This is a genomic window from Amphritea balenae, assembly GCF_003858655.1.
Taxonomy (GTDB): Bacteria; Pseudomonadota; Gammaproteobacteria; order Pseudomonadales; family Balneatricaceae; genus Amphritea; species Amphritea balenae.
In genome coordinates this window covers 57,672-173,014 of sequence record NZ_RQXV01000004.1, presented here as the reverse complement: position 1 = coordinate 173,014, position 115,343 = coordinate 57,672, and the positions used below count along the sequence as shown (strand labels likewise).

Annotated in this window: 58 protein-coding genes, 1 tRNA gene and 1 riboswitch (2 of these 60 cut by a window edge); of the genes, 13 read left to right on the top strand and 46 right to left on the bottom strand. The window is 48.8% G+C overall.

What is annotated here, in order from left to right:
* Positions 1 to 392, top strand: the end of a protein-coding gene (locus EHS89_RS08960) for an EAL domain-containing protein (protein ID WP_124925813.1). Its footprint begins 1,744 nt before the window's first position; the window shows 392 of its 2,136 coding nt (coding positions 1,745–2,136); its start codon lies beyond the left edge, outside the window; it ends in the stop codon at positions 390 to 392.
* Positions 393 to 509: 117 nt separating this feature from the next.
* Here the strand turns inward: EHS89_RS08960 and serB are convergent, their stop codons facing one another.
* The 14 genes from serB to queA form a co-directional block, all read right to left on the bottom strand.
* Entirely contained in the window at positions 510 to 1,724 is a 1,215-nt protein-coding gene (serB, locus tag EHS89_RS08955) for a phosphoserine phosphatase SerB (RefSeq protein WP_124925812.1), read from the bottom strand.
* 77 nt (positions 1,725 to 1,801) lie between these two features.
* Complete coding sequence (locus EHS89_RS08950; protein ID WP_124925811.1) at positions 1,802 to 2,617, bottom strand: efflux RND transporter periplasmic adaptor subunit; 816 nt, start codon at positions 2,615 to 2,617, stop codon at positions 1,802 to 1,804.
* Positions 2,617 to 4,599, bottom strand: coding sequence for a preprotein translocase subunit SecA (locus tag EHS89_RS08945; protein ID WP_124925810.1), 1,983 nt, complete (start codon positions 4,597 to 4,599; stop codon positions 2,617 to 2,619). The genes EHS89_RS08950 and EHS89_RS08945 overlap by 1 nt, the downstream gene beginning before the upstream one ends.
* Positions 4,599 to 6,746, bottom strand: a complete 2,148-nt coding sequence (locus EHS89_RS08940) for a zinc metalloprotease (RefSeq protein WP_124925809.1) — start codon at positions 6,744 to 6,746, stop codon at positions 4,599 to 4,601. The genes EHS89_RS08945 and EHS89_RS08940 overlap by 1 nt, the downstream gene beginning before the upstream one ends.
* On the bottom strand, positions 6,746 to 8,584 hold the full coding sequence (locus EHS89_RS08935) for a GAF domain-containing protein (RefSeq protein ID WP_124925808.1): 1,839 nt from the start codon (positions 8,582 to 8,584) through the stop codon (positions 6,746 to 6,748). Before EHS89_RS08935 ends, EHS89_RS08940 begins: the two co-directional genes overlap by 1 nt.
* 73 nt (positions 8,585 to 8,657) lie before the next feature.
* Positions 8,658 to 8,975: a DUF3467 domain-containing protein gene (locus EHS89_RS08930; protein WP_124925807.1), complete on the bottom strand. Its 318-nt coding sequence runs from the start codon at positions 8,973 to 8,975 to the stop codon at positions 8,658 to 8,660.
* Positions 8,976 to 8,990: 15 nt separating this feature from the next.
* Complete coding sequence (locus EHS89_RS08925; RefSeq protein ID WP_124925806.1) at positions 8,991 to 46,679, bottom strand: DUF4347 domain-containing protein; 37,689 nt, start codon at positions 46,677 to 46,679, stop codon at positions 8,991 to 8,993.
* A 76-nt stretch (positions 46,680 to 46,755) separates the two neighbouring features.
* Positions 46,756 to 48,099, bottom strand: a complete 1,344-nt coding sequence (locus tag EHS89_RS08920; RefSeq protein ID WP_124925805.1) for a TolC family outer membrane protein — start codon at positions 48,097 to 48,099, stop codon at positions 46,756 to 46,758.
* A 409-nt stretch (positions 48,100 to 48,508) separates the two neighbouring features.
* A complete protein-coding gene (rnr, locus tag EHS89_RS08915) occupies positions 48,509 to 51,163 on the bottom strand; it encodes a ribonuclease R (protein WP_124925804.1) in 2,655 nt (884 codons plus the stop codon).
* 300 nt (positions 51,164 to 51,463) lie between these two features.
* Complete coding sequence (gene secF, locus EHS89_RS08910) at positions 51,464 to 52,390, bottom strand: protein translocase subunit SecF (RefSeq protein WP_124925803.1); 927 nt, start codon at positions 52,388 to 52,390, stop codon at positions 51,464 to 51,466.
* 14 nt (positions 52,391 to 52,404) lie between these two features.
* Positions 52,405 to 54,264 (bottom strand): protein translocase subunit SecD, encoded by a 1,860-nt coding sequence (gene secD / locus EHS89_RS08905; RefSeq protein WP_124925802.1) that lies wholly within the window; start codon positions 54,262 to 54,264, stop codon positions 52,405 to 52,407.
* A 62-nt stretch (positions 54,265 to 54,326) separates the two neighbouring features.
* Entirely contained in the window at positions 54,327 to 54,665 is a 339-nt protein-coding gene (gene yajC / locus EHS89_RS08900) for a preprotein translocase subunit YajC (RefSeq protein ID WP_124925801.1), read from the bottom strand.
* A gap of 32 nt (positions 54,666 to 54,697) precedes the next feature.
* Positions 54,698 to 55,828: a tRNA guanosine(34) transglycosylase Tgt gene (tgt, locus tag EHS89_RS08895; protein ID WP_124925800.1), complete on the bottom strand. Its 1,131-nt coding sequence runs from the start codon at positions 55,826 to 55,828 to the stop codon at positions 54,698 to 54,700.
* Between the two features lie 181 nt (positions 55,829 to 56,009).
* Positions 56,010 to 57,044: a tRNA preQ1(34) S-adenosylmethionine ribosyltransferase-isomerase QueA gene (gene queA, locus EHS89_RS08890; protein ID WP_124925799.1), complete on the bottom strand. Its 1,035-nt coding sequence runs from the start codon at positions 57,042 to 57,044 to the stop codon at positions 56,010 to 56,012.
* A gap of 388 nt (positions 57,045 to 57,432) precedes the next feature.
* Here queA and trhO point away from each other — a divergent pair, with 388 nt between their 5' ends.
* Positions 57,433 to 58,428 carry an oxygen-dependent tRNA uridine(34) hydroxylase TrhO gene (gene trhO / locus EHS89_RS08885; RefSeq protein ID WP_124925798.1) on the top strand — a complete coding sequence of 332 codons (996 nt, stop codon included), beginning with the start codon at positions 57,433 to 57,435 and terminating at the stop codon, positions 58,426 to 58,428.
* Between the two features lie 78 nt (positions 58,429 to 58,506).
* Here trhO and EHS89_RS08880 read toward each other — a convergent pair whose 3' ends face one another.
* On the bottom strand, positions 58,507 to 59,385 hold the full coding sequence (locus EHS89_RS08880) for a LysR family transcriptional regulator (protein WP_124925797.1): 879 nt from the start codon (positions 59,383 to 59,385) through the stop codon (positions 58,507 to 58,509).
* 171 nt (positions 59,386 to 59,556) lie between these two features.
* Between EHS89_RS08880 and EHS89_RS08875 the strand changes: the two genes are divergently transcribed.
* Positions 59,557 to 60,330 (top strand): ferredoxin--NADP reductase, encoded by a 774-nt coding sequence (locus EHS89_RS08875; protein ID WP_124925796.1) that lies wholly within the window; start codon positions 59,557 to 59,559, stop codon positions 60,328 to 60,330.
* A gap of 350 nt (positions 60,331 to 60,680) precedes the next feature.
* Here EHS89_RS08875 and EHS89_RS08870 read toward each other — a convergent pair whose 3' ends face one another.
* From EHS89_RS08870 to EHS89_RS08860, 3 genes are all read right to left on the bottom strand, one after another.
* Positions 60,681 to 61,367, bottom strand: a complete 687-nt coding sequence (locus EHS89_RS08870) for a response regulator transcription factor (RefSeq protein WP_124925795.1) — start codon at positions 61,365 to 61,367, stop codon at positions 60,681 to 60,683.
* A gap of 12 nt (positions 61,368 to 61,379) precedes the next feature.
* Positions 61,380 to 63,134: a sensor histidine kinase gene (locus EHS89_RS08865; RefSeq protein ID WP_124925794.1), complete on the bottom strand. Its 1,755-nt coding sequence runs from the start codon at positions 63,132 to 63,134 to the stop codon at positions 61,380 to 61,382.
* 100 nt (positions 63,135 to 63,234) lie between these two features.
* On the bottom strand, positions 63,235 to 64,581 hold the full coding sequence (locus tag EHS89_RS08860; RefSeq protein WP_124925793.1) for a vWA domain-containing protein: 1,347 nt from the start codon (positions 64,579 to 64,581) through the stop codon (positions 63,235 to 63,237).
* Between the two features lie 241 nt (positions 64,582 to 64,822).
* On the opposite strand from EHS89_RS08860, the gene EHS89_RS08855 reads away from it, so the two are divergent.
* Positions 64,823 to 64,909 (top strand) — tRNA-Leu (locus tag EHS89_RS08855).
* Between the two features lie 827 nt (positions 64,910 to 65,736).
* Here the strand turns inward: EHS89_RS08855 and gltA are convergent.
* Positions 65,737 to 67,032, bottom strand: coding sequence for a citrate synthase (gene gltA / locus EHS89_RS08850; RefSeq protein WP_124925792.1), 1,296 nt, complete (start codon positions 67,030 to 67,032; stop codon positions 65,737 to 65,739).
* A gap of 157 nt (positions 67,033 to 67,189) precedes the next feature.
* On the opposite strand from gltA, the gene EHS89_RS08845 reads away from it, so the two are divergent.
* Entirely contained in the window at positions 67,190 to 67,375 is a 186-nt protein-coding gene (locus EHS89_RS08845) for a hypothetical protein (protein WP_124925791.1), read from the top strand.
* 145 nt (positions 67,376 to 67,520) lie between these two features.
* Here the strand turns inward: EHS89_RS08845 and EHS89_RS08840 are convergent, their stop codons facing one another.
* The 8 genes from EHS89_RS08840 to EHS89_RS08810 form a co-directional block, all read right to left on the bottom strand.
* The gene (locus EHS89_RS08840; RefSeq protein ID WP_124925790.1) at positions 67,521 to 68,663 is read right to left on the bottom strand and encodes a cupin domain-containing protein; all 1,143 of its coding nucleotides are present in this window, start codon (positions 68,661 to 68,663) and stop codon (positions 67,521 to 67,523) included.
* Positions 68,664 to 68,850: 187 nt separating this feature from the next.
* Positions 68,851 to 70,056: an L-2-hydroxyglutarate oxidase gene (gene lhgO, locus EHS89_RS08835; protein ID WP_124925789.1), complete on the bottom strand. Its 1,206-nt coding sequence runs from the start codon at positions 70,054 to 70,056 to the stop codon at positions 68,851 to 68,853.
* A 55-nt stretch (positions 70,057 to 70,111) separates the two neighbouring features.
* The gene (locus EHS89_RS08830) at positions 70,112 to 72,262 is read right to left on the bottom strand and encodes a TRAP transporter permease (RefSeq protein WP_124925788.1); all 2,151 of its coding nucleotides are present in this window, start codon (positions 72,260 to 72,262) and stop codon (positions 70,112 to 70,114) included.
* Between the two features lie 127 nt (positions 72,263 to 72,389).
* Positions 72,390 to 73,418, bottom strand: a complete 1,029-nt coding sequence (locus EHS89_RS08825; protein WP_124925787.1) for a TAXI family TRAP transporter solute-binding subunit — start codon at positions 73,416 to 73,418, stop codon at positions 72,390 to 72,392.
* Positions 73,419 to 73,793: 375 nt separating this feature from the next.
* On the bottom strand, positions 73,794 to 75,167 hold the full coding sequence (locus tag EHS89_RS08820) for a sigma-54-dependent transcriptional regulator (protein WP_124925786.1): 1,374 nt from the start codon (positions 75,165 to 75,167) through the stop codon (positions 73,794 to 73,796).
* The gene (locus tag EHS89_RS08815; protein WP_124925785.1) at positions 75,164 to 77,305 is read right to left on the bottom strand and encodes a sensor histidine kinase; all 2,142 of its coding nucleotides are present in this window, start codon (positions 77,303 to 77,305) and stop codon (positions 75,164 to 75,166) included. Before EHS89_RS08815 ends, EHS89_RS08820 begins: the two co-directional genes overlap by 4 nt.
* Positions 77,306 to 77,483: 178 nt before the next feature.
* The gene (locus EHS89_RS21095) at positions 77,484 to 77,645 is read right to left on the bottom strand and encodes a hypothetical protein (RefSeq protein WP_170167460.1); all 162 of its coding nucleotides are present in this window, start codon (positions 77,643 to 77,645) and stop codon (positions 77,484 to 77,486) included.
* A 105-nt stretch (positions 77,646 to 77,750) separates the two neighbouring features.
* Positions 77,751 to 78,668 carry a phosphotransferase gene (locus tag EHS89_RS08810; RefSeq protein ID WP_124925784.1) on the bottom strand — a complete coding sequence of 306 codons (918 nt, stop codon included), beginning with the start codon at positions 78,666 to 78,668 and terminating at the stop codon, positions 77,751 to 77,753.
* Between the two features lie 33 nt (positions 78,669 to 78,701).
* A riboswitch (TPP riboswitch) is annotated at positions 78,702 to 78,824 on the top strand.
* 33 nt (positions 78,825 to 78,857) lie between these two features.
* Here EHS89_RS08810 and thiB point away from each other — a divergent pair.
* The 3 genes from thiB to EHS89_RS08795 are packed head-to-tail and all read left to right on the top strand — an operon-like array spanning position 78,858 to position 82,068.
* Positions 78,858 to 79,835 (top strand): thiamine ABC transporter substrate binding subunit, encoded by a 978-nt coding sequence (thiB, locus tag EHS89_RS08805; RefSeq protein ID WP_124925783.1) that lies wholly within the window; start codon positions 78,858 to 78,860, stop codon positions 79,833 to 79,835.
* A gap of 9 nt (positions 79,836 to 79,844) precedes the next feature.
* Positions 79,845 to 81,455 (top strand): ABC transporter permease family protein, encoded by a 1,611-nt coding sequence (locus EHS89_RS08800; protein ID WP_124925782.1) that lies wholly within the window; start codon positions 79,845 to 79,847, stop codon positions 81,453 to 81,455.
* Positions 81,448 to 82,068, top strand: coding sequence for an ATP-binding cassette domain-containing protein (locus EHS89_RS08795; protein ID WP_124925781.1), 621 nt, complete (start codon positions 81,448 to 81,450; stop codon positions 82,066 to 82,068). Before EHS89_RS08800 ends, EHS89_RS08795 begins: the two co-directional genes overlap by 8 nt.
* A gap of 201 nt (positions 82,069 to 82,269) precedes the next feature.
* Here the strand turns inward: EHS89_RS08795 and EHS89_RS21090 are convergent, their stop codons facing one another.
* The 3 genes from EHS89_RS21090 to EHS89_RS08785 all read right to left on the bottom strand — a co-directional run bounded on the left by EHS89_RS21090 (position 82,270) and on the right by EHS89_RS08785 (position 85,589).
* Positions 82,270 to 82,431 (bottom strand): hypothetical protein, encoded by a 162-nt coding sequence (locus tag EHS89_RS21090; RefSeq protein ID WP_170167459.1) that lies wholly within the window; start codon positions 82,429 to 82,431, stop codon positions 82,270 to 82,272.
* Positions 82,432 to 82,604: 173 nt separating this feature from the next.
* Positions 82,605 to 83,771, bottom strand: a complete 1,167-nt coding sequence (locus EHS89_RS08790; RefSeq protein ID WP_124925780.1) for an ABC transporter substrate-binding protein — start codon at positions 83,769 to 83,771, stop codon at positions 82,605 to 82,607.
* Positions 83,772 to 83,819: 48 nt separating this feature from the next.
* The gene (locus EHS89_RS08785) at positions 83,820 to 85,589 is read right to left on the bottom strand and encodes an adenylate/guanylate cyclase domain-containing protein (protein WP_124925779.1); all 1,770 of its coding nucleotides are present in this window, start codon (positions 85,587 to 85,589) and stop codon (positions 83,820 to 83,822) included.
* Between the two features lie 234 nt (positions 85,590 to 85,823).
* Between EHS89_RS08785 and EHS89_RS08780 the strand changes: the two genes are divergently transcribed.
* From EHS89_RS08780 to EHS89_RS08765, 4 genes are all read left to right on the top strand, one after another.
* A complete protein-coding gene (locus EHS89_RS08780; RefSeq protein WP_124925778.1) occupies positions 85,824 to 87,155 on the top strand; it encodes an ABC transporter substrate-binding protein in 1,332 nt (443 codons plus the stop codon).
* 117 nt (positions 87,156 to 87,272) lie between these two features.
* Entirely contained in the window at positions 87,273 to 90,536 is a 3,264-nt protein-coding gene (locus EHS89_RS08775) for a cation:proton antiporter domain-containing protein (RefSeq protein ID WP_124925777.1), read from the top strand.
* Positions 90,537 to 90,902: 366 nt separating this feature from the next.
* Positions 90,903 to 93,008 carry a sensor domain-containing protein gene (locus tag EHS89_RS08770; RefSeq protein ID WP_124925776.1) on the top strand — a complete coding sequence of 702 codons (2,106 nt, stop codon included), beginning with the start codon at positions 90,903 to 90,905 and terminating at the stop codon, positions 93,006 to 93,008.
* Between the two features lie 57 nt (positions 93,009 to 93,065).
* Positions 93,066 to 93,542, top strand: a complete 477-nt coding sequence (locus tag EHS89_RS08765; RefSeq protein ID WP_124925775.1) for a BamJ family beta-barrel-assembly machinery protein — start codon at positions 93,066 to 93,068, stop codon at positions 93,540 to 93,542.
* A gap of 125 nt (positions 93,543 to 93,667) precedes the next feature.
* Here EHS89_RS08765 and EHS89_RS08760 read toward each other — a convergent pair whose 3' ends face one another.
* The 9 genes from EHS89_RS08760 to EHS89_RS08720 form a co-directional block, all read right to left on the bottom strand.
* On the bottom strand, positions 93,668 to 94,084 hold the full coding sequence (locus tag EHS89_RS08760) for a universal stress protein (protein ID WP_124925774.1): 417 nt from the start codon (positions 94,082 to 94,084) through the stop codon (positions 93,668 to 93,670).
* Positions 94,085 to 94,238: 154 nt separating this feature from the next.
* Entirely contained in the window at positions 94,239 to 94,631 is a 393-nt protein-coding gene (locus tag EHS89_RS08755) for a hypothetical protein (RefSeq protein ID WP_124925773.1), read from the bottom strand.
* The gene (locus EHS89_RS08750) at positions 94,567 to 95,445 is read right to left on the bottom strand and encodes an alpha/beta hydrolase (RefSeq protein ID WP_124925772.1); all 879 of its coding nucleotides are present in this window, start codon (positions 95,443 to 95,445) and stop codon (positions 94,567 to 94,569) included. The genes EHS89_RS08755 and EHS89_RS08750 overlap by 65 nt, the downstream gene beginning before the upstream one ends.
* A complete protein-coding gene (locus EHS89_RS08745; RefSeq protein ID WP_170167458.1) occupies positions 95,432 to 97,072 on the bottom strand; it encodes an ATP-binding cassette domain-containing protein in 1,641 nt (546 codons plus the stop codon). The genes EHS89_RS08750 and EHS89_RS08745 overlap by 14 nt, the downstream gene beginning before the upstream one ends.
* On the bottom strand, positions 97,050 to 98,111 hold the full coding sequence (locus EHS89_RS08740) for a P-loop NTPase family protein (RefSeq protein ID WP_124925770.1): 1,062 nt from the start codon (positions 98,109 to 98,111) through the stop codon (positions 97,050 to 97,052). Before EHS89_RS08740 ends, EHS89_RS08745 begins: the two co-directional genes overlap by 23 nt.
* 5 nt (positions 98,112 to 98,116) lie before the next feature.
* Complete coding sequence (locus tag EHS89_RS08735; RefSeq protein WP_124925769.1) at positions 98,117 to 98,764, bottom strand: hypothetical protein; 648 nt, start codon at positions 98,762 to 98,764, stop codon at positions 98,117 to 98,119.
* On the bottom strand, positions 98,754 to 100,115 hold the full coding sequence (locus EHS89_RS08730; RefSeq protein WP_124925768.1) for a sensor histidine kinase: 1,362 nt from the start codon (positions 100,113 to 100,115) through the stop codon (positions 98,754 to 98,756). Before EHS89_RS08730 ends, EHS89_RS08735 begins: the two co-directional genes overlap by 11 nt.
* Positions 100,112 to 100,786 (bottom strand): response regulator transcription factor, encoded by a 675-nt coding sequence (locus EHS89_RS08725; protein WP_124925767.1) that lies wholly within the window; start codon positions 100,784 to 100,786, stop codon positions 100,112 to 100,114. Before EHS89_RS08725 ends, EHS89_RS08730 begins: the two co-directional genes overlap by 4 nt.
* A 5-nt stretch (positions 100,787 to 100,791) precedes the next feature.
* Positions 100,792 to 101,085, bottom strand: a complete 294-nt coding sequence (locus EHS89_RS08720; protein WP_124925766.1) for a PepSY domain-containing protein — start codon at positions 101,083 to 101,085, stop codon at positions 100,792 to 100,794.
* A gap of 372 nt (positions 101,086 to 101,457) precedes the next feature.
* Between EHS89_RS08720 and EHS89_RS08715 the strand changes: the two genes are divergently transcribed.
* Positions 101,458 to 103,974 (top strand): methyl-accepting chemotaxis protein, encoded by a 2,517-nt coding sequence (locus tag EHS89_RS08715; protein WP_170167457.1) that lies wholly within the window; start codon positions 101,458 to 101,460, stop codon positions 103,972 to 103,974.
* A gap of 317 nt (positions 103,975 to 104,291) precedes the next feature.
* Here EHS89_RS08715 and EHS89_RS08705 read toward each other — a convergent pair whose 3' ends face one another.
* From EHS89_RS08705 to EHS89_RS08675, 7 genes are all read right to left on the bottom strand, one after another.
* A complete protein-coding gene (locus EHS89_RS08705) occupies positions 104,292 to 106,448 on the bottom strand; it encodes a two-component system response regulator (RefSeq protein WP_124925763.1) in 2,157 nt (718 codons plus the stop codon).
* Positions 106,438 to 109,245: a cache domain-containing protein gene (locus tag EHS89_RS08700; protein ID WP_229753739.1), complete on the bottom strand. Its 2,808-nt coding sequence runs from the start codon at positions 109,243 to 109,245 to the stop codon at positions 106,438 to 106,440. Before EHS89_RS08700 ends, EHS89_RS08705 begins: the two co-directional genes overlap by 11 nt.
* Before the next feature lie 82 nt (positions 109,246 to 109,327).
* Complete coding sequence (locus EHS89_RS08695) at positions 109,328 to 110,512, bottom strand: ABC transporter substrate-binding protein (RefSeq protein ID WP_124925761.1); 1,185 nt, start codon at positions 110,510 to 110,512, stop codon at positions 109,328 to 109,330.
* Positions 110,509 to 111,666 (bottom strand): ABC transporter substrate-binding protein, encoded by a 1,158-nt coding sequence (locus EHS89_RS08690; protein WP_244937382.1) that lies wholly within the window; start codon positions 111,664 to 111,666, stop codon positions 110,509 to 110,511. Before EHS89_RS08690 ends, EHS89_RS08695 begins: the two co-directional genes overlap by 4 nt.
* Positions 111,667 to 111,723: 57 nt before the next feature.
* Complete coding sequence (locus EHS89_RS08685) at positions 111,724 to 113,295, bottom strand: hypothetical protein (protein ID WP_124925760.1); 1,572 nt, start codon at positions 113,293 to 113,295, stop codon at positions 111,724 to 111,726.
* The gene (locus tag EHS89_RS08680; RefSeq protein ID WP_229753737.1) at positions 113,296 to 114,960 is read right to left on the bottom strand and encodes an MFS transporter; all 1,665 of its coding nucleotides are present in this window, start codon (positions 114,958 to 114,960) and stop codon (positions 113,296 to 113,298) included.
* A protein-coding gene (locus EHS89_RS08675) for a diaminopimelate epimerase (protein ID WP_124925759.1) crosses the window boundary here: on the bottom strand, positions 114,957 to 115,343 show its end. It continues 810 nt past the right edge of the window; only the last 387 of its 1,197 coding nucleotides appear in the window; its start codon lies off the right edge, out of view; its stop codon occupies positions 114,957 to 114,959. Before EHS89_RS08675 ends, EHS89_RS08680 begins: the two co-directional genes overlap by 4 nt.

Genomic DNA, 115,343 nt, shown 5'->3' with positions numbered 1-115,343 from the left:
ACCTGATCGTTTTCCAATTAAGCGAGTCCGACCTGACAACAGCTTTACCTCAAGCTGAGCGCTTTGCCCTGGGCATTAGCAAATTGGGCTGTCGACTTTGTATCAAACATTTTGGCATATCACCTAATAGTCTGGCACTGCGTAAAAAACTGAAACCAACGCTAATCAAATTAGATGGTTCCTATATCCAGGATCTGGATAACTTAAACAACGCCGACAAAGGCTTTGCCAAAATGATCGCTGAACTCAAGACGGCTAAAATCACCACAATAGCGCCGCTGGTCGAAGACACTAAGCTCATGGGTAAACTCTGGAAGTTTGGTATCGATTACGTGCAAGGTTACTACTTGCAGCCACCCGGCCCGGAGATGAGTTACGATTTCTTTGAGTAGTCAGAAACAACAAAAAAACCGCCAAAAGGCGGTTTTTTAGTTTTTATAACACTGACGTAACTACCAGCATGTGCGCGACCAACCTGAAGCTAGCCGCCCTTCACAGCAGTATAACGATTAATTAAGCGTATCCCGGTCCCTGAAGCCGATCAGGTAGAGAATACCGTCCAGCCCCAGGGTTGATATCGCTTGTTTGGCACTCTTACGAACCAACGGCTTAGCACGGAACGCAATGCCTAAACCGGCAATCGACAGCATCGGCAGATCATTCGCACCATCACCAACGGCAATCGTCTGTTCGAGGCAGACCCCCTCTTTCTCGGCGATTCTACGCAGCAGTTCCGCTTTGCGCTTACCATCCACCACGGTACCGGTAACATTACCGGTCACCTTACCATCGACAATTTCCAGGTCATTGGCATAAACGTAGTCAAAGCCCATCTTCTGCTGCAGGAAGTTAGCGAAGTAATTAAAACCACCGGACAGAATCGCTGTTTTAAAGCCAAGCGCCTTAAGATTAGACACCAGCTCTTCAACACCTTCCGTCAACGGTAGCCGTTGAGCAATATCAGCCAGTACAGACTCATCCAAGCCCTTCAGCAGTGCCATACGGCGCTTAAAGCTCTCAGTGAAGTCTATCTCGCCACGCATAGCCGCTTCAGTGATCTCGGCAACCTGATCGCCGACACCGGCCTCTTTAGCCAATTCATCGATCACCTCAGCCTCAATCAGGGTTGAGTCCATATCGAATACCACCAGACGACGGTTACGACGATAGATATCATCTTTCTGGAAGGCGATATCAACATCCAGATCGCTGGCAATACGTAAGAATTCTTCACGCAGTTGAGCCGTATCAGCAGGAGCACCCCGTACTGAAAACTCAACACAGGCCTTGGTTTTTTCCTCAGCGCTATCAAGTGAAATACGCCCGGATAGCCGGCTGATATTATCAATATTCAGACCATGATCAGCCGCAGTCTGGGCCACTTTACCTATATGCTCTGCAGTCACTTTACGTGCCAACAAAGTAATAATATGGCGAGATTTACCCTGTGCGCCTACCCAGCTTTCATATTCATCACCGGAGACCGGTTCAAAGCGGATATTGACATCCAGCTCATGGGCTTTAAACAAAATATCGCGCAGCAGTGTTGAAGCCTCGGCTTCAACAGGGACTCCAATCAAAATACCCAGTGATAAGGTGTTGTGGATAACCGCCTGGCCGATATCGAGAATGTCGATATCAAACTGTGCCAGTATGCTGGTAATTGAGGACGTAACTCCGGGCTTATCCTGACCGGAGATGTTAAGCAGAATTATCTCTTTCATGACCTGATTTTTTATATAGTGTAAAAGCGCTGTGTGTGAAGTTGCGAAAATTATAACATCTCAGCCCATGAAGTCTGTTACAGATCGAAACTAATGCTGCATTTCAAACCTGCAGGTAGCAGATAATCACTATTTTTCAGAACCAGACGTACACCAAAAGTGCCACTGGCGGCATCTAAAACCCGATCAACAATGGAGACTCTGGCCAGATGCTCACTTGCCAGCGGCTCCTCCAGGGTAACCTCCGCTTCACTACCCTGGACTATTTCACCAAAGTATTTTGCCGGCATCACCGCCTCTATATAAAGCGGATCCAGTTGAGCGACCTGTAGAATAGGTTCTTCACCTACATATTCACCGGCATCGAGGAAAGTATCGACAACCACACCGGTGATAGGGCTGCGTATGGTTTTCTGCCCCAGCATCGCCCGGGTCTGAGCCATCTCATAACCGTATAACCGATTATTCATGATGATCTCATCTTTCTCCTGTTCAGAGATAAGATTACGCTCATACAGCTCAGTATTACGCTTAATTGTGCGCTTGCCATATTCGGTCTGGGCCTGATTCAGCTTCAGGGTGGCCTGCTCAACTTCCGCCCTCAATTTAACCAGTACGTCACCTTTGCGGACAAGATCCCCCCGCTGCACTAATACCTTATCAATCACCCCCACCACCGGACTGGCGATACTGGCGTCAACGCTGGGGGTCAGCAAACAATCCATTGCCCGGGCGGGGGTATTGGTATTAACAGACCCGAATCCCTTATTATCTGACTGTGCCGCAGATGACTCATCCAACGGCATATCCAGCAGTTTTTGCGCTTCTGATTCGGTTACAGCCAGCACATTAGTGGCCAGCAACATACTCATCAGGGTTATTATTCTGATCATTAATCCACCGATCCTGCAAAAGCTAATAATTCATTTTGTTTGTGATCATACTCAAGGGTGGCTTGCCGTGCCAGATAGTTCTGTCGTTCAACGAACTGCTGTTCGGCCCGTAACAAGCTTAATGCAGCTTTCTGGCCGGCGACTGAACTCACACCCAGGCTACGACAAGTCGGTTGCAGACTCTTACCCCGCAGTGAGCGAACCGGCTGATTTTCCAGACTCAGCAACATCTCAAAGCTACCCGGGTCGCCCTGCCGGGCGCAGCGCCCTGCCAATTGCCGATCAACCCGGCTCGACTCATAGTGCTCGGTCAGTATCACATGCAGCCCTCCCGCCTGTTGCACCGACGGCGATAACTTAATATCCGTGCCCCGCCCCGCCATATTGGTCGCCACCGTAATACGTCCCGGCTGTCCTGCTTCGGTAACAATACCGGCTTCTTCTTTATCCTGTTTGGCACTCAGTACCTTGTGCGCTAAGCCTGCCTGTTTAAGGTGCTCACTGGCAATCTCTGACTCTGCCACTGATGCGGTACCTATCAGAATGGCGCGACTCTGCTGTACCAATTCCTGGCAGCGCCCGGTAACAGCTTGCCAGCGGTCTTTATCTTCTCTAAATACCCGGGATTGCAGAGCAAGCCGACGCTCAGCTTTATTAGGTTTAACCGGCGTGACTGGCAGACGGTATACCCGCCATAGTTCGTCGCGTACTTCCCATGCGGTGCCTGTCATACCCGAAAGGTGCAGATAACGGCGAAAAAAGTTCTGATAGCTTATCCGGGCCAGCGTGACTCGCTGCTGAGTCAGTTCACATTGCTCTTTCAGCTCCACCATCTGATGCAGGCCTTTTTCCCATGAGCGCCCTTCCATCACCCGACCCGACAGTGCATCGATCAATTCAACTTTACCTTCCCGCACCAGATAGTCTTTATCAAGTTCGTAGATAAAGCGGGCCAGTAGTGCTTTGTGAATAATCTCTTCCCGCCGTATCGCGCCTTTCCAAAGCGGCCCCAGGTCCTGACTCAGGTACTGTAGTTTTCTGCGCCCTTCCTCGGTCAGGTCGATTTCACGCTTATCTTTATTAAGCATAAAATCGTCATCCTGCTGCAATTGAAACGACAGTGCCCAGCCTGTTTCGATAAAAGCCTGTTCTTCTTCGTTACCTTGCACACCGGAGATAATCAGAGGGGTTCGGGATTCGTCTATCAGTACACTGTCGGCTTCATCCACCAATGCGAAGTGCAATCCCCTTAGCTGCAACTGAGACTCTACCTTGGTTGTTTTCAGCGATTCGACCTGCATTCTTAACGGCTGCCGATGCTCAAGTTTCATCTGATCACGCAGGTAATCAAAAACCAGCTCTTTGCCGGTCACATAGACAATATCCCGACTGTAAGCATCGCGCCGGCCTGCCGGGTCGACTTCATGAGTTATGATTCCCAAGGATAAACCAAAGCACTGATACAGCGGCGCCATCTCTTCAGCATCCCGCGCGGTCAGATAATCGTTCACGGTGATAACATGTACCGGCAACCCCGCCAGCGCAGCAGTTATCACAGGCAGTACTGCGGTCAGGGTTTTACCTTCACCTGTTTTCATCTCGGCTATACGGCCCTGCACCATGATCCAACCGCCCGTCAGCTGGCTATCAAAATGCCGCATACCCAGGACCCGGCCCGACATCTCCCGGATAATGGCAAACTGTTGCGCTAATAAAGCATCACTGAAGCCTTCGACCCGAATCAGATCACCCAGCTCACGTGCACTCTGAACCAACTGTTGATCAGAGTTAGTGTCCAGTTGCTCAGTATGACGTTTAACGGCATTAATAAAACGCCGCTGGCGCAACTTCATGCGTAAAGGGTTTAATTCAAATCGCCCCACCACTCGTCGCTGCAACCGCTCCAGCCAATCAGCCTGACGTACCGGACGTTCAGGCCGATGCCGGTAATCTGCCGGTGCATGATCGAAAGTTCGGAACATCAGAATTCAAGCTCCCTCAGCAAAGTCCGCCGAATCTGGCGGTATATGCGAAAGCCCACCGGTTCCGGGCTGTGCTCGAAGCGTACATAAACCCGTTCACCTATGCGGGACACCGGCATATCCTCTATCTGAATATCAAAAATAAAAACCGGATCAAAGGCTTCAGGTGCATCCTGCGCGGCAGGGTCTAGTGCAAACTGTCCACCGCCATCAACGGAAAGTGCTGCACTGGGAAGAGCCTTTTGTGCACTGGGAATTTCACCCACCAGCCGGGCAGCGATAACCTGATCAAAATTCTCCGATAAACGTACTGACAATTGTTGTAGATCGTTACGCACAGCAGCGACCTCATCCTGACCCACGACCGCCCGTATGCGATATTCACCCGGCTGTAGCAGATAGCCCATCAGCGTACCACGAGGGATATAACGGTCCTGTGGATCAACCGGCATAGCCAGCTGAAACACCCCATCAGCCGGGCTCAGCATAACCAGATCCCGTTTCTCATCTAAACCACGACTTAACTCAGCACGGGCCTGTTGAATTTCTTCCTGAATGATTCCGGCTTCATTCTGGCGCTCATCCGCCACCGCCGTACGGTAATGCACCAGCAACTCTTTAATACGTCCGGCCGTACGGTCCAGCTGCGATTCCAACTCATCATTCTGACTGACAAACAAAGTCTGCCCCGCACTGACCTGCTCACCGGAGCGGGTTTTAATCTGCTCTAAAAAACCATTACTAGCGGCCATTAGGCGAGCGGACTCTGGTGCCCAGAATATTCCGTGAGCAACCGTCATTCGAGGCACTGGTATCACGAATAACAACACCCCGATCATAGCAAATACTGCAATAGTAACACCTGCAGCCCGACCCCTTTTCTGTACCATGCGTCGATCCATAAACAGATATTTAATGATGCTAATTAAAGGTTTACCAAACATATTGTAGAGCGACAAGATAGCCAGAAGAATACCGATAAAGAACAGTTCACTGGCGACAAACAACACAATACTGATGGTAATAAAAACCCGATAGATAAAGCTGGTAACCGCATAAAACAACAACCAGCGAGCTTCGCCCCGGCTATAGGCTGGCGACTCTGAATCCTCCTGACCTAACAGGTATTTCTTACATAGATAAGCGACTTGTCGGGTACCACGCCCCGCCAGATTTGGAATCTCGAGAAAGTCCGACAATACATAGTAAGCATCAAAGCGTAGCAGGGGGTTACCATTGAATAACAGCGTTGATACACCGGCAATCAGCAGTGTATTAAACGCCAGACTACGTACCAGACCCGGCTCAGCATAAACCCATACCGCCATTGCCACCGCCGCGATAAACGCTTCCACAATAATGCCGGCACCGGCAACCATCATGCGCGGATATTTATTACGAAAAGCCGCCGAAGAGGAAGCATCAACATAGGGTATAGGCATAAAAATCAGGAACATCACCCCCATCTCATGCACTTCACCACCCCAGCGTTTCAGGGCGTAAGCATGGCCAAACTCATGAATAAGTTTAACCACCGGATAGACCAGCCAGATCAGAAACAGGTTTTCTGCCGCCAACACCCGGTCAGCCAGGTTTTCGGTCAACTCATCCCAATGATAGCCCGCCTGAATCAACGCCCAGCCAATACACCAGAGCCATATCAGCCCCGTTATCGGATTAAAAAGCCAACGACTCAGGCCCGCCGTGCGGTTCAGAAAGGGTTCGGGGTCTAACAGTGGGATCTTAATGGCCAGAGGTGACTTCACCACCGCCATCACTTTATTGCGGCGTTCACGATCTCGACGCTCAGAGGCTTCACGAATATCGGGGATAACATCGGTTTGCACCAGATCAACCCGATACAGCTGTGACAATAACTGGATAACTTCGTCCTGGGAGGGCATATCATCGCCCAGCTGATCACCGGCGCTGTGCCAGATCTGATCCAGATCCCGCTGTCCATCCATGAGCCCGATCAGGGCATAAGCCTGGGGCGTAAAGCGATGATAGCGGCCACTGGCATCATCCTGAATCACATACCAGACATCACCACGATAGATATGTCGGTTAATCTCAACATGAGAACGCAACCGGGGTTTAACCGCTGCGACCCGGTGCCAGAAAGGGCTAAACAGCGACGCCGACATCAGGGAATCCAGGACCAGAGTTTAAGTTTCACCCACTGAATCAGTGGATAACTCCAGATCCAGATCAAACGCCGGTCGTCAATTTCAACTTTACCTACGCCTTCCATACCCGGACGTAAACCCGGTGAAATATCCTGCAGTTGCGCCTCAACTCTGAAATAGTTACCACCATCTCTGGCTTCAGTCACTGGTGTCACCTGGGATACGCTGAACGCAAAACTCTGCTCCGGTAATGAGTTCAGAATCAACCGCCCCTGCTGGCCATTATCAATATCGGCCATACGGTGTTCATCTATCCACAAAATCACCCGATAGCGTTCAAGGGGGGCGACTTCAAACAGCACCTCACCCTGCTCTACCGCACTGCCTAAGCGCTGACTCAGGTCACCACTCACCACTAAGCCATCGAAAGGCGCTTTAAGGCGGGTACGTTGCAGTTGGCTTTCAATCAGGTTGAGCTGCGCCAGGTTTTGTTCCAGCTGCGCTTGTAATATCTTAGCTTCAGCCCGGTCCCGATTAGCGACCGCTTCTTCGTATTGACGTTGTAACTTAGCACCTTCACTGAGGTAGCCGAGCTTTTCTAACGTCAGATCACGGTCATCCAGTCGACTCATCTCCTGCCCGGCACTGACCCTGTCACCGGCCTTTACCTGCGCATCATCCAGATAGCCTTCAAATGGCGCAACCACCGCACGACGGACCTCGCCCTCTAGCACACTGTCGGCGGCAACCCGATAAGTCCCTGTCGCAAAGGTAAAAAACAGACACACCAACGCGATACTCGTGAGGATAAGCTTACGCCCCAGATAACCTGCACCAAACAAACGTTGTAACTGGGTTTTAGTCGAGCGATACAGATGCTGATACCAGGAACTATCCTGATTCTGTTTATTGCGCAGCACCTCACTAGACAGGGCAACAATACTGCAGATCCGGCCTTGTTCCTGTTCATCAAATGCCTGACCTACAGGGCGCTCCAGTGTCACCGCACCAAAATAATCATCACCACTGTGTAATGGTATAGTCAGAATATTAGCGTTACCGCCCGACTGAGAAAACTGCGCATGTTCGCGCATCACCAGCTGACTTTCATCCGTAGCAGCAGCGTTATAGCTGATCACTCCGCGCTGCAGAATAGCCTCATCCATCACCCCGGACAGGCGACGAATCAGATTCATTTTCTTACCGAACTGAGCACTATGGGACAGCGCAGTCACCTCGGTCTGGCGGCTTTTTGTCAGACCAAAGCTTACTCGATCACAACCGTATGCTGCGGCTAACTCATTAACAAACCGCAACGCTGAAGGCTGAAAGCGGGCCTCGCTCAGCACCGCCGCCAGCAGATCAACCGCGCCGGACAAGCGATCAAACTGTTCTGTCTGTTCTTTACCCCGTTGACGGCGAACCAGCAGTTCAATCCAGGCGCTACCCCACTGAATCTGTTCCATTACTTCAGGCAGCACGATATGCGGGACATTAAGCGACAGCGCAACCACCCCCGCCAGCTCATCATCCAACCGAATAGGAAATGCCACACCGTAACTACCGGACGCCAGGGAATGCACCAATCCGGACGCCTCTTCAATGCCCTCTTCAATCAGTGCGGTAAACTCTTCATCCGGCTGACTTTTTTCTGGCCAGATCGCACTAGGGAGAAAGCCATTTTCACCGCTATCTAATACCAGTGTCGCCATAGTGACGCCACCGATACGGGTGCACATCAGTTCCAGCCAATATTGACAGTAGTCAGTATAGCTTTCAGCTCCACTAAACTGCACCCAGGCCTGGCGTAGTAACTCGTTACCGGTTTCAGAATCTAACTGCGAATCTAACTGCATAACCACCCTGTTTCAGTTCATTCAAAGACAACAATGCCCGGTATAAACCGGGCACTGACAAGCCAGCTTAAACTTAATGCTCAGCTTTAACCGCTTCAGCCGCTTCAGGACTACCTTCACCGATCTCACCGAAGCGCTCTTCGTATTGTGCCAGTACACCGTTCAATAAGGTCGCCATCCGCTTAGCAGCGTATGGGTTAAGAATAATACGATCTGACAGTTCAATCGTCAGCTGCTTCTGCTGTGCATTCCATGCCTGGTTCAGGCCAAACAGCATAGTAATTTCTTCCCTGGTACTGGAGACATTACACACATTGGCGTAAGTGCTGGTCATTTTAGAGTCATCCCAGCGAATAGTCGGGCTCTGTACCTTCTTTTCTTGATCTGCCATGTTGCTTCCTTATTATCAGTGTTTCTTAATGTTCTTAACTGCCTGTTCCCAGTCACTACTGGTCACAGATTTTTTCTCTTCAGATTCAACGAAGCACTGCTTCACATCGTCCCAACGCTGCACCCGACGCTGCTGATGGCGCAGCTCACTAAAGCCTTTAGCAGTCAGTTTAGAGGCACCGGTACGATCACCGCTGGCCAGCTTCCAACCGGCCAGTGCCGCAATCGCTGCAGCCGTACCTGCATTGCTTTCCAGCTTAGCCGGGGCAGATTCTTCGGTCTCTTCATCCTGAAGTTCAGGTTGCCCGTCAACCGCTTCAGTTTCAAGCGGTTGTTCACCAGTCTGAGTTTCTGCATCCGCAGGCACCGTTTCCTGAGCCTCTGTTTCAGCACCTTCAGTCTGAATTCCTTCAGGACATTCAACACTCATCCCCTGATCGCTGTAGCAAGTTTCCTGCTCTGCTTCCTCAGTATTGGTATTACTCTCACCTGCTGCTGTTGCGGGAAGAGAACTCAGAATATCTCCGGTTGTCACCGAACTACCGCTCAGGCCACTACTATGATGGCGATTACTGTCTGCCGTTGTCAGTCTGCCGTTTTCATCAGTCTGCAGGCCAATTGAGCTCAATGGTGTAAAGGCACTCAACAACGTAATGCCTGTACCCGTTAGCTTATTGTTATACAAACCAAACTGAGTTCTGGCGAACAGATCAAGACTACCCTGTCCCAGACGTATCACAAACAGGCCTTTTGGTGAGCCGTCCGGATTACTTTCTATCAAAACACGGCCATATTCACCGATCAGAACATCTTCAGACAAGCTGCCGTAGAATAGGTCTCCGCCAAAACCACCGAACACAAAGTCATTATCGGCACCACCGTTGAGGATATCGTCTCCCCCAATAAAGAGTTCAGAAGCCTCGGCACTGACGAGTCGGCCATTCATATAGATAGCCAGACCTCCATCACCAGAGATAAAATCGTCGCCGGCATCGCCAAACAGGTTGTCTCCCTGTGCACCACCGATAACAGTATCGTCACCGGCTCCGCCATGAAGCTCATCAGCACCGCCAATATCAGAGTTCTTACTGAATACCCGATCCAGTGTTAAAGGATCGTCATCATCAGTGTTGTAGTACGCCTCACCCAGATCGCCGACCACTTTATCGTCACCGGCACCGGCATAGATAGTTTCATTACCCAGGCCACCGAAGATAAGATCATCGCCAGCTCCACCAATCAGGTCATCATCACCGGAGGTTTCCATCGAGGTATCAGTTGTGTAGTAATGATCAGCCATGCCATCAGCATAATCAACGACGCCGTTATCACCGAAGATAACATCATCGCCGTCAGCCGTTTCAATACGATCGTCACCCACACTACCGAACGCAAGGTTATGACCACCTCGGGCATTGATATCGTCATCACCGCCCAGAGTGCTCAGTTCACTAACCGCCTGTACCCGCTGGTCGCCAGCATCATTCAATTGCACAAAACCGTTATCACCCATCAGAATGCTGTTGCCGGTTCCGGAATCGATATCGTCGCCATCGGTACCACCAAATACTATATTGTCGCCGTCGCCAGCTTCGATGATATCCACTCCACCCGTTGACGCTGTTACATCGGTCGTCGAGATTCGGTTAAGAATGCCATCCTTGTAATCCAGCTGACCGTTATCACCGAACACCCGGTCTGCACCCGCCCCCGTTGCAATGTCGTCATTACCGACACCACCCAGAACCAGGTTATCACCACCTGCAGCGATGATAGTATCGTCGCCGCCCAGAGTGCTCAGTTCGCTAATAACCTGAATCCGTTTACCATCAGCATCGAAGGTTGCAGTACCATTATCACCGATCAGGATCGCGTTGCCGGTACCTGATTCGATACTATCGCCATGGGTACCACCCATAACAATATGCTTGCCGTTACCCAGAGTGATGTCATCTATACCGCCGGTTGCCGCTGTCTTATCCTGGGTATCGATAGTGCGTAGAATACCACCGGTAAACTGCAGCTCACCATTACCACCCAGCACCCGGTTATTGCCGTTACCCGCTTTAATGGTATCGCCGCCGAAACCACCGATCACCAGTTTATCGCCGTCGCCTAAAGTCAGCGTATCGCCGTCGCCCTCGGTAGTATCAGTACTGCGACCCGAAGTGATAATACCGTTTACAAAGTTCAGCTCACCATGATCACCCAGCAGGTAGTCTTCACCGTTACCGGTAGTAACAATATCTCCGGCTGCGCCGGCAATGACGACATTATTACCCTCACCACGGACATTCAGACTTATAGTGTCAACATCACCCTCAGTAGCCTTATTCAGCGCTTGCTGCAGGATGCCATCAGTCTGATAAATCAGGCTGCCCTGATCACCTAACACGTGGTGGTCACCATTACCGGCTGTTATTGTGTCCCTGCCGATACCGCCGATCACAGCTTTGATTTCGCCATCATCCGCATTGCCAAGATTGAGGGTATCGTTTCCACCCAGGTTGTTTTCTACGCTATTAGCACTGCGGAGAATCTGGGTATCAGCATCAAATACCAGATTACCGTTATCGGCAATAATATGGTCGGTACCATCAGCCGTCGTAATCTGATCGTTACCAACACCGGCAATAATCTGGTTTTCACCATCTGCCAGAGTAATAGTGTCGACTCCACCCAGAGCACCACCATCAGCCTCTACCGTGCTGGTCATCTTAGCCAGTTTACCATCGGTATAACTCAGCTCGCCGTTATCACCAATCACCTGGTGATTACCTGTACCGGCATCGACAAAGTCAGCACCGAAACCGGCAATCACAGTCTTATCGCCGTCACCCAGATCGATATCATCATTACCACCGAATGTAGTTGCAGTACTGACAATAGCGTTAAGCTTGCCATCGGTGCGGATAATCGTACCGTTATCACCTAGCACAATATCGCTGCTTGCGTAAGCGGTTGGCGTCGATGTATCACCTTTACCGACAACAGCATTGATCTCAACATAATCGCTGCCGCTACCTGCGATTACCAGATTATGATCGTCATCGTTAGCACCACTGATATTTACCGAATCGTCACCCGCTTCGGTTGAGGTACTGGTCATTACCAGTTTTTCACCAGCGGGGGTATCAGACAGGGTGACTGAACCTTCATCACTGATTATCCGCCGCTCAGCCGCCTGATTCTCAGCAGCGTGGACAATGATCAAATCTGCAGAAGCCCCACCTATTACTGTCTTATCGCCGTCTGCCAGACGGATATCATCGATTCCGCCATTATTTGTCTGGCCTGTTTGTAGATAATCCAACTGCCAGTTAGTTAGCTGTAGCTCACCGTTATCGCCCAGTATTAAATCTGTGCTACTACCAGTGGTTGTAATGAAATCAGTACCGACGACGGTGTTCGATCCTGCAACAATGATGTTGAGATCATCATTATGCAAACTCGCCAACTGTATAAAATCATCACCGCCAGCAGTATCGGTGCCCACTATATTCAGCTGACCATTGAGCTGGTTATAGTTAACCGATCCTTCATCCCCCAGTACCGTGCGTCGATTGGCTGCGGCAATAGTCGCCGCTGCAACTGCGGCAGTGACTATCACATCATCATCACCCGCCCCGGCTATAACCGTCTTATAGCCAGACTGAAGATTGATATGATCTTCACCGTCGTTGCCAGTCCCACTACCCGAAGTTTGTATAGAATCTAACTGACCTCCGGTCAGCTGCACCATACCGCTATCACCCAGTACCAGATCAGTACTACTACCGGTGGTGGTGACTCTATCGATGCCACCATCAGAGTCCGCATCATTAGTACCGGCAACAATGATATTCAAATCATCGCTGTGGTTACCCGTAATCAGAATTGTATCGTTACCACCTGCAGTCGGAAGGCTGGCGACATTCAATCGTTCAGGGCTGCTAATCGTCGAATAAGTGACCGAACCTTCATCACCCAGTACTGTCCGGCTATGGCCTTCATCGGCACCACCGGTGATGGTCACACGGTCATCACCGATACCGGCAATGACGGTTTTATCACCTGCCTCCAGCGTAATATGGTCTGTGCCACCCTGGCCCGGATTAATACTGCACATAAAGTGCAGCTGACCGGCAATAAGTTGCAGCAGGCCATTATCACCCAGTACCAGATCGGTACTGTTACCGTTGATAGTTACCTGATCAATACCATCTGTGCTGTCCGCGTCATTAGTACCGGCTACAACGATATTGAGATCATCACCATTTTCACCATCTATCTGAATGATATCGTTACCACCCTGAATACTGGTGCTGGTGATATCCAGCTGTTCAGCTCCATTTACATCGGCGTAAGTGACCGAACCTTCATCGCCCATTACTATACGGCGATTCGCTTCAGCCACCGTAACGGAAGCATCGATAGTGATCTGATCGTCACCCATACCGGCAATAACCGTTTTATCACCATCAGCCAGACGGATATTATCCTGCCCGCCCAAGCCTGAATCACTGGATTGTATATAATCCAGCTCACCATCAGTCAGCTGCAGCAGGCCATTATCACCCAGTACCAGGTCAGTACTGTTGCCAGTGGTTGTTATATCGTCCACGCCACTCGCATTGGTACCCGCTACGATGATGTTCAGATCATCACTGTGAGCACCACTGATCTCAATGATATCGTTGCCACCAGCCTGGGTAGTACTAGTAACATTCAGCTGTTCATCGCCGGCATTATCACGGTAGGTAACAGAGCCTTCATCACCCATCAGGATGCGACGATAGGCCTGTTGCTCAGCAGACGTTAACTCCGTAGTCGCCGTTGACTTTATCTGATCATTACCGAGACCACCCAACGCGATAACATTGCCATCCGCCAGGAAAATTTTATCGTTACCACCCAGCAGACCCTCCGCCTTCATATCGATGAAGCCAGTGCTGTAATCGATGGTACCCAGATCACCAATAACCAGATTATCACCGCTCAGATCGGTGATTTCATCGTTACCCAGGCCGCCCATAATGCGGTCTGCCCCCTCTTCACCGTCGATCTTGTCTTTACCATCAGTAACTGCATCGGCAGAGACAATCTTAACCATCTGAGCAACCTGACTGGCCAACAATTCCTGATCGTTACTGTTTAACAACTTACCGTTATCGCCAAACAGGATATCGTCTCCACGGCCACCAAAGATATCATCATCTCCAGAGCCGCCTCTGATCACATCGATCCATTCAGCGGCGGGCAGAGTGGCTGAGATATCGGTCACAGTATCGCCGACAAGCATATCGTTACCGGCACCACCCTCGAGGGTATCCTGGCCTAGCTGACCAAAGATTCGATCATCTCCCTCACCACCGGTAATCTGATCATCGCCATCACCACCACGGACACGGATAGCAAGCTGAGCTGATGAAGCATCAATAATGTCATCGTCTGCCTGACCGAAGATATCCAAACGGCGTTCACCGGTCGGTAGTGCCGCATGTGCAGGATTATTCAGGTCATCACTGGCCGTGACTGTTATCTGGTCACTACCTTCATTACCATAGACTGTGGTCACCGTCTGGTTATCGCTACCGGTTATAACGCTTTGTACCTCAACGACGTCACTCCCTTTACCGGCCCAAATGCCAAGACCCTTATCGAAATCGCCTGTCGCAGAGTAATTGATATCACCACCTGAGAATCCGGTGATGCTATCTGCAGTAATAACACCGGCAGTCACACCTACTGTGGCATCAAAATCACTTACATAAAGTTCATTTGAATCGTCGCCGGCATACAGATTCAGTACACCTTTAATCCCTGCCAAAGTACCATGAGCCGTATCACCCAGTATCAGATCGCTATCGACATCGGAGCCGACATAGATCGCATCATCACCCATTCCTGCATAAAGGTTGGTTTGAGTATTCGCTGCGGTGGAACGTACGTTGAAGCTATCTTTCTGATCACCCAGGCGGATATTCAGCGTTTCCGTGTTGTAGTAGTTGATACCCGCAGCGCTGGTTTCCAGCGTTACCTCACCGGTTTGTGAGGTATATCCATCAACAGAGATTTCAGCGTTAACATGCTCCCCTTTGAGAATAATCGCCAGATCACCACCCAGTTCAAATACCGATACATTATCAGTATGCGGCAGATCCGGATCGGTATTATTCTTGTTCAGAATAGGATTCAGTGCGGCAAGCAGATCAGCAGCCGATGCATTATAGGCGATCGGACCGGTCGTCTTGCCCAACACCGTCAGGGTGTAAGTAGAGCCAACGGCCAGGTTACTCACCGTCAACAATTGTACATTGGAATCACTCTGTACCACGCCGCCTTCTGCAACTGTGATTACACTCAGGTTCGCAGATGACTCTTGTGCTGCGGTCAGACCAGTAAGCGAAGCCGCCCGCTGATCCCATTGCTCCGTTTCATTGCTTGCCAGCGCACCGCTGAAAGTGACCTCAATAATGCCATCTATATCACGGCGCACACTCACATCAGCCTCATCTGCGCCCAGCGCCGTCGCAATTACTGCTGCAATAGCATTGGCTGGCTGCTGATAGGTTAAAACGACCGGAATACTGGCCACATCAACCTTATAAGCCCACTCTAGCTGGGCAATATCAACGCCGGCCAGATCACCACCAAAGGTCAGTGTAAAGACACCCTCTCTTTCTGACACCGCCACGCCGGAGGTGACACCCATCGCCGTATTAAGCAGAGCAGCAATCGCACGGCTATCCGCCGTCAGGTCAACGCTGATCAGCGCAAATCCATCATGGCGCTCTACATTGCTGCTGGCAGCCAGCCCGGACTCGGTACCATAGCCATCAAGCTTCAGCATATAGCTGCCACTTCCGCCTTGTACTTTGAGTGTCTGAACTTCTGCGGACGACGGCATATCCAGACCCGTCACAGACTTGTCGGTCAGATAACCATCAGCATTATCCATATCTCCGCGATCATCAATTTCAACCGTATCCTGATCGGCACCACCATCAAAGGCCAGCAATGCAGCGATTTCATCAACTTGCTGTTGGGTATTAGAAACGATGAGTTTGTCATTACCTTTACCCAGTTCAACAATGGTCTGACCGGATATGGTTTCTACTCGCACTTCGTCTACACCTTTACCCCCGGTAATATGAGTAATGCCGGTATGGGTCGACTCAATAGTCAGGCTGTTATCACCCTGACCCAGATCAAAACTGATCTCTTCCAGATCGCTATAGTGAATACCGCCAACCAGTGTCTTGTCACCGATAACCGCCTCGTCAGCCATACCAAAACCACCGATATGAGTACTACTCAGAGTACCGCTGCTATGGGTCGGGTCATTGCCATTAAACAGGTTCAGTACATCCACCTGATCCGCTTCAACAACCCTCTGGTTGAGATTCACCGGACGATAATAATAGTCATCACCCGCCACAGGCTTCATACCTGCAGGCCAGTCTTCAGTAAAGGTCACGGTATCACCGGAGACACTTGCAACCTGCATCACTGTACCGGCAGCATCACCTGAAATAACATAAAACTCATACGGGAAGTCATTCAACCGGGTATCGAAGCCATCAGTGTCACCACCTCTTGGATCTACATGTGTTACTCCGGTATGGGTTAGCGTCGCTTTGGAATTACTGGTATCCGCTGCGGTAATAGTGCCGTCAGGAACATACCAGTTGGTCTCGCCAGGCAGCATGAACGGGTTATTCAGATAGCGGTCAGCATCCAATCGCTCACCACCATTGATAGTAACAGGGCCACGCAGCGTATTGATGCGCTGATCCAGACCAGCAAATACCTGGGCATCACTACCATCAGCGATATCATCATCAACGGCTGTCACATAGACAGTTTGTGCATCAGACCAGTTATCACGGGTGAATTCTGCATAAGGCGTCAGTGTTATGCCGCTGCTTGCGCCATGCGCCAGGAATGTATCGGTGTCGGTGACCATGGAAACATGTAACACACCTCTTTCATTAACAACCGTATAGACCGCCTGAACATTTATCTCAACCGCCTCTATGGCCTCCTGTACCTTCGACGCCAAAGTCGATGTATCTGCAGGCACGGTGCCGATTAATACCTCATCCTGCAGCGTCAGCGACCAGGTACTACCCGCTGCTATACCGGTATCAAAAGCGATCGCCAGTTTACGGGCGGCCACTTCAACCTGAACATTATTATGCTCGCCATTATTCTGAGTTTCGTCGAAGGCATATTTAGCGTTGTAGGTCGGTGTCAACTGAGGAACCAGGTCCACGCGAACGATTTCTCCTACAGCGGGTTGAGCCTGCAATACCAGATTAAAGGAATCTCCCTCACCCTCAGTATTGTAAGTGTTGAACTCATCTTCCATCAGGTAGCTGATATCGTAAATACTGGTGCTATCAAGTGTGATGCTGGTGTTTTCCAGTTGGTAAACACCGGTCGCACCGTCATACCCCAGTATCTTAGAACTCTGCCCCTCGCCAAGACCATCGGTAATCGTCAGCGTTTTACCCACCAGTGAAACAGCATTCTGGTTAAACGCATGGTTCTCTACACTCATATTCAGCTGGTAATCCATACCCGCCCAGACACCACCGGCGAAATCGGAGAAACCATAGTCGGTAACTAACGTCCGATCCATCCACTCATTCGAACTGCTAACCTTCACATAGTAAGTACCTGCCTGATCGAAACGGTATCCTTCGAATGGATCCTGAGCATCACTACCCTGATCCTGCTGCGTTGGAGTCGGAGCCTGAGACAGGTCAGTGACATTGCCCGCCAGATCTTTATGGAACACGTCGAGGTTGTGGGTTGATTTGAGTCGATAGTCAGAATAAGTGCCGTCGCCATTATCATAGCTGTATCCCCACACTTTTGAATTGGCAAAATCAAGATCAAACAGTGCTTCAACGAAGCCATCACCCCGGCCTATACCAACACTAGAGCCTTGCAAACCGGTCAGCGTAATTTTATTACCCAGAGCGGTGGCGGTAACAGAGGTGACCTTCTTTTTAAGCTCGTCGGCAATATCAGCCAGATCATCGCCGTCCTGAACGGTATAAGTCAGCGCCTCACCATGAACCGTTAATGTCCAGACATCACCCACCGTCACCGGCGCACTCTGATCAAGTGCAACAGTAACCGAGTCAGAGTAGTGGTCAGCAGTGCTCTGACTGGTGTTTGTCCGGCTCAGCCAGTCATTGCTACGAATCAGTTTTAACGTACCCAGCGACACATCACCGACAATAACAATTTCGTTACCGTTCGGGGTGGCCGTGGTTATATCATTATGAGCCTGAAGTTTAGCGGCAAAACCAGCAATAATGTCTTCAGTCAGATCACCAGTAACGGTGTAGCTGATATTGGAACCATTCACCGTGATAGCCCAGATATCACCTGCCTGAAGACTGGTTGCACTCAGGGTTAACGCGTTGCTGGTAGAGGAGACCACTCCGCCTTCCACAGTAACATCTGTTGGCACTGCAGGCGCGGTGGTCGTCAGCTCATAGCTAAATGCATTATCAGCTGTATTGGTTACAACCAACTCATCATTAATGGGATAAAAGTTAAATGTGTAATCTGTCTCACTAAAGCCTGACGCAATAGCAGCCAGGTCCGTACCGGCAACAGTACTCACAGCGTGGGCACCATTAGTATCCGTCAACGTGATCGTCCAGGTATCACCTGCAGTAACGGTGCTACCACTCAGATCTATCGCCAGTGTAGTGCCTGACTTAGCAACATTATCACCGTCGGTAGCAGAGAAAGTCTCAGTATGGCTATAGAAGTCAGTAACGGTTAAGTCACCGACAGTGAGCCCTGTTGCCGTGGTTGTTATGGTAAATACATTGTTGGCATCGAACGTCGCTGTAATATCTCCTCCAGTAAGTGCTGCTCGTAACTGCTCACCTACAAGTTGGAGATCATTACTGGCAGCCGTAATCGGAACACTAGTACCGTTAAGCACAAATGCCCACTGTTCACCGGTGCGAACCGTTGAGCCAGTCAGATCAACTTTAACCTCACTGTATACAGTCTCGGCTCCCGTAGCTTTATTTACCGTTAGATTGGTTGTTGCTCCAGGGGTAGTGGTAGTTATGCCGGGGCCAGGGGGAGTGCCAGTGCCTGCTGTAGTGGTTGTTACATCAGCGGCTACATGTGTTGCAATTGCAGTAAATGCAATCAGAGAACTGTCCGCTCCCAAGCCAATAGTAGCCGTCGTCGTACCAACGTCTATAGTCGCTGTGAAGTCAGTGTTTGCCACCGGAGAGACACCCGGAATCTTATTCAGCAGATTCTGTAGCGCTTCAGCCTCAGTTTCGCCGGTAGCCGCCCGTTGATGGCTATAGGTAGCGCCATCCAGAACAATTGATATAGTGTCACTCTTAGCGATAGTGCCAAAATCAACGGTTATTGCAGAGAAAGCACTAGTCGATTCAGAAGAGGCACTTGTATCAGTTGTAACCTGCCCAGCACTCAGCATAGAAAGTGCAACGGTATTCGCTGTAAAATCACTGCCATCACTCTTGGCAATCAGCAGTTCACCGTTGGCAAAACTAATATCATAACCACTGATCGAGTTATTTCCAGTGTCCTGTGCCGCTGAGTCAGGTGTGGTAAATGCAGTGCCCACATCACTTCGAACATCGGTAGACACTACAACGTAGGTGTAGCTGTCACCATCCAGGCTCAGAGTCCAGACATCACCGGTAGCGATATCATCAGTCACCGGCATCGCTACAGTGGTCCAGGTAGCAACCGTACTGTTAGTGTTATTGATCGTACTCGCCTCAGCAACCGGTGCCGGTGTGACAGCGAAAGAGACAGTGAAGGTACTCGCAGAATTGCTTGAATCCAGATCAACCGTTAGTTTGTCACCACTGTTTGACAGATCAAACTTGTTGTTACCGTTAGCATCCTGCTTGAGTTTCTTGACGACCTCAGCCAGAACATCCGCCTTACCGGCATCGGTAGTTGTTACCTTACGTTCGAAGGTATCTGTGTTACCCGCTGAATCGGTTACTGTTACCGCCCATACTTCACCCACCTGAGGCGTGCCCGTCAGGGTAAGTTCAGCAGTGGTCCATTGAATCTCGGTGTGATCCGTAGAATCGGCAATACCTGTTACTGCAGGAACGATCAGGCCGCTGTGCTGTACACCCTTAGTTACGCGGCTGTTATCCACCTCAAAGCTGAGAGCAAAGCCAGTTCCGTCAGTACGCTTGACGATCAGCTTTTTACCGTCAACGGTTACATCTGCATCGGCAAAATCAGCTGATTTAATAATTTCGCTCTTCAGACCCACCAGCGCCTTGTTTATCTCGCTATTAGCCGTGTCCAGATCAGTGCCCTGCACCTCATAGCTGATGGTCTCCTGACCGAGGGTGATTTCCCAGCGGCTGCCCTCCAGAACTTTTTGCTTATTAACTGCAGAGAAATCAAGACTCGCTGAACTGAACAGTTTCCCAGCTGCGTAACCGGTGCCCTGATCGGCAGAGCCCGACGCTGAAACGATGCGATTCAGAGCAACAGTGACACCGTTATCATCCTTAATATTCAGTGTATGTAACGCGTTGTTGATAACCCAGTCTGTGGTATCCGGTGCCAGCGTATTACTGGAGCCTGTTACAGCGTTTTGCAGACCGGCTATCAACAGGTCAAGGGTATCGTTTGCCTGCACATCATAACTATAACCTGTACCGTTAAGCACAAGCTCCCATACATCTCCGGCAACTGGCACCTGGTCTTTGAATGCAATAGTCAGATCGGTATAGAAGGTATCACCCAGAGCCGGACTCAACACGTTACCCGCTTCAGATCTAAGCATCGCGTCGTCAATCCTGAAGCTATACAGATCTTCAGATCCATCACCGGTGCCCTGAATCTTCACATAGGGGATAGAAGAGTCGACGGTATCGCTACCAATGTTCTGGTCATATATGTTGTACCAGTTGGCGGCTGAATCAACATCCTGAGCATCGCCAAGCGAATTATTAGTTTCGGTGTCATGCACAGACTGCGGTGTAAAGTTTAGCGAATCAACTTTATGTCCTTCCATCGAAACATGCAGGTCATAATCCACACCCTCCGGGACGCCGGTAGTCCCGTTCCATGACCACCAGGCATTAGACACCTGAATAACATAGGTACCCGCCTGATTTATCTGATGAGTCAGATAGTCATCCAGCCAGGTACTACTTCCGGTGCCACCGACATTGTAATTGGCATCATGGTAACCTGCATCCACCCGCTTCAGCTCCGCCGATGGATCGGCGGTTTCATCGTACTTATACAACTCCAGTGCACTGTTCCACCAGATCTGGTCATATCGCTCATACCACTCGGTGCCACGACTAGCATCGTATTCAAAGCCATGATCGATATCGACGGTCAGATCAATTGCGCCGCCATTATCGTCCAGCATCTGCTGAGTGACATTAACTTTGAAATAATCACGGGTATCATCACCGGTCGCTTTAACGGTGATATGCGGTGTATTAACAGGATCAACAATTTCAGGGGTGGTTGTGGTACTCCACCGATACAGATCCAGGTCCATGGCGTATTTAGCAGAATCGTTATCATCTACCTCATTGCTAACAGAGTTACCAAAAGTACCGCTAACCTGTGTCACTTTATAAGTATTGCCCTCAACACTGACAAACACTTCTGGTGTAATTGGTGTAATGACTTTGAACGTCTCAGTGTCCGTAGTGTAAGTAACTTCTACGCCTGCAGTTCTTAGCTTAGTCACCAGCTGGTTCGCAATATCAGCCAAAGAATCAGTCGACCCCATTGCATAGCTGACACTGATATTAGTATCGCCATATATCAGACTGATATTCCACAATTCATCCACAGAATCATCAACGACTTTCTCAGAAAGCGTAATGTCTGCACCGTATTGGGTCTGTTTCTCATACTCCAGATCCTGTAGAACATTTGAATATGCCTGAAGATTTCGCTGCAGCGATGCAATATCACCTGAGCCGGAGAAAATCAGTTCATTACCCTTAACCTCAAGTTCAAAACTGTTAGCTATCGCCCAGTCACTTAGCTGATGATAGAAATCCAGAGCAATATCGCTCGACGACTGGCTAAAGAGTCCGTTGCCGCTGGTAACCGCTATATCAGAAACCGGGCCATACAGTGCAAGATAGGATTCCTGCCAGAAATAAGGGGTGGTAAAACTCAGGGTCATGCTGGCACTGGAAGCATCACTTGAATTAACATTCGCTACCGTAATAACGCCGTTGGGCAACTCCCGGAGAATCTCCTCTGAAGAGGCTCCGACTGCCTGACCATCACCCATAACCACTGTAGTGGTGGGTTCAACCACATCGATAGAGCCATCGGTAGAGGTCACCAGCACCCCAGGCTGATTATCATTGATCTCGACATCCACCTGATTCAACAGCTGGCCATTGAACTTAGCATCTGTACTGCTGACCGTATGGGTAATACGACTGAAATGAGTACCCTCAATGACATTGTCACCGCTGGCGGTCAGTTCAATTTTCTTAGGTGTAAACCAGTCTGAGTCAGTAAAGGTAAGAGTGGTGGTATTAGCGCTCATCTGCGTGCTATCGAGCGCCACAGTTACCACAACATCGGCATCAGGCTTCTGACTCAGTACAATATAGTAATCATCTTTAGCTGCCCCTCCCAACCCGCTGGACTCGGCGATACGGGTCTGACCATCAGGCTCGATAATGACGATCTGCGCCTTATCGTCATCCACCACATCAACAGACAGGGTAGTCACCGCCAGGCGGTCATATTCTTCCGCATCGCTATCAGTCGCGCCCTCAGTCACACTGTGCTGAATATTAATGGTGCGCAGGCCTTCAGCGGCACTGTCATCGATAGCAGCAATAGTCACTGTCTGAGGGATAAACCAGTTCTGCTGCGTAAAGAACAGATTGGCACCGGACTCGCTTCCGTTGAGGGTTATGCTCTGGGCACCCGCCTCACGGTCCTTTTCACTCAATGGCACTGCTGCAGCGGTAATCCGTACATCGCTCTTCGGAGCCTTAGTCAGAAATACTTCATACTGGTTGCTGATCAGGTTCGACGGATCATTATCCTCATCCTCAAACACCCGTAACGCCCCCCCCTGCAGAGGACGAATCACTACGCCGGCTTCTTCATTGTCATAAACATTGGCAATCAGATTTTGCATCCAGAGCTCTTGATAGCTCTGCGCCTGCCCCTCTACCTGAGTATCAATAATGCCGCTGTGACCTTTAAGGTCATTACTGACGACCGTGATATTGTCGCCAACCTCACCACCTGCCGTATTGAAGGTATCGCTACCCATGCCACCAATCAGTTCAAGTTCAACGTGCTCGCTGGTGCTATCGATGTAGAAGGTATCGTTACCCTCCATCGCATCGACAGTAACTTTTTCCAGACCGTTGTACTGGACAAACAGTCCGGCGCCGTAAACACCTTCAGCTGAAACTACAAATTTATCGGCAAATTCGGTACCGATCACCGTCAGCGTGTCATAGCCATCACCACCTTCAATATTGACCGGTGCATTCAGGGTATAGGAGATAAAGTCAGCACCCTGACCACCATTCAGGTTAGTGATCGGTGCTTTGGTATCGTTCGGATTAACCTTAACGAAGGCGCGGACAATGAAGGTATCATCATCTTCATCACCATACATCCAGAGGTCATCTTCATTATGATAAACCGTGAAACTATCATTACCGATACCACCATAGAGTGAAGTTGAGTGGTTAACCCCGTCACTCAGTTCACCTTGTGTCGTCGACGTCGTATTAAACTGATCGTCCTCTTCTAAACCGGCATTAGCCGCACGTTTCGACTTAAACATCTGACCAATCTGGAAGGTATCGTCGCCGGCATCACCAAAAGCGGTAATCTTGGAACTGGTGGAGTCGAACACAAAGGTATCGTTACTTTCCCGGCCATACACAGCAACAGAGCCATTAATACCGCTGTTGTAATTTACCCGCTCAATCTGGTCAGGAATCTGATTACCACTGGCATCGACAGACAGTGCAGAGATAGCTCCCGGACGGAACATAAAGACATCTTCATTATCGGTGCCGTAGATATACATATTATCGACACCTGGATCGTTCTCAGCTGTCTTACTGCCACTGTCATCAATATCTATCAGTGAGTTACCCGCCCCGGCCAGGCCGATCTCATAGAGATCGCTACCGGTATTACCATCGATTGACAACTCACCGGCAATACCATTAACGAAAGTCTGATTGCCCGCTTCATCAAAGTTTACGCGAACCTTATCGTCGCCGGCCCCCATATTAATAACCGAACCGGCTCCAACAGCGGCAATATTAATTTCGTCATTATCAGCGCCGCTATCCAATAGCAGAGCACCTACCGCATTGATATAAATGTCATCATTGCCATCACCGGTGGAGACATTTGTCTGGCCATCGATCGACTTATCAAGGTTGAAATGATCGACGCCACTACCCAGATTCAGGGTAATCTCATCAATGCCGGAGAAATCCAGCGTGCTGGCCATGCTAAAGCCGGTCAGGCGAGCATCGGTTAAGGTACCCGTCTGCTCTGTCGTTGCACCCTGGTTTTTCAGGGTCAGTGTATCGGTGTCGCTACCGGTATTAATCGTCAGCTGACCATCAATACCAGCCAGCGTATTACTTGTATCACCTACGTAAAAATCATCATTACCGCCATCATCACTGACAGTCGTGGTGCCGGTATGAGTACTGAGGATGCTGAGGTGATCATCACCACTACCCAGTACAAGATTCAGCGCCTCAGCCTGGTCGTAATGAATATCGCCATCCATATCCAGACCACTAAGCTGGTTGGAGGTCAGACGACCTGCGGCAGCATCAGCCGTCGTCTGCGCATCAGAACTCGACAATGCATTATTCGCATTAATAATATCGAAGCCTTCACCCGCATTTATGGTCAGGGGGGCATCGATATCCTGAAGTTGCTGGCCATCGTTACTAACATTAATCGTATCGTTGTCATTTCCGGTATAGACCGCAGTAGCGGCTTTTATTGATTTGACTGTAACAGCGTCTTCTCCGCCGTTGGTACGAATGGTCGTAGTAATAGCCGTTGTATTGACATCAAAAGTATCAGCCTGATTACCCAGTCTGACTTCAATCGCCTCCAGACCCTGCCCCTTAAACAGAGGATCAAATCCGCTAACCGTGGTCGTGTCTGTCACAGCATCATAATCAAGATCAGCATCGGCTCCGGTATTGGAGCCACTATTATCGATGATTAAGCTATCAGTACCTGCATCATTAGCATCTGACTGATACACCTCAAGAGGTCGGGTAGCTACACTGAGTTCTAAACGATCAACAGGGATAACCGCCTGTTGATTATCGGCAGTATCATAAAGCGCAGTGCCTGCGGAGGTGCCATTATCGTCCACTCTCGGCACCGGCAGAGGATCACCGGTCTCAACATCAAGGCCATTTGAGTTATACCAAATTAGCGGTGCGCTATTATCATCGGTCGTAACATAGGCCTTATTTGCCGTTGGCTGGGTTGTTTTATAGCCATTTTCATCCAGGTATAGCGGCAGAGAGCCTGCAGGATAGTTACCTGTAGAGTCAGCCTGAACCACTACAACAAATGGATTTCTGATCCGGGTAGTCTCATTACCATCGGTATCCGCGTAAAGGGTCTCATCTGCCCGTACAGAGCCATTAGCATTAAAGTCATGCAAAGCCTGACCTACAGAAGTGCCCCCGTTAACAACCCACTGAGGATTGTTGGTCGCCATCGTAGTTGGCGCACCATTGTTGTCCAGATAGAGCTGTTGATTAGTCACAACGATAGCTTGCTGATGGCCCTGAGCCGGATCGGTTGTCAGCGTATCAACTGCCGTATTCGCTGCTGTCTTAATATAAAGCGCAGCTCCCGCATCGGTCCGCTGATAACCCCTGAACTCAGTTGCATCACCGGTATTAACCGTGGTCAGATTGCCATTGGCATCACGATAGAGTTGTTGATCAAAAGATACGCCAAGGCCGGTATAGACAGGCTGATCATTAACATCCTGTAATGACAGATAACCCGGTCCAATTCCATGGGACCAGCTGTACTTGATATACGCACGGGTGAATTCTATCTCGCCATTAGCCGAGTAATCTTTATCCGACTGGCTCACCGCCAGCGCAAGCCCTTTAGCAATAGCCAAAGAGGTCAGTGCATCGCCGTTCGACCCGGTAACGTAGGTGTAGGTATCGGTGCCACCTACCGTCAGAGTCCAGGTACGGCCACCAATAATATTATTGGTTGGTATTACAAGTCGGGCAACGCCACTACCATCAACGGTATCGGAGAAAGAACGGTTCTGTCCTGTCAGAGAGATGGTGGTATCCGTCACTGCATCCATGAAATCGATAAAGCTGGCATCTTCAATATTCTCGGTGGTTACCTGAGTATTACCAAGAGAATCGGTCCGCACGTATAGCGGAACCGCAAAGGTATCGTTAAATGTCGTTACCAGGTCATAGCCGCCGCCGATATTGGTCGTCGACTTCACACCATCCTTTTCAAAGTAACCATACTGTTGGTAACCCTTCACCTGGAATCCGGTCTGGTAGCTACCATCCGTATTCAGCAGCGGGTGAGAAAGGGCGATATTGCCGTTCTGATCGTATTGAAGCTGCACCGCAGCATCATGCTGCAGGGCTTTCACATCGCTATGGGAAGCCTGAACAGTCGACGTTAGCGTTGTCAGCTCTTGCGCGCCACCGGCTATAACATCTTTGAAATACAGCGGTACAGCCGTGTTGCTGTTTTCCATAACCTGCAAAGCCTGGATACCGCTGATACTATTGGTCGTCAGGGTTCCATTCTCAGAGATATACAGAGCCACAGCATTAGCATTGCTCTGATCAGTCAGAACAATCGCCTGCTTACCAGAGTCCGTCAGCGTTAGCTCACCCATGGCATCTTCGTACAGCCACTGCGAATTAGCCGCCGACTGATCGATAACAATAGTGCCTGCGTTATCGTAACCTTTCAGACCATAGCCATATAGCTGGAATCCAGTAGCTACGTATCCCTGAGCCTGCTCACCACGACGCTGCACAAGGTCCTCAATTGGCTTACCTGTAAACGGATCTATAGTGACTGCATAGATATCCAGATACTGATCGACACGGGTCGTAAATATACCGGCACTATCGATCTGAGTTTTCAGGGATGCAGCAATCTGCTGCAGCGTTGAGCCAGTACCTGTATAGGTTGAACTACCGACCTGTACGCTCCAGGTCTGCCCGTTAACATCACCTTTCAACTCTAACTGAACAAAGCTACTGTATAGCGTGCCGCCCAGTGTTGCCGCGACATTCAAGCCGCGAATCATCTGAACCGTAAACGGTTGGTTATCGACCCTGCTAACGTTAAGCGCCGTAGAATCGTCAGTATTAACACTCACGCTATAGGCTGAACTTAGCAGATTGACTCTGTCGATCAGACCCGCTACCACTTGCTGAAGGGTCGTCACTCCGCTCTGAACGGTATAGGTATAATCAGCACCATCCAGACGCAGAGTCCACTCATCACCGACAATCACAGATCCCTGTAATGACACGACAGAATCTGACCAGAGCTGACCAACAGGGCGGTTAAGGAACTCAATACCAGTACCCAGCGAACCAATAACAGGCATAGCACCTGCTGCGCTTTTCAGAATAGTCAGGTGAGAGGTACGGGAATTATCGAGAATAGCCTCTTTATATTGCTGGTTTATAACGCCTCCCACAGTATTTACAAATACTGAAGGTACTGCATCGAGAATCGCATCATGAGTATCTGAGTGATAAACAATCGCGGAAGACAGCTCTACAATAGAGCCATCGCCATCAAAGGTAAGATTCGCCACTATTTCGTCAATCACCTGACGATCATTAGCAACCGTTACAGTATCGCTACCGGTACCACCCAGGATGTTGGTTACACCAGAAAGCGCTTTAACGCTAACCTGATCAGCACCCGCATTCAATACTAGTTGCACATCTGTTGGCGTATCGCCAATCTGCCAGATATCCAGGGTAAATTCGTCATCATACTGACTCAGGCGAACGTCAATCTCATCCACACCGCCGACTAACACGCCGTTAAATGGATTACCATTCACACTGCCCTGTCGCAGCCCCAACCCTTGCAGGTTGTAGAAGGCTTTATCCTGAGCAGTCCAGGTTGCACCAATACGGCTGGCTACCTGTTGTGCGAAATTTTTCACTACAGCCGCTGAATTCAGTCCATCATCAACATTTGAGATGTAAGTGAATTCATTACCATCGACATTCAAAGTCCAGGAGTCACCGGCTAGGACCTCGCCCTCAGGCAGAAGGATTTCAACCTTGGTACCCAGATTGCTGATAACAGGGCTTTGACTGCCCAGATTGCTTCCGGTCAGTGTTATTGACTGGGTCAACGGCGAATCATCAGCCCGGGCTATATTCAGGTAGCTCGCATTTATCAAACCACCTTCTAATGCCTGACTCTCACTGCTATGAACAATCAGAGTATCATCACCGGATGCATCATCAACCAGTATCCGACCCTGAATATCTTCCAGGGTATGAACCGCATCAATCTTCAAAGCAAACGGATCAGGGTCAACGGTTACCTGAGGAGGCGTTACCTGGCGCAATGGCGGTGTAACTTCTTGTCCGTATTCAACATTAACCATAGGCATATCGAAAGAAAAATCGATATACGGATCAAATCTCCACCAGTGTCCCCAGGAGAAGTTCCACTGAATGGTCTGAAGAGTATCGGAGATTAAGCCATCTAAACCACCCTCATAGCGAACATCGATATAGCGCCAGCGATCTTTATTCAGCTGGTACCAGCTATTCACCCAACCGGTTACTTGTCGCTCAACATAGCCAACTACACCATTAACATCGCCACGGAACAAATCCCACGCATCCGAATCACTCCAGAAATTGATGTGCCTGTACACCCGCGATGGATCATATTGCAGCACATTAAATTCAATATACGGCAGATCCTGGACGAAGAACGAAGGCGGCTGATAGATAAACTCTGGTGGATCAAAGAACAGCGTTGGATGATCACCACCCAGATGGATCTGATCATCACCGGTACCGCCCCGAACAGTAACTTCCAGATGTGCCGGCGCTGCCAGCACGTAGATTTCATCATCACCGCCACCCGCATTCACTTCCAGCTTTTCAATGCCCGAGAAGAAGGTTAACCGACCCGCACCAGCAACAAATTTTTCAGTAATAACAAAGGTATCAGCGATCGCAGTACCATTAATAACAACGGTATCAACACCGGAACCACCGAAGATATTGACCGGTGCATTTTGCAGGTAAACATAACGATTTGAGCCCGTACCACCAAACAGTTTGGTCAGGTTAGAAATAGAGCCTGGGTTTTCGAGATCATCGTTCAATACCAGGAAGGTATTTACGATAAAGGTATCGTCATTTTCTTCACCATACAGAAAGACTTCTGCAGAGTTATGGTTGACCTCAAACTGATCATCTCCGGTGCCGCCATAGACAGATAACTCTGCAGAGTTACCTTTACTCATATGCTTGATATCGGCAATCGGAATACCCGAAACATTTTCCAGATCAGCATTACCCCGGTCTGGAATCTGTGGCACAGAACCGATGGTAATACTGTCTGCACCAGCACCGGTTTCAATAATAGTTTGTATGGCCGTATCGTTGACCAGAATCTCGTCTGCTTCACCAAAGGTACGCAGCGTTAACCGCTCAACCGATGAGAATTTCACATCTTCGCGGTCAGGATTACTCCCCTGAATCAGATGCTCAAACTGAGCCGCTACCGAAGCATCAGTATCACCTTCCATAGTGGTATAGCTATAGACAACGCCCCCCAGAGAAACCTTCCAGGTAATCCCCGCTTCCATGAATCCATTAGCAGGATTGGCTATTTCATTCGGATCATCTGCGGTCAGTGTCCAGTTAGCCGTATTAACACCGCCGGTTGAGGTGATATGCGTTAGCACAGTGGCAGTGACATCGGTCACACCTCTGACAATCCGTAAGTCGTTCAAACTCAGCGTAGACTGAATCTGTATTTTGGTGCTCCGCTCAGGGTCAGGGTTTGACGAAGTTGGCAAAATACTGGAAGCAAAATCTGGATCAGCGGTAACACTGCTCACTTTATATGGGAACAGGCCTGTGCCATCAACCGTATTACCGGCAAAGAAGTCACCTGAAGAGACAACACCTACGCCACCGCCAGCCGCATTAAGGGAGAATTTATCAATACCATCAGTACCGAACACATAGGTTTCATCAAAACCGCTGGTACCGCCATTATCCTCAATAAAGTAACTGGCACCGGTACCCGGCTCACCATTCCCTTTTAACGTAATCAGATAATACTCATTATCATCATCATCACCATCACTGCCACGGTTATCCAGAATAACCATTCCGGTCCATGGCGTAACATTGGTTGTGACACCATTAGTAGTCGTGGTATGAGGTACGACCTGGCCATCAACAGTAATAAAGTTATCGCTGTCATTAACCACGAATACGTTATTGCTATCGCCACCGGTCAGCCGGGCATTTTCAAAGATCTGATTACCGCTGGCATCAATCAGATTTTCTACTTCAGCACCGGCTGCGTAGTGATCGCCCCGGTCTTCGTCATTAAGGCCGAAAATAATCGGCTCAGGGGCAGCATCTTCAGCGGCAAAACGAGTATTAGCCGCATCATTCAGATCTTTTAGTTTGGTATTAATCAAGCCCGCCAGACGATTTGCCACAACTACCATTGATAGCGGATCTGTATCAGTAGTGTCGTTAGTATCCGGGTTAAGAGAGCCTGCAGTATAACTGTAGGTTGTTCCACCCACCGTCAGGTTCCAAACCTGACCTGCTTTAACATCACCCTTAAGCTTTATCTCCCACTGGTTACCGGTCTTAACCAGTGTGCTCTGACTATTTGCCGAGGCAGGTGCATTCAGATAAACCTGATAATTTGTCGCTGTATCAGCATCACCCGTATCACGAATAGTAATAGAGGCATTGGTGTCCTTAGCTTTGTCATTCGCATCTTGTTCGGCAATTTTGCTGTACTTAGTCAGCGCATTACCATCATTACCCAGAATGGTACCGACAACAAAAGTATTGCCGAACAGAGATATATCCTGATCGAACGTCTCAATTAAGGTGTCGTTACCGCTGGAATCGAGGAAGTAATCAACGCCGGTACCGCCGGTCAGGGCATCATTACCTTCACCGCCATCAATGACATCACTAAAGTCAGAACCAATAATTTTATCGTTACCGATATCACCTTTAAGATGCAATGCAATCAAATTATCGTCGACGCTGCTGGCAATAATCTGATCATTACCCTGTTGGCCAAGAATGGTCAGATTGTCATCGGTGAAGGTCGCTGTATTACCAAGGATAGTTGGGTCATTCAGGTCGCGCTGAGCATTCAAAATGGTGTAGCTCATCACGCTGGTAGAAACATCATCGGAAAAGTTATCCGGCGTATCATTATCATCGAAAACAGAGCGCTCCACCTCAACCATGCCGTAGTTAGTCGTCAGACTAAATACATCATCGTCAGCGCTATGATCACCATACACACTGGACTCGCCGAATAGCGAAGTTGCCTGTCCACCGTGGATAAATACGGAGTCTTTCCGGTTATCGTTACCACCCACCAGTGCAACTGCACTGGTCTCTGCACCGGCAAAGCCGGTCGCAGCATAGCCACTGCTACCACTATTAACTGCCCGGGCTAATCCGTTTGCCACCGCCTCACGTGTCAGGCCGTCGGAGGCATTAGTCGTATAGGTATATTCTGTTCCATCAACATTAAGTTTCCAGATCTCGCCCGCCGCTACGGCTAAGGTATCGTCCTGATCCTGAACCGGGACTCCTATCTTGGTTGACAGCCCGTTATTCTGGAAGATAGTGACAATTTGCGCATTGGTTGGTGTCGTCAGAGTTACGACAGGCGCAGTATCATCATTTTCACCGGCCGGGAAAGATGAACGGGTCACTTCAACATAGGCTGAAGTATCTAAAACAGGCCGTGTAGTTGAAGACAATCCCAGATCAACGGTCATCGACTGGACAGGATTTGACAGGTCTCCCCGCAGATCACCAATATAAACGCTGTCGGCACCATCACCGGTATCGATGGCAAAGTTTTCAATGGACGTCGAGATCAGTGTATCAGTGCTCACGCCATCATTGAGGGTGGTTTTTACACCCTTATCAGCTTGCGAAACAGTCCGTGTGATTGCGCCAGGCGTTGGCGCCCCACCGATATAAGTAAACTGTTGCGGGGTATTATCAGTTAGTGTGGTAGCGACTTTAACGGTATCGTCTGTAGCTGCAGAAATAACACCGAACTCGTCCCGGCTATAAGAGGTAATAGCAACGCTATCGGCACCGCCGCCACCGCTGACAAAAATATCAGCCCCATCGCCCCGCTGCCAATTGAAGGTGTCATTACCTTCTTCACCCAGAAGAACATCGGCCCCCTCTCCACCGGAAATTATATCCCCGTGTAATATGGTGATATCGTTATCCGCATCATCCTTGGTAACTTCGGGTGTATTCGATTCATTACCACCAAAAATAAAGTCATCGCCGGTACCACCCTGAATGCGGTCATCACCGGTACCGCCTAAGATCCAGTCGGAACCCGCATTACCCAGCACGGTATCGTCGCCTGCGCCAGCATCGATATAGTCATTATCAGTCTGACCTGATTCAAGCTTGTTTTTACCGCCGACAATAGTATCTGCACCGGTACCACCAAGGATGTAATCATCGCCCAGGCCGCCATCGATCTTGTCATCTTCAGTACCGCCATCGATGTAATCATCACCTCCAAAACCGGCAATACCATCTTTACCACTACCGCCTTCCAGGACATCATTACCGCTACCGCCAACCAGAACATCATCGCCAGCATCACCATAGAGTTTGGCAACACCGCTACCATTCACCCGTAGGGCGTCATTACCTTTACCACCATGTAGCTCGACATCTGCAGTAATGCTGTCATCGATAACAACAACATCGACACCGTCGCCGCCACTACCACTGATCTTAGTGATGTTATTAATACGGTAATCTTCATCACCTTCATGACCGGCGGCATAGTCATAGAAATTTTGTCGGAAGCCGTTAAATTTAACGACGGTAGCAGCACGTTTAACAGTAGTGCCGTCAGCATGCTTTAGTGCATTACCGAAATTGACAGAGTTGGCATCGAGGTTGTACTGAACCACGTCTTCTCGGGTAACTTCATAAACAGTATCAATATTCTGACCGTCATGATCAGGCCAGTCACTGGCCTGAGCCGGATCGGTAAAGTCAGGATGATTACCGAAACGCTTCGACGCCTGGCTACCCATATTAAGTACCAGATGGCCACTGTCAGCCGGATCAATATGGGCCGGAATCGGAGGCGTTTTAGGCGCGCAATGGTGATCAAAGCTGGCCAGAACTACATCAAAGAAAGTCCATTCGTTTTCATAAATGGTGATCTCAAACAGGCCCGCATCCAAACCTACCCAGATAGAAGCAAATAAGCGCGCGGACAGCTCTCCATGAGTATCGATCAGACACAGCGGCCCGTAATTAGTAATTCGCTCGGTGAGCTCACCGAAGGTAACCTTGCCATCTTTATAGGTATCTTTGTTAGGAATACCACCAATAGTAAATTCTGATTCAGCAAAATCGAACTCAATCTCGGCACTGACCGCACCGTTGATCAGCACCTCAACAAGACCAGCGATACCGACGCCCACCCCGGCACCCAGATCCATCCGCAGCCATGCTTCCGGATTGTCTCCAATTTCATAAACCACATCGCTATTGGTCGGCAGATTGGTACTGTCATAGACGTGGTCAGACAGGAACAAACCTTCCAGAATCTTGGTCGGATCGCCAAAATCACCGGCAGGAATATCAGTAGTGTCAATATACTGCCTTAAACCTGAAGTATCGAAGCCAAAGGCCAGATCAAAACCGAAGTCGATACCCCCGAAGAAGCGACCGATAAGTGGTCCGCCCAACTGGAAAGTTCTATCGATATCGAACTGTAGGCCTACCGATGGCAAGGTATAGAGAAACAGATCAACATCTTTACCCATCAACAGGTTAAATACTGAGCTCGGTTTAGTAAGAATAGGAAATTCTAGTTTGCCTTTGGTTTTGCTGACATTACTCTTAAGGAAGTCTTTGGTACTCTGGTCCGGAGCATTCTTGCCCGACTTATCCAACTCTTTCTCATGATCAAAAGCAGCATCATCTGCAGGATCTGCAGCGACTGTGCTGCCATCAGCACCGAAACCAACCTGATAATCACCAAAGTAGATACGCCCTGCAGCTGCCGACGGGATACTGTTTATTGTCGTAATTAATTCTGCAATAGCATCAACTACGACTATGATTTTCTGCACCGCAGTGACCCGGGGATCAATAGGCGGCAGTGGCAGAATAAATTCCTGTGCCAGGCTCATCAGCGTAGTGGGGCCAAACAGATCCGACAATACAGGAATTTCGGTGTATAACAGGTCAACAATAGGTTGCAACGGGCCGGTTACTTTCTGAATGTTTGCCAGCGTAGGACCGATAAAGTCGGTGACAAAACTACCAAGGTCAAGATAGATCCCTTCCAGCAGGACATCCGGCGGAGTATAGCCAAACCCGGTATCAGTGCTGTATTCCAGATCGGTATAAAGATGTATATCGCTGCCCAGCTCAAAGAAATTAACCCCGGTAAAACCTAAGTCTGCCCGCAGGTCGACATCAACAGAACCTTTTAACGCCGCAACGAATATGTCTGAAATAGCAGTTACATTGCTAATTTCTTTCAGGGTTAGCCGGTCATCACTGGCACTGGTACCGGTATCTTTGATATCAAAAGTAAAGGTACCGTAGGCACCACTCGGCCGTTCGCTGACTTCATAATCATCCAGGCCAATATGATAATCATCTATCTCAGCAAGCTGCGCTTCAAGGAAGCCTAAGGTCGCTCCCATAGTGGCATCCCGGTCAAGCACTGCAGAAAGCGCCAGCTCAAACTCTTCTCCACCAGCCGTAACTCCGGCAGTATCGAAGTAGAACACATCGGCGATATCAGGCTGAGCCTGAAAACCAAAGCCAAAACCAAACAGATAATCCAGTTGCAGCTGAATATCTGCATCGACCTGCAGTCCCAGTCCGGGCAGGGCCTGATCAAAGTTCAGGGGTACTGCTTTGTTGAAAATATTGCCCGCTAAAATCACATTGAACTGAATATGTTCGGAATCAGCGACCAGCATAATTTCATCGGGGCTGGCCACATCGCGATAAACCTGGCGACCAGTCAGATCAATCTTCGGCGAACCATCGTCGTTATAATCAGCGATTTTCAGTAAACCAACACCATCTGGGTTGGAGGCACTCTGAGGCCCCAGAATACTGAACAGGGCTTCACGGATAATATCAAGCGTGGTTTTCTTTGAGATTTCAGCGACATCAGTGGCGCCGGTAAGATCACTACTTACCGTTAACTTCTGATAACCCGCACCAATCACGATATCGAAAATACCCGGGGTTGAAACTTCAACCGTCACCGCTGAGAGTAGAGAACCATCGGTCTTTTTAGGATCGCTGAAGGCCCGCAGGGCACCCTGAATAGCCAGGGCAGTTGCTACATCGTCAGCGCCCAGGCTGATGATACCGGTATCCTGATCACCCAGTTGCAAACTAATCGATCCGCCGGTGGCTCCGTTCAGGTTAAGTTCCTGCACCCCAACCTTAAGCAGCTTGCCGATTCCACTGGTATAAATACCACTACCATCAGCCTCACTATTCAGGCCCACTACCAGATCACGCAGATCATCGCCGGTTGTATAATCGCCATCATCGATGAAGTTTGCCGCGTCTTTAAGCTCGTCACCCAGGGCTGGAATAATCAAACCGGCAAACTGACTGTCTAATGCATCTTTAAATGCATCAAACATACTATTAAGTCCGCCAACAATAGCCGATGGATCGTTCAGCATGGCAAACAGGTCAAAAGCCGGCAGCAGGTTAGGAATAACATATTCGTAAATAAAGTCGCCGTTCTGATCGATGCTGGCCTGAAGCTGCAACACATTATCGGCAAGGCCATCATTATTCAGATCGGCAGTCGAACCACCCATCGGCAGGTTTTCTGACGGGAAGAACAAACTAATATCGAGATCAGCTTCACCCTGCGCGGTAAATGATACGGCATTCTTTATATTGGTCAGGCCGGTACCCAGCGTAGCAACATAGCGGTTCACGCCATCGCCATCACTGTCTTCGCTATCATCGGCCATGCCAATACGCATATCCAGACCAACATTGGCAGAACCATCTTTGCCAAAGAAACCAAGTTCGCCCAGTTCTGGAATATTCAGTGCCGCAACAAACTCAAGATCAGTACCGGTGATATCTACGCCGGCACTGAATCCTGTGGCATCATCAACAAAGAATTTAGGATCTGCAACATTGGTCAGGTCGAAGCCAAAACCCATATGAAGATCCATATAGGCTAAGGCATCCAGATTCACTTCGGCTTCAAGCGTCAGCGGCAGTTCGGTCAGCCCCAGGCCTGTCAGGTCAAGTGGGAAATCGGCCAGATCAAGCGCCAGTGGCACCTGTTTATCAACCTGAAAACCAAGGTCAAGATCGAATAGGAAGCTGGAATCCTGATAACGAAGATCGACTATTTCAGTACCGCCCAGATCAATTCCAATACTGGTCATCAAGCTGGTCAGCGCGGTATTAATCTCTGTTTCTACCTGCTGTAAGTTAGTTGCTGCCGCAATCGCGGTCTGAATAGCATCTTTAAATCCGGTCAGGAAGTCACCGGTAGCGTCTCCGCCCAGCACATCAACCAGACTTACACCCACAGCAGGCAGCTCTTTGAAAAGCAAGCCCTGTTCATCGACTGATGCGGTTGACGGGTCATCTATCGCTTCGCCCACCAGCGTATCTAACAGCTGGTTAACCGCGGCTAACAACATATCCAGTGATAAGCCGTTAAAGGCTAACAGGTTGGTAAAATTGGCATCCGTAGGGATCAGAATCTGAGCACGATCGTAGAGCAGATCCATCGCAGTATCTGAGCCTGACAGTATTGCATCGCCCGTATCAGGCAAAAGCGAACTATCCGCAGTAAATACAATACTGGCATCCGAAAGCCCCGCTAAGCCGGCACTCAACTGCAGCGGCAGATTAACCTGGTAATCATTATCCGCAGCCAATACCGGACTATCAATTCCCAGTGAAGCCAGGGTTGGCGCAGCTGCTAAATCAGCCTTGGAAAGTCGGGCATCAACACCCAGGCCTACTGATGCATTCAGGGCGACGACACCATCATCGACCTGCAGTCCTAACGGACCAAGATTCAAACCGGCCAGATCGACAGTATTACGGACAATACCATCAACGGTATCGTCCTGCAGATCTTCAACCATCACGATAGCAGTAGTATTAGCTATCTCATCCCAGGCACCCACGCTGTCAACAGTATAATTACCGTTATTATTGGTCGAACCACTAATATTAAGTACATCATCAACACTTAATTCAGACTGATCTCCGGCTAAAGTTAATGTGCGGGTCGCTGTATCAACTGCAGTAATATCTATTGCATCTTCACCAATCTGGATTTTCGCTTCCAGACCCGGATTCAATACATAAAACTCGCCGTTATCATCTACACCAAATTCAAATACCAGTTCGAGATCACCCCTGACCCTTGTGGTATCGGTATCAGTAACCGGCATACTTAACTGGAAAGCCTCCAGCAAAGTATCTACAAAGCCTGCCGCATCACTCAATGCAGGATCGGTAATATCAAAAAAGGTGCTGGCGGTCGGTAAACCTAATCCATTGAGGTCGATTGCAGCCTCTATATCAAAAGTATCCAGATTCACCCGGCCGGTGAACTGTTTCAGACTAGCTGAACCAGAAACATCTATACCCTCTACTGTATCCAGCAGGCCTCCGGCAGTAGCTGCATCACCTGCGGTGTCAAAATAACCTGCAGCATCAGTCAGTAACGAACTCACTGCACTGGTAATAGCCGCACCGTTAACGCCAGAAAACAGAGTACTGAGGTTATCAGCACTCAGTGCACCGGACACTGCATTGGTAAGATCAACTAAAGGCAGTCCCTCATCCGGGAACAGCTGACCAGTATAGCCACCAAATGCACCAGCCCATGTAGCAAAAGCATCCAGCCCTTCCAGAAGGGCCAGCGCTTCACCTGAATAATCAGAGGCATTGGCAAGCAAAGAAGTACTGCCTGATACCGGACCTACATTAAGATCAGCAATGCTGGGATCGATACGCATACCGGCAACAATAGAGTCGCTCATCAGCAGGTATTCACCCTCTGCGCTACTGCCATGACCCAGGTTAGCAACATGGCCCAGCTCGTGCATCAAGACACTTAACAAGTCGATACGGTTGGCAGCCGGGCTATCTGCTTGTGCAAAGCGAGCGCCCTCCAGAACGGTCTGAAACTCTTCATCTGTCCCGGCAGTTGCATCTACAAACCACCCCAGCCCCGCAGCATTAACATCCAGCTGAATGACATCACCAACCGTCTGACCAATAACATTGTCTGGCAGGTCAGTGATCGTCAGAGTGACACCACTCAGTTCTTCAGTCAGGTTTGCATCCATCGACAACACAGACCAACGCTGCACAGCCTCCTCTAGCAAAGCATCTAAGCCGGCAGCAGTCAGCGTTTGCGCAAAATCATCGGCCCCGGCTACAGCGGCATCAGCTTCAAGGAAAACACCAAAATTAAAGCCTAATGCTGCCGTTAATCCTGTAACCCACGCCGGATCAGGAATCTCAATCTTCGCATTACTGTTAAATCCATATGCAATAACTGACTTAGTGACAGTGTTTCCACCATCGGTAAACAGGAATGCATATCCTCCGGGAATAAGTACTGTATGATCCGGATTCGCATCAAACAGCAGTGTATCTGCGCCACCTTTACTGAACACAGTGTTATGACCTGCCCAGTCTCCGGTAAAGGTGAAAGTATTAACATTGGCATCGCCAATCAATGTATCGTTGCCTTTACCACCTTGCAGGTTCTGAATATTAGTCAGAGTACTGGCACCAGTGGCAGGTGCAGTCGGCAGCTTCACAAGGCCAACCGAAGTGTTGTCACTGGTGATACCACTCTTGAGGGTAATACCAGTGGCATTGGTGTTGGTTGTCAGTACAGGTAGAGCGGTCAGCGCAGAATCAAACGCAATATTCCAGGCTAAACCAGGTGTTGCGGTGGTAACTAGTACCTGACCTGCATTAATACCGGTAACCTTTTCCAGCGCTGTCTTAATATCCTGGGCACTCGCATCAAAAGCCAGCAGCTCAGTCGTTTCTTCGGTCCCGCCAATATCAACGTTAAGGCTGAAAACACCTGCCTCAGCATCAACTGTCAATGTTCCTGCGGGTTTCAGTATCGCAGCAGTGACAGCCGGAGCTGGCCCATCCAGATGGGTAATGGTTATAACCTCGGTAACGCCAACGGTTTCAACAGCAGCCGTGTAGCCCGTCACAGCATTTAACTGCGACGTAAATGCAGTTGCCAGTTCAGCCAGAGTGGTACCCGTTACAGCTGGGTACTGAGTGCCGTCGAGAGTAATTTTCCACTGTTCACCGGCAGCCGGAACACCACTCAGGGTCAGATTAGTACTGGCCGCACTGGCGTGAGCTAACATTGCAGAATCAGCATCGGCCAGGCCAGTTAAAACAAGCGTAGCACCACTCAGTTTTGTAACGACAATCGCCGTATCCACCAAAGCAGCAGTATATCCAGTTAAACCATTCACCTGATCGACTAGTTCAGTCAGAACATCTTCCACCGATTCAAGACCGGTGCCTGGATCAGTGATAACCGTATGGGTCAGGGTTGTCGCATCAACAGTGATGGACCAGTCAGTTGCATCTACAGGTGTGAAGTTAAAATCGACTACCGCAGTAGCCCCGGAAGCCACTACTGCTGTAGAACTGTCACTTGCAGTTATTGATGTAAAATCTGCCGTTCCGGCTGTCGACGTTGTTCCGGCGGAAGCGAGATACGCTTTACCGGTGGTAAGATCCAGCACCCAGGAATCAGTCGCACTCTTAACTGTAACGTTGTTGGTAGCTTTAGTGTCTGTACCGTTCCACGAAGTACCGGTGACTATAAGATCACCAAGGGCTGCACCGGTGGCAGTATCTGTACCACCGGCGCTGAGATCAAATGTAGCACCAAACTTACTGCCAATCAGGGTATCGTTGCCAATACTGCCAACAACTTCAGTCACACCATAAACAGCATTATTCTCAAAAGGATCAGCACCAAAGGTCAGTCCACCAAAACGATTTCCCTCGACCCCGCTGGCCTTACCAAATACCAGATTGATACCCGGCAGGCTACCAAAAAAGCCCAGGTCAACTGTAGGTACTAACACCTGATTAACACCAGCAGCAAGATCAACTACTGCAGGATCAACGTACTGGGAATAATCCAGCACTGCACTACCGCCATCACCCAGATTGATAGTTCCGCGCAGATCAGCACCCTGCTTAAAGACGAAAGTATTTACACCTTTACCGCCAATAAGGTTCTCTATATCGTTGGCATACACTTTACCCAGCAAGACACTTTCAGCCTCAGCCAGAAACTCAGGCAGGAAGCCCGAGCCCGGAGGGTTTGTCAGCTCGACAGTAATCAGATTCGAAGCCAGACCGACCGCACCATCCAATTCAACCTTATCGATGGTAAAAGTCAGGTCAGCCGTTACCAGGGAAAAATCAAGGGTATCGAAAAATTCTGGCACCGCAGTTCCGGCAATCGTCAGATCAGGAATTTCCGCAACAACCGTGGTTCCCCAGAAGCCTTTAAATTCGTAGGTATCAGCCCCACTCAATCCAGACAATACATGAAACCCTGGCGCCATCGTCGGCGCTAAAGCATTACCAAGCGCTTGCAAAGGTCCCGGTAGTAACCGGGTTATCACATTACCATCAACACTGAAGGTATTTGCACCAAAGTTGAGTTTGCCAAGCTCATCGGATTTGTCGTTAAATAAGGAAGTAATCGAACTCAGGCTACCGCTTTTAACAGCATTTATCAGCGCTGCAGCTGTATCTGTTGCAATACCACCCAGCACACCGGTACCGGTGATAAAGTCTAAACCTGAGCCATATGTAACATTAGCAATATTCTGCAAACTGCCATTAAAACCTTTGGCACTAATGCCCGAGGTGCCTACAGATAAGCTCTTGGCATAAGGGTCCCCAACAGAGTCACCCAACATTACACCGGTCGCCGTTAAGAAACCGGTATCGGAAAAGTCGAGTGTATTCTGGACAGTGACAGGAGGTAAACCTACGCCAAGAGAGCCTACCGCACCTGCCAGATTATCCAGAGTAAGTATCTCTGTTGGGTTACGCAGCCCGGTGCCACCAACAATATCACCATTAAATACAGTGCCAGCTTTAGTAACAAAGGTATTGGCCTCGCGCCCGCCATACACCGTCGTATTAACGTCGACATCGGAGAATTTAATCTTATTAAAATTTCCAAAAACGCCATCAAATAGTTTGCCCAGGCGACCGATGTTTTTTCCTAAGAAGTCAGGAATACCCAGACTTGCATCCCGACTGACCGTCAGGGTGTTATGTACCACACCATCGGCATCAACTTCGCGATCAAACTCGAATGTAAGTGCTTCTTTAACTGCCCGGAAGTCCAGTTCCAGATTAAACGATTCGGTATAAGTCGGCGTAACCAGGCTACTTAATGTAAACAGCGTCGACGTCGTTAGCGTTTTGCCATCTTTATCAAGGAATTCCACATAGGCATTGTTTAACAGGTCCGCACTGCCACTAAACAGTGCTGTTTCATCACCTTTGACACTCAGAGTGTCATTACTGTTATCGACGCCTCTGATATCCAGTTTATCGCTGCTAACAAACACAGCACCATCAGCTTTGCTGCTGGTAATCGTGGTTTTAATTCCCGCGCCAACCGTAGTATCCAGAGTGATCAGGGTGATATCGCTATCGCTCAAATACTCAGCACTGGCAACCTGGTACTTACCGTCATTAGATGTTGAGCCCTCTACTTCAATCAGGGTACCAGCGGAATAACGTAGCGACTGATCACCAGATACCTGGAAGGTGCGAACACCATTATCTTTCAGGCCACCCAGGGTTTTCCCGGTATCAACCTTAGTTATCGCATCGGCCTGAGCTAATGAGCCAACAACAATAGTATTTGCTACTGATTCCAGTACTGTTATCTGCGTTTTTCCTCCAACGAGCTCGACATTGCCGATGGTGTAAACACCATCCTTGCCAGTACTGTCTGTAACAGCTAATTTCGCACCCTGCTGGAATTTAGAAAGCTGATCACCATTGAGGCTGAAAACATCACCGCCGCGATCAACTTTAACAACCTCAACGCTACGGGATAATTGACCTGTAGCATCGGCCTTAGTGATTGACTGCTGAACATCGATAGTGGTTTTCCCGCCACTGTATGAAGCACCCGTAATAGTATAAGTGCCATTATTACTGATACCGTCAAAGCCAAACGATTTAGTAGCACCACTAACGGTAATACTCTTACCTACAGCGAAAAATGCTGTCTGATCAGTGCCCGTATCAATAACAAATGCGTCGTTACCCCGGTCAACACTTTTAACGGCCAACGCACTCCCTGGTATAACAACCGAGCCTTTGGCAGCCACGGTCAGATCCTTAATCGACTCACCACTACCCAGAGTTAATTCTGTATTACCGCCAACCAGTGTTGCGCTTTGTAGCTGGTAGGTTGTGTCATTCTTGCCATCAGTAGAGCCGGCAATAGCAAAAGAAGTCACTCCACTAAACGCAGCAGTATGATCACCACTCAGGGTCAGGCTTGCACCACCAGCAGCATAGGCTGAAACACCCGCAATACTCTTCGACAGCTTACCGCCGACAGCCTCTACCGATATCGCCTCACTGACAACTATCGCTGTACGCTGAACTGTTGCGCCACTGGCCGGATCGGTTATATCCGCAGCATAGGAACGGACTACGGTATACAAACCGTTATTTGTAAAACCCGGAATGGGGATATACGAGCCGGAATCACTGACACCAATCTTATCACCAGTCGAAAAAGCCGCTACCTGATCACCGGCAACGTAAAAAGTATCTTCGCCCTGCTCAACACCACTTATATCAAAATCCCATTGAATAGATTGTGGCTGAAAGCCACTGTCTATCGCCTGGTTTACGGTAACGATGGTAACATCGCGTTCCGCATAAGCCGCCGCTGCACTGGTATCAATTTCCAGAACAGTATTCAGATTCAATACCGCAGTGACAAAATCGGGCTCATTGATGGAGAGATGACTAACCCCGGAATCATTACCGAAAACAAATGTATTATCAGCGTTTGCCGCAACAATCTTCTCAATATGCTGCAGGTTGGAGTCTTTAACTGAAACAAGATTAGAAGAACCGCTAAAATCAGTTGTCAGCGTACCCGTTGAAGGCAATACCGGTGTTCCTGTGGTGGCTCCTGATCCATCGTAAGTTACAAAGGTCGAGCCTCCCAACAGATCTATTTCAACTGTTGGTATATCGGTACCAGACTCTAAGTTGTTACCGGATAACACATGGGTTATTTTTTCAGTGACTTCAGAGAAGTCGAGCGTATCAGTACCACTGTTCTTAGCTTCAACAACAGTGTCTTTGCCCCAGCCATTGGTAAATTTATAAATATCATCGCCAGTTCCACCGCTGAGGGTATCGCCAATACTACCGTTATCCGAGCCGCCACTGAGGACATCGTTACCCGCTCCCCCCTGAAGCTTATCATCGCCCTCATCACCGAATAACTTATCCGCGCCGGCACCACCGATCAGAGTATCGTTCTGCAGTCCTCCATGCAGTTCATCGCTGCCAGTTCCGCCATCGAGGGTATCATCGCCCCGTCCACCGGTAAGGATATCCTGTCCACTGCCACCGGAGATATTATCCCGCGCGTTGCCACCCTCAAGCAGATCATTACCATCATTACCGGCCAGAGTATCACCGGTCTGACTCGCACCAACATCGCCGGCTTCCAGCCAGTCATTACCAGCCCCTCCCTCAAGCGTATCGCTACGGCCATCGGAACCGGTCATAAATTTGACTTGTGAACCACCAATAACCAGATTGATTTTCTCAAACCCGCCAGCATTGGCTCTACCCAGGGAATCTAGGCCATAAATACCAGGGGCACTAAAGTTCTCCAGGTTGACCAGAACCAGCTTTTCCGTGACATCGGTATAATCGGAGTAATCCAGAGTATTATTTTTACCGACAGCCTGCCCCGCAGCACCGGCAATGATACGGCCGGCAACCGCCCCATCTTTACCAAATTTATAGGTATTGTCGCCCAGACCACCCTTTATCTCGGTAACGTTTTCAGCCCAGAGCACCAACTGATTAACATGACCGTCGGCATTTATATCAGAAACAGTAAGCTGACCCGACGCATCAATTTCAAATATCAGATCGGCGGTAACTGCAGAAAAATCCAGAGTAACAGCGGCAACTTCAGCGATAGCCTTGATCGCACCGGTTGCTGTAACACCATGTATACCCAGGGTGCGCTTGTCGCCACTTCCTTGCAGCCCTTTAGCCCAGTCATCGGCAAATGTCAGTGAATATGTTTTTTCGAAGTCACCCAGGATGACACGTTCAATGTATTTAGCGCCATCGCCGCCGGCATCTCTGATTGTATTTGCTGCTGAGGCATCAATTAAAATACCACCGCCAGAAATAGCACTATCCTTAATGCTGATACTGATATCAGAATTAATCGCCTGCAGGTCCAGCGCATCATTACCTGCCTGAGCCGTTTCCGTTACTTTGTCGGCGCCCCAGTTAGCATCAAAAATATAAACATCATCGCCGGCTCCACCTTTCAAAGTGTCATTGTCTGCCCCACCTGCCAATGTATCATTACCAGCGCCACCGTCTATTACGTCAGCGCCACCGTTACCTTTAAGGGTATCTTTGCCCGCACTACCGGTAAGTTCATTCGCTGCACTATCCGCATTAACCGTATCACCGCGAGTACCGCCTATAACATGAGTTATATGATTGATACCGTTAGTTAATCCGCTATTGATGTTACTGGCCTTGCCGGTACCTGCGGTAAGATCCACATTCACCACCCCAGCGTAGGCGCTAAAACCACTCGGCGCGGTAACACCGGCAGGGACAGCGTAAGCCAGTGTATTAACGCCACCACCTGCATCCAGCGGACCCGCTAATCTAGCGCCTTTCTCAAACACAAAAAGATCATTACCGGAGCCTGCAGTAATATTTTCAATATTATGGGCTGTCAGGACTTTACTGGCGCCTTTATAAACTAAGATATCCCCACTACTACGGATAAAGTAAGTAAGCGCAGTAGCACTGGTTGAGTTCAGGGTATTACTTTGATTTCTCTTACCCCAAACCTCAGTAACACTAGTATTGGAACCATTCAATTCTGAATTGTCAGCGCTGGCTCCCGCGACAGTTACCGTAGCTGAACTACTGCCAGCACTGGTAATAGTAAAGGTAGCGGCAGATCCGGCATCAGCTTCCAGATTAATTGTTGGTGCCAGCACATCCTGCATTGCGCTACTGACAAATACACTGGCCTCTACCTGACCAACGCGTTGCTCCAGGTCCCAGTCAGCATTAGTACCATTACCGGTATCATCATCGGATGCAGCCACATCAGCACCGGTCAGTGCAGCCAGCTGCTCGATAAACTCAATACCAACCGTGCCTTCAGCCACATTGCAGCCATACAATAACAGGTCGCCATCATCTGCCAGGGCTTCACCCCAGCGCTTTAATTGCTGCTGATTCTGGCGCAACTGCTGACTATTGATTTTTGAGCTACCCAGGAACAGGGCACCGGCGGAACCATGGCTTAGCAGATGCACTGCGGCTACATTGTCGAAATAATCAAGAATTGAACTGATCTGTTCAACGCCGTTCTGCTCAGTGTCCAGCACAAAGACTTTAACGTCCCGATCTGCATTAAAACCAAGCTGCTCTTCAATAGACAGACCGATCAGCTGTGCTGAAATATCATCCTGCTCCGCAGTGTCTAAGGCGGGGGCGGCCTCCACAACAGGAACAGAATTATTCGCAACTGCAGCTTCAACTAACTGCTGAACATCAGTTTCAGCGCTTTTAAGTAGTTCGTTAACCACTGATTTCAGCTGGGGGACGCCGGCATCAAGGATAATTACTGAAGAGGCTTGCATCTTTTGCATCAGATACACAGCTTCAGGGGAAAGCGCTATATCTTCTGCCGCTTCAGTTTTAGCGGAATCGGCTTTTTGAAGCTCTTCGGGAGCCGCAGCACTTTCTGTACCAGCAGCCAAGCCTTCAGCTAATCGTGTCAGCGAGTCATCAACGGCGATCGTCTGAGGCTCAAACTCACCCGCACCGATGGCTTCCAGCTGCTGCTCCGATTCAATTACATCGGTATGCTCCGGTTGCTGAAGATCACTGGCGGTAATACCTAAATCAGCAGATAACAGGACTCTGTTTTCCAGCGCTTCCAACTGCAGATTCTGTTTTTTCTTAGCCGCCTTACGCAGCTTATTTCCCTTACCGAACAACTTGCTCATAGCAACGCCCCCGCGTTTCGTCCATTTGCTATGCTCTTACCTGATCAGGTAAAAACAGAAAAAAAAGGCCGGATAATTAATCCAGCCAATTATTTACAAGAATCAGATCATCCTGAGTCAACACACCCACTAATGCCTTCAGGCGTAAGCCGTTAACCAGATAATCATATTTGGCACGGGAGAGATCCCGTTTTGCCGAGTAGAGATCACGCTCCGCATCAAGCACACTGATGGCTGTTTCCAGGCCGGCATCAAAAGCAGCCCGACGCAGATCCAGCGTCGCCTGCTGTGCCGACACTGCTTTATTCAGTGCTTTAACACGTTTTACTGCATTAACTACACCCCAGTACATTTCACGCGAGCCACGCCGGGATGCTCGTATTATCCGGGTCAGCTCCTGTTCGGCGCTGTGATAACGAGCCACCGCTTCACGCTTCTGCGAGCTTACAGCCCCACCCGAGTAAATTGGCAGATTAAAGCGCAGCTGCAACTCTTCCGTTTCCACCTCACTACCACCACCAAACAACGTGCCCTGAGTGTCTTGGTTGGTATTTCTCAGCACGGCATCCAGAGTTGGAAAATGACCCGCATTCTGGCGTTTCACTTCACGCCGGGCGACATCCACCGCTTCACGCTGTGCGACCAGTGCCGGGTTGTTTGACATGGCATTAGTAAGCCAGTGCCGTTCATCAGCAGGAACAGGCAATACCAGATCAATCTCAGCCTGCAATTCTGCCAAATGGGCCGGGTCTCGTCCGGTCATTTCATACAAGGATTCAAAGGCATCCCGCAAAGCGACATCCGCTTCGGCATAATCAGCCTCAACCGAGGCGACTCGTGCTTCCGCATCATAGCGATCTACCGCCCGACCTACTGCAGCATTTTCCCGACCTTCAGCCTGCTCAAGATGCTGACGCGCTGCACTCAGCTCTGCCTGCAGAAAACCCAGCTCATCTTTTGCGGCCAGTGCTTCCATATAGGCTTCAGAGATCCTGAGCATCATTGTTTGTTGAGCATCAACCAACTCAGCATCTGCCTGACGAAGTTCAGATTTTGCCTGACCGATACGAACATAGTTGGCATAGCGAAAAATGGGCTGAGTTACGGTAATAGACCAGGTCGTAGAGGGAAAAGAGGTTGTACCATCCTGATAGGGGTTATTATCACTACTAACGATATTTTGTGTAGTCTCAACCTGATCATAATCGAAGCTAACAGTAGGCCGGTAACCTGCCCAGGCCTGAGTAACCACTTCCTGACTAGCCTGATGATCAAACAACGCGGCCTGAAGCTGAGGATCACCTTCCAGCGCAGCCTGATAAAGTTGAATAAGATTTTCCGCCTGACTTTCAGCAGAAATAAACAGCACAGAGCAAAGCCCCGCGCTCCGCAGAACACGCGCCAGTTTATTGAAATTCATTGATTGTCCCCCACCCTCATCCTGAGAGCAGCTCCCCGCCTTACCACAACCGGAGAACTACATTCCTATGCTAAGACCGAAGATCCAGCACAGTTTTAATTATTATTTTTTCAAACATGATTATGGTCAATTTTTAAGCAGAACTCAAACACTTTTACGTGCTACATATTGGTAGTAGAAAACCAAATAAACATAAGAAAAGTTGCGATATAGCGATAAAATTAAGTGAAAATTCAGAAAACAGACAAACTGATATATTGAACAGCCTCGCTCCATCGAGCCTTTTTCAAACAACCGAATAATACAAAACTATTACAGAATAATTACTATCAGTATAGATATGGACAATACCGGCCCAGACAACCGAAGCCGGTATTTTAAGAGGAGAAATAAATACTGATTGCCAGCACTAGGTTTTTTTACGTAATTTCTTAAGCTTGCGCCTTTTAGCCCTGTTGCTCAGACCCTTTGACTGTTTCTTAGAAAGCTTAATAACCTCTTTCTCATGTTCACTCAGGCGCGGTTTTTTATGTGAGCGTTTTTCTGCTTCAGTTTCAGCAACAGGATCTCGTTTATCAGCATCGGCCACCGGACGCTTCCTCGGTCCTTTAGCAGCCCCTTTTGCAGGCGTATCCGACGCCTTATTCCAGGGAGACCTTGCTTCAGAGCGATTACGGGGATGAGGTTTCTTCCCCTTAGCTGCGGGTTTGCGCCCCTGACGGCTCTCCATCTCAGCCATCTGAATCTTACCGCTACGCAGTAACTCTCGCTTACTCTGCTTTTTAGGCTTTTCAGCAACGCCCTGCTTATCCGCAGCACCCAGCTGTTTAACCAGCTCGAAGTCGATCTTACGATCATCAAGATCAACCCGGGCAACCTGAACCTGAAGGCGATCGCCTAAGCGGAAACTCTTACCACTACGCTCACCCTGTAAACGCTGACGCGGCTGATCAAACTGATAATAATCCCCCGGCAGAGCCGAGATATGAATCAGGCCTTCAACATAAACCTCTTCAAGCTCAACAAATACACCGAAACCGGTCACTGCCGAAATAACACCGCTAAACTCTTCGCCGACACAGTCCTGCATGTATTCACACTTCAACCAGGCCATCACGTCCCGGGTAGCATCATCAGCACGACGTTCGGTCATCGAGCAGTGCTCACCCAGTTCAACCATCTGTTCCATAGTGTAGCTGTGGATAAACTTCTTATTCGGTTTAAAGTCATCCGGTCGATGCAGATGGCTACTACCGTTACCGGAATGAACCAGCCCACGAATAGCCCGATGCACCAACAGATCAGGGTAACGTCGAATAGGCGAAGTGAAGTGGGTATAGGCAGGGTAATTAAGGCCAAAATGACCTTTATGCTCGGGGCTATAAACCGCCTGCGACATCGAGCGTAGCATCATAATCTGAATCACATGCTTATCCATGCGACCTTCCAATGATTCAGTCAGATCCTGATAATCCTGCGGTGTCGGCTCATCACCGCCACCCAGACTCAGCCCTAAAGGCCCCAGATAGGTTCGCAAAGACGCTATCTTAGATTCTTTTGGCCCATCATGTACCCGGAACAGGGCTGGCTGCTTGAGTTTTTGTAGCAAGCGAGCGGATGCTACATTGGCGCACAACATACATTCTTCAATAATTTTGTGGGCGTCATTACGCACCACTGGAACTATCTTCTCAATCTTACGATTTTCACTGAACAGAATACGGGTCTCAGTGGTATCAAAATCGATTGCTCCCCGTTCTTCACGGGACTTGCGCAGGGCATGATAGAGATCATACAGATGCTCAACATGAGGCAATACGGCTGAATACTGCTGCCGCATCTCTTTACCGTAGTCAGAGTCTGGCTCTTGCAACATGGCGCCAACCTTGGTGTAAGTCAGCCGGGCATGAGAGCGAATTACCGCCTCATAAAACTTATAACCACTCAGGTTACCGCTGGCACTGATAGTCATCTCGCACACCATCGCCAACCGGTCTACATCCGGATTCAGAGAACAGAGTCCATTTGACAGCATCTCCGGCAGCATGGGCACAACATATTCAGGAAAGTAGACTGAGTTACCCCGGCGGTGTGCCTCAATATCCAGATCAGTCTGTGGCTTCACATAAGCTGAAACATCGGCAATCGCGACCCAAAGGCGCCAGCCACCCGAGCGTTTTGCCTCACAGTAAACCGCATCGTCAAAGTCCCGGGCATCTTCACCATCAATAGTGACCAGCGCCTTGTCACGCAGATCTACCCGGTTCTGTTTAGCAGAGTCCGGCACCTCCGGGCCAAATTCACTGACCTCCTGGCGTACCGTATCAGTCCATTCATGGGGGATGTCGTAGTTATGGATGGCGACTTTAATCTCCATCCCGGCATCCATATGGTCACCCAAAACTTCAGTCACCCGGGCCGTTGCTTTGGCTCTTTTGGAAGGCGGCGTAATCAGCTCAACCACGATCAGTTGACCAGTACGGTATTTCAGCTCTGAATCAGGCTCGGGCTGAATCTGAATATCATTGGTAATACGCTGATTCTCGGGGGTCATATAACCAAAACCGCCCTGCCCCTGAAAACGCCCTACCAACTTCCGGGTATTACGCTCAAGCACTTCAACAATGGCGCCTTCGGTACGACCTTTACGGTCCTGCCCGGTCGCTCGCACTAATACCCGATCGCCATCAAATACCTGACGCATCTCCCGGGCTGACAGAAAAATATCATCACCTTTTTCTTCAGGCACCAGAAAGCCAAAGCCATCCCGATGCCCCTGAATACGACCCGCAACAAGATCCAGCTTACTCAGCAATACATACTGAGCCTTACGGTTACGCATCAGCTGGCCATCCCGCTCCATTGCCCTTAATCGACGACGCAGCGCCTCAGACGCATCCTCATCACCGATCTCCAGCAGCTGTTCTAACTGCGGCCGGGTCAGGGGCTCACCTTTCTGATCCAGCAGCTCCATGATCATTTCACGACTGGCTATCGGACGCTCATATTTATCCGCTTCGCGGGAAGCATGGGGATCAACGCTGGACCACTTTTTCTTAGACATTCCGGTTCTTCATACAATTATCAATTTCAGCAACTATAGCACAGCCGCCATAAACTAAACCTATCCTAGCTCTTGAATTACAAGTGATAACTAGCCGAACATGTGCGACGACCTGAGTTGAAATAATCACCCACAGCCAATAAAAAAAACCGGCCAATCGGCCGGTTTTTTTTAGAATAGTAAAAGCGTTGCGAGCGAAGGTCAGGCAAGGCCTTCCTGAAATTTTGAAACGGAGTTTACAGTTGTAAATGAGTATTCAAAATTTCAGGAATAACGCTGCATCACCAAGCGCAGCAGCTTTTAAGGCATTTCGTCGACTTCTTCTCCGTCTTCTGCCTTCTCAGGCGGCATCAGATCTTCTTTACAAATGCCCAGCATAACCAGTACGTTTGCCGCTACATAGATAGAAGAGTAAGTACCGACACAGACACCCACCAACAGCGCCACAGCAAAGCCATGGATCATCTCGCCACCAAACACTGCCAGTGCTACCAGCACTAACAACGTCGTTAAGGAGGTTACCAATGTCCGCCCCAGCGTCTGGCTCAGTGAGGTATTCATGATCTCAATTGCTGTGCCTTTACGCAGTTTACGGAAGTTTTCCCGTATCCGGTCAGACACTACAATAGTATCGTTCAGCGAGTAGCCGATAACCGCCAACAAGGCAGCCAGTACCGTGAGGTCAAAGTCCAGTTTCAGAATTGAGAAGAAACCCAGCACGATCAGTACGTCATGGGCCAACGCCGATACCGCACCGATAGAGAACTTCAGCTGAAAACGGAACGCCACGTATACCATCACCATAAACAGTGCCAGCAACATGCCCAGCCCGCCCTGCTCACGCAACTCTTCACCTACCTGGGCACCAACATATTCGTTACGGCGCAGGGTAAGCTCCTGAGATTCACCACTTTGCAGTGTTTGCAGTACCTGATCACCCAGTTTTGGATCATGGGCAGCGCCCATGCGAATCAGAATATCTACTGGCGACCCAAAGGTCTGCACAACAGCATCTTCATACCCGGCTGTTTCCAGCTTGCCACGAATGTCATTCAGATTCGGCTCTTGTTGGTAGCCCACTTCGATCAGCGAGCCACCGGTAAAGTCGAGACCAAACTTAAGCCCATTAATTGCCAGCGATGCAACAGAGACCAAAAGTAACAGAATCGACAGGCCGGCTGCGATCTTTCGCAGCCCCATAAAGTTATAAATTTTTGCAGTCGTCATCTTCGTCTCCTCCGTCAAATCGACAGTTTCTTCAGCGCACGACCGCCGTAAGTCAGGTTAACCAGCATACGGGTAACCATGATTGCGGTGAACATGGAGGTCACAATACCTACCGACAGTGTAATGGCGAAGCCTTTCACCGGACCGGTACCCATGGAGAACAAGATAACTGACGCCAGCAAGGTAGTAATGTTGGCATCAAAAATCGTGGTAAATGCGCGATCGAAGCCAGCACTAATGGCAGACTGCGGCGGCAAACCGTTTTTCAGTTCCTCCCGTATCCGGGAGAAGATCAACACATTGGCATCAACGGCCATACCTACGGTCAGTACAATACCCGCAATACCTGGCAAGGTCAGGGTTGCCGACATTATCGACATCACCGCCATCAGTAACACCAGGTTAATGGTCAGCGCTATGTTGGCCAGCAAACCGAACACACGGTAGTACACCAGCATAAACAGCAGCACCAGCGCGAAGCCAATCTGAACCGAGGTCACACCCAGTTCAATATTCTGCTCACCCAGGCTAGGACCTACAGTACGCTCTTCAACAAAGTAGATAGGCGCTGCCAGTGCACCGGCACGTAGCAACAGTGCCAGTTCTGATGATTCAGTCGCGCTATCCAGACCGGTAATCCGGAAGCTGGAACCCAGCACACTCTGAATAGTCGCCAGAGAGATAATCTTCTTCTCTACGTAAGGAATACGCTTAGCAACTTGCTCACCATCCACTGTCTCGTACAGCGTGCGACTCTTATGCTCAACAAAAAGTACCGCCATGCGACGCTTTACCGCGTTACGGGTAGTACGGTTCATCAGCTGACCGCCTTTGGAATCCAGTGTTATGGATACCTGAGGCTGACCGGTTTCATCAAAGGTGGACTGGGCATTGGCGACACTGGAACCAGAGATAATAATATCTTTTTCCAGCGTGGCTTTATTAGGACGACGGTTCTCATTACGGAACGGATAAGTTTCCGTTACGGCACGGGAAGCATCAGTTGTCGCTTCAAGACGGAATTCCAGATTCGCAGTTTTACCGATAATTCGTTTTGCAGCAGCAGCATCCTGAATACCCGGCAACTGTACTACGATCCGGTTACGACCCTGACGCTGCACCAGCGGTTCAGCCACGCCCAGTTCGTTAACCCGGTTACGCAACGTTGTCAGGTTTTGCTTGATCGCATAATCCTCAATCTCACGAACCTTAGACTCGGTCAGATTGATGGTCAGGTAAAACGCGCCATCCATATCTTCAGATTCAATCAGGAATTCAGGATAGTCTTTACGTAATAACGACTGTGCCTTATCGCGCACATCCGCGTTGGAAAACTTCAATTCCAGGCTGCCATCTTCACGATGATTTACCGCGCGATAGCGCAGTTTATCGGTACGCAGCTTGGTTTTAATCTCGCTAACATAAACATCCAGCCGCTGAGCTACCGCAAGCGCCATATCCACTTCCAGCAAGAAGTGAACACCACCACGCAGATCCAGACCCAGCTTCATCGGGCCAGCACCTATAGAACGCAGCCAATCCGGCGTTGTTGGCGCCAGGTTAAGGGCAACAACGTAGTTATCCCCCAACGTCTGACTGATAACTTCTTTAGCTTTCAGCTGAGTCTGGCCATCGGAAAAGCGGATAAGCCCCCCTTTTGCCGTCAGTTCACCTGATTTAAAACTAATCTGCTTTGCCGTCAGCGCCTGCTTTACCTGATCCAGTAGCGGCTGATTTACCACATGCACTTCCCGGGAACCGGAAAGCTGTACAGCAAAATCGTCAGGGTAAAGGTTAGGTGCTGCATAGATACCGCCAATCAGCAGCATCAGGATGATCAGCGCGTTTTTCCACAGCGGATATTTATTGAGCATAATGCCCCTGTCCTTGCATCAAAAAAACGCCACGTTGAACGTGGCGTTATTTAGGAGAGATGTTACTTAATATCTTTGATAGTGCCTTTTGGCAAAGCCGCACTGACATGAGCTTTCTGGAAAGTCAGTTCAGTGTTCTCAGATACTTCCAGTACAACATAATCATCGTTCAGACGAACAACTTTACCCAAAATACCACCTGCGGTAAGTACTTCATCACCCTTACTCAGGCCACCCAGCAACTCTTTATGAGCCTTGGCACGCTTAGACTGTGGACGCCACATAAACATGTAAAAAATAACACCAAAGCCAACCAGGAAGATCAGGTTGAACATGCTAGGGTCCATACCGCCAGGTCCGGCAGCTGCTTCAGCGTAAGCTGGAGAGATAAAAAAGCTCATTAAGGCTTCTCCTAATACTTATTAAAAGTTAATTATACGATAGATTCCGCATCGAAAGGCGGTGTTTCCATACCTTTCAAGCGATAGAATTCGTCCACAAAGGCGTCCAATTTACCTTGTTCAATAGCCTGACGCAATCCGGCCATTAACTCCTGATAGTAGTGCAGGTTATGAATAGTATTCAGCTGCGAGCCTACGATCTCTTTACACTTATCCAAATGGTGTAGGTAAGCACGACTAAAGTTCTGACAGGTATAGCAGCTACACTGCTCATCCAACGGTCGGGTATCCGTTTTATTGGCTGAATTGCGTAGTCGAACAACACCGTCACGGGTAAACAGGTGACCATTTCGGGCGTTACGGGTCGGCATCACACAGTCAAACATATCAACGCCGCGGCGCACCGCTTCGACAATATCTTCCGGCTTGCCAACACCCATCAGGTAACGGGGTTTATCTTCCGGCATCTGATGTGCCAGATGATCCAGAACTTTAACCATCTCTTCTTTCGGTTCACCCACCGACAGACCACCAATGGCATAGCCATCAAAATCGATCTCATTCAGGCCAGCCATAGACTCATCACGCAGGTGCGGATACATACCACCCTGCACTATTCCAAACAGCGCTGACGGGCTGTCACCGTGGGCTTCTTTAGAACGCTTAGCCCAGCGCAGTGACAAACGCATCGACTCTGCAGCTTCCACTTCAGTCGCCGGATACGGGGTACATTCGTCGAAGATCATCACGATATCAGAGCCCAGATCTTTCTGAACCTGCATCGATTCTTCCGGCCCCATAAATACTTTAGAACCGTTCACCGGCGACTGAAAAGTCACACCGGCTTCAGTAATTTTGCGCATTGCTCCCAGGCTAAACACCTGAAAACCGCCCGAATCGGTCAAGATAGGACCTTTCCAGTTCATAAACTCGTGCAGACCACCGTGCTGTTTAATCACTTCGGTGCCAGGGCGCAGCATCAGGTGAAAGGTATTGCCCAGGATAATATGAGCGCCGATCGCTTCAATATCCTTTGGTAACATACCTTTTACCGTGCCATAGGTGCCTACTGGCATAAATGCAGGGGTTTCAACATCACCACGTGGAAAGCTTAAGCGGGCACGACGGGCTTTACCGTCACTGGCCGTACGCTCAAACTTCATAAAACATTCTCTGCTCACAACATATCCTAAATCTGGTTTCGCCTTAAGAGTCGATCTAACTGGCGAGTAGTAGCTTATATAAGGCTGAATCTGATAATTAAAAGGCCCTGCGGCTAAACAGCAGCCCTAAACTTACTCAGATACCTTCAGGGTTATACCTTTTGCCAGGAACCTTGTGTTATCAGGAACCTTGCTTAGTAAGAAACATGGCATCACCGTAACTGAAAAAACGGTATTGCTGCGCAACGGCTTCTTTATAAGCGGACATCATATGCTCATAGCCCGCAAATGCCGATACCAGCATCAGCAAGGTCGATTCCGGCAGATGAAAATTGGTAATCAGCATATCTACCGTTTTAAAGGTATAACCGGGGAAAATGAAAATATCAGTATCGCCAAAGAAGGGTTCTATCTCTCCGCTCTGGCTGGCTGTTTCCAGACAGCGTACCGAGGTTGTACCTACCGCCAACACTTTATTGCCGCGGGCTTTAGTCTCTTTAACCTGCTGACAAACCTGTTCCGATACTTCGATATATTCAGCATGCATCTTATGATCCTGAATATTCTCGACCTTAACCGGTCGAAAAGTACCTGCACCAACATGTAGCGTAACAAAGGCTTTATTAACACCTTTCGCTTCAAGCTTAGCCAGCAGCGCATCATCAAAATGCAGGCCCGCCGTAGGTGCGGCTACCGCACCGGGCTTTTCGTTATACACCGTCTGGTAACGTTCCCGATCAGACAGTTCGTCTTCACGATTCATATAAGGAGGCAATGGCATATGGCCAAACTGCTCTAACGCCTCAATCAGGTTACCCTCATTAAGATCAAAAAGTAGTTCAAACAGATCATCATGTCGGGCAACCATGGTTGCCTTAAGTCCGCCATCCAGGGTCAGTTCAGCACCAGGCTTAGGCGAACGACTGGAGCGGATATGGCAAAGAGCTGATTGTTCGTCCAACAGTCGCTCTACCAACACCTCTATTTTACCGCCAGAAGCTTTCTGGCCAAACATCCGCGCCGGAATTACCCGGGTATTGTTAAACACCACCAGATCACCGGGCTCAAGAAACTCCAGCACCTCAAAAAACTGGCGATGCTGTTGTGCCCCGCTATCACCGTCTACGCAAAGCAGGCGGCTATCACTACGGTTTTCCAGCGGATATCGGGCTATCAGCTCATCAGGAAGTTCGAAATGGAAGTCTTTAACGTTCATGATAATAAGTCTTTAACGTTCATTTGAATAAGTCTTTAACGTTCATTTAAATAAGTCTTTAACCTGGGTAATCTGACAAAAGCACTTACAAGAAGTACTTGTGCATATTTCGACATAAAATATGGCGGCGTATGCTACCCGATTTAAGCCTAAGTTTCAGTTATATTGTATGAAGCTTATTCAGTGTGACCCGACACGACGATAAACCGAGTAACACAACTTAAGAATCAATTCGAACAACTCTAACGCTAGGCGTTTAATCAACACCTGAATTACCCTTACTGTTTATCTGTCTTCCTGCGCGCCTCTATCAGGTAAAATGGTCCTCTTACCCCCTTTAACTAATCAAAAGCTCCGGATTTACGTTCCGGTTGGCTGAGTATTCCTAATGTCACAGATTATTGTCTGTGCGATGTATAAATTTGTCGCACTTGAAGACTTTGAAGCACTTCGTGAACCTTTACATAAGGTTATGCAGAATAACGATATCCGCGGCACACTGCTGCTGGCCCGTGAAGGTATCAACGGCACCGTTGCTGGTAGCCGTGAAGCTATCGACACCCTACTGTCCTGGTTACAAGATGATCCGCGCTTAAACGATATCGTCTATAAAGAGTCATTCGATACCAGCAATCCTTTCCATCGCACCAAAGTAAAACTCAAGAAAGAGATCGTGACCATGGGCGTCGAAGGTATCGACCCTAAGCAGGTGGTCGGCACCTATGTTAAGCCTGATGAGTGGAATGCTCTGATCTCAGATCCAGAAGTCACCCTGGTTGATACCCGTAATGACTATGAAGTACAGGTAGGCACATTTAAGGGGGCTATTAACCCTGATACCGATACTTTTCGCGAGTTTCCGCAATATGTTAAAGACCACCTGAATCCGGACAAGAACCGCAAAGTCGCGATGTTCTGTACCGGCGGTATTCGTTGTGAAAAATCCACGGCATACCTCAAGGAGCAAGGCTTCGATGAGGTCTACCATCTGGAAGGCGGCATCCTCAAGTATCTGGAGCAGGTACCCGAAGAAGAGTCTCTCTGGCAGGGCGAATGCTTTGTGTTTGATAACCGTATTACGGTCAATCATCAGTTAGAAAAAGGTAGCTACGACCAGTGCCACGCCTGTCGATTACCTTTAACCGCAGCCCAGATGCAAAGCGAGAAGTATCAGGCAGGGGTTAGTTGTCCTAACTGCTATGACAAACAAAGCAAAGATCAGCGTCAGCGTTTTGAGCAACGTCAGAAACAGATGCAACTGGCGGAGCAACGGGGGGAGGCACATATAGGTGCTGATGCCAGCGGCGCTATTGTTCGCCGCCGCGAGCTGAAACAACAACTGCGTCAGGATCAGAAAGCGAAGAACCAACAAAAGGTAAGCTGATACTCTTTCGGGTAGTGCGCAGGTTTAGCTGTGCACTACTCGTATCTCCTGCATATTACTATCAGGGGCTAAAACAGATCAGATCTTGTGACATAACTCAATCCAACGCTCAATACCGGCACTGCGGTACTTATGGCGATTTATCACCAGATACAACTGACGGCTGAAATCACGCCCAGCTACCTTCAATGGAACCAGAGTTTTCAGGTCAAAAGATTCCTGCAACGCGATACGCGATAAACAGCCTATCCCTAAGCCTTCAGCCACCGCTCGCTTAATCGCCTCTGAGTGCTCCAACTCCAACAGAACATTCAGATTCGGTAGCAACCCATGTAATGCCCAATCAAATGTCTGCCGGGTTCCAGACCCTTGCTCTCGCAGAATCCAGCGCACAGCCTGCAGATCAGTGTCACTCAGCTGAGGCTTTCGGGCCATCGGGTTGTCCGGCGCACAAAACACCACCAATTCATCCCTACGCCAGGGAATAACCTCCAGATCAGGATGTTGTATTTCACCCTCTATCAACCCGATATCCAGATCAAAGTTAACCACCTGAGCAACAATAGCCGAGGTATTTGCAACCTTCAGATCCAACTTTGCCTTCGGCTGCTCATTGATATAGCGGGCGATCAAACCCACTGCCAGATAATTACCAATGGTCATCGTCGCACCGATTTTCAGCTGCCCTACCGCCTGATGTTGGGCCATTTCAAGCTCCAGGCTTTGCGCCCTTTCAAGTAAGGCTTCAGCTCTGGGTCGCAGTAATCTGCCCAGTTCATTGATCTTCAGTCGTTTACCTACACGGTCAAACAGCCGTATATCAAACTGGTCTTCAAGATCCCGTAACGCGCCACTCGCAGCTGACTGAGACATCGATAAACTATCTGCCGCACGGGTAATATTGTCGAAATGAGCAACAGCCAGAAATACTTCCAGCTGCCGTAAGGTATATTTCATATCCTGTATTTCCGATTACATTTAACTGAACAATCGTCTTTAACAATATAACAAAGCGGCCTAACATGCATATAAAGAGAATAGATATTCATCTTTTTATAACCTAAACGAATAACCAAAACGACTAGACTTAATTGCATAAGTCAGTCGCTTAACTGCGAGGATAGCTCCATGTCAAACATCGGCCGTGAAGAAGTGCTCAGCGTCCATCACTGGAACGAGACCCTGTTCAGCTTTACTACCAGTCGTGATCCGGGATTTCGTTTCAAGAATGGTCACTTCACCATGATCGGACTTGAGCATGAAGGGCGTCCTTTAATGCGTGCTTACAGTATTGCCAGCGCCAACCATGAAGATCAGCTGGAATTTTTCAGCATCAAAGTACAAGACGGCCCGTTGACGTCCAAACTACAGCGCATTGAAGTGGGCGATCAGATTCTCATCAGTCGCAAGCCTACCGGCACCCTGATCAATGATCACCTGCTACCGGGCATGCACCTTTACCTGATAAGTACAGGCACTGGCCTGGCACCGTTCATGAGTATTATTAAGGATCCGGAAATTTATGAGCAATACGATAAAGTTATCCTGACCCACGGCGTACGCCACCTGTCCGAGCTGGCCTATACCGACGTGATCCAGCAACACTTGCCGGACAATGAATACTTTGGCGAGATGATTACCGACAAACTATTGTATTACCCAACCGTTACCCGTGAGCCATTCCGCAACCAGGGCCGGCTGACTGACCTGATCACCTCAGGCAAACTCACTGAGGATCTGGGACTACCGGATCTGAGTATTGAGAATGATCGTTTTATGATCTGCGGCAGCCCAAGTATGCTAAAAGACACCACGCAGATTCTTGATAAGATGGGCTTTATTGAAGCGCGTCACGGCGACCTGGGGCATTATGTTATCGAGCGAGCATTTGTGGAGCGCTGATCCCGGCAATACGCTATCAACTTACACTATCAAATAAAGTAGCCATTCAAAGCACAGCTTTGGATGGCTTTTCAATTCACCTTCGAATACCGGACTCAGGAAGAAGAATTCCGTGTCGTATTCTTTGGGGCAAAGGCCTGGAAGTCGGGTCTCAATAAGAATGTATTTACCACAGAGAACACAGAGAACACAGAGAACAGACTAATCAGAGCAAGAGATTATCGGTGCTCTGCAATGCATGGCTTCTCACGGAGGCCTGAACCCTTAAACATAAACTATTTCGTCGTTCGAATCGGTAATGCCACTCAGCCTGACAATAACCTTTGGTACCAGCCTACTAGTTACTACCATTAATTATCAAAACGATAGCCAATCCCATGTACAGTGCTGATGATCTTCGGAGCTTTGGCATCCAACTCAATCACCTTTCTTAGCTTTGATATATGCTGATCCAGAGTACGGCTGTTAGCAAAATAGTCACGCCCCCAGCAATGGTTAAACAGTGAATCTCGATCGACCACCTTGCCTTGTTGTTCAAATAATAAACGCAATATTTTCAGGTCCCGCAAACTCAGCTCAATCACTTGATCATCACGTATAGCGCGTAGCTCTGAGGGGCGAATCACCAGATCATCCATAATAAAACTATCATCCACATTCGGCTCTGCAACCGAACGCAAACAGCGCCGTGTGACAGCCCGAATCCGCGCGACAACCTCACGGCTACCAAATGGTTTCTTAATGTAATCATCGGCACCAAGCTCAAGCCCCAACACCTGATCAATCTCTTCAGATTTAGCAGTAATAAAAATAACCGGGAGTTGCTCATCCCGTTGTCGAATACGACGACACACCGCATACCCATCCTGCTTAGGCATCATAATATCCAACAGCACCAGGTCCGGTTCATGCTGCTGATAGAGCTGCCACGCCTGATCACCGTCCGCCGCTTCAATACATTGGTACCCTTCTGATTCAAGTAAAGCAGCAAGGCCCTGTCGTATATGCAGATCGTCTTCAGCGATTAATAACTTCATAACCATTTCCGTTTAATCATCGGCTTGCCCGGAGTTAACTTCCGCGACGTCCGCCAATGGCGTTAGCAGCGTCAGCAGGAAGCTGGCACCCGCTGTACTATCCGTTACTGAATGCTCTTCTACTACCAGATCCCCTTGATGGGCCCGGGCCAGATCCCGCGCCAGCCCAAGACCTATACCGGTACCGCTGACACCTTCGGTGAGCTTATCGCTACCACGATAAAAAGGCTCAAATAACTTATCAGCTTCTAACGCTGACACCCCGGGACCAAAATCACTAATTCGAATGTAGCTATAGAGCCCATCCGGGGTCTTTTTTTGCCAGCTGTAAATATCAACAAATTTTCCATCCGCTGCGTATTTTTCACAGTTACTCAGTAAATTATTGAGAATCTGCTCCAACGCTTCGCCGTCAAACTGACACAAATGATCTGCCTGACCAGTAAATCGCATCGTCAGATGTCGTGCACTTAATACCGGGGTAAACAGTTCAACCACCTGGTTAACACAATCATCAACAACGCCTTTCTGATACCGGACGCTGACATCCTCACGCTTCGAACGGGAAAAGCTCAATACATTTTCAATCAAACGCGAAAGTCGACCTGCTTCGCTACCGATCACATTTAAATAACGCTGGGCGACGATCTCCTCTTCGTCCAATTCTTGCTCAAGCATTTCGGTATATAAACGTACATTGGTAAGCGGCGTTTTCAATTCATGGGAAACCTGATTAACAAAATTCACCCGTTGTTCGGCTAACCTCAGCTCTCTGCTATGATCCCTGTATAGCAAGTAAGCAAGCACTGACAAACCGGCCGTTAATAAGAGGATCAAGGCTGCTAAACCGATCCAGCCACTCGTCAAAGGCTGAGGGTCTGTGCCAAAATATGACAACCGCCAGCTCGCCAATGGATGGCTCAGAGGCAGCACCTGCTGAGGTTGCATCTGTTCATCAACCGCAGACAGATCTCCCCAGCTATAGTTAATTTCACCCCGGTTATTGATCAGTTGAATCTCCGCCGCGCTAATACCGGCATCTGGGAGCACCGAACTGTCCGGCAGCAGATTGATCAGATCTGATAATAAACGTGCTGAATTCAACGCAAAGCCAACCGTATTTCCAGCGGAATCCTGAACCCAGAAAATATGCCGCAAGCCCGTTTCCGCATACCATGCAATCCAGCCATGGGCAGGTAACGATCGCTGCGTTTGGTCTGCACTACTGTATAAACTTTCTTGCGCTGCCGGAGCGCTCAGCCGGGCACTAAAAATAGACTCTGACTCTGTAGACGGATCAAATGGCTGCTTTGCCGTAGCAGCGGAAACCTGCTGAGGATCTGCTACAGGCATAGTAAAGCGTTCAGGGGATTCAAGTAACTTGCGTGTCAGCTCAACAAACGTCCGCTCTTGTTGATTTAGAGATTGATCAGTAGGCGGAAACAAGCGCTCACCGGCATCGGATATAACAAACACCTGCTGCACGAAAGCCGAACGCTTAATAAACTGCCGGATATCATGGGCCTGATACTGACCGGCCGTTTGCTGCTGCAACTGCGCAGCCTGAGGGATGAATAATTGTTGCAAAGCAAAGAAGTGATTCTGAAACTGCTGATCGATACCCTGCAGACGGCTGTCTACCAGGTTTTTAAACTGATACGCCACCACTTGCTGCTGGTCCTGCTGCATACGCACGCCGAACCAGGCCAATAGCATCATCGGTAACACTATAATCAGTATCAGCAGTATCAGTGTTTTTCTCTTCACTCAACGCTTCCTTAGATGATTAAGCAGAGCAGTCCGGGCAGAGATCAGTCTGCCCGGTTACTCAATACAGTGAATCGATCAAGCGACTCAATTAAACAACTTAATAGTTCTGTTGGGTCGCGCGCTTATATTGACGCGCCTTCAACTCTTTACGCTGCTTATTCCAGTCCTGTTCAGATTCCAGTGTATCGGCATCCTGCAGGGCTTCCTCTTTCTGTTCCAGCAAGCGTGGCGAGCTCAACGCTTCAGCCTGAGACCCCAGATAAGATGCGCTATCCTGCAGGATCTTCTTAGCCGCTTTCAGATCGCCACTATCCCGGGCTTCAATCGCATCACGGCTATATTCGTTAGCGACCTGTTCAACCGCTGCTTCAAGCGTTTCATCATCCCGGGCCGCTTTTACTTCCTGCTTTGACTGACTAAAACGGGCCACACTCAAACCAGACAATTGTTCCTGAGATTGTGTGTACAGGTTATCGTAGCTCACATTCACTGCAACCAGTTCAAGCTCTGTCTCAGCCTGCTGCTCTGGCACTTCGACCTCCAGAATAACGAACTTCTCCTGCTCGCTATACAGTTGATTCAAACGGGTTGTAACACGATTACCGATAATTTCGCTTTCCCGCCCCAGCAAACGAACAGGCTTTACACCGTTACGGCAATGAATCTCAATGTTAACGCCCTGAGCCACCACTGAAAGTACATCACCAAATTCATACTGAAAAACAGAGGCCAGATCTTCCGCGTTCTCCACAAAAGCATGGTTGCCGTCACTAAAGCCCGCTAAACGGGTCATCAGGTCTTCGTTATAGCCCAGCCCAAGACCAATGGTAGTGACACTGATCCCCTCTTTCGCCAGCGAAGCGCCCAGTTCACCCAGTTCAGACGCTGACTGAGGGCCCACGTTCGCTAAACCATCTGACAGTAGAATGACCCGATTCACTTTATTCCGGCTAAGGAACTTACGCAGTTCACGGGCCCCTTTACTGACCCCGGCAAACAGCGCAGTATTGCCATCCGCATGAATATTACGGATCGCATTATAAATAGCCCGCTGATTGCGTACCTGCGTGGCCGGCACCACCACCTGTACTCGAGAGTCGTAACTCACCACCGAGACAATATCCCGCTCATCCAGGCGTTTAATCGCCATAATGGCCGCTTCACGGGCATACTGAATTTTATCACCGCCCATCGAACCTGACTTATCGAGCACTATCGCCACATTGGCCGGTATACGTGCCTGCTTATCCTGCTGTTTAAAGCCTTCCAGAGAAACCTTAATAAACGCCCGATGACTACGTTCAGCCTCCATCACCGGGGTAGCCAGATTAATATTCAAATTGACCTGATTAGCCTGAGCCAGCGCAGGCAACAGGCCAAGTAAAACAAATCCGCAGGTCCGTACAAATCGTCTTAACATATGCTTATCAGATTGAGTGTTCATGATCATATTCCCGAGTTGTGAGTATAGTGGATTGCAACCACCGCTGTATTTACTCTACGCCTGGAGAAACTTAGAAAAGTCAGATGAAGTTATCGATTTTGTAAGAAATTTGTAAATTGGGGAATCAATGAGTTAACCGTTACTCAAACAAATAACAGCTGACAAAAATACAAATTTTCAACGATATGTCACTTATGCATTGACCGCTTCAAAACGAACCGTATAATACGCTCACGTTCGTGCCAGTGTGATGGAATTGGTAGACATAGGGGATTCAAAATCCCCCGCCCTTAAAAGCGTGCCGGTTCGAGTCCGGCCACTGGTACCATGAACGTAAAACAGGAAGCCTCGTTAATCTCTTTATAGAGAAACGGGGCTTTTTTGTGGCTTAAAGAAAGGCATAGAGGATTCACTTTCCATAAGATCTTGGCCCACCCTTAAAAGTATGCCGGTTCAAGATCCTAGGTCAGTGGCCACTGGTACCATGAACGTATATCGACTAAGCCTTGCTTCATAGCAGGGCTTTTTTGTGCCTGATATTTGGGTAAGAAAAACATAGTGGCTTCACTTTCTATAAGATCTTAGCCCGCCCTTAAAAGCGTGCCCGTACGATCCCGGCCACTGGTACCATGAACGTATATCGACTAAGCCTTGCTTTATAGCAGGGCTTTTTTGTGCCTGATATTTGGGTAAGAAAAACATAGTGGATTCACTTTCCATAAGATCTTGGCCCACCCTTAAAAGCATGCCGGTTCAAGATCCTAAGTCAGTGGCCACTGGTACCATGAACGTATATCGACTAAGCCTTGCTTCATAGCAGGGCTTTTTTGTGCCTGATATTTGGGTAAGAAAAACATAGTGGATTCACTTTCCATAAGTTTTCTACCCGCCCTTAAAAACGTGCCGGTTCGACAAATAGTTTCCAGTAAATTTTGGACTAGCAGCTTGCGGCGAAGGCCCAACGGAGTTGTTGCAGTCCACAGGCTGCAACAATCATTCAGCTACCGCTGCACTCACAACAAACCCGCCTTTCAGGCAGATTTAGCTGCTAAAAAGCACTAAATATGGCGATATCGAGCTTAATCTTCTGTTTGTGTATCTCCGGATAAAGCTTTAGCCGGATAGGTTTGAAACCGGGACCTATTCGCACTTTCCTTAACGCTTTGACATAGGCTTGTATTCTCTTCGGGCCAGACCTTTATAAAGCTGTCTTGGTCGACCGATCACCTGATCAGGATCGACAATCATCTCCTTCCACTGGGTTATCCAGCCGACACAGCGGGCCAGGGCGAACATCACCGTAAACATATTGGTTGGAATGCCCATGGCGCTTTCGATAATACCGGAATAGAAGTCTACGTTTGGGTATAGTTTGCGCTTGATGAAGTAGTCATCTTCCAGCGCTATACGTTCCAGTTCCATAGCTAGCTTGAAGCGTGGATCATCGTGTTTGTCCATTGCATCAAGTACTTTCTGAGCTTCCTTGCGCAGAACTGTCGCGCGTGGGTCATGATTGCGGTATACGCGATGACCAAACCCCATCAGGCGGAAAGAGTCTTCAGGATCACGGGCTCTTTTTAAAAATTGGGGTACCTTGTCAACACTGCCGATTTCTTCGAGCATACTCAGCACCGCTTCGTTAGCACCGCCATGCAAGGGCCCCCACAAAGCACCAATACCGGCGGAAATAGCCGCGAAGGGGTTGGCTCCGGTTGAGCCTGCCAGGCGAACAGTTGAAGTTGAGGCGTTTTGCTCATGATCAGCATGCAGAATGAGGATTTTATCCAGTGCTTTAGCGACTACCGGATCGACTTGATAGTCTTCACTGGGTACGCCAAATAACATGCGTAGCAAGTTACTTGAATAGTCCAGACTGTTATCGGGATAGATAAAAGGCTGGCCGACTGAATGCTTATAACAAGCCGCAGCGATGGTTGGAATCTTGGCTAACAGGCGTATTGCCGAGATCTCGCGATGCTGCTGATTGTTGATATCCAGCGAGTCATGATAAAAGGCTGAAAGCGCACCGACAACACCTACCATAATAGCCATCGGATGGGCATCCCGGCGAAAGCCATGATAGAAATTCAGCAGCTGCTCATGAACCATTGTATGTTTATTGATCAGACCGTTAAAATCGTTCAGCTGTTGCTTGGTGGGTAGCTCTCCTTTCATCAATAGATAGGCTGTTTCGGTAAAGGTACTCTTCGCAGCTAATTGCTCAATAGGATAGCCGCGGTAAAGTAAGATGCCTTTTTCACCGTCGATGAAGGTAATATTGCTGGTACAGGAGGCTGTCGCCTTAAAACCGGGATCGAGGGTGAAGAGACCAAGCTCACTGTAGAGGCTACGAATATCAACGACAGGTGGTCCTTCAGTGCCCTGCTGAATTGCAAGTTTGAGTGTTTTTCCGTTGCGGTTGTCACTAATGGTGATGCTGTTATCTGACATGGCCGGCCCCCTTGTACGTTTATCGTGATGGATACCAAGAATGGCAGTGTCACCAATAAGCTTAGCTCACCTTGAGGAGGCTATAAGGTTAGGGCAGATGCGATTAAGTCCTTCCGCATGAGGCAATGTCAGGCATAGTGTCAGCCAGGATCAATACATGGAAAATCAGCTTAGCTTTGCCGATTGTGAGTATCGACAAAGCGCACCAAACCCGGAAAGAAAAGTTTTTGTACCAATGGAAGCACTGGTTCCGTGGCATCGGATTGAAGCGGTCATTGAACCTTATTATCCCAAGCGGGTAACGGTCGGCGACCTTACCCACTACATATTCAGGCAGAAGTAAGTGGCAGTAAAGCACGGCTTTTCTGGCTGATGTAGCCAGATGAGATATACCGGAGGGAAAGAAACGCTTAATCGCACCTTCCTTAACCAGATCCGGTGAGGCGACAACTATCCTGTCATTGGGGGATCAGCAAATAATCGCCTGATCAATCCTCATCAAAGTACCAGTATCCCTTATTAATCCAGGCAACTATCTGCTCAAGAAAAGCACTGTTTTCAACCCATTCCGCCAGGTTCTCTGCCGTTAAAACCGGATTGTCACACAGGACAGGGATGGCTTCAGCCAGGTCACTACTAAGTGATTCTGCTGCACCATTTATGAACAACCTGCCTTCGCGGTAGTCGCTTTCGAAGTACAAACAACGAAGACCACCCAGACGGATTAAGTCCTGGTTTTGAATCGCTTCAAGAAAATCAGAAGTTTGAAATCCTAACTCCTCTTCTGGCAGGTCAAGTTCGCACTTAGAGCTTGTCAGACGACAGCCGCTGAACTGGCTAATCAGCTTATCGTCGAGGGTATCAAGCAGCTGCTGTTTTATGCGGGCGAAATCTGCAGGAGTCACACAACCAGACTGGGTTGAAATACTCCGATGCGGATCGGCAATTTGCGCTTTACCCAGTTCATTATCAATCAGGTAGTCGGCTATACCACTGAGCATATCGCTGGCGGATGCGGTACGGTAACCAACAGAGAAGCTCATCGAAGAGTTAAGCGATATTCCATCATGGGGATAGCCCGGTGGCAGATACAGAATATCACCGGTGTTTAATTCTATATCCAGAATCGGTTCAAACGGTTCGCAATGTAACAGGGCCGGATGGGCCGCAAACTCGGAATGATCACCCAGATCACCCACCCGCCAACGACGGCTTCCGGAGCCCTGACAGATAAATACATCGTAAAGATCAATATGGGGGCCGACACTGCCACCGGGGGTGGCAAAGCTCACCATGACATCATCCAACCGCCACCTTGGGATAAAATCAAAGCACTGAATCAGGTCTTCTGCCGCAGGCAGCCAGTTGTTCAGCGCTTGTACAATCAGTGTCCAGTCTTTTTCACCCAGATGTTCATAGCTTTCAAACGGGCCAAACTCAGCGCCCCACTGTTCATTTTTTTTAAAAACGCGGCGCGACTCGACTAACTCATCGCAGGCCAGACCCGCCATCTCATCGGCAGACAGGAGATCCTGAAAGTTTTTAAAGCCCTGGCGAATAACTAACGGTTTTTTCTGCCAGTATTCAGCCAGGAATTGCTCTGGAGTTAGATCATTCAATTCAAGTTGCATAGCAGGCTCCCAAAATAGTTGCGGGCATCCTATCAGCTATCAACTATTCAGACCTTGCTGCTTATCATTTTTACCTTAATCCTGGCTTCAGGTATCGTCACGCAGCAATGTCCTTCAACACGGCCCCACAACAATGCCCCTCAACCAGGAGTCTGCGCCAGTTCAACAGTCGGTTACGACAGAGGATCTAATCCGTCGATGCCGCCATGACCCGTTCAATAATATGCCGTCCGATAGGAATTGCAGAGGTGGCTGCCGGAGATGGCGCGTTACATACATGCAAAGAGCGGGGACTTTCAGCAAACAGGAAGTCATGTACCAGAGAACCATCGCGCATAACGGCTTGTGCCCGAATACCTGCAGGATAAGGTTGTAGGTCTTTCACCTGTACTGAGGGACAGTATTTCTGCACCAGTTTCAGGTAACCCGGTTTCCACAGTGAATTCTTGGTTTCAATAATGCCGGTACCTATATGCTGCTTAAGCACCCTCCAGAAACCAGGAAAACGTAGCATATCCCAGATATCACGCAGGCTGATATTAATACGACCATAACCTTCACGTTTCCAGCCCTGCACCGCATTAGGACCAACCGTTACCGAACCATCAATCATTCGGGTCAGGTGAACGCCCAGAAAGGGTAGCTCCGGATCAGGTATGGGATAGATCAGATGGTTTACGATATCGCTCTTTTCGTTCGGTAAACGGTAGTATTCGCCTCGGAAGGGAACAATCTGGAAATCAGTTTCGATATCCAGCATACGCGTCAACCGATCGGCCATCAGGCCGGAACAACAGATAAGATAGCGGCAATGTAGCGTTCCCTGATTGGTTTTAACCGTTATCTCTTCGCTACTCTCTTCCATACCTGTTACTTCGGTACTTAGCAGCGTCTCACCTCCCAGCTCACAAAAGCGCTCGGCCATTTTGTTACAGACCTGGCGATAATCGACTATCCCCGTGGTCTTAACAAGAATGGCACCTAACCCCTGAATATTGGGCTCACGTTCTTTTAACTGCTTCGCATCCAATAACTCCACATCCAACTGGTTCTGATGGCAACGCTCGTAGAGCGCAAGCATACGTTCATGTTCCAGCTCATTGGTGGCGACCAGTAGCTTACCGCACTGGTCATATTTGATATCGTTTTCCTGGCAGAAGGCGATCGTTTTCTCAACGCCTTCACGACAAAATTCGGCTTTCAGGCTGCCTGGCGCGTAGTAAACACCCGCGTGAATCACACCACTGTTGTGACCGGTCTGATGCTGCGCAAAAGATGATTCTTTTTCCAACAGACCGATACGCTTATCCGGACACTGCTGTTGTAATTGCCATGCGGTAGACAGACCTACTATTCCGCCACCCACGATCAGGTAATCATATCGATCGATCATAGTTACTTCCGTAAAAATAAGAGAAAGTTATTGCCATGCTTTCTTAACTACAGACTTATCCGGCTGCCACTGCTGTGACGCTCTGCAGTTTGTATTGACGACGGCTGTACCAAAACAACAATACGAAAACCGCCATCCCTGCCAGCTTGAATAGAAGTTCATCATGGGGCCACATCATCACTACACCTGAAATACCGCTTAAGATACGCAAGCCTATATTTAACGGGCTTTCCAGATAGCCTTCCATACAGCCGACCAGTGCATAAATACCAAACAGGGAGAAAACAAACACTGAAAGAACCTCTGATGTGGTGCCTCCAATAAAGCCGGTATAGGCAAATAACAGCGGCACGATATACAACCCTTTCGCCACCTTCCAGGCCATAAATCCGGTCGCCATTGGCGGTGTTTTGGCAATCGCCGCTGCGGCAAATGCGGTCAGACAAACCGGTGGCGTTACGTTACTGTCCTGGGATAACCAGAAAATAATCATATGTGCAGATAGCAGGGTCATGGCCAGTGTCTCTGGTGCAATCGCCATTTCCAGCAACTGTCCTTTGAAGTCATCCGGTACTATTGCCAACATCTGCTGGGCATCCAGCTCAGTCATGGGCGCCATTAACAAGGCGGCTTTCTCGGCATCCACCAGCAAGAAGATAGTTTGCGCAGCCTCAGGCAGCGTACCCGCAACCATCATGCTAATTAGCTCTATCTCAGCAATCAGACTATATAAGGCCGGTGCCGATAGTGTTGCCAGGACGATATAAGAGGCGGTAACCGGCAGGCCCATACCCAGAATCAGAGATGCCAGTGCCACTAATAGAATGGTAATCAGCAAGCTGCCGCCAGCCCAGTCGGTTACCATCAGAGAAAAGGTATTACCGATCCCGGTCATGGCAACCACATTCACCACCAGCCCGACAGCCACCAGCAGCATCGCGGTAGTAGCCATGTTCTTAGAGCCCTGCGCCAGGGAATCGAGAATATCCCGGATCCCCATTGGGTTTTTAGACAACCAGGAAGAGACGACGACAGAGATGATTGAAATACCTGCCGCGTAAGTCGGTGTAAAACCATAAATCAGCAGCGCAACAAGAACCACCAGCGGTAGCAGATAATGCCAGCCATCTTTAAACACTTCACCGATAGGACGGGTATCCAGCTCGACAGAGTCTGCATGGCTGCGCATCGCTTCAACGCGCACGAAGAAACCAACCGACATGAAGTAGAGTAAGGCTGGCAATGCGGCTATCGATATGATGTCGACATAAGGAATCTGCGTATAAGACGCCATAATGAAGGCGCCTGCCCCCATCACCGGCGGCATTAACTGACCACCGGTAGAGGCGGCAGCTTCAACGCCTGCAGCAAATTTCGCCGGGAAACCCGCTTTACGCATTAGCGGAATAGTAATAACCCCGGTAGAGACGGTGTTAGCAACCGAGGATCCGGATACTGATCCCATCAGACCTGAGCCTAATACCGCAACAAAACCCGGACCACCCACAAAGCGGCCAGCCGCACAGCGTGACAATTCGATAATAAAATCACCGGCACCGGACTTCACCAGGAAAGCGCCGAACAGAATAAACATGAAAACAAACGTCCAGGAGATGCGGGCGATTGAACCAAACATTCCCTCTGGCGAAAAATAACTACGGAATAGTACCGTCTCAAGGCTCAATCCGGGAAAACCGAATACACCATCAATATACTGCCCCCACCAGAACACATAGGTCAGAGCGGTAACTATCATCACCGGAATAAACCAACCGGTTGTACGGCGTGCCATCTCCAGAGAGATAAAGATCGCGCAAACGGCAAACACCCAGTCCAATTGAGCAAATTTGACGCCGCGCTCATAGAGTGCGTCCTCAAATCCGATCAAATATAACGAACAAAAAACGGCGGCAATGCCTACCAGAGTATCCAACATCAGAGCCAGACGTCGTCCCGCTGCGGTCTGACAACGAACCATCGGTACCATCAGGCTACAAATCAGAGCGAAACCACTAAAATGAATAGCCGACACCCACAACTCAGGCAGCGTACCAAGGGTATTGAAATAGATATGTGCCAGGGCAAATAGCACACCTGCCCAATAGATGAATCGACCTACTGCTGATCCTTCAGGCCGCTGGCTTAATTCGAGGCTCTGTAATTTTTCAGCCAATTCCTGATCGGCATTAATCGAGGTTGTACTCATAGCAGCATCCCGAGAACGTATTATTAGAATAAAAGTATTAACAGAAAAAATTGATATAAATATGCAGGTATAAATATTGAACCAGAAAGGGAGGAGCCCGAAGGCTCCTCAGGGAGAACACTGAATATTATTCAGTGATCAGGTGCGCTGGAATGTTCACGCCCATTTCCTGGTAGTAACGCGCTGCACCTGGGTGCAGTGGCACTGGCAGACCCGCAATCGCTTTATCAATAGCCATCGCTTTAGTCGCTTTGTGAATGCCGTTCAGGAATGGCAGGTTTTCGTAAATAGCCTTGGTCAGCAGGTAAACATCTTCATTTGACAGATCATCACGCACCGCCAGGAAGTTAGGCTGTGCCATAGTGTTCACATCTTTAGTCTGACCCGGATAAGTATTCGCAGGGATGACAAAACGGGTCCACAGTTTGTAGTTACCATTGGCCTGATTGATCTGCTCATCGGTAAAATTCAGGATCGTCATATCGCTGCCTAAAGCAGCATAAGCACGGGTAACTGCGCTGGTTGGTACACCCGATGGGATATTCATGCCTTTAACTGTACCGTTTTGCAGTGCATCTGCGCTCGGGCCATAACCCATATAAGCCAGATCGAACTTATCAGCATTCATACCCAGGCCGCCGAGGATCTGACGACCAGAACCTTCAGTACCAGAGTTTTTCTTACCGATAGAAAACTTAGAATCAGTTAACCCGGACAGGTCTGCGATGGTGCCGGTTTTTACATAGTCAGACTTCACTGCAAACTGCTCAACGTTCTGCCACAACATAGACACTGAGCGCAGGTTTTTCTGAGGACCAGATGCCTTCAGTGCACCATCACCGTTCCAGGCCCAGGCGCCGTACAATCCCTGTAAAATAGCAAACTGCGCTTCATTTTCACGCAGCAATTTAACGTTTTCACCGGAACCCGCTGAGTTAATAGCCGACAGAGAGATCTTAAATTTAGGCTCAAGCTTTACTTTGGTCAGCGTTGCCAGTGCAACACCAACAGGATAATAAGTACCACCTGTTGAGGCTGTCGCCAGAATGTAAGACCGCTTTTCTTCAGCTTGCGTCATACCGGACAGGCCAACAGCACTAGTCAATGCCACTGCGACACCAACGTTTTTCAGGAAAGTACGTTTACTGATTTTCATCGTTATACCCTTATCTGATGTTTTTGTTTTAGATACCTCCTTACAATGCAACTACGAGGCCAACTCTCACACAAAAGCATAACACTTTGTTTTAAAAGGACTATATCAAAACAAAAACTAGCAACCTACTCTGCAATAAGCAACATCTTGCTCATTAGCCTGCAAAACAATAAGCAATAAATAGCCTATCCCAGGGTTTTATTCGCTTAATCCGGAGCCAGACCTACCTGATAAGGGGATCAACCGTCGGGTAAATATGCAAAGAATCATTATTTTTTCAGGACAAACTGATCAATCGGCAATTTTTTGCTTAGCCCGATTTCTTCCTCCCCAAAACGTCACTCGCAGCAGCCAAAAACGAAGCGACAAACGAAGCTATACCTCAGTATCGTCATCCAGAAACTCTGCCCGGTTGATATCATACTTAACCATCTTCTGATTCAGTGTTCGACGTGGCAGGTCTAGCTGATCCATGATGGCTTTGATATTACCCTGATGCTGTTTCAGAGCCCGACAGATCAGATCCCGCTCAAAATTGGCAACCTGTGCCGCCAGTGATAAGGAATCAGCAACGGGAAGGTCACTGTCAATATCCGACTCTCGGGGGAACAAGGTATCTGCTACAGACAGTCCACCATCAAGCGCATAACGAACCGCTGCATTTTTCAGCTCACGAACATTCCCCGGCCAGCTATATTGCTGCATATTGCGTATATCCTGATCGGTTACCCGGCGCAATTCTCGCTCGTGCTGACTCGCCGCCTGACGCGCATAATGTTCAAATAACAGCGGAATATCTTCCTGCCTCTCACGCAAAGGGGGTAACCGTAAATAGGATACATTGAGTCGATAGTAGAGATCTTCACGAAAGCCCTCCTCCGTGCGCAGATCTACTTTAGACGCGGCAATAATTCGCAGGTCGACAGGAATCTGTTTATTGCCCCCCAACCGTTCAATAAGTCCTTCCTGTAAAGCGCGCAGTATTTTCACCTGAAGGTTAGCCGGCATACTCTCTATCTCGTCGAGAAACAGCGTGCCATTATCCGCATACTCAAATTTACCTATGCGCCTCTTTGCCGCGCCGGTAAACGCGCCTGGTTCATGACCAAACAGCTCACTTTCGATCAGAGAATCAGGAATGGCGCCGCAGTTGATAGGGACAAAATTATGCTCCGAACGACCGCTGTACTCATGCAGGCACTGTGCAACCAGCTCCTTACCTGATCCGGTTTCACCGTAGATGATGACATTAGTGTCCTGATCCGCTGATTTAAGCAGATCTCGCTTCAGTCGTTGAATTGAAGGCGATATGCCTATGATCCGGCTATCGATACCCGACTGAGATGAAAAGCTCTGTTGCAGGCGAAGGTTTTCCAACATCAACTGACGCTTCTCACAAGCCCGGTTAATAGTCTCTACCAGCCGTTCAGGCACAAAAGGTTTCTCAATAAAATCATAGGCACCATTGCGCATGGCTTTAATCGCCATATCAACATCACCATGCCCCGTCACCAGAATAACCGGTAGCTCGGGAATCCGCTGTCGCGCGACTTCCATCAATTCCAGACCATCCATACCCGGCATCCGGACATCGGTGACAATAATGCCTGGAAACTGCTCATCGAGAACCTTCAGGGCCTGCTCAGCACTATCGCAGCTGATCACATCAAAATGTGCCATTTTGAGCCACTGTTCTGTCGACTGACGAATCAAGGCCTCATCATCGACAAGTAGCACTGTTCCTCTCATGCACTTTGCTCCGCTTGCACTGTTAAATCATCATGTTGATATTTCAGCAGACGTACCTCAAAGCATGCGCCGCCTGTCTGGGAATTAGAGGCTCTGACTTCACCCTGGAGATCGGTAACTATCGACTTCACAATTGATAAACCCAGCCCCAATCCATCCCCCATACTTTTAGTTGTAAAAAAAGGTTCAAAAAGGTGTCCGAAGTCCTGATTTTCAATCCCCGGCCCGGTATCAGCTATACGGATTCTGATATACGCAGCTGACTCCTCAGGTGCCGTTATCGATATGTGTAACTTATGCTCTTTACTTGCAACTGAAGCCATCGCATCACAGGCATTTTTTATCAGGTTAACAAAGATCTGTTCAACCCGGGCATTATCACCGGCAATACTAAACGCCTGATCAGGGCGCTGGTAGTCTAGCTTAATTCCGTCATTCTCAAATCTCTCACGAAACAGCTGCAACGACTGATCCAGTACGCTGACCGGATCTACCGCCGTTAGCTGCTCCGGCTTTTTATAAGCAAAGATCTTTAATTGCCGGGTCAGCTGCGCCATACGATCTGTCAGACTATTAATCAGATCCAGATTTTGATCCAGCGGGTCATTATCATTAACAACGCTCTCCTGCCCGGCATTTCGCTGAGCCAACAGGTGGCGACAAATAGAAATATAGGTCCGCATGGCTGTCAGAGGTTGATTCAACTCGTGCACTACCGCTGAAGACATACGACCCAGCGCCGCCATTTTTTCAGCCTGCACCAGCTCATCCTGTGCCTCTTTTAAGGCCTGAGTACGATCCAGTACCTTCTCTTCTAACTGATCATTCGCCTGCTGTAACGCACGTTCAAGTCGCTTCCTCGGGGTTATATCTATCACCGTTACCAGATAGATCGCTTCAGGCTGCTGCTCCATTTGTTTAATCGAAAACAACATCGGAAACGCGGTCTGATCCGAACGTACGCCAACCGTCTCAAGCGCAGTAATGGGCGCAAAACCCGAGCTGCCAATTCGTGCCAGGTTTTTTCGTAACGGACCATGCCCTGCATCCGCCGCAATTAACTGCTCGATCGATAACCCCAACACCCGTGGCATCGAGACGCCAAAGAGCTTCATCGCCATCGGATTGATAAACTGAATTTCACCCGCTCCGTTCAGAGAGATCAGACCCACATGTGCCGTATTAATTATGTTGCGCTGGTTGGCCTCATTGCGTTCCAGAACTTCACGGGTTTCCAGCCGGGAAATATTCTTTAATTGGCGCTCACGCAACAGCAGCAACAATAGTGAAAACGCAATACAACCACCCAGACTGTACAAGCGGGCCGTACGTCCTATGCGTTGCACCCCCTCAATACTGCTGATAACCGAAATTTCCCATCTCAGATCATCCAGTAACACCGATTGCACCAGCACTTTTCTACCGTCTTCAAGCATCCTGATATCAACGACGGTATCATCCCCCAGAGACTCTTGCTGCAAAGGCTGCAATACTTCATCCAGAGGATTTAAGGCCCAACGTTCATCGCTGGCCAGCAGCACTTTTCCGTGCTGACTGATAATAAAATTTTCGTTCTGGGGTAGCTCAGGCTGCAGCAGTTGAAGATCAATACGGACAGTCGCGGCACCCGCAAACCGGCTATGGTTATAGACCGGTGCTGACAGATAAAAAGCACCTCCGGAAGCGGCATCAGGCAATACGGCATAAACGCCCTGCTGCCCCTTTCTGGCTTGTTCAAAGTAAGGTGTTTCAGCGTGCGAGATAAGATAAAAATCCTGCTGTTCGCGCCAGTGACTGAAGGCCTGAGCCCGTCCCCGGGTATCAAGAATAAACAACGCAGTGGAACCAGCAACCAGGTTTGTTTGTTCCAGATAGCGACTGACTTCGGCAATTTTATCCGGCGCTGGCGACAATAGGAGACTCTTAACTTCCCGGTTCTGGGAGATCAAAAACGGAAGATACTGATACTCACCTAACGCCGATCGAAACTGACTAATCACTTGTAACAACCGGTCTTCACCCTCACTTTTCAATTGAATCATCGACCAGTCATGGGCATAGCGACCCGCCTGCCAGGTTAGCAACGCAGAGCAGGCAATGACTAACAATACAATGGGAAGAAGCCGTTGAGATTTCAAATCTATATCCAAATAAAGCGGTTATCTGGTTATACGCGCCAAAGTGTTCCCCACCTTGCCAGCATCAACCGGTCATATCAGAAGTGTAAGACGAATTAAAATATGCTGCCAGAACAATAGCATACTCAGAAAACCAGGTGTCTGCGCCGAAATAGACTTTCTCTCAGCACTTACCTATCTACAAGCCTACATCATAATCAATGAATGGCAGAGCATTCATTAGACTATGCATCATCCAGGACAATTCATATTTCAGAGGGGTGTATTCAAACACCAGGTAGACGATTAATATCAGTACATAAATACTGATCACCCTTTTCTTGCTTCTTTCTGTATTCATACCCTCCCCCTGTCATTTACTAGTGCAAACTCCCCATGACTAGTAGACAAGATAAATCACAATCTGCTCAAAACTTCCTATTGAAGCCATGCAACAATAGAACAATCATGCATAACGGCAGAGTAACTCAGCACTCACTTTCAACAGCGCTTCAGTCTGAGCATTCCGGTCTGAGTTCGCTCCCTTTTTATCTACCCGGGCTTCATACCAAAGAACTTCCAGAGCTTCCGCAAGCCAAACTGCCAACGCCAAACCGGCTTTAAAATCTGTCAGTGTTACAGCCTGCCAGGCGGGTAAAGTAGCGATCTGCTTTGCCGGAATATCCAGCTGCCGGTGCAATGCTGCCGCATCGAACCAGGGATTACCTATCGCGGCATACTCCCAGTCCAGCACCACCAGCCGGCCTCTATCCACACACAGATTCCCCCGATGAAGGTCGTGGTGGGTCAGACATTCAGGCACCTTGGGCAGCAGCTTACTCACTAGCTCAATAGCCTCCAGCAAGGCTATCCAGATACTGTTTTTTTCACCTTCAAACAACCGTCTATAGCGCTGATACAAAGTGGGATAATCAAACACCGGACCGTTATGAATCTGCTGCCATTGTCGGACCGCCGACAATAACTCCTGAGCATAACTAAACGATTGCTCAGGCCCATGCCTAACTTCAGCATCAGCATTGAATGATTCGCCATGATCACTCATCAGACACCAGCCTGCCTGCCAGTCGTTATGCAACACTTTCGGAGCCCAGCCATACGCCTGAATCAGCTTTAGAACATCGGCCTCAGTCATTCGATTAACACCAAATGCCCGACTATCATCTGCGTTTATACGCAACACCAGCAGCCGGTCTGCCAGCCTGGTACGGAACAATCGGTTAGTAGAGCCCGCCGTCTGGATCGGCTGCCAGATAGCCGCTATTCCCAGAAAAGCATTAACGGCCTGAAAAGATGATGACATATCATCAGTGTCGTTATCTTGTTGTTCTGGAGGCATCTGTCTGGCCGGCCCGGTTATCATAGCTTCTCCTCTGGCGGTGCGGTAAAATCGTCCGACATCTTATCGGGGTGCTAAAAATAAGCAGGCCTATAAACCGTCTGCTCAATTGGCTGAGAGTTTAACCCGTAGAACCTGATCCAGTTAACTACTGGCGTAGGAAATAAGCTGATCTCCCGGATATTCGCTTGATTTCCCGCCGTCGAAGGCATCATGAAAAAGCTACTGACCTTTGTTGCATATTATAGTCTCTGCCTCCCTGTGTTTGCGGCTGACCTGACGATTTACACTTATGATTCATTTGTCTCTGAGTGGGGCCCAGGACCGCAGCTGGAAAAAGCGTTTGAAGCGCAGTGTCAGTGTGACCTGGAATATATCGCTGTGGAAGACGGTGTCAGTATTCTTAACCGGCTGCGTATCGAGAAAGATCGAACTAAAGCGGACGTAATTCTGGGTATTGATGACGCACTCATCGAAGAAACCCGCCGCGAAGGTTTGGTGATCCCCCACCAACAGCCACTTAACGGTTTGAAACAAGAGCTACAATGGCAGGATACAGACTTTCTGCCGATCGATTATGGCTACTTCGCCTTTATATACGATAGCCAGAAGATCACTACTCCTGCGACCTCCCTGAAACAGATTATCGAATCTGACGCCAGCATCATCTATCAGGATCCGCGCACCAGCACACCGGGACAAGGCCTGATGCTGTGGGTCAAATCAGTTTATGGGGAGCAGGCTGATCAGGCCTGGCAACAACTGGCGCCACATACCGTAACGGTGACCAAAGGATGGTGGGAAGCCTACAGTCTGTTTCTGAAAGGCGATGCCGATTACGTACTAAGTTACAACACCTCCCCGGCTTATCACGTCGTAGCTGAAGGCAAAGATCACTATCGCGCCGCGCAGTTTAAAGAAGGCCACGTTGCTCAGATAGAGGTTGCGGCAATCACCCGAACCAGTACAAATCCAGAACTGGCACGAGATTTCCTGGCCTTTCTCATTTCAACCGAAGCCCAGACAATCATACCCACCAGCAACTGGATGCTACCGGTCATTGAGGGTATTGAACTGCCCGAAGTATTTGATCAACTGATCGCGCCTGAGCGGATAGGATTCACCCCCACCGAAGTAGCACAGCAACGCCGGCGCTGGATCAAAGAGTGGCGCAGCGAAACCGCACGTTAGCCACTTCTGATGCTGATTAAAGTCGCTGCGGGGTTAGCACTGACCGCTGTTGTCACGTTAACTGCGCTGGCCTTTCAGGGGTTGATCGGTCTGAGCAACGAAGGACCTGACTGGACACTATTAAGTGATCCCTACTTTCATCAGATCCTGCAATTTACCTTTAAGCAGGCACTGCTTAGCGCCCTGATCTCTGTGGTCCTGGCCTGGCCTGTTGCCCGCGCCCTGTTTTATCTGCCAAACCTGCCGGGACGTCGCTCCTTTCTCGGCCTGTGTCTGCTCTGTTTTGTCATGCCAACCTTAGTACTGATCACCGGGTTGGTCGCGCTACTGGGACGCTCTGGACTGGCCACTCCGTTACTGGATGCTATAACGGGTGAGCGCTGGAACCTCTATGGCCTCAACGGTATTCTGCTGGCCCACGTATTATTGAATATGCCGTTTGCAGTGCGGGTGCTGTATCAGCAACTTCAGGCGATTCCGGATAGTAGCTGGAAACTGGCAGCGCAATTGAAATTCACTCTGGCACAACGACTCAGATTAATTGAATTCCCAGCTTTGCAGCATGCTGCCCTGATGCTGTGCGGCTTTATTTTCATACTCTGTTTTAACAGTTTTGCCATAGTCCTGACACTGGGGGGAGGCCCCCGTTCCACCACCCTGGAAGTCGCCATTTATCAGGCACTGAAATATGACTTCAACATTCCGGAAGCCCTTACGCTGGCCTGGGCCCAGCTGCTTATCGCCGGAGGCCTTTATCTGCTGATTTCCCGGCTGGGAACAACTGCCTGGTTATCAGTGGATACGGATACTCGGGCATACACGCCCTCAGCCAAAGGCAGTGGAAAACGACTGTTACAACTAACCTATTTCGCAGCCTGGCTGGCTCTCTTGCTACCCATACTTGCACTGTTACCTGGACTACTGGAAGACGAGCTGAAGCGATTTGAGCTCAGCGAGCTACTATACCCCACCCTGATTAGTATTGGCCTGGGGGTAACAGCCGCTCTGGGAGGCCTGACCCTGGCTTACTTAACACTGAAGCCGGTGCGCGATGCCGTGATTAGTGGCCAGCGCCACCGCCAGCTGCTATTTGAGTGGCTGGCAGTGCATAACCTTGTCGCCCCCGCCATGGTGGTATCTGTAGGGTTGTTTGTATTCCTGCTCCCGCTTATGGATCTGGACCGATGGGGAATACTCTGGGTAGCGGTACTGAATACAGCAGTAGTTTTACCCTTCGCAATCCAGAAACTGAAACCCCGGCTACTGCAATTCGACAGCCAATACCACTTGCTGGCACGCTCATTGAAACTGAATCAATGGCAACGGTTACAGATAGAATGGCCCTTCATGCGCTCGGTACTGGCCCCGACATTTGCACTGGTTCTGGTGCTGGCGATGGGCGATGTGGCGATATTTTCCATCTTCGGAACACAGGACTGGACCACCCTTCCCTGGCTTATTTATAGCTACGCGGGCACCTATCGGATCGCAGAGGCAAGCCTGGCATCGCTGTTACTTTTACTCCTCTGCGCGCTGATCCTGTGGGGGATAGAGCAGCTACAACGCCCCCATAAACTCAGTGATAAAAAGCCCCCAACTAAGGGAACTCACCATGCTTAAGATAGACTCCCTGACACTGGAGCGTGACAACCAGCTGCTAGCCTATAATTTCGAAATTAAGGAGGGCCAGATTCTGGCCATCCAGGGACGCAGTGGTGTCGGAAAAACCAGTTTATTTAACGCTATCGCAGGCTTTCTAAAACCCCGATCCGGCGATATTCTCTGGCGTGGAGAATCTTTGCTGAAGCTGGCCGTCGAACAAAGACCGGTGAGTTTGCTATTTCAGGACATCAACTTATTCGAACACCTGAGCGTAAAGGAAAATCTCTGTCTGGGCTTTTCAGGTGATACCCCCTATGAACAACTACTAGAAGCAGCAGCACAGCTCGATGTCGATCAGCAACTGAATAAGCGTCCCGGCGAACTATCTGGCGGACAACGACAACGTATCGCACTGATCCGAACACTACTGCGCCCCGAGCCTTTGGTACTGCTTGACGAGCCTTTTGCCGAACTGGATCCCCATACCCGAGAACTGGCTACAGCCTGGGTCCGAAATACCGCAAAAGCCAGTGGCAAAACCATACTGATGGTGACCCATCAGACAGAAGATGTGGACCGGATGGCGGACAGCAGCATAGAACTGAAACAGGCCGTGTCTCAGACTGAATAAAAAACCGCCTGACTTGTACATCCACAGTAATACTTACCCCATATTCCTGTGGATAACCTTGTGCAAACTTTGGGTAGAAGGTGGCAGGAGAGCAGTCAGGGCTTAGCTTCCAGCTTACGTTCAATCTATGACCAACGTTGAGATACAAACAGGCCCCGCTCATATCATCTTCTAATTTTAGTTCGGTTAAATCCGCGACTATCACCCGCCATAGCCAAGAGTAGATGTTGGCAACATTCCTTTGAAAGCGTCAGCAACAGCATGAATCGCGGGTTTCAGGTCAAACACATAAAAAGCCAGATAGAAAAGCGCCATTAACAACATCACGCTAAAGGTAAATCTCAGTAATTTATTAATGCCCATCTCCTCTTCTCCGCGTCATAACTAAGAGACCGGATACCAATGAAAGCGTAAACGATACCCGCAACTTTAGCTTTTTAAGCATAGCCTCATCTCCTCCTTTAAGTAGATAGTTGAAGTATTAAATCAACTGCCATAACCATTTTCTTACTCTGGCGTTTAGAACTGACCTATATTCAATCGGCAGATTTTGCGGGTTCTATTCTGGAGTGGAACAGGAACTGGCCATCGCGTACTTGCATGACGACGGCACTTTTTACCGGATCTCCGGAGCCACGATAGATCAGATTGCCGGTTACACCCTGATAGTTATCGTTTTTCGCCAGACCATCCCGGATAGACCCGGGATCGATGCTGGCCTGATTTTGAACAGCCTGAACTAATAAGCCGAAAGCATCATAGGTCAGCGCGGCAATATCATCCGGAGTACGATCATATGCTTGCCGATAGCGGGCGATAAATCCCAGAGTCATTGGATCGGTGCTCGTGCTGGTGTAGTGGGTACTGAAATACGCACCCTCGACAATACGGCGATAAACGGTGGGGATCTGAGCCCAGCTGTCAGTACCAAGAAGTTGTGTTTGAAGGCCTGCTGCCCGAGCCTGACGTACCTGATCGGGCACCTCATTATGGTAGTTGGGCAGGAACAACGCCTGACTCTCACTCAGGCTTATCCGGGCCAGCTGTTCGCTAACATCCGGCATATCCCGGGTATAGGGCTCGAACGCCACCACCTCTCCGCCTAATTCTTCGAAGGTGGCTTTAAACACTTCAGCCAGGCCCTGATTGTATTCGCTCGTAATATCGAACAACAAAGCAACTTTTTGCAGGTTCAGCTCTTCGTGAGCGAACCGCGCCATAACCTTGCCCTGAAAAGTATCAATAAAGGCCACCCGAAACACCCAGGCTTTTTCACGGGTGGTATCGGGGTGGGTTGAACCCGGACTGATCAGCGGTATTTGTGCCCGTTCAGCCACCCTGGCAGCGGGAATAGCATTGCGGCTCACCTGAGGGCCAACAATTGCGTTAACACGGTCACGATTAATCAGCGTTAAGGCCGCACTCACGGCCATCGCCGGCTGATCCTGGCTATCTTCTATCAACAGCACCACTCTGACAGCCCCCTCCAAGGTTGACAGTACTCCAGCATTATTAATTTCTTTCACGGCCAGTTCGGCAGCCTCTACTGAGGATTGACCTACTTTAGAGAGTGGCCCGGTGATTGGAGCAATCAGGCCGATACGCAGTTCAGTAGCCTGCTTTTCCTGATCACTACATCCAGCCAAAGTCAGGCTCAGCAAAGCCAGTACCATTAATCGAATTATTCTGGTCCACTTGTGCATACAACACTCCCATATCGCCACCTGTTCAGAAGCGATATTGCGCAGCGATCACTTATGCCCTTGCAGGATATACGTGTGCATTTTACCTTTGCCTTTGACCTCGATCAGGCCACGATCTTCAAAGTTATACTGATCCTTGAGGTAGTTATAAGTAGCCTCTGTTACCTGTATCCTATCCTTCAGGCCCTGAGACTCCATCCGGGCGGCAGTATTTACGGCATCACCCCATATATCGTAGATGAACTTCTTAGTACCTATCACACCAGCGACCACTGAACCGCTGTTAATCCCCATCCGCATACAAAGTTCTGAGCCATGACTACGATTAAAATCTTCAATCACTACCAGCATATCCAACGCCATATCTGCGATTACAGCAGCATGGTCATCTCTTGGTACTGGCAGCCCTGCACCGACCATATAAGCATCACCGATGGTTTTAATTTTCTCCAGCCCCCGCAGCTCACTGAGCCGGTCAAATTCGGAAAATATTTCATTGAGTAAGCCAACCAGTTCACGGGGCGGGAGGTTAACGGACATAGGGGTAAAATTAACAATATCAGCGAACAGAATTGTCACCTCTGAAAAACTATCGGCAATCGTTTCCTCGCCCTTTTTAAGGCGTTTTGCTATCGGCTCCGGCAGAATATTGAGCAGCAGCTGCTCTGATTTCTGCTGCTCAACTGACAGCGCCTCAAGCGTATTATTCAAGCGATCAATCATGTGGTTAAAGTTATCCGCCAGGGCACCGGTTTCATCCTCGGTCAACACCGGAGCTCGCTGGCTCAGATCGCCGGCAGCAATCTTGTGGGTCGTTTCAGAAACAGCCAGGATTGGACGGGCGATCTGACGGGTAATCAGATAGATGCCCACAGCCAGCATTGCCACAGCCAACAGGCCGAGACCCAACATCATCCTGGCCAACCGGGTAGCAGGCTGCAACGCTTCACTCACAGGAATCTCGGTAAGTAGTGCCAACTCCAGCGCCGGTAGCCAGCGATAGCTACCGACCACCAGCTCCCCGGCATAGTTGCGATAGATTCCCGACCCCGTTTTGCCTTTAACTGCGGCATCGATCCCTTCGCTATGTACCCCCCGGGATTGTGCTTCATCGCGAAAATATGCCGTCGCCAGTAAACGGCTGTGGGCATCAACCAGATAAGATTCTCCCCGCTCTCCCAACCCCGAACGTTGACTGACAATATCCACTAGCACCGGTATGCGAACATGCGCAGCAAGTACCCCAACCGGCACCTCGTTAGGCCCCAGAAGGGGCGTAGCCACGGTCAGGGTTGCGGCACCAAAATCCGATGATGGATAGATCGGCTGGATATAAGGCTTGCGCCGCCCCTGGATAAAATACTCATAACTGAGGTGATACTCTCCCTCATGGCTGGGATCAGTTGAAAAGAACACCTCTCCTCCGGTCTTGCTCAACAACAGGATCTCCGTCAGGTCCGAGCCTGCCGCAGCACCATAATGAAGAAAGGTCGAACGAAACAAGCTATCGGCCATTCTCATGTAAGCCGCTCGATAGGCCATCGTTCCGGGAGACTGTTGCAACAAACGAAGAACGTTTTTTTGTAATTCTTCGAGAGCAGAGATCCCCTGTACTATCTCAATCTGATCGGCCATAAAACGGTTAATCTGCTGCTCCTTCTGATCGGCAATCAGATCAAACCGGGCCACAACTAACCCCTTAAGTGTATCCGCAGACAGCAGAAAAGACGCTGCGGCTAAAAACATCACCACTGGTATTGATACAAACAGGAAATAGGCTGTCATCCGGGCCTTCAAATGCTTTTTCAGCAGCCCCATACCTTTAGCCTCACATTAAAATTATCCATTCCCAAATATATTTAAAGGGTAGCGGACTTTTCCCGATACCGCGGCCAATCAACGCCGGGACCGTTTGCCTGAGCTAAGATTAGTATAAATACGCCTGGGGTTTACGCAGAGAGTAAGGGCATTGAAGCCAGGCAAAGGCCAATTCAGAGAGACAACATAGATAATGAATAAAGCGTCAGCAGTAACGCCAGGGAGGAGTCCCAGATGCACGATAAGGGTTCCGGGCAGTGTTCAGGCCTGAGCCGATCATTCCGACGCCAGCTATCCCGTCGCCGTATACTCCAACTGGCAGGCTGCACGGCGATTCTGGCTCTGCCTGCGGGTCGGCTTCGGGCACAACCTGATAATAAGACCATCAGGATAGGGGTCATGGGCCCCTTTACCGGACCCGCCAGCCAAACAGGGCAGGCAATCAGGCAAGGTGCCATTATGGCGCTAGAAGACGCCCGGGCTGAAGGAGAAGTCCCGGTAACGGTCGACAATCAATTACAGGATATAGATCTGGTCTGGATCGACAGCGCCTCAGATCCGGACACTGCGGTTAATAATATGATCAGGGCTGTTACCCGGCATGACGTGAGCCTGCTACTCGGTGGCTGGCATTCAGCCGTGGCGCTGGCGGTTATGGATGCTGAAGTCCCCTATCAGATCCTACATCTTGGTCACCTTGGAGAATCAAAGGCGATAACCGATAAAGTGCGCCTTTCCCCCGGCATGTACCGGGGCTGGTTTAAGGGCTGGCCCGCGCCATCAAAGGTAAGTGCGCTGTATGGTGAGCCGCTACAGCATTTTCAGAAGAAGGGATTATGGCAGCCTAAAAATAATAAAGCGGCGGTGATGGTGGAAAACTCCACCTTCGGCAGAAGTTGGGGAGATGCTCTGCGTCATAGTCTGAAGCAGGCAGGTTTAGAACCTCTCCCCTATGATCTGACTGAACTTACACAAACCAACTTTCATTCTCTGCTGGACCGATATGAGCGTGAGCAGGTATCTCTGGTCGCGATGACGACAACCGGCAGTGCCGCCGCAGCCAGTTTTGTCAGACAGTTCCACCAACGAAAAATTAAAGCCCTGCTACTGGCTCATGGCTTGCGATGGTTTGAAAACTGGTATGAATTAACCGCTGACAGCTCAGATTTTATAATCACCATGGACTCGGCCATGCCCATTGCCCTGTGGCAACAGTGGTGGGTACGCCGCTATCAGGCCAGATTTAAGCAACCGCCCAGCATCGCTGCAGCTGGCTTACATTACGATTACACCCGAATGGCGATCAGGGTACTGAACTCAGCCTCTACCCTGAACCTCGATGAGCTGAGAGAAGCGATCTACCGAACCCCTTATCGCGGAGTCTGGAACCGCTACCGTTTCGTCAGTGAGGCAACGATCGGGGAGCAAGAGACCCACGAGGTGGTTACCGGCAAGTTCATGGAAGGTTTCTTTTTCCCGATGGCGCAGCTATTTGGCGGTCAGGGCAGGATAATCTGGCCGCCCGTATATGCTGAGCAGAATTTCCGTGCTCCCCCCTGGATCTAAGCACTTACGCTACCTTTTATGAGGCTAATACGATGCATATACTTTTCGCCACCAGCAGCCATTATAAATCTTTCCCGGAATCAGGTTTCGGAATAGACCCAAGCGCTGGCCAATAGCATGCATGAAACATTCTTTTTGGTTATGGGTCTGGTCGGACTACTCACTGTAGCCAGTTTGATGCTGCCGCTGGCCAATCGTATCAATTTCCCTTACACGGTTCTCCTGGCCCTGGCCGGCAGCGTACTTGGTATTCTCACAATGACCCTTGGGGAAGGCGAACATTCAACCATTCTGGGAGACTTCCTGAGCGCACTCAATGCCCTGAATATCACATCAGAAGTTGTGTTCTTTGTCTTCCTGCCGGCACTGATTTTTGAATCAGCCCTGAATATCAACGCCCGCCACCTGATGGCCGATATCGGCCCGATATTGCTGTTGGCTGTGATCGGATTACTGATCTCAACACTGCTGGTTGGAGTTACTCTCTGGAGTCTTTCCGGTATGGGGCTCATTATCTGTTTACTGATCGGCACCATCGTTTCCGCTACCGATCCAATCGCTGTAATAGCCATCTTTAAGAATCTGGGTGCGCCGAAACGGCTGACCATTCTGGTAGAAGGGGAAAGCCTGTTTAATGATGCTACCGCAATCGTTGTTTTCACCATTCTGGTCGCCATTCTGACAGAAGGCGTTGAGGCTAACCTGTTTTCGGCTAGCGGGCGGTTTCTTGTGGTGTTCTTCGGTGGGGCTTTAGTCGGATCGATCGCAGCCTGGCTGTTCGCCACAGTTATCGGTCGCCTGCGCAACATGCCGCTGGTCGAAATTACCCTGACCATCTGCCTCGCTTACCTGAGTTTCATGTGGGCCGAGCATTACCTACATGTGTCCGGCGTCATGGCGGTAGTAACGGCCGGGTTAATGATTAACTCATTCGGCCGTACCCAGGTGTCTCCCAAAACCTGGCACGCGTTAACTGAAACATGGGAAGAACTCGCATTCTGGGCCAACTCCCTGATCTTCTTTCTGGTGGGATTACTGATGCCGAAGATACTGGCGGAACTTTCCAGCACCAGCGCTATCGCATTGTTGGCACTGACTATCGCCGCGTTTACCGCCAGAACACTCGTACTATTTGGCGTTTTGCCTTCGATGAACAAGCTTGGCTGGGGACAGCAAATCAGCCCGGCATTTCGCACTGTCATGTTATGGGGCGGACTGCGCGGAGCAGTCTCACTGGCCCTGGCACTGGTCATTCTGGAGTCGCCGGGGATTGATCCCCAGGTACAGCAGTTTATTGCCGTATTAGTCACCGGCTTTGTGTTATTCACATTATTCGTCAACGCCCCGACAATGGCCATGATGATGCGTTTCTTTAAGCTCGACCGCCTGCCTGCAGCGGAACAGGCAATTCGCAGCAGGGTGATGGCTCTGTCTCTATCCCAGATCAGCAAAGGACTGGAGCAAGCCGCTGAAGAGGAAAGAATCTCCCCTCATATCGCAGCCGATGTTGCGGCCGAATACCTTCAACGCTTAACTAATATTGAAACCGATATGACGCAGGCCGGTCAGTTGCCCGAAGCGATGATGCAACAGGTTGGATTAGCAACCCTGGTCAATTACGAAAGAGAACTATATCTGGAACGTTTTTCCGGAGGACTGATATCGGCCAGCATTACCCGCACTCTGATGGCCCAGGTCGATGATCTTTTGGACGGTATCAAAGAGGAAGGCTTGTCCGGCTACCAACAAACTGTAGCCAAACAACTGGGCTTCAGTTCAATGCAACGATCCACTCTGATGCTGCAACGTCGGCTGGGGTTAAGCTGGCCCCTGGCACGATCATTGGCCGACCGTTTTGAAGTATTGCGCGCAACTGAAACGGTTCTGACAGCACTTATCGGATATAGTCAGGCCACAATGCCTTCCTTGCTGGGAGAAAAGCCCGCTGCCAGTCTTTTACCGCATTTAAACAATCGCATGAATGCTACAAGGCAGGCGCTACAGGCTCTGGAACGACAGTATCCCGACTATGCCAACACCCTGCAGCGACGCTATCTGGCGAGAGTTGCCCTACGCCAGGAGGAGGCTGGCTATCACCGAATGCTTGATGATCGGGTGATAAGCCAGGAGGTTTTCAATGACCTTGTGCGGGATCTGGACAAACGCAGTAGCGCACTGGATCGCCAGCCAAAACTGGACCTGGGACTACAACCTGACAAACTTGTTGCCAGGGTGCCTTTATTCAACACGTTATCAGCGGAACGTGTCACCGCTATTGCTCAATTACTCACGCCCCTGCTACTCGTTCCAGGTGAGCAGGTAGTCAGCAAAGGCGAGCCCGGTGATGCGATGTATTTCATATCCAGCGGTGCGGTTCAGGTTCGCATCGAACCTGATCCGGTATTGTTGGGCAGTGGTGATTTTTTTGGCGAGCTGGCATTACTCACACAGGCTCCTCGGAATGCTGATGTCATCGCCATGGCCTACTGCCAGCTACTGGTCCTTCAGAGTCAGGACTTCCAGCAACTACTGGCAGAAAACCCAAGTCTGCAGGAACAGATAAACCGGATTGCCCGCGATCGTCTCGATGTCGAAATATCCCCAGACAACGATAATCAGGTAACGGCCCCGGAGACAGATAATGCAACAGATCCAGCTATACTATTTAACAACCGGGCTAACACCCCTGCTGACGCCCGGATAATCACAGAGCCCCCAATGAAGGATCAAAGCTTGACGCATGAGAACTGTATGAATAAAACTCGTTTCAGTGCACTTTATGCACGCTGCAGCCACTCAGGCAGAGCGGACGGCGCTTCCCACCTCTATAACGAGCTGATCGAACTGTATAACGAACCTCATCGGCACTATCATGCAGCCCGCCACATCGCGCATTGTCTGAGAGAACTTGACCTTGCCCGGGAGCATATGGAAACACCGGATGCCGTTGAGCTGGCACTCTGGTTCCATGATGCAATATATAACCCTAAGGCGCGGGATAATGAGCAGCAAAGCGCTGACCTGTTTATCGCCCGGATGGGCGACCAGGTCGATGCCCGACTGGCACAGGAAGTGGTTGAGTTGATTCTGCTTACCCGACATAAGGAAACACCAAAAACACAGGATGGCCAGTTCACCGTTGACATTGACCTGTCCGGTTTCGGTCAGCCGTGGCAAGATTGCCTGCAGGACACTAAAGCAATTCGTGCCGAATCGCCCGACATGCCAGAAGCCGATTTTTTAAACCGACAGGTCTTGTTTCTTCAGGCACTGCTTGACCGTCAGCACCTCTACGTCTCTGACTTTTTCCGTCAGCGCTACGAGGCCAGTGCGCAAGCTAACATTCGTAAGCTTATACAGATCCAGAAGCTTGATCCCTAGAGTCGGCCAGGATAGTTTAGCGCTTATACCTGCCAGCACTTTTAGACCAGCCACCCTTGCGAAACCCTGGCTTAGGTGTTTTTTGGTCATCCTCCTTTACACCAGCTCATAATCGCATTTATGACTGGCTACAGCATTGAACTGAATAATAATTTTACGCCTTAATACGGTTATAAGATTATTACCTAAAATATCTTAAATACAGGGCCTGTTAAAAAATATATAATGCCAACATGCCACATCAGTGATGCCAGTCACACATAGTCTATTATGTTTCAATAATCACCGCTTTCTCTTGAATAACCTATTCCCTTACTAACTTTAAGCGTTTAAAATTCGCTGAATATTGAAAACAGAATCAGGCTTATGGTAAATAGTTGTCAGCACAGTACGCCTGCCAGTAATACGGATATTGATGAGCAGCTATTAACCATTTATGACGCTACTCCTGTACCTATGGTGTTGTCACGTACCGATGGCAGCTTTGAGTATGCCAACCCGGCGTTAAGGCAGATGCTTGGCTATAGCGAAGCTGAAATTTACTCCCCCCATATTATTATTTCGCACCCTGATGAAGCTGAAGTAAACCAGCAAATCAGAGCGGCTTTACAGAACGACCCATTCACTCCTGTACGAATTGAAAAGCGCTACCTGCATAAGTCAGGCAGAGTCATTCCCGGCTATCTGACTATCGTCGCTGAGCCTGATAGCTCAGGCAATGTTAAGCGCTTCATCAGCCAGATAGTTGATCAGACTGAGCAGAAGAAAAATAACGATCAACTGCTGCTTTCTTCACTGGTCTATAAAAATAGCAGCGAAGGGATGATGGTCAGTGATGCAAATAACCAAATACTGGATATCAACCCAGCCTTTACAGAGATCACCGGTTATTCACTACCTGAACTACAAGGTAAAAACCCCAGATACCTGAGCTCAGGTCGTCACAGTGCAACATTCTATTCTAAGATGTGGAACACGATAGAACTAAGCGGTTGCTGGAGTGGTGAAATCTGGAACAAGCGAAAAAACGGCGAAATTTATGCCGAATGGCTTGTCATCAACACGATCTACAATGAAGACGGTAGTGTTTATCGCAGAGTTGCACTGTTTTCTGATATTTCGAAGAAAAAAGAGGCCGAGGCACTCATACTTCAGCAAGCAAATTATGATCTGTTAACAGAACTACCCAACCGTCGATTATTTCTTGAAAGCCTGAAGCTGGAAAACCGCAAAACCAAAGACTCGGGTCTTTCTGGTGCGCTTCTGTTTATCAACCTTGATCACTTCAAAGAAGTGAATGATGCGCTGGGGCATGATCAGGGGGATATTCTGCTGAAAGAGATCGCCAAACGCTTAACCCGCACCATAAGAGATTCTGATCTGGCTGCCAGACTCAGTGGCGATGAGTTTGCCATCATTCTCAGCGCAATCGGTAGCCCACGAAAAATTGAAAAAATAGCTAACAGCATTTTGTCTGCTATTGAAAAGCCGGTTCAACTGGCTAATGAACAGGCCTTTGTCACCGGCAGCATCGGCATTACCCTTTTTCCAGATGATGGTGTTAAACCGAGCCAGCTACTACAAAATGCTGATCAGGCGATGTATGCAGCAAAGAAAGCCGGACAAAACCGATATCATTACTTTACCCCGGCAATGCAGGAACAGGCATTAACCCGATCAAATACCCTGCGGGATCTGAGATACGCCATTGAACGGCATCAATTTGAGCTTTATTACCAGCCGATCGTGGACCTGAAAACGGGTAAAATCATTAAGTTAGAAGCACTCATTCGCTGGCATCATCCGGTTAACGGATTAACTGCTCCAGACCAGTTTATACCTTTGGCAGAAGATACTGGCATGATCCTTCGAATTGGCGAATGGGTATTCCATACTGCAGCCAAGCAGTTACAAGCCTGGCGTAAACTGGGATTCAGTGATCTCGAGTTAAGCATTAATGTCTCACCATTACAGCTGAGAAACGATGGTATTCAGGCCGATGACTGGGCTTTACAGCTGGAGAAAATGGCTATACCTAAGGACGCGATGGTCATTGAGATTACTGAGAACCTGCTGATGGACCATAACCAGCGGGCCCGATCTGTACTGGAAAGTCTACACCAGGACAGATTCAAGATCGCTATCGATGACTTTGGTACGGGCTACTCTTCACTGGCTTACCTGCAGGATTTCTCAGCTGACTTCCTGAAAATAGATCAGACTTTCATACGTAACCTGACAAGCACCAGCAATGATACGGCGCTCTGTGAAGCAATCATCGTCATGGCTCACAAACTGGGCATTAAGGTGATCGCAGAAGGTATCGAAACCGAAGAGCAGCAAAACATCCTCATCAATGCCGGTTGTGATTATGGCCAGGGCTGGTTATTTGCTAAAGCGCTACCTGCGGACGAGCTAACCAAATTACTCCGCCAACAAGTTGCTGTCTCATGTTATGGTGCAAATATATAAGGTTCAGATAACTGGGCCTCTCTGTAACTGACTTTTTAAACGATAAGATATTAATCTATGACTGAATTTCTATTGCTATGCGTAGCCTGCGGCGTTGGTTTTGTAATATTTAAAAATATTAAAGCAAATTCAAAGCAAGCAAAGGCCAATCGTGCTGCAGGCGAGGCCTTTCTGTTACAAAACGCGGCCAACCCTGAAGTCACAACCACCAGTTCGGGATTGCAGCACAACGTCCTGTGCGAGGGAAGTGGCTCAGAAAACCCGATCGCATCTGATCGGGTTACTGTGCACTATCATGGCACCCTGATTGACGGCCGCGTATTTGACAGTTCTGTTGAGCGAGATGAACCTATCACCTTTGGTTTAAATCAGGTGATTAAGGGCTGGAGTGAAGGGGTACAACTCATGGTTGTAGGCGAGAAACGTCGCCTGGTTATTCCGGCTGACCTGGCCTATGGTAACGGGTCCGCAGGCATCATTACCCCAGGTTCGGTACTGATCTTCGATATTGAACTGCTGGCCATCAGTGCTTAAAGGTAAGGGTTTAAGGACAGGAGCTTAAAGATAGCAGCTTAAAGATAAAGGCTTAAAGACAGCTGCTTAAAGATCGGCGCTCAAAGAAGGCACAAAAAGGCGTAAGGGAGTTATTTGCAACTCCGCTAACGCACCACCAGCACTGAAACGGTGGAATAAGATGCAACATAGCCGGCATTAGATGCAAAGATATGCTCTATCAGGCCCGGCTTATGAGAAGCCATAACGATCAGATCCGCTCTCAGGTCTTGCGCTGCCTGCATCAGTTTTTCATCAAGATCTACCGCGGGGTCATGGCTGACGATAGTCATTGATGACACTTCTGCCAGACCCTGATTTTCTTTTTGATCCTGCGTGAAATTCCGCAGTAACTCATCATATTCGTCAGGATTATGAGCAACACTACCAGGTAACGCTGCCGTAACTCCTACATAACAAACCGGGATTTGGTATAACTTCGCCATATCAGCCCCGGTGGTGAGGGCCTTATCGAGTTGCTCAACATGGGCCAGGTCAACTGGCACCATAATTCTCTGATACATAAGAACCTCCAGACCAGCCTTTGCAACTGATTACCAGTTGGACATATTTTTCAAGTAAAAATCAATATCGTAGATATGCTTACCCTGACCGAATAAATGTTCACCTATAGCGACTGTAATTTAAATATAGTCGTTCTGACCCTATCAACAGAGATTAAAGCTGATTTCCAACCAGAAATTGTCGGTAACGGATAATTTTTTCCTGCTCTCCCTGGCTACTTTCACGATACTTGTAATACTTCCCCCCTTCATACTGCATGGTTCGGCAGCTTTCTTTTTTTCCCGACATGCTCAGGCAAATTTTATCATCAGCAATCGACCAACGACCGACACGCTTCTCCCAGTAACGATGCTGGATCACATGTCCATCCTCGGCATAATAGGTAAAACTAGTCGAGCCATTGATCAGATTATAAGATTCAACTGTCTTGTTACTGAACAGATGCTGCAGTTCTGCCGAATTTAACAGGCCTGAATCTGGCTTAACCTGACATCCGGCAATACTTGCCAGCATTGCCGCTGCCAACAGGGTAGCTAATCTTTTCATTTCTTTCTCCTTCACTCTGCTGCAGGAAGTTCAGAATCAGCTCTGCCATTCGTCCCTGTTGCATATTATTAATAAAACTATGTGACTGCCCGCCCAGCACCGTCAACTGCACTGGCCGGTATGATTTTTTCAGTTGCAACTTACGTACCGCCTGACTCCAGTTCACCGCCCGCTCAAAGCGGTTACTACCCTGTTGCTGGTCCAGGGTAACCGATATGCGTAAACTGCCGTCCCGAGCAAGATCCTGCTCTCCAACGGTGACTAACATAGGTAGCTGCAGCAACTCATTCAGTCTCACCCGGTTGAGGCCTACTGAATTTGCAATACCACAAGGGTAATCCCGTTTTCGGTCAGGAAAGCTATACCAACCAGCACTACTCAGTACCAGTGCGGCAACTTGTTGCGGATGATGCATGGCATATCGATGGGCAAACTGTGCACCACCCGAGTAGCCAGCCAGATACATTTTCAACCCAGGCTGACTAACGACACCACGCCACAATGCCAGAAAACTATTTAAAGCCAGATCAGCCCGTGGATAACCGGAGGCCCGGGCCAGCTGTTGATAACGGGGATAGGCTTGTGCACTAAACTCAGGCGCAACTAACCAACAACCCAGACGATCTGCCAGGTGACAATACTCTCTGACCTGCTCTTCACTATCCCGGGATATACCATGTACTGCGACGATAATCCGCTGTTTGTTTACTAACGTTACAGGCTGATAAAGCCACACCGGCATTGCCGGTATGGCCGGAAATATCAGACGTCGGAATTGCCCAGCCCCGGGTAACCGTTCACTAATCTTTGGCATAACGCCCCATATCTATTACATTGCTGTTTTTTGCGGTTCGCCGTGATTTTTCACTACGCAATTCCCAGCGCTTATTACAGATCTGAGTCAAACGTTCAGCTTCATTGTTAATAATCATGGCGCCGCCAAAAAAGCCTGACAGATCAACTATCACGTCCTGAATCAGCGGGCTTTGCAAAGCCACATCATCATCCAGCAATATCAACGCTGGTTGACGCAACAATGCTCTGGCCAGCATAACCCGGTATTTCAAACCCGCAGACAAATTAGCACCATCCTCTGCAATGCGGGTGCGGAGCCCTAGCGGCAACTCTTCCTTACTGGTCAACCGGCATAGCTCCATTACAAAGTCGTTGTACTCTTTATCTATCTTCCGGGCGCCATAGAACAGATTTTTTTTCAAACTACCACGCAACAGGGGCAGGTCTGCACTGACAAGCGCGATCTGTTGACTCAGAAAACTATTCCGATAACGGTTGATATTCCGACCGCTCAGTAAAATTTTCCCCTGCTCAAAAGTGGTGAGTCCGGCAATAACCGACAACAAGGTGCTTTTACCACTACCTGGACTTCCCCCCAGCAGCACTCTGCTGTGCGATTCAATAAGATAAGACTGGGAGCTGAATCGACCTATACAGCGCACTCGCTTTAATTCCAGAGAAAAAATCCGATTATTTCTGCGTCGTGAACCATCGGGTTGCCCCCCCCGACTCAAAAACTGATTTAATTTTTTACTGGCGACCTTTTGCAGGGTCCAGTACTCATATAATCGGGTAAGCCGTCTTAGCTGGCCTAACAGATAAATTCCGGCAGTCATCAATACCGCCATAAGTTCGCCACTCAACGCATTCTGCTGTTGCAGGTAGAGTCCGGTACTGATCAGACTCAGCATCACCAGTAACAAAACCGCTTCATTCATCGCCCGCATAATGGCAGATATCCTGGCCCGACGAATCTGGCTTTGAACCAAAAGACCGGACTGACGCGCAAATAAACGAGACTCTTTACCACGCTGATTGAATACCCGGATCAGTTTCAGGTGACGCAGTTTCTCAGTAACATTTCGAATCATAACGCCACGGTGGCGCCGCAGTTTTTCTGACTGTACAAACAACCGCCGGCCCATTAGATAGTTACCTACTACACCCATGAGTAGCGGCACTAATAATGAAACGGCTAACAGGTAATGTAACTGCAGTAGTGCAATCAATGAGACCAGTAGCCATAAACCAAGTACGATCAAAGGCGCCATGCCTTGTACAATCCAGTTCCTTATCGCGGTCATATCACCTGTCAGGCGTAGCAAAGTACCACCTTTACCGGGCAGATCAAGATCCTCTGTCGATAATTGTTGAGCGTGATCAAAAACAGTTTGCCGCAGGCTATATATATAACGTTGCGCCATTATCTCAGCATAAAAGCGTTCTATATAACGCCCTGCTGCCAACAACATAATCGCCAGGAAACCCACTAACCACTGCCCGCTATTGATTAACGCCACATCACCCATGGCAATATCACGTGCCCAATCGATCAACGCGATCAGACATAGCGATTGCAGTATTCCTGTTCCTGCCAATAACAGAAGCTGCTGCCAGCGACGTTCAGCCAGTATGCGCGGCAGCATAATATTCAGCTCCGAATAAACTACCAAGGATATAATCCCGGCATTCATCCTTATGGAAGTCACTCAAACCTAACAGCGGTAAACCAAGGCTTTCTTGCATCTCGTTACAGCTCAATGGCGCCTTGCTAATCACCCCTCCAATACCCAGTACACTGATACCAGCCTGCAAAACTGTCTGGGTAGTCATAGTCGCTGCTATTGCTCCATCTGCTGCAATCAGTGCGGCACTAATTTCATTCACGAAAGCATCAGAACCAAGCAATGCTTTGTTGTCCGGCTGCAGAATTCCGTCGGCAACCTCAACTATTAATATATCGGATCCCGAATCCACAGCATCGGCTTTAAACTGTTGCAACAGACTCACCAACTGGTGCGCCTCTAACCCCACTGTCGAAGGAAAACCAGCATCCAGAAAATCCACTACCCGATCGGCGCCCGAGTCATGCATACGCCAGTAATCCGGACCCGCCCCTGTGCCGGTGAGCTTGGTAGCAGAAATACGGTAACCCAGCTGGCGCAACCCATTGACAGCAGCACAGGCCAGCGTGGTTTTACCGCTATCCATATCGCTTCCCATCACTAGCAATGTTGGCACCTTCTTCTGACTAATCAGATCAACATTTACATCATTAAGTGGAGCAAAACGACTCAGATTAATCACCGCGCCCTGTGAATCGCACAGGACACCCAAGGTTGTAATCTCAGTCGCCGCTTTGATACCTCTGTTACGCTGAATAACTTCGGCCGCTATCCCTCCTGCGGCCACCAAGTGACAAGCCCCCAGCTGCTCTGGCACACGGGCATAAAATTGTCCTGTGGCATACCGGTCTGACGCAGCAACAATTATTTCATCGCCAGGATACAGGTGCTCTCGTCTACCTTGAGTATTTTCCAGTCGGGTATGCTGTCTGATCCGATCGACCCGGGCCAGCATCAAATCACCTTTAACCGGCACTTGTTGATTTAGCTGAGCAGCCGTTGAAAGATCAACATTCCGGGTAATATAGCTACGCTTTGCTTTTCCTATACGACTATTCATAACGGTTACCTGTCAGCTTTCTGCTTATACACTGCACGGGCAATCCTTTTCGCCGTTGCACGTTCAGGAGATAGAATACGAACCACTTCAACCCTGGATTTATCCCCCACAGAATTTGTTTTAACCTGCTTCATCACCAGGTCCAACTCAGGTGAGTAATAAAATCTGATCTCTTCTTTCAGCCGATAAGTGAAGGTTTTCTTAATTGAGAATCGCTTACAACGGTACTTCTCTGTACTGTATTTTTTGTTTCCCAGAGAGAAATGACCATTACCGCTATATGCGCATTGCCACAATCTCTTCTTGCTACCTTTATAAAGATCCTGTCTGGTCAGATTGAACTGGACGTAATCCTCATTATTAAAAGGTATCAATTCCACATTAGTGGTCGCTGATACGAACTGATTGTAACCGCTGGATTGTTCATCGAAACGGCGATACTCCAGGACGGGAAAATAGGGCAGGTAGGAACGTTTATATCGCCGTTTACGCTGATCTTCCCAGAGGGTTGACTGCTCATCCCGCTGTAACAGTTTTTTAACATCCCCATCAGAATAAATCACCACACTCCCGGGTTCGAGTGATGCCCACAGGCTCAGGGGGAAAGCAAGGGGGATCCAGGCACAGGCCTTTATCAGTTTATTACGGTTCATTATTGTTCTCCTTTACCACACAACCGGCACCTGGCTGCGGAATTCTTATCAGTACCTGCAGCCCCCCAAGAGGGCTGCTCTTAAGCTCAAATATTCCACTATAGCTCTGCACGACGCTGCGACAGATTGCCAACCCTAAACCATAGTTACTGTCACTTTGTTCATCAGCCCGAACGCCCCGCTGCTGTAATATTGAAACTTTTGATTCCGGAATTCCCGGCCCATCATCAGCGATACTTATTGCCCAATCCCCCCGGTCAACCGATATGGAAAGTTCAATGCATGACTTTGCAAATCGCCAGGCGTTATCAAGAAGATTTCCTATTAGCTCCAACATATCGTCACGGTCAAACGGGATTGATTGGTCAGGCAGTTCCATATTCAGCTTTACTGCATCGCTACGGCCCTGACTAACCAGTTTCACCAGATACGGTATCTCTTCTTGCGGATTAAATCGTTCGCCTGGGGCTGGTGATCCCGATATTCTTGCCCGCCTTAACTCACTGTCGATACGGCGCTTCAGTTGTACATAAATCTCTTGTAAGTTGTCCCGGTTACTACCTGACTGCTCTTTATCAGCCAACAATTGTAAGTGTTGCAGTGGCAGCTTCAGCTCATGAGCCAGATTCCCCGTAGCCATTCTGGAACGGCTAATCTGTTTACCTGAGTGCTCAACCAACTTCTGTATCGCATTGGCTAACGGCCTTACCTCAAGCGGTATATCTTCAGTAACTTTGACAGCACCACTCATCTGCCCCTGAATTATCTGTTCCTGTAAAGGGTTCAGCGAAGCAAACCCCCAACGAATAATATGACGTTGCAACAGTAATATCAGAACCGTCAACACCCCTAGCAATATCAACAGGTAGTTACCATATTCATTCTGACGGGCATTAAAGATAGAGATATCTTCAGCTAACCAGAGCGTAAAATTCTGATTACCCTTTTTAATCCCCTCCTGCCACACTAACCAGCTTTCATCACCAGCCCCTGCTTGCTCGAAATGCTGAACTTCGCCGGGTTGTAACAGCATCACTTCTGGCTTCAGATCCCATAAACTACGAGAACGAATCTCTTCACTATCCCAACGCACAATATAGTAATGACCAGTGCGCACTCGTTTATAAACCGAAGACACCCGGCTTTCATCGATCGTCCAACGCCCAGCTTCCTGCACTAATGCAGCAATAATGTTATTAGCATCGTCCTGCTGCCTAGCGACCATATACTCCCTCGCTATACCATTCATGGCCGTATGCAGAAAAAACAACACTACAATAAAAGCCGGTACCATCAGAAGAATCAGACCATGCCTAATTCGCCGTTCCAGAGATGGCGTCGCGTTCTTCACAATTCCCTCTCCTGTTCTGCCAGGTAATACCCCTGACCTCGCCGATTTCGAATAAATTGCTTGCCAAAACGCTGCCTCAAGCGGTTTACATATACTTCAATGACATTACTGTCCCGTAAATGCTCCTCTTCATACACCTGTTCACTAATCAGCGTTTTGCTCATCAACTTTCCAGGATTCATTAGCAAGCAACGCAGTAAGCGAAATTCAATCCCAGTCAACGCATGTAGCTCTCCACTTTCAGCAATGGCTATTTGAGTATCAAGATCCAAACTCACACCATTCAATTCTAGCTTTTGACTAACATGACCATAATTACGTCGAATCAATACTTCTAAACGAGCCTGAAGCTCTTCTAAATGAAAAGGTTTACCAAGATAGTCATCCGCGCCAGCTTTAAGACCATCTACACGCTCCTGCCAACTATCCCTTGCCGTAAGAATCAATACCGGGACCGCAACCTGCTCGGCTCGTATCTCTTGCAATACAGCCAATCCGTTTTTTTCAGGTAAACCAAGATCTAGTACAACCGCATCAAAACCACCCTCTCGAATCAAGAAACCACCGCTTATACCGTCATGACAAGCTTCAACAATAAAAGCTGACGCCTGAAGAAAGCTCTTGATACTCTCAACCAACCGGATGTCATCTTCAATCAGTAAAATCCGCATCACGCTTACTCGTTAAATGATTCTTGTAATAACACACCGGTCTTCGCATCAATTTCATACTCACCGACGTATCCATTTTTGAGTAGAACTTCAATTTCATAAATGATCGGCTCACCAGGCTCTTGCTCCAGTTCCAGATCAAGTAGACGGGATGTGTTAAGAAACTCATGCATCTCAAATAACTTATCTAAAGAAATAATAAAGCCACTCGCCACCCACTCTGCAGCCTGATCCGGATCAATCTCATCCTGCGGATCAGCCCATACACTCTGGTTACTCAGTAGAATGAAAAAAATCATTAATACTCGGGATAAGAAACCCATATACGAATTCGCACTTTCTATTATTAAGCCGCAGTTTAGCCTGACAAAATTAAATGAAACTTAAAAAGAAACTATTAATTACCCAAAAAGAGGACGCGACTAGTCAGATAGCCTGAGTCTTCGGAAGTCTGCACCTGATATTACGAATGCTCACTTTGGGCAGGTTACCCAGCGCTTAGCTTTGTTTACTGATCAACCCTGATCAATAATCAATTGCAATCTCATCTGAAATACATCGCACATTATTGATAACGCATCACCTTAAAAATACCGGCCAATGCCTGCATCGTGCCCGACATCGGTAACAGATAAAGCGATCAAAAAGGTTCAGGGAATATGGAGATCAACATGAAGGTTTTTAAGCACCTCAATATCCGTAACAAATTATTAGTCAGCTGTCTGTTAATTGGCCTGATCCCCTTCGCTATTCTTGCCTTTGTCGCCGTGTACAAAGCAAGCCATTCCCTGTCCGAGCAAAGTTACCATCAGTTAGAAGCGGTGCGTGGTATAAAAGCCAGCCAGATTGAAAACTTTCTGGCCATAAGCCGCAGAGACACTGAGGGACTGGCAGCACTGGTCCATACCCTACAGGACAGTGGAACACTCTCCGGGGTTATTGAAAGTAAAGGTGTGGATCATAAGAGCCTGTTTGCAAAGTATCATGACAGCTACGGATATTACGACCTGTTCCTGATTGAACCTAATGGTTTAGTTGCCTACAGCATCATGAAAGAGGCCGATTATAAAACCAATCTGATGACCGGTCCGTATAAAGACTCGAGCTTAGGCGTGCTTTTCCGTCAGATCCTGGATACCGGCCAATATGCGTTAATGGATATTCAACCCTACGCACCAAGTAACGGAGCACCAGCAGGTTTTACCGGCGCTCCGGTATACGATGATGCAGGTCAACTGCAATATATTGTGGCGCTACAGATCTCACTGGCTCCTATTAATGCGATTATGAATTTGCGGGAGGGGATGGGAAATAGCGGAGAATCTTATCTGGTTGGTCCTGACCTGCTGCTTCGCTCAGATACTTTTCTGGATCCGGAAAACCACTCAGTGGTGTCTTCATTTGCAAATCCTGAAATGGGTAGTGTGAATACAGCTGCAGCTAAAGCGGCTCTGGCGGGCGAAACCGCTAGCAAGCTGGTTGCAGATTATAAGGGTGATGCGGTTCTGTCCGCTTATACACAAATAAAGGTCGACGGCATCAACTGGGCATTACTGGTCGATATACATGAATCAGAAGCTTTCAGCGCCGTTACCAGCCTGGAAATATGGATTCTGATAATCGGCCTGCTTGGTTTATTTTGTATTACCTATATCGCCTGGCGTATATCTGACAGCATTACCCTGCCGGTAATTAGTCTTGCCCAAACTATTCGCAAAGTTGAGCAAAACGGTGATTTTTCCGCCCGCCTCGAGGTTTTAAGTAATGACGAAATTGGCTCCGCCAGCAATGCCGTCAACCACCTGTTACAAGCCATGCAGGGTGCCCTTACTGAAACCAAGAAAGTGGTGAAGAAAATGGCCGCAGGCGACTTTTCCGGTCGGGTCAACATGGACCTGCGCGGCGACCTGGCTGATCTGAAACTGGCTATTAATAGTAGTGCTGAACAAACTCAATCCAGCATAGCTACACTGACTTTACTGATGCAGCGCTTATCCAATGGTAGCTTTGATTCCGAGGTTAACGAAAAGCTTTCCGGCGACTATCTGCATATGGTCGAAGCAACTCAAAACGCTATGCGTAATATTGGTAACGCGATCAGAGAGGTCAACAACGCCCTGAGCGCGATGGCCAACGGTGACTTTGAACAGCGAATCGAAACTGAGCTTCCGGGACAGTTAAATAAGCTAAAACAGGATCTCAACCATTCACTTGAATCGATCAAAAATGCTACCAGTGAAGTACTGACAGTTGCAGAGCTTCAATCACAGGGCAATTTGGTAACAACTATTGACGGTAACTATCTGGGACGCTTCGGTGAATTAAAAGCCGCCATCAATCATGGCCAGCAATCGATCTCATCGCTGGTAAATGAGGTACGCATCTCAGCGTCTGATGTAGCCCACTCCACCCAAGAGATATCGACCGGTAATAATGACCTGTCGGAGCGAACTCAGAGTCAGGCCTCAGCGATAGAAGAAACCAGTGTCACTATCGAACAAATCAGTCGAGCAATTCAAATGACCGCAGAGAACGCGGATAAGGCGGATAAGCTGGCAAGTCAGGCGAAACTCATTACCGGACAGGGCACCCAGGTAATGGAAAAGGCGATTGGAGCAATGGGCGAAATTCAGCAATCCAGTAACAAGATCAACGAAATAACCGGGTTAATTGATAGCATCGCGTTTCAAACCAACCTGTTAGCGCTTAATGCAGCGGTCGAGGCCGCGCGTGCTGGAGACCAGGGCAGAGGCTTTGCAGTGGTTGCGAGTGAAGTTCGCGGGTTATCTCAAAAATCAGCCAATGCTGCGCAAGAGATTAAAGCACTGATCAAAGATACCGTAGACCTTATTGACGACGGAACCCAACAGGTTAACTTGTCCTCTGACGCATTTACAAAAGTAGCTGATAGTATTGACGAGGTAACTCAGCTTACACAGCAGATAACCAATGCCAGCCAGGAGCAAGCAACCGGCATAAGCCAGGCTAACCTGGCGGTCACCTCGATCGACAAAATGACTCAACAAAACGCGGCATTAGTTGAAGAGATGTCTGCATCGGCGGAATCAGTTCATGATCAGGCTAAAGGGCTTGATCAGATGATGCAGCGTTTTGTTACTTTTACAGAGGAAGAACAAGCAGGTATGGACAGGCCTGAGATAACACCCGAAGCAGAGGTGCTGAACTAAATATTTACTGCCTGAATTATTACTACCTAAGCCATGACAGCCTGAGCATTTACTGCTCTGCTCACTACTTAACGATCACTTTCCCGCCTATCATCTTATAGGCGGGCACTCCTCTTATAAGAGCCTGCCGAGCGAATTCGGCGCCACAACCAGGGCAGACACAGGGCGTGTCGGTATAATCTTCTACAATCCGTTCGATAAAACACTTTACCAGAGCCCCCTTCCCCCCCTTGCGATAACGGAACAGTTGGGTACGACAGCGAGCGCAGTAAATATCAACTTTTCGCTGCGGGCCTTTAGGATTTGGACGCGCCATATCAGAGGTGAATATAACCGTTATTTGATCCTAACAGCTCCGCCAGGTCATCTGCTTTAAGGGGACGACTAAACAGGTAGCCTTGCACTTCTTCGCAACTATGTTCACGAAGAAAAGCTAGTTGAGATTCTTCCTCAACCCCTTCGGCGGTCACACTTAACCCCAGATTATGAGCAACCGCAATAATCGCCTGGGTCACAGAAGCATCCCCCGGGTCTGTTGTCACATGGGTAATGAAAGAACGGTCGACCTTAAGCCGGTCAATAGGGAAGCGTTTAAGGTAACTTAAACTGGAATAGCCGGTTCCGAAATCATCTATCGCCAGCTGTACACCCAACGCTTTAAGACGATGCAAAGTTTCAACCGAACCTTCTACATCATCCATCATCATATTCTCTGTTATCTCCAGCTCCAGACAATGAACCGGAAGTCCGGTATCCAACAGGACCTGGTTTACCTGTTTTTCAAGGCTCTGTTTGGCAAACTGCCGTACAGACAGGTTAACCGCCATTCGAATTTCCGGCAGGCCTTGTACTTGCCAGCGCACGGCCTGAGCACAAGCCTCACGCATCACCCATTCACCGATAGGGGTAATCAACCCGGTTTCTTCTGCCACCGGGATAAACTCAACCGGAGAGACAAAACCCAGCTCTTCACTATGCCATCGTAATAACGCTTCTACACCGATGATTCGGTTGGTCTGCATATCGATCTGTGGCTGATAGTTAAGCGATAACTCATTTAATTCGATCGCTTTTCGCAGATTACTCTCTAATTCAAGCCGCCGCTTTGCAACGACATTCATCGACTTTACAAACAGTTCATAACCGTTCTTACCTGCATGTTTTACATAGTACATAGCAGCGTCGACATTTTTCATCAGGCTATCTACGTTTTCACCATGGTGTGGAAAAATAGCGATACCGATACTGGGGGTAACTACCACATCATGCCCCGCCAGGTTAATTTGATGTCCGATGGACTCCAGAATCCGACGGGCAACCTGTTCAGCATCTTTAACCTGATTAATTTCAGGTAGAAGCACCGTAAACTCATCACCACCAAAACGGGCCACTAAGGAGCTACTCTGATCGTGCCCCACCATATCGGTATTTCGAACACAGCTATTCAGACGTTTGGCAACTTCCTGCAGTAACAGGTCACCAATACCATGGCCAAAAGTATCGTTAATACGTTTAAAATTATCCAGATCAAGAAACAGTACAGCACCCAGATAGCCCTGCCGTTCAGCATGTTCCATCGCCATCTGGACCCGTTCACGAAACACACTACGATTAGACAAGCCGGTCAGACTATCAAAACGCGCTAGTTTTAAAATCTGGTCCTGCGCTTTTTTAAGTTCTGTAACGTCAAGCATCGTGCCTGAAATAAGCTTCGCAGAGCCATCCTCATCGCAAAAGACTTCCGCCTGATGCTGGACATCTAGCATTAGCCCCTCTGCTACCGAAACCCGGTGTTTAATACCTGAAGCAAAACCTGATTCATTTGAAGCAATCAGTTCTTTAAGCCAATGGTGAATCTGACTTCGCTCACGTAGGGGGATTCTATGTAGAAACGTTTTCAGACCCGCTTTAGCCATTCCCCGCTGAATGCCTAACAGGCTGAATAACTGATCTGACCAGTACAACTCGCCTGTTTTCAGGTTCCATTCCCAGTTCCCCATCCTGGCTATACGTTGGGCATTACCGAGCCGCACTTCACTTTTCTGCAGTTCATGCAGTTGCTCTGTGATATTGCTGGCACGAATCATATAGCGCAAACGATGCCCCAATATCTGCCAGTTAAAAGGCTTGGTCACAAAATCGGTAGCTCCAGCGGCATAAGCTTCCCGTACCGATTCAATATCATCTTGTCCGGTGGCCATCAGGATAGGGACGAGTTTTCCACAAGGCATATTGCGCAGCTGGCGACAAACCTCAAAACCATTAAGCCCCGGCATCTCAACATCCATCAGGACAATATCTGGCTGTTCCTGCTGAAATATCTGCAGCGCGGTTATTCCCTCTTCGGCAACAATAACGTCAAATTGCTCTCTACCCAGAGCCTGTGAAGCCAACAGTCTGGCGGTCAGATCATCATCGACCACCAACACCTTACAGCGTTCTGGGGAACTTACTACTTGACGTTTAGCTGACATAGGCGCTGTCCCGAATTTCAATTAATGCGTTTTCTACCCGACGGTACTCAGTTTCAATCAGGCTAATAAAATCATCTGCCTGGCCAAGATTCTGGTCCCTGCCCATTTGTTCTAACTCTTTACATAACTCGGCCAGTACCTGGGCGCCCAGGTTGTAGCTACTGGATTTGAAACTGTGCGCTGCTATTCTCAGGGCCTCAGCATCAGAAGCGGACTGGGCCGCTTGCAACTGGCTGATATCGATAGGTGATTTTTCCAGATAAGCCGTAATGATCTTCTGTAAAAAAGCTTCTTCAGGATCCATCTCCCTTAATTGCTCGATAACCTCTTGTTGCAAAGGTTCATCCAACTGCATCTCATCCAACAGCCCATCATCTAGCTGAATTGCATCAGGCTGAGGTTCCTCAAATAAAGGCTCATCCTGCTGTAGCTCATTCAGCCCGGTATTTTTGATATCGCCTCTGAGCCATTTTTTTAATAACCCGGCAAGCTGACGCTGATTAAATGGTTTGGCCAGATAGTCATCCATACCAACCGTCAAACAACGTTCACGATCTTCTTTCATCGCATTGGCCGTCAACGCAATAACAGGTAAATGTGGACGATTTTCTTGTTGCTCTATTTGTCGGATACGAGTGGTAGCCTGATAACCATCCATCACCGGCATATGACAATCCATAAGCACCAGGTGGAAAGACTCCTGTTCAAGACACTGCAACGCTTGCTGTCCGTTTTTAGCCAGTGTCACCGATACGCCTAAGCTATGTAATGCCTGCAGCGCAAACTCCTGATTCACCGGATGATCTTCAACCAACAATATCCGGCCCTGTAATTTTTCTGCAACCGGAGCATCACTGTTTTGTGGCAAACCAAGTAATGGAGACTGGTCCGTTTTACGCAGCTTTAACCCAAACCAGAATGTACTGCCCGAGCCCAGCTCACTGATAAAATCGATACTACCGCCCATCATCTCGATCAACTGGCGGGATATTGCCAACCCCAACCCTGTGCCGCCGAAATTACGCGTTGTGGAACCATCGGCCTGAGAAAAAGAATCAAAAATTACACTCTGGTGCTCAGGTGAAATACCCACACCGGTATCAGTGATCCGTAACTGCACTGAGATTTCTTCGTCTGTTTGCTCGAAGATAACGCCCTTGATATCTACCGAACCTTGCCGGGTAAACTTAATGGCATTGCCGATAAGGTTGGTCAGAATCTGACGTAACCTTATCGCATCGGTTAATACCACTGTATCCATCTCAGCAGGCAGGTCACAACTAAGATCAAGCCCTTTTTGTCGCCCTTGTGTCGCCAGTATTTCAAACTGTGTCTGAATGAGATCGCTGAGTTTATAGGGCTGATAATCCAGTTGCAGCTTACCGGCTTCAATCTTAGAAAAATCCAGAATATCATTGATAATATCCAGCAGGCCTTCCCCCGAATATCGGATCATCTGCATAAATCGAAGCTGTTCTTCTGTCAGCTTGGTTTCCATCACCAGCTCGGTCATGCCCAGCACACCGTTCATCGGTGTACGAATCTCATGACTCATTGTGGCAAGGAACTCACTCTTAGCCTTATTGGCCTGAATAGCGGTTTCTTTCTCTTTGCGTACTTCCTGAATAGTGCTGCGAATCGCCATCTCCATAAACAGAAATGAGTCAGCCAACCGACCTACTTCATCCCTATTTTTTACGGCTAACTGCTGAATCGTTTTACTGTCACTATTAGGCTTCATGAAATTCTGATCTGGCAGCGCTTTGGCATAGGAAGCCAGGGTATTCAATGGTTTAGCCATTCGGTACACAAGTATGAAGGCTGCACCAATACTGAACAGAAAGATCAACGCAATAATCATACTCTGACTGGCCACTACATCACGGCCAGGTGCGGCGATCTCTTCTACCGGTACAACCACCACTGAATACCAGTCGAAGGCTTTAAAATAGCTGATATAGATCTGAACTTTTCGCTCACCAGTAAACGGCCCCTGATAAACAATGGCCCGATCTCCCTGTCGATAAGTTGCAATAATCTCATCTAACAATGATGATTGATTCCAGTCCAGATCCCGTGTTGTTATACCGCCCTGCAGACTTTGTAAGGGAGGCTTTATCAGCACCTCTTTTTGGCCGCTAAACAGAAATGCATAGCCGGTTTCAGCGACCTGAAGTTTACTGAAGGTTGTTGTAAGCGCATCGATTATCAGCGCCATTTTTCGCTGACTTTCCTGTTCTACATCTTCAAAATTAACAATTATCGCAAGCGTCCAGGCCCAGTTCTCAATTGAGATAAAGTGGCCCATATACTTTTCACCTTCCGGCTGCCCAGGCTTGTGCCAAAAGAAAATACCAGTATCGCCCGTCTCACTCAGATGATCATAGCGCATCGCTCGTTGTAGCTGACGCCCTTTCAAATCTCTTAAACCAGCGATAGAAGTATTAATAAGCGCAGGATCAGTTGAGCTAATGATATCGCCGCTGGCATTAAACAGAATCAGATCACCATTGTTTATACTAGTGCTCTGCAACCAGTCTACAGCCTGCTGCTGTGCAGCAGCCTGGCTAATCAACTGATCATCAGACAATTGGGAATAACTGTGCAGTACTGACTGACCCAGTCCCGTGAACTGGCGCATATCGGTTTTAATTTTGGACAGTATTTCTACTTTCTCAGAGATCAGTTGATCATAACCGGCCCGGATATTCAGATCGGCCAGCTGCAATACGTTGCGAGCAGATTTTTCTTCTGCCGTTAACATCGCCTGACCCACATCTCGCTGGGTAAAATACATTAAGCTAGCGGCAGAAAAAATTAATACCAGAACAATTAATCCAATAACCTTAAACTTAAAACTGGACAACATAATTAATATCTCAGGGCAGTTCTATTTTCCAATAAAGCTGATCTGCAGCCGCCAGCAGGTCTGCATCCAGATATAGACCAATTTGTTCAGCGGTTGCCAGGTTAAGAATAATACGTCCTGTTTCTTCCATTGTTTTTGTCAGCAGCCCAGGCGACTGACCATTAAAAATTCGCGCCATATTTTCTGACAGATCACGTCCTTCTGAACGAAAATCATCCATACCTGACAAGCTCATAAGATAACCAAGTTTTACCTCGCGTTTACCATATTGAGAGAAGGTAGGTATGCCATGCTCATTTGCAATAGATACCAACTGGGGAATAGTTTCGTTATTGATTCCGCCCTGATTCGTCACATAAATAGCATCCACTTTCGTTGCTAATTTATTGAAGCAATCAATCACTGAGCGATTTGCAACTGACCGGTCGGCAATATCACTTAATGTGTGGCAGCTAACAACGCTGAAGCCGCGCTCGGCTGCCAACTTCTCAATAGTCTCAATTGAGGCATAACTGCGCCCTTCAAAACTATTCTCATAAGCCACGCCTAAGGTTTTAAAACGGATCAGGTCATGAAACAAGCTCACCTGTCGCAGGTAGCGGTCAGGGTTTTCAGTAATATAAATATGGTTATAGTCAGCATCATCACTGACACGCATTAAACCAACACTGCGTGGATCACTTACCGACATAACCATGGTCGGTATCTGATGTTCAGTGGTCACAATGTCCAGTCCGGCCCAGGTTCCCACTGCCAGAATCAGATCAATTTCCCGGGTATCAGACAGACGCTGAATCACCTTTTTCCTGAGTGTCTCACGGTGCTCCCGGTCCCATTCGGCGCTATAGAAATTAGCCTTAGGAAATTCCAGATAATCACTCTGAACATGGTCAGCAAGCCAATACCAAAGTGCCTTAGCTGTAGACAGATTTTCAGGAATTGTGACCGGCTCAACCCAACCCAGCTCGACTAACCCTTCAGTCGTGACTTTCAGGTATTGAAAATAATCAATATATTCTCCGCCCTGGTAGTAGCCCAGTCGCCACTTCGCCCCATTATTCAGACTGGGCGACTGCGACAGGTCTGCAGCACTGACAAAAGCGCTGACCATAAAAATCAGAACGCCAGCCAACCAGCTTTTAAGTCTGGCAATGGGAAATTTTTTCACCCCATCACCACCGGCTTTGAATATCATTGCCCTGGTATCTCCCGGTACACTTCATCAGCAGCGCCCAGCAGCAGCAAGGGTGGATTAAAACCAACAATCTCCGCGGTTTTAAGATTTACAGCCATTCGCGGTGGTTCTTCAAAAAACTGTGTTAACTGGTTTGGCTTAGCACCGTTGAAAACCTTGGCAAAAGTGGAAGCATGAAACTCACCTACATAGCGAAAACCTGCCTGGGATAAGCTCATTAAAAATCCCTGTTTAACTTCCTCGGAACCTGACTGTGAAAAAGTAGGAATGCTATTTTTATTAGCAATACGAACCAGCTCAGGAATACTATTGCTATTCACACCGCCCTGTAATGTGACGTAGATAGCATCTGCCTTACCGGCTAACTCTCTAAAGCATTTTTTAACGCTATCTTCTGCTATACGAAGATCACTAATATCACTTTGTGTATGGCAACCTAGCAGCTCAAAACCTCTGCTCTTACTCAAGCGTTGCAAAACGTCCATCGCCGCATAACTACGACCATTGATCGAGTCTTCAAACGCTACCCCGAGCCGCTTAAAACCGACCACATCATTAAAAATACGTACCTGCCGGTCATAACGATTAGGGTCAACCGATGCATGCAGGTGTTCGAAACCAGAGTCTTCAACGCTTTTAATAATCCCGGATGATATAGGATCGCTTGCCGACAGCACCATGGTAGGCGTGTGCTGACGATCATTTGCCAGATCTTTACCGGCCCAGGTCCCCATCGCTATCATCAGGTCTAAATCTTGTTTATTACTGAGTCGATCAATCACCTGTTCAGCGCGCATTTTACGCTGAGCGTCATCCCATCCTGCTGAATAATGCGCATCAGAAACAAACTCAATATATTCACTACTCACTTCGGTACTCAGCCACCTCCAAAGCTGATCGGTTTGTTCACCTTCCTGTACCGGGATTGTCACCGGCTCGATCCATCCCAGTTTGACCAGCCCTTTCACGGTTTCAATCAGGATTTTTTGATAGTCGGTATACTCACCACCTTCGTAATATCCGACCTTCCATCGCTGTTCCCCGTTTTTAACAGGGTCAACACTGAACACTCCCTGATCAGAGGCACTCGCTAACGGGCCAGATACACAAAGCAACATTGTCAAAAACATTGCCAACATTTTCACTGCTCTCATCAGCGTCTCCTGTTATGTGAATAAACACTATCGATCAATAAAACAAACTAATACTCATTATTTAACAATCAAACTATCCTTTTGCCGCCTCGCTATTTCACGGGCAAGCCTGGTCAGTTGGCTGGCCGACAAAATTTGATCAGGTACGACATCGGGCACAGTCTCAGACAGAGAAGCGATATGCGCTAGACGCACACTCAACTGACCTAACTGTTTTAACTCAGCCATGCTGAGTCCGCCACCTGCGATAATCTCTACCGGGCCTGCCGGAACCAGCCCTGCCTGAGAATCATTAGCCATCACCATCTGCATGCCGGACAAGTAACAGTTCGTTTTAACCCGCTCTACCTTAGCCACGATATCGCTATAGCTGCCATGACTACGAAGCGCACTTACCACCCCTTGCTGCATTACCGGTAAATACTCAGCCTGATAGTAGCCACCTGCACAGACTACCCCCCGCGCTAAAGAAATAGCGGTATAACAACAAAATAATGAAGGTAACAGATGCCCCTGATTCATTGCTTCGGTAATTGATTCAGGGGTTAACGGAACCGGTTCAAATGCAGCCGAGCTATCAACAGCACGTAGCACATCTATTCCACTGTTACTGTCTACACCCAGTGATATGCGTCGACCTTTTGAGTCTACGCCCCAGAACATAAATGTTCCGAAGCCTGACAATGGTTGACCATCTAACGCTTGTGTTAATAAATCGGCCCCAACCCAACAACCTTTAGCGCCATTCAGCAACGTCATTAATTCTGCCCTTACAGTTCGGTTAAACAGTAAGATAGAGATCAGACTCTGTTCATTACCCAGATCCTGCTGCAATAGTCTTGCACCGATCTGCTCCAACTCAAGATAAACTAATTCCGAATCAAACTCAGGAGGCATCATCTCCCGCCATAAGCGGGCATTAAGCATCACCGCCTGATCTGAATAACTTTTCTGAGTCAAAACTTCACGGGCACCGTAATGCTCTGTCAGGATTGAGCACATACTATTCTGTGTTGTAGAAGTGATCCGGCCTTCACCGGCTAACTTATGAACCCTGGCTATAGCCCGGTCCAGCATCCCCTGATCGAACGGAGCAGTACGTGCGACCAGTTGTCGTTTAACCCGATCAGGAAATATGGGAAGTCGTAACGGAACCTGTTCATCATCTGCGCCATAAAGCAAAGCGCCGCGAGGATATGTCAGGTTATTCATTGCAACGCTGCCACAGGCAAATACAGGCACAATTCTGGCTCTTCTTGTTACTCCCTCAAGCCTTAGTTCCCGCTGACTTAATAACAGAGTGCCCTGAACCGATTGCGCAAAGAAATCTACTCCATGATGATTAGCTGTCAGTACCAGGGGTTGCGCCATCAACTCATCCCGTGCGGTCTGGGCAATTTCACGCCCTAACAGGGGCGTAACATAGTCAAGCAATAGATCAGCTACATCAGAAACCGGTTGATAACTACTATGCTCTGAAGGCCCAAGCTGCTGAACATACTCATTGACGGAACAATCTCCCTGCTCAGCTAACACCCTTGCAATAGTGCCTGCCTGCTGCTGGACTTTATCCAGAAGCTGAGCCGAAAGGTCTTCATTAACATTTGTCGAGGGCAACACAGAATTCATTTAATTCGCCTCTTTCTGTGTAAGTTGCTTAATATCAGTACGGGTCATCACAGTGAATATCAGGGCGGCTACTAAATATAAACTGCCAAAAACAACTACCGCACTTTCTATATCTGTCGCTGTAATAATGACCGCAAAGATTATCGGACCCAGCATTTGACCTATCCGACTACTGGAACGGAACACCCCCATGGATTTACCTTCGCCAAACTGATGAGTCACATCCTGTTTAAGCACAAAAGCACTTTGAGAAGAAAGCACCAGGCAGTTCGACAGGCCTAACAATAAGATGGCCAGAGTGATTGCCATCACGCCATCCACCAAACTAAATAATATGAAGGCCGATCCGCCCAGCAATGAGCCCAGGATAATAGGTAAACGCTTTGAGCTGCACCGATCTGCAAAACGCCCTATGGGCGGGCCCAGCAATGCCAGAATTACACCAAACAGCATTAATATCTGACCAATAGCCGCATCTCCGACCCCTGCTCTGTTCAGATAAACCGGGCTGAAATAATTGAGAAAGCCCACCACTGCGATTGCAGCTGGCATACTGCTAAACAGTGTTGCCGCTAATACTTTCTTATTGCAGATAAAGGCTAAAACACCTACGTCTTTCTGATCTGTATTTCCATAGGTTGCTGCTGCCTTTAACTGCGGCTTTTTAAATTCATTTTCAGATTCATCTTTATGCTCTCGCAGAACCCAAAAGCCATAGATAACAACACTAAAGATGATGATCGAACCTAACAAAAAGACCGGCCCATAACCGAACTGCTCAGCCAGAACAGCCCCGGTAGCGGCACCACAGATACTTCCCGAATAGAGCCCGGCAAACAGATGAGCCAGTCCCCGCGCTTTGTTGCCCGAATCGGTATGCCTGATCACATAGCCCTGAGCGGCTAATAGCGTCAATCCATACCCTAACCCCAGTACTCCGCGAGACAAGATAAACTGCACCGCATCTGGCGCCAGCCATGAGTAAAGCGAACCAATACCGGTCAGAACCAGCCCGACATAAAAAGGCTGCTGCCAACCGCAGCGATCCAGCCACACACCACACCAGAGTATGGCAATTCCGACGCACAGAAACTCCACTGATATCGGCAGGCCAATAAGTAGTTCAGGCGAGATCCCGGCAAACGCCTGGGGTAATGCTTCCATATGCAATGGAATAAAAGCCATCGACAGATCGATACCAAACAAAAATATGAAAATTGCGGGGCGCATTTTTTTAAACAGCTCTGCAGATGCGGCTGCCAGCTTGCATCGTCCTTCCTGCAGCACCGCATATTCAAGTGAAAACAGAGCCGCAATCAGCAAGAGCGTCGCGACTTCAAACAGCGATAGCTGAAGATAATCTGACCCGAAGTGCTGTACGAGTAACACAGCAAAAGCACTCAGGCTCGAGATCATCAACACCCTGCCTAATATCTTTCCCGTTAAGGCCGTCCTGTTTTTGATAAGACTGAAAATCAACAGGCTTAACACCGCTGTAGAAACCAGCAACGCACTACCTGCCCAGTTAAATAGCTCAGTAATATCTACCACTAAACCGGCACGCTGACAGGCCGCAGCATATAGCGAAAGCGCCAGTGCAATGACAAACATCAGTTGCAGAACCGCGGGCAGAAGCGTTCTTTTCAGCGGCATTTGTTCAATCATCCAATCACCGATGAACTATCTTTCCCAGCCCCGGACTTAGAAGCAGAAACAGTATCAGCCGAAGTATCTGAAGAAGCCCCAGAAGAAGATACGGCTTCAACCAGAGGGTTATTATCGGGCAATAAACGATAATGACCATCGAATAACATCACTGGCTGACTGGCCAGCCGCCAGCCGGCATCGCTACTCTGAATACGAATACGCGCCTGATCATCATGCCAACGACAACGGTGCGGCAGTATATCTATCTCATCCAGATTCAGGTTATTGAGATGGCTGTACACATAAGCAACAGCCAACGCCCCGGTACCACAAGCCAGGGTTTCCCGGTTTATACCCCGCTCAAAACAGCGGTTTTCAATCACATCAGGTTGCTGGCTTCG

Coding starts and splice junctions, on each gene's coding strand:
- EHS89_RS08745 (WP_170167458.1), bottom strand. CDS start 97,072: ATGCTGCCGCGCATACTGGCTGAACGTCGCTGGCAGCAGCTTCTGTTA.
- EHS89_RS08925 (WP_124925806.1), bottom strand. CDS start 46,679: ATGAGCAAGTTGTTCGGTAAGGGAAATAAGCTGCGTAAGGCGGCTAAG.
- yajC (WP_124925801.1), bottom strand. CDS start 54,665: ATGAGCTTTTTTATCTCTCCAGCTTACGCTGAAGCAGCTGCCGGACCT.
- EHS89_RS08775 (WP_124925777.1), top strand. CDS start 87,273: ATGCATGAAACATTCTTTTTGGTTATGGGTCTGGTCGGACTACTCACT.
- secD (WP_124925802.1), bottom strand. CDS start 54,264: ATGCTCAATAAATATCCGCTGTGGAAAAACGCGCTGATCATCCTGATG.
- EHS89_RS08720 (WP_124925766.1), bottom strand. CDS start 101,085: ATGATTTTTTTCATTCTACTGAGTAACCAGAGTGTATGGGCTGATCCG.
- EHS89_RS08870 (WP_124925795.1), bottom strand. CDS start 61,367: ATGAAGTTATTAATCGCTGAAGACGATCTGCATATACGACAGGGCCTT.
- EHS89_RS21090 (WP_170167459.1), bottom strand. CDS start 82,431: ATGGGCATTAATAAATTACTGAGATTTACCTTTAGCGTGATGTTGTTA.
- EHS89_RS08750 (WP_124925772.1), bottom strand. CDS start 95,445: ATGCCAAAGATTAGTGAACGGTTACCCGGGGCTGGGCAATTCCGACGT.
- EHS89_RS08795 (WP_124925781.1), top strand. CDS start 81,448: ATGCTTAAGATAGACTCCCTGACACTGGAGCGTGACAACCAGCTGCTA.
- gltA (WP_124925792.1), bottom strand. CDS start 67,032: ATGTCAGATAACAGCATCACCATTAGTGACAACCGCAACGGAAAAACA.
- EHS89_RS08930 (WP_124925807.1), bottom strand. CDS start 8,975: ATGGCAGATCAAGAAAAGAAGGTACAGAGCCCGACTATTCGCTGGGAT.
- EHS89_RS08820 (WP_124925786.1), bottom strand. CDS start 75,167: ATGAGAGGAACAGTGCTACTTGTCGATGATGAGGCCTTGATTCGTCAG.
- EHS89_RS08950 (WP_124925811.1), bottom strand. CDS start 2,617: ATGATCAGAATAATAACCCTGATGAGTATGTTGCTGGCCACTAATGTG.
- lhgO (WP_124925789.1), bottom strand. CDS start 70,056: ATGATCGATCGATATGATTACCTGATCGTGGGTGGCGGAATAGTAGGT.
- EHS89_RS08740 (WP_124925770.1), bottom strand. CDS start 98,111: ATGAATAGTCGTATAGGAAAAGCAAAGCGTAGCTATATTACCCGGAAT.
- EHS89_RS08690 (WP_244937382.1), bottom strand. CDS start 111,666: ATGAGAGCAGTGAAAATGTTGGCAATGTTTTTGACAATGTTGCTTTGT.
- thiB (WP_124925783.1), top strand. CDS start 78,858: ATGAAAAAGCTACTGACCTTTGTTGCATATTATAGTCTCTGCCTCCCT.
- rnr (WP_124925804.1), bottom strand. CDS start 51,163: ATGTCTAAGAAAAAGTGGTCCAGCGTTGATCCCCATGCTTCCCGCGAA.
- EHS89_RS08680 (WP_229753737.1), bottom strand. CDS start 114,960: ATGATTGAACAAATGCCGCTGAAAAGAACGCTTCTGCCCGCGGTTCTG.
- tgt (WP_124925800.1), bottom strand. CDS start 55,828: ATGAAGTTTGAGCGTACGGCCAGTGACGGTAAAGCCCGTCGTGCCCGC.
- EHS89_RS08945 (WP_124925810.1), bottom strand. CDS start 4,599: ATGTTCCGAACTTTCGATCATGCACCGGCAGATTACCGGCATCGGCCT.
- EHS89_RS08735 (WP_124925769.1), bottom strand. CDS start 98,764: ATGAACCGTAATAAACTGATAAAGGCCTGTGCCTGGATCCCCCTTGCT.
- EHS89_RS08860 (WP_124925793.1), bottom strand. CDS start 64,581: ATGAACACTCAATCTGATAAGCATATGTTAAGACGATTTGTACGGACC.
- EHS89_RS08840 (WP_124925790.1), bottom strand. CDS start 68,663: ATGCAACTTGAATTGAATGATCTAACTCCAGAGCAATTCCTGGCTGAA.
- EHS89_RS08685 (WP_124925760.1), bottom strand. CDS start 113,295: ATGAATTCTGTGTTGCCCTCGACAAATGTTAATGAAGACCTTTCGGCT.
- EHS89_RS08845 (WP_124925791.1), top strand. CDS start 67,190: ATGGAAAATCAGCTTAGCTTTGCCGATTGTGAGTATCGACAAAGCGCA.
- EHS89_RS08695 (WP_124925761.1), bottom strand. CDS start 110,512: ATGATATTCAAAGCCGGTGGTGATGGGGTGAAAAAATTTCCCATTGCC.
- EHS89_RS08875 (WP_124925796.1), top strand. CDS start 59,557: ATGTCAAACATCGGCCGTGAAGAAGTGCTCAGCGTCCATCACTGGAAC.
- EHS89_RS21095 (WP_170167460.1), bottom strand. CDS start 77,645: ATGAATACAGAAAGAAGCAAGAAAAGGGTGATCAGTATTTATGTACTG.
- EHS89_RS08880 (WP_124925797.1), bottom strand. CDS start 59,385: ATGAAATATACCTTACGGCAGCTGGAAGTATTTCTGGCTGTTGCTCAT.
- EHS89_RS08765 (WP_124925775.1), top strand. CDS start 93,066: ATGACTGAATTTCTATTGCTATGCGTAGCCTGCGGCGTTGGTTTTGTA.
- EHS89_RS08810 (WP_124925784.1), bottom strand. CDS start 78,668: ATGATAACCGGGCCGGCCAGACAGATGCCTCCAGAACAACAAGATAAC.
- EHS89_RS08755 (WP_124925773.1), bottom strand. CDS start 94,631: ATGAAAAGATTAGCTACCCTGTTGGCAGCGGCAATGCTGGCAAGTATT.
- secF (WP_124925803.1), bottom strand. CDS start 52,390: ATGACGACTGCAAAAATTTATAACTTTATGGGGCTGCGAAAGATCGCA.
- EHS89_RS08940 (WP_124925809.1), bottom strand. CDS start 6,746: ATGTCGGCGTCGCTGTTTAGCCCTTTCTGGCACCGGGTCGCAGCGGTT.
- queA (WP_124925799.1), bottom strand. CDS start 57,044: ATGAACGTTAAAGACTTCCATTTCGAACTTCCTGATGAGCTGATAGCC.
- EHS89_RS08705 (WP_124925763.1), bottom strand. CDS start 106,448: ATGTCAGCTAAACGTCAAGTAGTAAGTTCCCCAGAACGCTGTAAGGTG.
- EHS89_RS08770 (WP_124925776.1), top strand. CDS start 90,903: ATGGTAAATAGTTGTCAGCACAGTACGCCTGCCAGTAATACGGATATT.
- EHS89_RS08920 (WP_124925805.1), bottom strand. CDS start 48,099: ATGAATTTCAATAAACTGGCGCGTGTTCTGCGGAGCGCGGGGCTTTGC.
- serB (WP_124925812.1), bottom strand. CDS start 1,724: ATGAAAGAGATAATTCTGCTTAACATCTCCGGTCAGGATAAGCCCGGA.
- EHS89_RS08725 (WP_124925767.1), bottom strand. CDS start 100,786: ATGCGGATTTTACTGATTGAAGATGACATCCGGTTGGTTGAGAGTATC.
- EHS89_RS08760 (WP_124925774.1), bottom strand. CDS start 94,084: ATGTATCAGAGAATTATGGTGCCAGTTGACCTGGCCCATGTTGAGCAA.
- EHS89_RS08935 (WP_124925808.1), bottom strand. CDS start 8,584: ATGCAGTTAGATTCGCAGTTAGATTCTGAAACCGGTAACGAGTTACTA.
- EHS89_RS08780 (WP_124925778.1), top strand. CDS start 85,824: ATGCACGATAAGGGTTCCGGGCAGTGTTCAGGCCTGAGCCGATCATTC.
- EHS89_RS08825 (WP_124925787.1), bottom strand. CDS start 73,418: ATGAAAATCAGTAAACGTACTTTCCTGAAAAACGTTGGTGTCGCAGTG.
- trhO (WP_124925798.1), top strand. CDS start 57,433: ATGTCACAGATTATTGTCTGTGCGATGTATAAATTTGTCGCACTTGAA.
- EHS89_RS08790 (WP_124925780.1), bottom strand. CDS start 83,771: ATGCACAAGTGGACCAGAATAATTCGATTAATGGTACTGGCTTTGCTG.
- EHS89_RS08830 (WP_124925788.1), bottom strand. CDS start 72,262: ATGAGTACAACCTCGATTAATGCCGATCAGGAATTGGCTGAAAAATTA.
- EHS89_RS08715 (WP_170167457.1), top strand. CDS start 101,458: ATGAAGGTTTTTAAGCACCTCAATATCCGTAACAAATTATTAGTCAGC.
- EHS89_RS08700 (WP_229753739.1), bottom strand. CDS start 109,245: ATGTATTTTACCCAGCGAGATGTGGGTCAGGCGATGTTAACGGCAGAA.
- EHS89_RS08800 (WP_124925782.1), top strand. CDS start 79,845: ATGCTGATTAAAGTCGCTGCGGGGTTAGCACTGACCGCTGTTGTCACG.
- EHS89_RS08785 (WP_124925779.1), bottom strand. CDS start 85,589: ATGGGGCTGCTGAAAAAGCATTTGAAGGCCCGGATGACAGCCTATTTC.